We start from the raw sequence: 115343 nt of genomic DNA on the forward strand, positions 1-115343 counted from the left end.
GGATCTGCGCGGTGAACAACAGGCTGGACTGCGGGATTCGGGAGGCGAAGGGCAAGGACAACGGGGACCGGTTCTTCATGCACCAGTGGGCCGGGGTGAACGACGACGGGTACCACGGCGTCTTCTATGTGGGCCCGGTCAACGCGTCCGCACCGGCGGTGCACCGGGGGCTGGGGCGTCCGGGAGCGGACGACAACTCGGTCCACCCGGCGAGGGACCAGGGCTCGTCGCTCGCGTCCATCCACTGACGGTGGCCCCGTCGCTGCTGCTGCGCGCTCCGGTCCGCTGGCATACGCTGCAGGCGTGACCGACATCACTGTCTATCAGCCGGACTTCCTCTACACGGGGGGCCGGTTCCACGAAGGGCGCGCCCTGGTCGTGAGCGCGGAGGGCCTCATCCTGGCGGAGGGCTCCGTGCCCGCCGGGGCGCGCGTCGTCAGGCTTCCGGGCCGCGCTCTGCTGCCGGGCCTCGTCAACGGCCACTCGCACGCGTTCCAGCGCCTCATCCGGGGGCGCACGGAGTACGTGGCCTCGGGCCGCGAGGCGGACGACTTCTGGAGCTGGCGCGAGGCCATGTACCGCGCCGCCGAGGCGCTGGGCCCCGAGGACGTCTACGTCGCCTCGCGGCAGGCCTTCCTGGAGATGGCCCTGGCCGGCATCACCACCGTGGGCGAGTTCCACTACCTCCACCATCAGGCGGACGGCACGCCGTACGCGGACCGCAACACGCTGGCGCACGCGGTCATCCGCGCCGCACGGGACGTGGGCCTGCGCATCTGCCTGCTGCGCGTGGGCTACGCGCGCGCCGGCTTCCGCGTGCCGGAGAACCCGCGCCAGCGGCGCTTCATCGACCGGGACGTGGACGCCTTCGTCGCCTCGGCGGAGTCGCTCGTGCACGAAGTCGGGCACGACGCGGCGGTCAGCGTGGGCGTGGCCCCGCACAGCGTGCGCGCCGTGACGAAGGAGTGGCTGGCCGCGCTCGCCGGCTCGGTGGCGAAGCGGATGCCCGTGCACATGCATGTGGCGGAGCAGCCGAAGGAAATCGAGGCCTGCCTCGCGGAGCATGGCCGGCGGCCGGTGGAGCTGCTGGCGGACCTGGGGCTGCTCGGGCCCGGCTTCACCGCGGTGCACGGCGTGCACCTGACGGACGCGGAGGTGGCGCTGCTGGGCGGGGCCTCGGCGACGGTGTGCGCGTGCCCGTCCACCGAGCGCAACCTGGGCGACGGCATCGTCCCCGCGGACGCGCTGGTGCAGGCGGGGGCGCGCATCAGCCTGGGCTCGGACAGCCAGGCCACCGTGGACCTGCTGGACGAGGCCCGGCAGCTCGAAGGGCACCTGCGGCTGGCGCGGCTACGGCGCGCGGTGCTGGACCCGGGCCGGGGCGCCATGGACGGGCTCGCGGCGCGGCTGCTGGGCATGGCCACCACGGAAGGCGCACGCAGCCTGGGGCTTCCCACGGGCGCCCTGGAGGCGGGAGCGCCCGCCGACTTCTTCACGGTGGACGTGCACCACCCGTCGCTCACCGGCGCGAGCCCGGAGTCGCTGCTGGCCGCCATCGTCTTCGGCGCGGACAAGGCGGCGGTGCGCGAGGTGGCGGTGGCGGGCCGCGTGGTGGTGCGGGAGGGCCGTCATCCCCTGGCGGAGGAGAGCGGCCGCGCCTTCCAGGGCCTGTCGCGCTCGCTGTACCCCTGAGGGAATTCCGCCTCTTACGGCGATATGACCCCGTGAGGCACTGCGTTCCTCTCCGGGGGCCGATTCCGGGAGGGCGCATGCGCTCGACGGTGTACGCGGTGGTGACGCTGATGTGTTTCCTGGCGGGCTGTGCCTCCCGCCAGGGGGGCCTGGACATCCCCGACCGGGAGGCCATCTACGACCGGCCCCTGGAGGAGGTCTGGCCGGAGGTGCGCCAGTTCTTCACGCAGAACAACCTGCCCTTCCGTGAGGACAAGGGCAGCATGGTGCTGCAGACGGAGTGGCGCGAGGAGTTCGGCGGCTCGAAAGTGGCCGGCTTCTGGCACCGCTACCTGGTGCTGGGCAAGCGCGAGTCGCCCACGCAGAGCAAGCTCTGGGTCATCCGCGTCACCAAGAGCGCCAACAAGGCGCTGTCCCAGGCCGGCAAGGAGATGGACTGGGGGCTCAACCGCACCATGGGCAGCAATCGCGGGCCGGAGCGGGAGGTGATGTCCACCGGAGAAGGGGCTTCAGCCGACGCGGTGGGCGAGACGTTCCTCAGCGTCGAGGACTTCGAGGACCGGTTCGACGCGCCGCGCGGAGAGAACTCCCACTTCGCGGAGTCCGGGCAGGGCTCGCGAGACCTGGTGATGGAGTGGCGCGTGTTCAACGCGGTGGCCCCGAAGCTGGCGAAGGAGGAGAACGCGCCGCGCCCGGTGATGGTGGCAGCGAAGGCGCCCGAGGCGAAGGCCGCACCCAACCCCATGGCCATGGAGTGCGGCCTGCCCATCGTCGGGCTGGGCAAGCAGGTGAAGCAGGGCGGGGTGCTGCTGCTGGGCGAGATGCACGGCACGCAGGAGGTGCCGCGCTTCCTGGCGCAGGCGGCCTGCCAGGCGACGGTGGCGGGCACTCCGGTGACGGTGGGCCTGGAGCTGCCGGTGGAGAGCCAGGAGCGCGTGGCGGCCTTCCTCACCAGCGAGGGCACGGACTCGGACTGGCTGAAGCTGATGGATGCGCCCTTCTGGCGCAGCCCGTACCCGGACGGCCGCAGCAGCGAGGCCATGGCCAACATGCTGGAGCAGCTGCGGCAGCTGCGCTCGCGCGGGCTGGACGTGGAGGCCTTCGTCTTCGACCACCCGAAGCTCCAGGGGCAGGTGCGCGAGGAGGCGATGGCGGCCACGGTGCTGTCGCGGGTGAAGCACGCGCCCGACCGCTTCTTCCTCGTCGTCAGCGGCAACGTCCACCCGCGCACGAAGGTGGGGCTGCCGTGGGACTTGAAGTACCAGCCCATGGGCCTGCTGGTGTCCAAGCACGTCAAGGGCGTGGTGGCGCTGGACATGGCGTACGACAGCGGCTCGGCGTGGATCTGCGCGGTGGACCGCAAGGGCGTGAAGAACCGGCTGGACTGCGGGATTCGGGAGGCGAAGGGCAAGGACAACGGGGACCGCTTCTTCGTGCACCTGTGGGGTGGGGCGAACGACGACGGCTACCACGGCGTCTTCTACGTGGGCCCGGTGAGCGCGTCGGCGCCAGCGGTGCACAAGGGGCTGGGCCGCCCGGGCGCGGACGACAAATCGGTGCACCCGGTGCGGCCCTCCGGCGGCGAGGTGGCTTCCGTCCGCTGAAGGGCCGTGCGGGCCTCCAGGGGCTGGCGCGCCGTGCCGGGCAGTGGCATGACGCGGCCCCTGGAGGTCGTCCCCGATGAGCGACACGCTGCCCGCGCTGCGAGCCACCCTGACGGAGCTGGTGGCCATGGACACCACGTCCGCCCGCCCCAATGCGCCCCTGGTCGACTACGCCCAGGCGAAGCTGGAGGCCGCGGGCTTCTCCGCCGAGCGCCAGCGCTACACGGACGACGCGGGCGTGGAGAAGGTCAACCTGGTGGCGGTGAAGGGCGGCTCCGGCCGCGCCGCGCTCGCGCTGGTGGGCCACACCGACTGCGTGCCCTACGACGCGGCCTGGACGGACGCGCTGCGGCTCACGGAGAAGGAAGGGAAGCTCTACGCGCGTGGCGCGTGTGACACCAAGGGCTTCATCGCCTGCGCGCTGCACGCGGCGCTCAACGCGAAGCACGTGAAGGCGCCGCTGATGGTGGTGCTCACGGCGGATGAAGAGGTGGGCCTGGTGGGCGCCAAGAAGCTGGTGGCGGCGGGGCTGGGACGCGCGCGGCACGCCATCGTCGGCGAGCCCACGCGCCTGACGCCGGTGCGCGCCAACAAGGGCTACTGCCTGGCGGAGGTGGAGGTGCTGGGGAAGGAGGGGCACAGCGCGTATCCGGACCTGGGCGCGTCGGCCATCTTCCGCGCGGGCCGCTTCCTCCAGCGCCTGGAGCACCTGGCCACCACGGTGCTGCGCGCCGAGCGGGACGAGGGCTTCGAGCCGCCCTTCACCACGGTCAACGTGGGCGTCATCCAGGGCGGCAAGGCGAAGAACGTCATCCCCGGCGCCTGCCGCTTCGTCGTGGAGTGGCGCCCGCTGCCCGGACAGCCGGTGGAGCGCGTGCCGGAGCTGCTGGAGTCCATCCGCCGGGAGCTGGTGCGCGACGAGCCCGCCTACGAGGCGCACATCCGCGTGGTGCGCACGGACCGCGGGGTGAACACCCGCGCGGACGCGGAGGTGGTGCGCTTCCTGGCGGAGGCCAGCGGCAACGCGCCCACCACGGTGTCCTTCGGCACCGAGGCGCCGCAGATGACGGAGCTGGGCGCGGAGGCGGTGGTGTTCGGCCCCGGCGACATCCGCGTGGCGCACCAGACGGGCGAGTACGTCCCCGTGGAGGACCTGGTTCGCTGCGAGGCCGTGCTGGCGCGCGCCGTGGCGCACTTCTGCGGGTAGCGCCGGGCGCGTGGCAGGGAGCCCTGTTAAGACAGCGCCACCTTCCTTCAAGGGCCCGCATGAGCTCCACGCCTTCCGCCTCGCGCAACCTCCTCTTCCTCCTGGCCAGCTCCCGTGAGGGCGGCAACGCCGAGCAGCTCGCGCGCCGTGCCGCCGAGGCGCTCCCGGCCGGCACCGTCGCCGACTGGCTGCGCCTGGACGAGCACCTGCGCGAGCCCTTCAAGGACCTGCGCCACGAGCCGGGGAAGGGCTACCCGAAGCCGGGCCCGGAGCTGCTCGCGCTGGCCGAGCGCACCATGACGGCGGACGAGCTGGTCATCGTGTCGCCCATCTACTGGTACCACCTGTCCTCCACGGCGCAGCACTACTTCGAGCACTGGTCTTGGTGGATGCGCCTGCCGGAGCTGCGCTTCCGCGAGCGGATGCGCGGCAAGGTGCTGTCGCTCGTCACCGCGCACTCCTCCGAGGACGACGACTCCGTGGCGCAGCCCCCCATCCAGAGCCTGCGCCTGACGGCGGGCTACATGGACCTGCGCTGGCGCGGCGCCCTCATCGGCCACGGTTCCGCGCCGGGGCAGGTGCTCACGGACGCGCGCGCGCTGGAGTCCGCCCGGGACTTCCTCGTGCGCCCGGTGGCGGCCCCGGACTTCCAGGCCGCCTGACGCCAGCGCCCCGCGCTACGCGTGGGGCAGGGCGCAGTGGCTCAAGTCCCTCAGCACCTTCTTCGCCTCGGCGATGAGGTCATGCCCGCTGGCGCCCTGGGGCACGCGGACCATCAGCTTCATGTCGGGGGTGAGCCGGTAGACGCCCTTCGAGCGCTGCACCAGGCCGGCCACCTTCGCGCCGTCCAGCAGCGCGTCCGCGCCCAGCGTCACCACCAGCCGGCCGGTGCCCACCTCCAGCGCGCGCAGCCGCAAATCCCGCATGTCTATCTTCAGCAGCGTCAGCTCGGACAGGTGGTCCACCTCGTCCGGCGCCTCGCCGTAGCGGTCCACCAGCTCCGCGCGCAGGTCCGTCACCTCGTCCGGGTGGCTGGCCTGGCTGAAGCGCTTGTAGAAGACGAGCCGCTGGTGCACGTCGTTCACGTAGTCGTCGGGGATGAGCGCCGGCATGGGCAGGGTGACGTCCGGCTCCACCTGCACCTTGGGCGGCATGCCCTGCATCTCCGCCACGGCCTCTTCCAGCAGCTGCGCGTACATGTCGAAGCCAATCTCGGCAATCGCGCCCGACTGCTTGTCGCCCAGCAGGTTGCCCGCGCCGCGAATCTCCAAGTCATGGCTGGCGATGGAGAAGCCCGCGCCCAGCTCGGTGAAGTTCTGCAGCACCTCCAGGCGCCGCTGCGCGTCCTTCGTCACCGCCCGCCGCGACGGCACCAGCAGGTACGCGTACGCGCGCTCCTTGCTGCGGCCCACGCGCCCGCGCAGCTGGTAGAGCTGCGCCAGGCCGAACTGGTCCGCCCGGTTCACAATCATCGTGTTGGCGCTGGAGATGTCGATGCCGCTCTCGATGATGGACGTGCACAGGAGCACGTGGTGCTTGCGCTCGGTGAACTCCAGCATGACTTTTTCCAGCTGCCCCTCACGCATCTGCCCGTGCGCCACGCCGATGCTGAGCTGGGGGACCAGCTGCTTGAGCTGCTGCTCGATGGACGCCAGCGACTCCACGCGGTTGTGGACGAAGAACACCTGCCCGCCGCGCGCCACCTCGCGTTCAATCGCCTCCTTGATGACGGCGTCGTCGGACTTCATCACGAAGGTGCGGATGGCCCGGCGGTCCTGCGGCGGCGTGGCGATGATGCTCATGTCCCGCACGCCGGACATGCTCATGTGCAGCGTGCGGGGAATGGGCGTGGCCGTCAGCGTCAGCACGTCGATTTGCGAGCGCCATTTCTTCAGCGACTCCTTCTGCTTCACGCCGAAGCGCTGCTCCTCGTCGACAATCATCAGGCCCAGCTCCTTGAAGGCCACCTCCGCCCCCAGCAGCTTGTGCGTCCCGATGAGGATGTCGACCTTGCCCTCCTTGGCCCGCTTGAGGATTTCGCGCACCTCCGGCGCCTTCTTCATGCCGGAGATGACCTCCACCGTGACGGGGTAGTCCTTGAAGCGCTTCTTGAAGGACAGGTAGTGCTGCTGCGCCAGCACGGTGGTGGGCACCAGCACCGCCACCTGCTTGCGGTCCAGCGCGGCTTTGAAGGCGGCGCGCATGGCCACCTCCGTCTTGCCATAGCCCACGTCGCCGCAGACGAGCCGGTCCATGGGCTGCGGCTTCTGCATGTCCGCCAGCACGTCTTCAATCGCCTTGGCCTGGTCCGGCGTCTCCTCGAACTCGAAGTCCGCCTCGAACTGGGCGAAGTACCTGTCCGGCGCGCTGAAGGCATGGCCCGGGTGCGCCTTGCGCGCGGCGGCAATCTGGAGGAGCTCCGCCGCCATCTTCAGCAGCTGCTCCTTGACGCGCTTCTTCGTCTTCTCCCAGCTGGTGGTGCCCAGCTTGTCCAGCTGGACCTTCTCCGGGTCTCCGCCGGAGAACTTCTGGATGAGCCGCATGCGGCCCACCGGCAGGTAGATCTTGTCCCGGCCCGCGTACTCCAGGACGAGGAAGTCCCCGGGGACGGAGTTCACCTCCATCTTCGTCAGGCCCGCATAGCGGCCGATGCCGAAGTCGGTGTGGACGATGAGGTCGCCTTCCTTCAGGTCCCCGAAGCCCGCGGAGAACGCGTCCAGCTTCTTGCTGCGCCTGACGCGCCTGCGCGAGCGGACGCCGAAAATCTCCTCGTCCGACAGCACGGCCAGGCCGCCCGCGCCGTCCACGAAGCCCTGGCTCACCTCGCCGGTGAACAGGTGCACCCATACCGAGGGCTCGTACAGGTGGGCCGCGTCCGACAGCGGCTCGGTGTGCAGCTTCACCATGACGTTGCGGTCCAGCAGCAGCCGCTTGAGCCGGTCCGCCTGGCTCAGCGTGCCGCACGCCACCGCGCAGGCCACGCCCATGTCCCGCCAGCGCTGCAGCCGGTCCACCAGCGGGGAGAGCGCGCCCTCCTCGCCGTGGTGCGCGAGAATCGCCTCGCGCAAATCCTGGGTGCCGCCGAAGTTGAACTGCACCGGCGGCCGCTCCATCTGCGCCAGCGACAGGCCGCCGCCCTCCACCACGCGGAAGGCGCCCAGCTGCTCCACCACCGCGTCGCGCGACAGGAAGTGCTCCGCCGGCGGACACACCAGGTCCTGCCGCTCCTCCGCCGCCGCGTATGAGCGCTCCAGCTCCGTCCACAGCTCGTCCACCGTCCTGTCCAGCCCCAGCGGGTCGTCCAGGTAGAAGACGGGGGACTCCTTGCTCCACAGGCGCAGGTAGTCGAACACCGTGGCCAGCCCGCCCTCGAAGAGGCCGGGCAGCAGCCCCTCCACGCCGAAGCCGGGCAGGCCCTCGCGCAGCGCCTCCAGCCGCTCGCGCAGCTGGATGGTGGGCAGGTTGATGCGGTCCGCCACCGCGCGCGCGGTGGCCTCGGCGCGCGGGCGCGTCTGGTCCGTGAGCAGCACCTCGCGCGCGGGGACCAGCGACACCTCCTTGAGCGAGTCCACCGTGCGCTGCGACTCCGGGTCGAACGCGCGGATGGACTCGATGGTGTCTCCGAAGAACTCCAGGCGCACCGGCTTGTCGTAGAGCGGGCTGAAGACGTCCAGCAGGCCGCCGCGCACGGAGAACGTCCCCACGTCCTCCACCAGCGGGCTGTTCTGGTAGCCCATCCGCGCCAGCTTCAGCGCCAGCGAGTCGCGGTCCAGGTCCTGCCCCACCGCCACGCGCTCCGACAGCGCCGTCATCACCCCCAGCGGCAGCACGCGGCGGTACAGCGCGCGCACCGACAGCACCAGCGCGGGGAAGCGCGTGCCCTGGCCCAGGTGGAACAGGGCGCCCAGCCGCTCGGTGACGGTGGTGGCGTCGGGGGACAGCTCGTCGAAGGGCAGGATTTCGTCCGCGGGCAGCCGCAGCACGCGCGGCGCCAGCAGGCTGCCGGTGCCTCCCAGGAAGAAGGCCAGGTCGGCGGCCAGGGCGTCGGCCGCCTCTTCGTCCACCGTGACGCAGACGAGCGGTGCCCTGGCCGCGTGGTGCAGGCGGGCGAGCACGTGGCCGCGCGCGGAGCCCTTCAGCCCCTGCGTGCGAGCGCGGCGGCCGGGCTGGAGCGCGTCCAGGAGTTGGGCGAGCGGGTCGCCTGCCGTGGGAGGCCCGCCGCCGCGCAGCGCCGCCTCGACATCCAGCCTCTGAGTGAAAGGAGTGTCCATGAGTGGACCCTGAGGGCCCAGGGGTAATTAGGAGCCTGCCGGACCCAAAGCAACGACAGAGCGAGGCGCCTGTCGTCTTGCAGGGAATGGGCCCCCCGGTGGGTCCATTCCGGCACGGTACGACCACCCCGGGGGCCGGTTGGTCTCCCGCCCTGCGCTGGGGCTAGTGTGCCTTCGCAACGGGCATCAATGGGGGGTGCCACGCCACATGCAATCCGGCCGTGGGAGCAACAAGCGCCCGGCGAATGGGGGAGACGTTCCCCCTTCCGAGGCGGTCGTCGTGCTGCGCAGTGTCCGCTCCGCGGTCGGGGGCATCCTCGACTTCGAGTGCGTCTCCGCCAACGTCCACGCGGAGCGGTGGCTCGGGCGCGAGGAGCGGCCCCTGGTGCGCCAGCGCCTGCTGGTCGAGGCTCCGTGGCTGCGGGAGTGCGGCCTGTTCGCCGCGTGCGTCCGGGTGGCGGTGCGCCGCGAGCCGGAGGTGGTGCGGCTGTCGCGCCAGTCCCCGGTGGGCACCGTGTGGCTGCTGGCGCGCGTGGCCCCCTGGGAGGACGGCGCCGTCGTCTTCCTGGAGGACCTCACCGAGCGCATGGCCGCCGAGGAGGCCCTGCGCAGGGACCATGACCTGCTGCATGCCGTCATCGAGAGCGCCACGGACGCCGTCTACGTGAAGGACCTGGACGGGCGCTACGTGCTCATCAACCCCGCCACCGCGCGCGCCTTCAACCGCGCGCCCCAGGAGATTCTCGGCCGCTCCGACGCGGAGCTGCTGGGCCCGGACGTCGCCCGGCCCACGCTGGCGCATGACCGCGCGGTGGCGGAGTCCGGCCAGACGGCGACCTACGAGGACTCCGAGGGCGGCCCCGGCACCGACTGCATCTGGCAGACGACGAAGGGCGTGCTGCGCCGGGGCGACGGCACCGTCTACGGCCTCTTCGGCATCAGCCGCGACGTCACCGCGCGCCGCCGCCTGGAGCAGGCGCGCGAGGAGGAGTCGCGCTTCCAGGAGCGCTTCATCGGCGTGCTGGGACATGACCTGGGCAACCCGCTGGCCGCGGTGCGCCTGTCCTCCGCGGCCCTGCTCGCCCGGGACACGCTGACGCCGGACGTGCGCCGCGTGGTGGAGCGCATCGACGGGAGCGCCGAGCGCATGGCCCGGCTGGTGCGGCAACTGCTGGACTTCACCCGTGCGCGCATGGCCGGCGGCATCCCCCTGCGCCCGCGCGAGGTGTGCCTGGAGGACGTGTGCCGCCGCATCATCTCCGAGCTGGAGCCCGCGCACCCGCAGCGCGGCGTCCGCCTGGAGGTGCAGGGCGAGTCCCGCGGCGTCTGGGACGAGGAGCGGCTGGGCCAGGTGATGTCCAACCTGCTCGGCAACGCCCTGCAGCACAGCCCGGACGGCACGCAGGTGCGGGTGCGGCTGGCGGATGGAGACCCCCACTTCCAGCGGGTGGAGGTGCACAACGGCGGGCCGCCCATCCCCGACTCGCTGCGCCCGCGCCTCTTCGCGCCCTTCCACCGCGCGGCGCCGGAGCCGGGGCAGCCCAGGCCACAGCACCATGGCCTGGGGCTGGGCCTCTACATCGTCTCGCAGATTGTCACCGCCCATGGGGGCTGGGTGGACGTGGCGTCTTCGACGGACGCCGGCACCTGCTTCTCCGTGACGCTGCCCCGAGTCGCCCGCCCGCCTGCTGCCCAGGCGGGCAGGGGGGCCTGAGCGGCGGCGCTCAGCGGTGACCGAACTTCAGGCCCGCGCGCACGCGCAGCACGTCGTCCAGTGCGCCCGGGTCCACCAGCTCCAGGGCGGCACGCTGGGAGATGCCGGAGTAACGGGCGCGGACCTCCTCCTCGTCCTCCTCGTCGTCCTTGCCGCCCTTGTCGTCATCCCCGCCGCCCTTGCCGTCATCCGCGGGCCTCAGCGCGAGCGGCGTCGGCCGGGACAGCCCCTTCTCGATGCGCACCGAGGACAGGGCGTCCGCGCGCAGGGAGCTGAAGAGGCTGGCCATGGACACGCAGAAGACGAGGGCGACGGTGAGGTTCTTCATGGGCGGCTCCGTTTCTCACCCTCCATGACGCGCGGGCCCGCCCGGAAATTCAAGCCGCCTATTTCGCCTTCATTGTGCGGATGTATCCCACCAGTGCGTCAATCTGCTGGGGGGTGAGCCTGTCCTTGAAGGCCTTCATCCGGGTGTTGCGGGGAGAGCCGTCGGCAATCACCTCGCGGATGTCGGCGTCCGTCTGGGCCTTCTGCCAGGCGGGCTGGGTGAGGTCGACGATGGACTCCTTCTGGCCCATCTTCGTCTGCGCCTTGCCGTCTTCGCCATGGCAGGACTTGCACTTCGCCTTCCACACGTCGGCGACCTGCTCCGCGGAGGCGCTCGTGGCCAGGCAGAGGGTCATCACCAGGGCGAACCGCTTCATCATCTTCACTGTCTCCAGGAAAGGGGCGCGGTGAGCATACGACGGAGGCCCGCCTTCAGCGGGCCTCGGGCTCGGGAGGCCCGCCTTCAGCGGGCCTCGGGCTCAGGGACAGCCGTATTGGCCGGGGGAGCTGGTGCAGTCCACCATCCGCAGGGCGCCCGTGAGCGCATTCACGCTGAGCACCTGGTCCACGAGGTAGGTGCCCGTGGGGTCGCTCTTGCGGAGCCGCAGGGTGCCGGCCGCCGGCACGGCGTTGGTCGCGCTGCACGTCGTCGTGCCCGTGCGGGCCACCACCCGCGTGGACTCGCCCCCCAGCCAGCACAGGCCGTCCAGGCTGCTGGCCTCCAGGCCGGGCGGCAGCGGCACGGGCGTTCCCGTCACCGTGCACGTGCAGCCTCCGGTGCCGCACGCCGCCGTCTGGCAGGCCGGCATCGGGCACTGGCTGCCCCATGGGTCCGTGGCCGCGTTGGCGCAGTCGAGCTGCTCCCAGCGCACCGCGGACACCAGCCGCCCGTTCTCGTCGGCGGAGCTGATGATGGCCAGGCGCACCGGCTGGCGGCTGCTGCGCGCCTGCTGCCGGGCCTCCAGCGTCTCCAGGTAGATGGCGCGCTGGGCGGCGCTGATGCGCCGGTCGTTGATGACGCCCTGCAGGCCCGGCATCGACAGGGCCATCAGGATGCCGAGGATGGCCACGGCGGCCATCAGCTCCAGCAGGGTCATTCCGCGGTGTGAGGTCTTCATGTTCCCCCCGAGATTGCGAAGTTGCGCGGCGCGATGCGCTGGAGGGAGTGGCGCCGCTTGAAGCCGTCCACCAGGTTGCCTTCCTCGTCCCGCGTGGTGCCGCCGTCGGCGCCCGCGGCCTGCACGTCCATCTGCGGGGTGCGCGCGGTGATGAGCACCTCCATCAGCCGCACGCGGCGCATCAGCTCGTCGCGGGCGCTGCGCGGGCCGAACTCGGCCGCGCCCACGGTGCCGGCGTCACCGGGGATTTTCGACCAGCAGGTGGCGTTGGTGCACGCGTCCAGCGCCGGGCGCCCCGCGTTCGCCTCCGGGAAGAAGACGACGTCGTTGTTGGGGAGGTCCGGGTTGTACACGCCCATCCGCACCTTGAGGCGCTCGATGTCCTGCGCCAGCGGCTGGTACCCGGCGCCGCCCGCGGACCCGTCCGGGTCCACCTCGAGCACCGGCCGGCCGCTGCGCCAGTTGACGCGGTAGGCCCGCACGTTCAGCGGCATCAGGTACGAGTCGCTCCCCGTGAAGACGTTGCCCGACGCGGCCACCGTCGAGCAGGGGGCGCCCGCCGGCAGCGTCTGGTTGGGGGCGCCGGCCGTCCAGGCGATGGTCTCCGTCGTGCGGGCGGCCCCCACCACCCCGACACAGGCGGTGGACTCCGTCGGGTTCGTCACCACGCTGAGGCTGTTGGCGGGCGGGGCGTTGACTCCGACGGACTGGGCGCACAGCTGCGCGCCGTCCCAGATGGCGTTGCCACAGGCGAGCCGGCTGCGCAGCTGCACCGCGCGCGCCGAGTCCGCGTCCCAGATTTCCACCGCGTCGGAGATGAGGCCCGCGTAGACGCCCGTGGGCCCCGCGAAGCTGGGGTCGCCTGGGAATGTGGCGTTCGTCGTCACCCACACCGCGTAGCGCTGGTCCACCTGGGCGCCGTCGCCGCCCACGTTGAGCCGCGCCTTGCCGAACCCCGCCCCCGCGCGCTGCATGGCGGGGATGAGCAGCTCCCGCGCGGCCCGGCTGGTGTTCTGGGTCTCCATGGTGCGCTCTTCCAGGATGCCGCGCCGCTGGAGGGCAACGCCCACGGTGACGGCCCCGGCGAGCACCGCCAGCGACAGCGAGCTGGCAATCATCATCTCGATGAGGGTGAAGCCCCGGGCCTGCAGTGCTGAGCGTCTCATGGCACCATCCGCGTCTGCAGGGCCACCGCGCGCCGCCGCGAGTTCGTGCCGAAGCCGTTCAGCAGCGTGTCCGGCCAGGTCACCAGCACCCGCACGTTGACGACCTGCTGGAGCTGCAGGCCGCCCACCATCCGGTCCACCGCGGGAGAGCCGCGCGCCGTCCCCTCGAAGCCCCCCATGGCGTTCGGGTCCACGTCCACCGCCACGTCGAAGCGCAGCCGCGTCTCGCCCGCGGAGGGCGCCTGCGCCTGGGGCTCGCCGTCCGCGGCCCACCACAGCTGGCGCGTGGAGCCGTCCAGCGCCTGGATGTTGCTGCACGGCGTGGGCATCACCCCCGTGCACCCCATGGCGGTGATGCGCTCCAGCTCGCGCTCGGCGATGAGCCCCGCCTGCGCCTGGATGAGGTTGCGGCGGTTCTGCCGGGCGGCGGCGAGCACGATGAGCGCCACCCCCAGGATGCCGATGACGACCACCACCATGGTGGCCATCGCCTCCAGCAGCGTCGCGCCCCGGCGCGGCCGCCCCCCGTGCTGCCTCGTGCCCCTCACGGAATCACCTCCCGGATGTTGCCGCCGGGCCGCACGTCCCAGATGAGCACGCGCGAGCGGGTGCCTCCGGTGTCGCCCTTCGGGTTCTGCCATGCCGTGTTGCCGACGATTTGCGTGGTGCCGGCCGTGGTGATGGGGAGGATGAGGTGCCGGTCATAGGACACGGGCGTGCTCAGGCTGTGGCCGCCCAGGTCCGCCCCGCTCCCCACCAGCCCGTCACCGGTGGCCTGGCTCAGCGAGTACAGCTTGCCGCTGGTGTCCGCATCCACGCTGCACACGTCCGCCTTCGTCCCCACCGCCGTCGCGGTGGACACGGCGCCCTCGACGATGGACAGCCCGCCCCAGACGGCCTGCCCCAGGCCCAGCGGGTGCACCCACACCTGCGTGCGGCCGCTGCAGTCGGTGGCCAGCGGCGCGGTGTCCCGGAAGGCCATGACGTGGTAGCGCCGCGGCGAGGCCGCCCGGTCATCCGCGTCCAGGTCCGTGTCCGGGTTGTTGGCCGTGCCGAAGAAGAGGTCCACGGTGGCGCTCGAGCCCGAGCGCGTGGTCCTCACCATCATGTCCGCGTAGATGCGCTGGCTGTCCGGGTGCTCCACGGTGCTGCCGTTGGCGTACGTGGCCGTCCGGGCATTGGCGATGACGCACGAGCTGAGCGCCTTGCCGAAGTCGCGGTCGGCGTTCACGTCGCGCAGGTTGACCTTGTAGACCTTGCCCGACGTGGACGGCACGTAGAGCACGTCCTGGTTGCCGTCGCCGTCCACGTCCACCGCCGCCGGGCTGCCGCCGATGCCCTGGTCATGGTCCTGCGCCGGGTCGGTGCCCAGCGTGACGATGCCCGCCAGCCGCTGCTTCAGCCCCGAGCCGTGGTTGACCTGGATGGGCTGCCCCGTCTTCACGTCGATGAGGTAGAGCGTGCCGGCGGTGCCCGGCCTGGGGACGAAGTCGGTGGCGAAGGCCGCCACCCACTTCTTGCCGCCGCGGCTGCCGAAGTCCATGCGCAGCAGCAGCGGGTTGTGCCGCGAGCCGCTCGTGTCCGCCCGCACCACCGCCTCGCCGCGGCCGTGCACGTAGTCGAAGATCTCCGACAGCGTCACGCAGTCCCAGTGGTCGCTGCGGGTGGTGCAGGGGGCGAACGCGTTGTCGAAGCCGTGGTACAGCTCGTTGGCGACGTCGTACTCCCACATGGGCCAGGGGTAGTTGGTGTTGGTGCTCGCGGGGTTGGTGACGTCGAGCGCGAAGAAGACGCTCTGCTTGGGGCCCGTGGCGCTGGCCAGCACCGTCTTGGCGCCCGTGTTCGACGTCGGGTTGGTGTTGAGCTGCCACGCGGTGGTCGACGCGGGCGTGTAGCCGCGCCGCGCGTTGTAGTCGTTGGTGCCGGTGGTGTCCGCGCTGCTGTTCTGGCCCAGGTCCACAGGCCCCACCGCGGGCGAGGCATCCATCGTCGCCCCCGGCCGTCCCGCGCGCTCCGCGCGCAGGTAGTTCTCCACGTAGTAGGGCAGCATCTTCCCGGGCAGGTAGGCGAACAGCTCCGCCCCGGTGCCGTAGCTGCGCGCCGCCGTGCAGCCGGACGTGTGGTCGAAGTAGCCCGTGTACTCCGTCGCGGGCGTGCACATGTCGTCCTCGAGCGTCAGCTTGCCCACGTCCAGCGCGTGCAGGAAGCCCTGGCCCGTGCCGATGAAGGCCACGTTCTTCCGGCCGGAGATGAGGGCGTTGTCGCGGAAGCGCGCGCGGAAGTTCGTCTTCTCCGTCTCGGAGACGGTGGGGTTGGACAGCCACGCCGGCTCGACGGGCGGGCCCACCATGGCCGGGGTGGACAGGTTGATGGTGCCCATGGGCCAGGTGCGCCGGGGGGAGCGCACGGAGTCCGCCGGAGCGGCGGCGTCGTACTTCTCCCAGCCATAGAGCCAGTCGCGCAGCACGGTCCGGTCGGTGCTGTTGCACTCGCCGTCGTCGTTCAGGTCGTACCGGACGCCGTCGTACGCGCACAGCTCGTTGCCCGGGGCGGTGGGGAAGATGGGGTGGGTGTCACCGGTGATGGACTTCAGCTCGGTGCGCGTCCCGAGCCGGCGGGTGAAGAGCTTGCGGGCGAAGGGGTCCGAGCTCCGGATGGAGACGCGCTGCACCTCACCGGCGTCCCACACCGGCGGGTTGGCGGTGTTGCTGGACGACAGCGTGACGGCCGGGTTCTCCGGCTCGTAGAGCTTCTTGAGGTAGACGTGGCCGCGCGGGCTCATGTCCGGCCGGCCATCCAGCAGGCGCTGGGACGGGTTCAGGTGCGGAGTCTCCGCCCAGTTGCGGCCCGGCACCTCGCCCGCGCCGTAGAGCAGCGTGTTGGCCACGCCGATGCGCCCCGAGCGGCCGTACTGGCCGGCCTTCTGCGCCTTGTAGGAGACGTTGACGTTGGCGATGGTGGGCTGGCAGCCCTCGCCCGGGCTCTGGAGGATGGCGCGCCAGCACAGCTGCGTGCCGGTGTAGCCGCGCTCCAGCAGGTCATCCACGGAGACGGTCCGGTTGCGCGTGCCCGGGTCCGGACCGGGGTCCTGGAAGGGCACGGTGACCCACTCGGGCTCGGTGCGCTTGGGCTCGAACACGGGGGTGGTGCCGTCGCAGCCGGACACGCACACCTTGCAGTCCAGCGCCACCTGGTAGGTGATGCTCGGCAGCGGCCGGTGGATGCTCCCGTCCGGCTGCTCGACTTCGGGCGTGCACGCCTGGGTGGAGGCGACGGGCTCGAAGTACGGCTCGTCGTCGATGGAGAGCGTGACGGAGGTGATGGTGTAGTCCCGCGCGACGCTGGGCGAGATGTCCGACGACACCACGTCCGACTTGAAGACGCCGTTGTTCTGCTTGTTGATGAGGATGACGATGTCGTTGTACGTGCGGTCGCCGCCCGAGTTCTGGTCCTCCCAACCCAGAATCCAGACGCGCTCGTTGCCGATGGGCGCACCGACGATGGTGTGCGCCGCGCGCTGGTTGTACGCGTAGACGTCCTTCATCTGGTCCTGCTCGAAGAACACCCGGCCGTACTCGGGGTTGTCCAGGCGGTCGTACGCGTCGTAGCCCAGCCAGTTGGTGCGCAGGTTCTTGGTCACCACCAGGTTGCCGTCCGAGGCGCCCGTCTGGTGCAGGTCCATGTTGAGCAGCGTCTTGGAGAAGAAGACGTTGATGTCACCGTGCGCCCAGAAGTGACACTGCTGGCGGCCGTCCGGCATCGTCTTCGTCATGAAGCACGAGTCGGTGGAGTTCTGCGGAATCATGACGGGCTGGCCGTCCTGGTAGTAGATGTTGCCGTTCTCGTCGCGGAACGGGACCTGGCGGCCGTAGATCTGCTCCACGTAGGTGACGAGGAAGAAGACGACCTCCTTGCCGCCCTGAATCATCCCCAGCTTCACGCGCCGGTCCTCCTCGTTGGGGGCGGCGGCCGGGTTGGTGCCGGGCCGCACGCGGCCCTTCGTGTCGAAGGCGCTCGCCTTGTAGTCGGGGATGCCGTCGCGGTTGCCGGACTTGTCCCAGACGTTGACGGGCGTGGTGCCGTCCGCGCTCCAGGCCATGCGCGGCTGGAGGCACTCGGACGTCTGCGACGGCTGGTTGCAGTGGTTCTCGTCGTCGTCCGTCGCGTAGAAGGCGATGTTGCCCAGGCCCTTGTGGCCGTTGCGCCAGTCCGACGGCTCCAACAGGTTCGGGATGTGCGGGAACAGGCCCTGGTCGCTGAACCAGGTGTCGGTGTTCGTGTAGGCCGTCCGCGTGTTGTAGACGTTCAGCCCCGCGCCAGCGACCGTCTGGCCCACCACCGGGCTGGCCGGCCGCGCCGGATAGCCCAGGTCGTCTTCCGGCCAGCGCTTGGGCCCCATCGTGGGCGAGTAGGTGCGGGGGGACGCGCAGCTGGACGTGAGCAGGTCCGGCTCCCGCATCTCGATGAGGGTGCCGTCGGGCTTGGGGAGGGTGAAGCGCCGGTCGCAGCGCGGGTTCAGGCCGATGTAGGGCCGCCGCGGGTTGATGTTGAAGAGGTCCTCGTGGAAGTCCGGCACGCCGCTGTCGTCCGCGTCGACGAGCGTGTCGTCGTTGGGGTTGCCGGGGTCGTTGACGTTGACGTACTGCTTGTCGATGAGGTCCTGGTAGTAGAACCAGCCCAGGGTATGGGACGCGCCCGCGCCCGCCTGCTCGTCCACGATGAGCGCTTCGACCTCCTGCTCGAAGGGCAGGATGATGCGCTCGGGGTCCAGGATGGTCTGGTTGGTGTTGAGGCGCAGCTTGGGCGGGGTGTCGTTCGTCAGCATCACCGAGCTGTAGGCGCCGGCGTCGGCGTTGAAGTCGGGCTGGCGGTCCTGTCCCGTGGTGTCGATGCACGGGTTGAACGTGACGCCCGCGTCCGCGTCGCCGGCCTGCGCGAGCGCGGCGCCGGGTGCGGCGAACAGGGCCGCGGTGATGAGGATGCTCCTGAGGCGCATGGCGTATCCTTGGACGTGGGGCTTCGGGTGCTGCTCGAAAGGCATGGAACGGCGCTCACCCGCCGCCGTTGTCTTCACAGCCGGCGTCCCAGCACGGAGGGCCGGAGCCCCCGCTCGTGCCGGCGTTGATGAGGGTGCGGACGATGGAGCGGTGGGGCTGCGAGCCGGCGGGGCCGGTGACCTCACCGACGGAGACGAGCCAGACCTTGCTGTTCTCGTCGACGGAGCGCAGCGGGTCGGCATCGTCGTCGTCGACGAGGAAGACGCGGTAGCGCACGTTGCTGGACTCCGGGAAGTCCTCGAGGCGCACCCCGTCCGGGCCGTTCATCTCCCGGTTGGCGCCGGCGAAGGTCGGGTCCACCGCGGTGCCAGCGGGCGTGCTGGTCAGCGTGTACGGCGTCCAGCCGATGACCTGGTACCAGGGAATGGTGATGTCCGGCGGCAGGTCCGTGGCGGGCCCGCCGAGGTTGTTGATGACGGTGTTGAACTCGTTGCGGCCGCCCAGCCGCAGGCGCACCACCTCTCGGCCCTCCGCCAGGCCTGCCTGGGCGGCGAAGAAGGCCTCGCGGGCGCGGCGCTCGTTGCCCTGCAGGGCGCTCTCCGTGGACACCGCGCGCAGCGACACGAGCGCGGCGGCGGTGATGAAGGCGATGAGCGCCAGCGCCATCAACAGCGCGACGCCGCGCTCCGCGCGCCGGCGTGTCCCGCGAACACTCCGCGGGCGGGCAGTCAGGCTCGCATGAGGCTTCATGTGGGACGGCTGGCGGGTCACCGGAGGCTCCTTGCCGGGACTCGGCAATGGGGAAGAGCGGTGATTGCCACTCAGCAATGTGCGGGCCGTGCGGGAGCGCTCCCGCAAGCCAGTGCTTTCAGCCCCTTGGCTTCAGGCCTGGGTGACACCTGACACGTGTTGACCTGACAACCTTTTGTAGACTCCGCAAAAGTTGCGAGGTCGATTGGACAGCACACACCGGATGCAACAGCTTTCACGGGAATTGTAAGGGATTGGATTCGCCGTGAGAGTGGGAAAACAGGGTGCTGCCTGCTGTTTCACTGCGTCAGGGCAGGCGAGCCTGAGACAGGGGGTGTGCAATGACTTTCATCCCGGGAGTGAGGGATTGGCGCTGACCCGTGAGAGGTGTTTCAGACCCCGGGGCGAGGCCAGAACGACACCTCGCGTCCGGGAGGCGTGAGCCACACGGACTGGAGGAAGCGCACGGCGTTGCGGTCCGCGTCGTCCTGCTGGGTGGTGAGCGCGTGCGCCGAGGCGAGCAGCAGCAGCGTGGCGAGCCCCGTGGCCAGCGCGGCGGGAGCGGGCCACCGGTGCCCCGGGACACGCGCCAGCGCGAGGTAGACCCAGGCGGCCACGGCCAGCAGCACCGCGAGCGGCAGCGCGCTCGCCACGGCAGGCAGGCCCACGAACGACAGCACGCCCGGCGGGAAGAAGCCGGCGCGCAGCAGCGGCAGCACCAGGCCTCCCAGGACATTGGAGACGTCGTCGGGGATGTAGTTGACGAAGGTGGCCACGCCGGTGGTGAGGACGGAGGCGGCGCACAGCATGGCCGCCACGCCCGCGGCCCACGCCTTCCCGCTGGCGCGCAGGCGCTCCACCCACAGGCCCGCGGGCAGCAGGAGGAAGGGCACCAGGCCGGTGAGGTGGCGCGGGCCCGTCGTCCAGCCCCACGAGTCGTAGGAGAAGGACGAGGTGAAGTAGGTGTAGCCGGCCAGCAGCGCCACGCCCATCCACGCCACCGCGCGCGGCTCCGCGCCCTGGCCCCGCCGCCGCCACGCCAGCACCAGCCCCGGCAGCGCCAGCAGCAGGAAGGGCGACAGCGTGAACAGCCCGCGCAGCGGCGAGAAGAAGGACAGCGCGAAGGCGCGCGGGTCGGGCGTGCGGATGCCGAGGAAGCCGCCCAGGTGCCACGGCTGGTAGGCCGCGTCGTTGAGGTACTTGTAGCCGGTGGTGAGCGGGTGCCCGAAGGTGGCCTGGTGGTAGAGCGCCAGCGCCACCACGAAGGGCAGCGCGCCCAGCGTGGCCAGCCCCGCGGCCCGGCCCAGGCGCGCCCAGCGCTCGCGCGCCGGAACGGGCTCGGAGCCGGGCTGGAAGAGGACGGTGAGCACCGCGTACAGCACCAGGCCCAGCACGCCCAGCGCGCCGGTGTACTCGGCGGCCACGGTGGCCCCGGCGCAGGCGCCCGCCACCAGGTAGCCCCGCTCGCGCCAGTCGCCGCGCGCGCAGCGCCACAGCGCGTAGAAGCCCGCGAAGAGCAGCACCGCCGTCGTCTGGTGGCTCATGAAGAGCAGCGAGTAGCTGAAGCCCAGCGAGCCCAGGCCGTACGTCACCGTGAGCGCGTCCGCCACGACCGCGTCCACCTGCGCCCGCAGGTAGCGGCGCACCAGCCACAGCATGCCCAGCGTGGGCAGCACGGTGAGGAGCAGGCGCGAGAAGAAGACGAGCGGCACCTCGGGCACCGCGTAGCGGTGGCCTCCGCCCAGCGCGCGCAGGGTGGCGTACACGGGCACGGCGGCGAAGGACAGCAGCGGCGCCTTGCTGGGGTAGTACTTCCCGTCCTTCACGGACAAATCACCGACGTAGCCGTAGTCGCGCAGGGCGCCGTTGATGTCGAGCGTCCCGTACTCCACCAGCGCGCGCGTCTGCCACAGCCGGCACAGCTCGTTGGGCGAGCGCAGGCCCGGGTGGTACGGGAACAGCAGGAGATAGAGCACCCCCAGGGCGACCCATACTCCGCGCGGCGCGCCGGCGGCCGGCGAGGCGGGGCGCTCGGCGAGGCCGGCAGGCGCCTCGGACGACGCGGGGACCTGCCCGGCGGACGGCTGCGGGGCGGCGCTCACGGCGGGCTGCCACCCTGGGAGCGTGCTCCCGTCGCGCCGGCCGTCGTCACGCGTCGCTCCCGGTGGCGCGGGCCACGGCGAACAGGCTCATGCCCACCGGCAGCTTCACGTGGGACTCCGCCCGGGCGAGGAAGGGGGCCAGGGTGTCGTAGAGCTTCAGCTGGAGCTTCGGCACCGCGCGGCGGCGCAGCAGGCGGCTGTTGACGAACCAGCCAGGCAGGCCGGCCAGGTTCATCCACTCCAGCTTCTCCACCTCGAAGCCGTTCTGCTCGAGCACGGCGCGCAGGGTGGCCGGGGTGTAGCGGCGGTGGTGGCCCACCGCCTCGTCGATGGCGCCGAACAGCTGCTGCAGCGCCGGGACGAGGATGACCACCCGGCCGCCGGGGGAGAGAATCTGCCGGAAGCGCCGCACCGCCGCGGCGTCGTCGGGGATGTGCTCCAGCACGTTGGAGAGGACGATGGTGTCCAGGCGCTCGGCCTTGAGCGACTCCCAGTCCGCCAGGGCCACGTCGGACAGGTAGGGCCGCACGTGGGGCTTGCCGCGGAAGAGGTTCTTCAGGCGGTCCACGTAGAAGCGGTCCACCTCCAGCGCCACCAGCAGCTCCAGGCCGGGCTCCAGCTCGCGGGTAATCGTGCCGATGCCGGCGCCAATCTCCAGCACGCGCCGGCCCAGGTGCTCGCGGAAGCGGCGGGCCAGCCACTGGTTGTAGTGGGTGGCGCCGTCCATGCGCTCCAGGGTGGTGTAGCCCTCGTGCTGGTTGTCCGCGTCGTCGCGGACGGTCGCGTAGCGCAGCAGGGTGCGCAGCCGGGACAGGTGCGTGGCGCGCGGGCGGCGGGGCACCGCCTGCGCGGGCGGCAGGTCCACCTCGGTGAGGCGGAACAGCTGCGCGGCCAGCTTCACCACCAGCTCCGCGTCCACCGCGTCGTCGTCGCTGGTCAGCGTCACCGAGCGCAGCGCCTCCGTGCGGAAGGCGCGCAGGCCGGTGAGCGGGTCCGCCAGGGACACGTCGGTGACGAAGCGGGTGAAGTGCCCCAGCGCGCGGTCCGCCAGTTGCTCCGGCGCCAGCCCCTGCGCCAGCCCCGGGAACGCGCGGCGGCCGAAGACGGCGTCCGCGGCGTCGGCGCGGATGGGGCCCGCCAGCGTCTCGTACACCTCCGGTGCCCAGGCGGTGTCCGGGTCCTGCAGCACCGTCACCGCGCCCGTCACCCGGGCCAGGGCGGCGCGGATGGCCGCTCCCTTGCCTCCCGACACGGCGAGCACCTGGAGTCCGGGCCCGGAGGAGACCTCCACGGGGCCCTCGCCCGCGAGCACCACCTCGGCATGGGGGGCCAGCTCCCGCGCGAAGCGCGACGCGGCGCTGGCGGTGCTGGGCGAGTAGGGGAGCACGACGGAGAGCGGATGATTCACGCGGCGCTCACTAGCACAGGCCGCCGGGTCGCGCGCGTCCGCGCCCGCGTGTGCGCGGAAGATGAATGGATGGAGGGCGTCCAGGCGACGGCGGAACGATGGACAACCCCGGGCGGAACCGGCACGCTCGATTCCGATTTTTCGGGTGTAGGTGAAGGTCGGGGCGACAGGCTGCCAGGCTCGGGGCCGCGCCGGAAGAAACCCAGGAGAGACGAGACGTGGACGGAACCGTGAACGACCCGGCCGGCGGAGCCGGCGCCCTGACGCCCGCGGGCATGATGCAGCACGTGCGGGCGCTGTGGCGGCGCAAGTGGGTCGTCCTCGGCGTGGCGGTGGTGGTGGCGGGCCTGTCGGCCGCGTACACGCTGCGCCAGCCCAAGGTCTACTCCGCCAGCACCTCCCTCATCATCGACGTGATGGCGCCGCGCTTCCTGGATGGCGACGTCAAGGAGGTGATGGGCGAGGAGCGCAGCAACTACTGGTTCAACAAGGAGTACTACGCGACGCAGAGCGAAATCATCACCTCGCGCGCGGTGGCGAGCCGGGTGGTGGACAAGCTCGGCCTGGCCACGGACGCGGCCTTCCTGGGCCTGGAGCACCTCCAGGACGAGAAGGCGCGCCTGCAGGCCATGCAGGCCACGGACGCGGTGGGCGCGCTCCAGTCCCGCATCCGCGTCATCCCCGCGAAGGACTCGCGCGTCATGGACATCGCGGTGGACGACACCGACGCCAGGCGCGCCGCGCTGCTCGCCAACGAGGTGGCCGCCGCGTACATGGCGGAGAACCTGGCGCTCAAGCTGCGGACGACGGAGGACGCGCGCACGTGGCTGGAGGGGCGGCTGGCGGACCTCGAGACGACGTCCAAGTCCAGCGAGCTGGCCGTCTACGACTTCAAGAAGGACGCGGACATGCTGTCCACGTCGCTGGAGTCGCGGATGAGCATCGTCAGCGAGCGCATCAACACGTACAACCTCAAGCTGACCGAGGTGCGCATCCAGATTGCCGCCCAGCAGGCGCGCGTGGAGGCCATCCAGAAGCTGCGCAAGGCGTCGCCCGAGGACGAGACGTGGGCGGAGGCGCTCACGGGCATGAACGAGGGCCCCATCCAGGACCTGCGCCGCAGCTACACGGAGCTGCGCGTCAACTGCGCGGAGCTGGGCGAGCGCTACCTGGCCGAGCACCCGAAGCTGCTGGAGTGCAACCGCAAGCTGGGCGTGGTGCGCGAGGACTTCCTCAAGAGCCTGAGCAACGTGGTGCGCGGCGCGGAGACGGCGCTGAACGAGGCGGTGGCGCAGGAGAAGAACCTGGTGCGCCTGCTGGACACGGCCAAGGCGGAAGCCTTCGTGGTGAACAAGAAGTCCATCGAGTTCGACCGGCTCAAGCGCGAGTCGGACAACAACCAGCGCCTGTACGAGCTGGTGGCCAAGCGCCTCAAGGACATCGAGCTGTCGGGCCTGCTGCGCACCAGCAACGTGCGCGTGCTGGACGCGGCGCGGCCCATCCTGGCGCCGGTGAAGCCCAACGTGCGCCGCAACCTGGCGATGGGCCTGGTGCTGGGGCTCTTGGCGGGCCTGGGCGCGGCGCTGCTCCTGGACCTGCTGGAGAACAGCGTGGCCACGCAGGCGGACGTGGAGGAGCGGCTGGGGCTGGCGTTCCTGGGCGTGGTGCCGCGAATCGAGGGCAGCAAGGCGCCGCGCGAGCGCGACCTGTACGTGCACCGCGAGCCCAAGTCGTCGGTGGCCGAGTGCACGCGGGCCATCCGGACCAACCTCCTGTTCATGTCGCCGGACAAGCCCTTCAAGACGATGGTGGTGACGTCCAGCAGCCCGCAGGAGGGCAAGTCCACCACCTGCATCAACCTGGGCGTGGCCATGGCCCAGAGCGGCAACCGCGTGCTGCTGCTGGACACGGACATGCGCCGGCCGCGGCTGCACCGCGCCTTCGGGGTGCCCAATGAGATGGGCATCTCCTCGCTGGTGGTGGGCGAGGGCACGCTGGACAAGGCGGTGAAGAGCACCGAGGTGCCCGGCCTCTTCGTGCTGCCGTGCGGTCCGCTGCCGCCCAACCCGGCGGAGCTGCTGCACACCCAGGCCTTCGCGGAGCTGCTCAAGTCCGTCTCCGAGCGCTTCGACCGCGTCATCCTGGACAGCCCGCCCATCAACGCGGTGGCGGACGCGGCGGTGCTGGCGACGCAGTGTGACGGCGTGGTGCTGGTGCTCAAGGCGGGCAAGACGAACCGCGAGTCGGCGCGGCGCGCGCTGCGCTCGCTGGCGGACGTGCAGGCGCGGCTGTACGGCGCCATCCTCAACGACGTGGACCTGAAGGCGCCGCGCTACGGGGACTCGTACCTGGCCTACCAGCAGGGCTACGGGCAGTACGCCGAGGACACCAAGGACGGGGTGGCGCAGTCGTGAGCGGGCCGTCAGCGGGGGCAGGTCTCCGGGTGCTGCACCTGGGCAAGTTCTACCCACCGGCCTCCGGCGGCATGGAGGCCCACGTCCAGACGCTGGCCCGGGCACAGGCGGAGCTGGGCGCGCAGGTGGAGGTGCTCTGCGCCAACCACTCCGAGGACGGCGCGGGCACCAGCCACGAGTTCCACGGCCGCAGCCCCACCCGCGAGGACTGGGACGGGCCGGTGCGGGTGGTGCGCCTGGGCCGCCGCGCCTCGGTGGCGCGCATGGACGTGATGCCGGAGCTGCCGCGGGCGCTCTCCCGCGCGCTGGCGCGGGGCGTGGACGTGGTGCACCTGCACACGCCCAACCCCACCATGGTGCTGGCGCTGGACGTGATGCCCCGGCTGCCGCCCGTGGTCGTCACGCACCACAGCGACGTCATCCGCCAGAAGGTGGCCGGCGCGCTCTTCCGCCCCTTCGAGGCATTGCTGTACGCGCGCGCCCGCCGGGTGCTGGCCACCAGCGAGGCGTACGTGCCGGGCTCGCCGCTGCTGCGCGCCTTCGCGAGCAAGGTGCGCGCGCTGCCGCTGGGCATCGACCTGGCGCCCTACCTCCAGCCGTCCCAGGCGGTGCTCGACGCGGAGGCGCGCTGGCGCGCGGAGGCCGCGGGCACGCCGCTGTGGCTGATGGTGGGGCGGCTCGTCTACTACAAGGGCCTGTTCACCGCGCTGGACGCGCTGGCGCGGGCGCCGGGCCGGCTGGTGGTGGTGGGCGTGGGGCCGCTGGAGGCCGAGGGCCGCGAGCGGGCGAAGGCGCTGGGCGTGGAGGACCGGGTGACGTGGGCGGGCTACCTGCCGCCGGACGCGCTCACCGGCGCCTACCGCGCGGCCACCGCGCTCTGGTTCCCCAGCAACGCCCGCAGCGAGGCGTATGGCCTGTCGCAGGTGGAGGCGATGGCCAGCGGGCTGCCCGTGCTCAACACCGCCATTCCCCACTCGGGCGTGGCGTGGGTGAGCCGGCACGAGGAGACGGGGCTGACGGTGCCGGTGGGCGACGCGGCGGCGCTGGCGGCCGCGGCGCGGCGCCTGGCGGACGACCCGGCCCTGGCGAAGCGGCTGGGCAGCGCGGCTCGCGCGCGGGCGGTGGCCGAGTTCCAGCATGACGTCATGGCCGCGCGCAGCCTGTCGCTGTACGCGGAGGTGCTGGGCCGTCCGGCGCCGGTGGCACGGGCCGGGCCCGAGGCCTCCGCGCGCGCCGTGGCGAGGGGGGCTTGAGAGCTCCGATGCGCGTGCTGCACGTCTACAGCGGCAACCTCTATGGCGGCATCGAGACGTTCCTGCACACCGTCGCGCGGGAGCAGGGGCTGCAGCCCGGGCTGACGCACGAGTTCGCGCTCTGCTTCGAGGGCCGGCTGTCCCGGGAGCTGCGTGAGGCCCATGCCACGCTCCACCTGCTGGGCGCGGCGCGGGTGGGCCGCCCATGGACGGTGTGGCGCGCGCGGACGGCGCTGCGGGAGCTGCTCCAGCGCGAGCGCTACGGCGCCGTCATCTGCCACGCCATCTGGCCGCAGGCGCTGTTCGGCCCGGTGGTGCGCGCGGCGGGCGTGCCGCTCGTCTTCTACCAGCACGACGCGCTGAATGGCCGGCACTGGCTGGAGCGCTGGGCGCGCGTGACGCAGCCGGACCTCGTCATCTCCAACAGCCGCTACTCCGCCGGGACGCTGGCCACCGTCTACCCGCGCGCGCCGTGGCGGCTGGGCTACTGCCCGGTGACCGCGCCGGTGACGGACGGTGCTCCGGCGAGGCGCGCGCGGCTGCGCGAGGAGCTGGGCGCGGGCGACGGCGAAGTGGTCATCGTCCAGGCCAGCCGCATGCAGGAGTGGAAGGGCCAGCGGCTGCTGCTGGAGGCGCTCGCGCGGCTGCGCCAGGTGCCCGGCTGGCGGGCCTGGGTGGCCGGTGGCGCCCAGCGGCCGGAGGAGGAGCGCTACCTGGACGGGCTGAAGGCCCAGGTGGTGGCCCTGGGGCTGACGGAGCGCGTGCGCTTCCTCGGGCATCGCTCGGACGTGCCGGCCCTGCTGGAGGCCGCGGACATCCACTGCCAGCCCAACCTGGGGCCGGAGCCGTTCGGCATCGCCTTCGTGGAGGCGCTGCGGGCCGGGCTGCCGGTGGTGACGACGGCGATGGGCGGGCCGCTGGAAATCGTGGACGCGACGTGTGGCGTGCTCGTCCCTCCCTCGCCGGCCACCCTGGCCACGGCGCTGCTGCGGCTCATCGAGGACCCCGAGGCGCGCGGGCGGCTGGGCGCGGCGGGGCCGGCTCGCGCGAAGACGCTCTGTGACCCCTCGGCCTTCCTGCACCGCCTGGAGCAGGCCCTGCGCGACATGCCCGCTGGAGCGCCCCGCGCATGAGGAGCCCCCGCCAGGCGGGCACCTCCCCCGCGACGCGCCCCCAGCTCCAGGGGCCCGGAGTGCTGCGGCGCCGGTACGTGCGCAGCGCGCCCGGGGCTCCGCTGGAGTCCGTGCCGCTGGATGCGCCCGTGCGTTCGCCCACCGGCGGTGCGGAGGCACTGGCTCCCGAGGCCGCGACGTCTGGTGGCTCCGCCGCCGCGGTGGCGGACGCCTCGGGGAGCGTGGCTCCGGGGCGCGCTGGCGCACCGTCGCCCGGTGGCTCCGTCGCCGCCGCGCGGACGGCGAACACCCGGGTCGGCTTCTTCCAGTCGGGTCAGCTGGTGCTGGTCTTCATCGGCCTGGTCATCGGCTGTCAGCTCGCGCTGCTGGTGGAGGCCGTCGCGCCGCTGCGCATGGTGGTGCGCATCCTGTCGTTCGGGGTGAGCCTGCTGCTGCTCGTGGCGGTGCGGGGGCGGAGCCTGAAGCACCCGGCGCTTCCCTTCGTGCTGGGCGCGCTGGGCTTCACCGCGCTCAACCTCTTCAACCCGGGCACCGTCAGCCCGCTCGCGGGCCTGGCGCAGCTGGGCATCCAGCTGTCGGTCGCCGCGCCGCTCCTGTGGGTGACGCGGCTGTCCATCGACGCGAAGACGTTCCGCCGCACGGTGGCGCTGCTCTTCCTCTTCAACGTGGCGAGCGCGGGCGCGGGCGTGCTCCAGGTCTACTTCCCGGGCCGCTTCCAGCCCGCGCTGTCCTCCGCGGTGCAGGGCCAGGGTGACGCCTACCTGCGCAGCCTGGAGTTCGAGACGGCCAGCGGCCAGCGCGTGTACCGCCCCATGGGGCTGACGGACATGCCGGGCGGCGCGGCCACGGGGGCCTTCTACGCCGTGCTGCTGGGCGGAGGCTTCCTGCTGTCGGCGCGGCGTGTGCTGACGCGCGTGCTGAGCGGGGGCGGCATCCTGGTGGGGCTGCTCAGCCTCTACCTGTGCCAGGTGCGCGCCGCCGCCATCACCCTGCTGGTGTGCCTGCTGGCCATGGGCGCCGTGCTGGCGCTCAGTGGCCGGCTGATGCGGCTGATGGCCCTGCTGGCCGTGGTGGGCGGCGCTGGAGTGGCGGCCTTCGGCTGGGCCGTCGCGGTGGGGGGCGACGTGGTGCTGGCGCGGTGGACCAGCCTCTTCGAGGCGAGCCCCGACGAGGTCTACCGGAGCAACCGCGGCTACTTCCTGGAGGGCACCTTCGAGCACCTGCTGCCGGAGTACCCGCTGGGCGCGGGCCTGGGCCGCTACGGCATGGCCAATGCCTACTTCGGCGACAACAGCGACCCGTCCCGCCCCGCCCTGTGGGCCGAAATCCAGTGGACGGCCTGGGTGTACGACGGCGGCTTCCTGGTGATGGTGCTCTACCCGCTGGGCATGCTGGCCACGCTGTGGTGGGTGTTCCGCATCGCCCGGCGCAAGGACGACGTGGGGGGCGGCGAGTTCTGGCTGTGGGGCAGCGTCATCTTCGCGTACAACCTGGGCGCGCTCGCGCTGACCTTCAGCTATCCGTTCTTCCTGAGCCAGACGGGCATGGAGTTCTGGCTGCTCAACGCGGCGCTGTATGGCGCCATGGCACATGCGAAGACCGTACACGCTCATCGCGGGTGATTTCGTCGCCACTGGCGGCATGGACCGGGCCAACCTGGCGCTGGCGCTCTGGCTTGCGAAGCAGGGCGGCCCCGTGCGGCTGGTGGCGCACCGGGTGGCGGACGAGCTGCTCGGCTACCCCAACGTGCGCTTCGTGCACGTGCCCAAGCCGGGCAATGCGTATCTGCTGGGCGAGCCGCTGCTGGACGCGGTGGGACGCGCCTGGGCGCTGCGCACGCGGGCCGAGGGCGGCCGTGTCCTGGCCAACGGGGGCAACTGCCCGGTGCCCGCGGCGAACTGGGTGCACTACGTGCACGGGGCCTATGTGTCCCGGCCCGTGGGCGGCGTGCTGAGACAGGTGAAGGGGCGGCTGAGCCACCAGCTCTACCTGCGCGGAGAGCGGCAGGCGCTGCGGCGGGCGCGGGTCATCATCGCCAACTCGGAGCGCACGCGGGCGGACCTGGTGGCGGCAACCGGGGTTCCGGAGTCGCGGGTGCGCGTCATCTACTACGGCGGCGACCCGGAGCGCTTCCGGCCCGCGTCTGCCGAGGAGCGGCGCGCGGCGCGGGCGGCGCTGGGCTGGCCGGAGTCGCGGCGCGTGGCGCTGTTCGTGGGGGCGCTGGGCGACAAGCGCAAGGGCTTCGACACACTCTTTCGCGCGTGGGCACGACTGTGCGGGCGCGGGGACTGGGGCGTGGACCTCAAGGTGGTGGGCGTGGGTGCGCAGCGCGAGGCGTGGGAGCGCGAGGCGGCGGCGAACGGGCTGGGCGAGCGCATCCAGTTCCTCGGCTTCCGCAAGGACGTGCCGGTGCTGCTGTCCGCGGCGGACCTGCTGGTGGCTCCCACGCGGTACGAGGCCTACGGGCTGGGCGTGCACGAGGCGCTGTGTGCGGGCCTGCCCGCGCTGGTGAGCCGCACGGCGGGCGTGGCGGAGCGCTACCCGGCCGCGCTGCAGGGGCTGCTGCTGGATGACCCGGACGACGTGGACGGGCTGGTGCGGCGACTGGAGGCCTGGCGCGAGCAGGAGGCGGCCTGGGCTCCCCACGTGGCGGCGCTCTCCGAGTCCCTGCGAGCTCAGACGTGGGACGTCATGTCCGCCGCCATCTTCGACGTGATGGAGCGCGAGGGTTAGCGTCGGTCCAGCGTCTCGGTGAAGAAGTCGAGGTGGGCCCGTGCGACGACGGGCCAGGCGAAGCGGGTGACGGCGCGCTCGCGCCCGTGCGTGGACAGCTCCCCGCGGCGCTCGGGATTCTCCAGCAGGCCGGCGAGCGCGGTGGTCCACGCGGCGGGGGAGGACTCGGGCAGCACGAGGCCCGCGTCGCCGATGGTGCGCGGTATCTCTCCGGAGTCACTGCCGAGCACGGGCACGCCGCAGGCGAAGGCCTCCGCGAGCATGCGGCCGAACTGCTCCTTCCACTTCGGGGTCGTCTGGCTGGGCGCGCACAGCACGTCCATGGCGTTGAGCACGCGCGGCACGCCGGTGTGGGGCACGCCGGTGAGGACGCGCACCCGGTCTTCGTGGCGTGAGGCCCAGTCGCGCAAGGCGCCCTCCATGGGCCCACCGCCGACGAAGAGGGCGCGCCAGGGCGTGGTCAGCTTCTCCAGCGCCTCCATGAGGAGGGTGACGCCCTTCTCGGGGACGAAGCGTCCCAGGTAGCCGACCACGGGCGGGCCCGAGGGCGCCCATCCGAGCTCGCGGTGCAGGTCCTCACCGGCGGCGCGGTCGGGGTTGAACAGGTCCACGTCCACGCCCATGGGGATGTAGCGCGCGGGGCGCTTCGCATAGCCGGGCCGGGCGAGCAGGTTGTCCTTCACCGTCTCGCCCCAGGCGACCCAGCCCGCGGAGCGCTGGACGACGAAGCGTTCCACCTGCGCGAAGGGGGGCGGGTAGCGCTTGGAGAGGTTCTGCGCGGTGCAGAAGACGAGCGGCACGCGGCGCGGGGTGAGGAGGGCCACCTCCAGGCCCGCGAGCACGTAAGGCTCTTCCCAGGAGTGCACCAGGTCCACGCCACCGGCGAGGCGCGCGCGCAGCTCCGGCCCGTAGACGAAGGCATGGAGCGAGCGGGTGAAGAGGGCGCGCACGTCCTCCACGCGCGCGGACTCACCCGGCTCGCGCTGGAGGGTGAGGGGGCTCAGGTCGCCGTGGAAGAAGCGGGGCGCCACGGCGGTGACGTCCCAGTCACCTCCGCCCACGCGCGCCATCTCGTTGGCGAGGCGCCGGTTGAGGGTGACGACATAGGAATGCGAGACAGTGACGAGCCGGCGTTGCCGCTTCACGTGGGAGCCCTCGGGGACGCGGGGCGACCGAACCAGACCCGCACGGAGCGGTCAAGCCGGAGGCTGCGGTGTTCGGACGACGCATGCGCCTGGACGACTGTCCGCCCGGAGTGCACCAGGCGACACCCGCTGGCCGGGGACGGCGCGGGGTGGGCGAGGACCGCCGTAGCCTGCTCGCGAGGAGGTGGCGGAATGGACCGGCTCCCGCGTTTCATCCCTCTTGCCGCCCTGCTGACGGGGTGTGCCACGGGGGGCTCGATGACCATCGTCGAGGGGAGCCTCCGGCCCGAGCACTTCCAGTTCGTCACGGTTGTCCCGCAGACAGCGAGTGGTGCAGATGGCTGGCGCGCGGCCTGCGTCCACGTGGGGCTCAGCAGGGTTGCTGGAGAGTCGTACCTTTGCAGGCTTGGAATCGAAATGCCGATGGAGAACCTGGAAGACGGTCCCCTTTCCACGTCCCTGGCCCAGCGCATCGCCGCGGACTGCGCCAACCTGGCCGCGCGGCTCGCGTTCGAGTCCGTCACGCCCACGACCCCGCTCGTCCTCGCCTGTCAGGGGTTCAAGACCACCTACGACACCACGCTGCGCCGCGCCTTTGCCGGCTCCCGTGTGAACGCGCGGTGTCATGCGAAGACCACCCCCGTCCAGGTAGGCCCCTGACGCCATGGACCTCTCGCCCGAAAAGCTGCTGGCCATCGCCCGGAACTACTGGCGTGCGGACAGGGAGTACGACGACGCGTTGGAGAGTCCGCCTGAGTTCAAGCGGTTCAGCCTTCTCTGGGACGAGACGCTGAGGGACGAGCTCGACAGGTGGCGCGCATTACAAGACTCGCTCCGCTCCGAGCTTCCCGACTTCAACCTTCATGACGGAACGACCTCATCCGAGGGGGCCTTCCGGTTCATGGCCTATGCACACAGCCCGCGAAAACCACCGCCGTTTCGATTCGTCCTCGTCGGCTGCATCAGCATCCTGGCCCCGCTCTATACGGTCTATGGCGTGCAGTACGACTTCGTCGGAAGAGAGCGACACAACCCGAGGCTGAGCTTCGAGCCGCTGCCAGCGGAGATGCGCGCGCCCGCTGAAGTCATCTCCCGAAGCATCGAGGCGACGTTCGACGTGCGCCGGCTCCCACGCGAGGTGGCCGACACACGCATTCCCCTCATCGTGCACAACAAGGCGCCGCCCGAGACGACCCTCTTCCACGCGTTCTTCGACAGCCAGCCCGACAATCTGCCCTGAGGATTCGCTTGTCCGGAAGCGCGGCCCTGGACGAGGGTTGTCCCTTCGTAACCCGGACCCGTTCCCCCGCGACGAGGACCTCCATGCGCATCGTCTCGCTCCTGCTGCTCGCAGCGCTCACCGGCTGTTCCACCACGCCTCCCGCGCCGCCACCACCAGCACCCGCCGCGGAAGCCGCGGTCCCCGCCGCGCCGCCGCCCACCACGGGGCTGCTCTCCGGTCAGGTGCTGCGCTCCAACGGAGCGCCCGCCGCCGGCGCGAAGGTGGATGTGCTGCTGCACGACGCGTCGTGGGACCTGAGGCGGGACCCGCTGAAGACCACCGCACAGGCAGGGCCGGATGGCCGTTTCCAGGTGGGCCCGCTCGCTCCCGGCACGTACGCCGTCGCCGCCTTCCTTCCCGAAGGAACGATTGTCTTCGCCAGACCGGTGGGCCTGAAGGCGGACACGGCCACGCCGCCCGTCGAGCTGCGCGTGGGTGAGACGCCCTTCACCCTCAAGGGCGCTGTCACCGACGAGGAGGGCCGTGCCCTTCCTGGCGCCGCGCTGCGGGTGGTGAAGCCCGGCATGCCCTACGACGACGTGTCCTTCCTCCCGCCCCTGCCGGAGGGACGCTTCGAGCTGCGGCTCGCGGATGGCAACTACAGCCTCGTCGCCTCCGCGCCCGGCTTCGCGCCCCGGATGCAGCGTGTGGCCCCGAAGCCAGGTGAGTCCGTGGAGGTGCGCCTGGAGCGAGTCCTCACCCCAGAGGAGCAGCAGGCCGCGGTGGAGTGGATGAAGCGCACCGCCGTACCCCTGAAGACGGTGGAGGCGGGCCACGGGTTCGAGGATGTTCGCAAGCTGAAGCCGGTCCTGAAGGACGTCCGCGTCGTCGCGCTGGGCGAGGCGACGCACGGCACGCGCGAGTTCTTCCAGCTCAAGCACCGCATGCTGGAGTTCCTGGCCACGGAGCTGGGCTTCACCGTGTTCGCCATCGAGGCGAACTTCACCGAGGCGCGCGCCGTCAACGAGTACGTCCTCACCGGCAAGGGCGACCCCGCACAGGTGCTGGCCGGCCTCTACTTCTGGACGTGGAACACCGAGGAGGTGCTGGAGCTCATCCGCTGGATGCGCCGCTACAACGAGGACCCCGCGCACAAGAAGAAGCTGAAGTTCTACGGCGTGGACATGCAGGTCCCCCGGGTCTCCACCGCCAAGGTGCTGGAGTACCTGGCGCAGGTGGACGCCGACCACGCCGCGCAGGTGAAGGAGCCCCTGACACCCCTCACCACCGCCAACCCCTGGGCCCTTCCGCCGGAGCAACAGCAGACGGCGCTGGCCACGCTGCGGGAGGTGGCGAAGCGCTTCGATGCACGGCGCGCGGACTACACGCGCCGCTCCGGGAAGCAGGCCTGGGCGCTGGCGCGGCAGGACCTCACCATCTCGCTCCAGGCCACGGAGAAGATGACGGCCGAGGCCAACTACGAGCAGCGGGACCGCGCCATGGCCGAAAACCTGCGCTGGATTCTGGAGCACGAAGGCCCGGGCACGAAGGCGGTGCTGTGGGCGCACAACGGCCACGTGTCGCGGGGCCCGGGCGAGTGGTTGGACCGCCCCATGGGCCGGCACCTCGCAGACACCTTCGGCAAGGGCCTCTATGTCTTTGGCTTCGCCTTCAACCAGGGCGCGTTCCAGGCCATGAACATGTCGAGCGCCGCCGCGCCCGAGCGAAGAGGCGTGGTGGAGTTCACCGCTTCCCCTGCGCCCGAGGACAGCCTGGACGCGGCGCTCACGAGCACGGGCCTGCCGGTGTTCGCGCTCGACCTGCGCGCGGTGCCGGCCTCCGGCCCCGTGAGGGAGTGGTGGAAGCGCGCCCACCGGTCCAGAGACGTCGGCTCCGTCTACTCGGACGAGGGCTACCCGCTCGCCAGCATCCACGCCTTGCAGCTCTATGACGGCCTGCTGTTCGTGGAGCGCACCACCCGCGCTCGCCCCAACCCCATGCTGCCCCCTCCGCCCGCCAGCGAGGCCGAGGCGAAGCAGCGCCAGGGCGCGACACCATAGCGCCCGCCGTCAGCGGCCGGGCACCAGCGTCCGGTACACCGCGAGCACCTCGCTCGCGTACCGCTCCCGGGAGTACCGCCGCACGGCGGTGCTCCGCGCCGCCTCGCCCAGCCGCGTCCGCAGCGCGCCGTCTTCCAGCAGCGTGCGCAGCGCCACCACCAGGGCGTCCATGTCTCCTGGAGGCACGGCCAGCGCGTCCACGCCGTCGGTGAGCCCCTCCGCCGCGCCGCTCGCCCGGGAGACGATGGCCGGCCGCCCGCACGCCAGCGCCTCGGCGATGGTGAGGCCGAAGGGCTCTCTCCGCGTGCTCGCGTGTACGAACACGTCCAGGGCGCGGTACACGGACGCGGGCTCCGGCTGGAATGGCACCAGGCCCGCGCGGCCGGTAAGGCCCCGCGAGGCGATGAGCCGCCGCAGCTCGTCCTCGGAGAACTGCGAGCCGGGCGTCCGGTACAGCGGCGCCCCCACCAGGTAGAAGCGCACGGGCAGGGTGGGGTGCAGGCGCACCAGCTCCGCGGCCGCCTCCAGGAAGACGTCATGCCCCTTCCAGCGCGCGTACGTGGCGATGAGCCCCACGCGCAGCGTGCCCTCGGGCGCGGGAGCCAGCCCCGCCAGCGCATCCAGGCGCGCACCGTCCCCGGGGCCCGGAGAGAAGCGCTCCACGTCCACGCCGTTGTAGACGACGTGCACCGGCACCCGGCCCAGCACCTGCCGCGTGTCCTCGCCCACCGCGCGCGAGTTGGCGATGGCCGCCGAGGCCAGCGGGGCCAGCGTCCCCAGCGCGCGGCGCACCAGCGGGCGCTCGCCGAGGAAGTCATGGATGTGCCACACCCGCTTCAGCGGCAGTCCCACCGTGAAGGGACTGAGCAGGTGCGTCTTGATGCCGTTGGAGTGCAGAAGGTCCGGGCCGATGGAGGCCACCTCCCGGCGCAGGGTGCGGCCGTAGTCCACCAGCAGCGCCGGTGTGGGTGCCAGGCTGCGCGCGAAGCGCAACGCCTCTACGGGCCCCCGTCCACGCAGGGCGCTGTCACCCAGCGCGGACAGGCGCTCCGGCAGGGGCTGCAGCCGCGCGTCCACCCCCAGCGCACGCGCCTCGTCCAGCAGCGGCCCGGCCGTCCCCGCGAGCAGGTGGAGCGACAGCCCCGCCTCCTGCTGCTTCAGGCACGCCATCAGGTCCAGCAGCGCGCGCTCGGCGCCGCCGAGGATGCCCACCGGGTTGAGGAAGAGGATGCGCACGGCGGGACAGACCGAAGCAAACCCCCTTCATGGGGTCAAGGCGGACCAGGGGCTCACACTGATAAATCGCGTGAGACACGTGAAACACGGAAGTGCGCATGGCTGGAGAGAAGGCAGGCGACCCGGAGAAACTTTTTTTGCGACTTCCAGTGACATCCCTCGTTGCCCTTTGAATGCGTGCGGGCTGAGCAGAGGGGCAAGGGGTCAGGTGCGACCCTTGCCTGGCTGGGATGGCCTCCGCACGCGGGGACGGGCCATGATGAACGCAGAGATGAGCAACCTCCGTAAGTGCCCCCGCTGCGGGACGGCCCACTCCGCGGGTGTCACCCTGTGTCCACGCGAGCTGGCCCCGCCCGTGGCCCCCAGTCCCTATGAAGATGAAGAGGTCGAGGCCACCGTCCGGCGAAAGACTCCGGCGGACCCTGCCGCGGCCCGTCCGCTGGTGCTGGTGCAGGGCGCTCCCGCGGCCTTCGAGGGTGACGAGTCCGACTGGGAGAAGTCCGTCTCGCGCGACGTGATGGTGGGCCGGCAGCTCGGCGACTACGTGGTGAAGCGCCGCATCGGCGCGGGCGGCATGGGCATCGTCTACGAGGGCGAGCACCCGGTCATCGGCCGCAAGGTGGCCATCAAGATCCTCCGCCCGGACTTCGCCGAGGGTGGGCGCGCGCGGGACCTGGCCACGGAGGCGCGCGCGGCGGCGGCCATCCGCCACCGCGGCATCATCGACATCTTCGGCTTCGGCACCATCCCCAGCGTGGGGCAGTACCTGGTGATGGAGTACCTGGACGGCGCCCCGCTGGATGAAGTCATCCACCAGCGCTCGCCCATGATGGAGGTGGAGGTCGTCACGGTGCTGGACGACCTGCTGAGCGCGCTGGGCGCGGCCCATGCGGCCGGCGTCATCCACCGCGACCTCAAGCCGGGCAACATCTACCTGGTGCGCGACGGCAGCGGCAACGAGTACGTGAAGGTGCTCGACTTCGGCCTGGCCAAGCGCAGCGAGGCGCCGAACAGCAGCACGCCGCAGACGCGCGCCAGCATGATGGTGGGCACTCCCGAGTACATGGCGCCGGAGCAGGCGTGTGGCCAGGAGGTGGGCCCGCACACGGACCTGTACGCGGTGGGCGTCATCGCCTTCGAGATGCTGACGCGGCGGCTGCCCTTCGAGGGCCCGTCGCCCATGGCCATCGCCGTGCACCACGTGCGCACGCCGCCGCCGTCGCCCTCCGCCTACGTGGAGCTGCACCCGGAGCTGGAGTCGCTGGTGATGCGGCTGCTGGCGAAGACGCCCGAGGAGCGCCCCTCCTCCGCGGAGGCCGTGCGCCGCGAGCTGAAGGTCATCCTCAAGAAGCTCAACAGCGACGCGACCCAGCTGTCCGCGCCGCCGAGGGTGAGCGCGCCGTCCACCGTCTCCCAGGAGGCCGTCGCCATCCCGGCGCCGCCCCCGCGCGCGCGCACCGACCGTCAGCCGCCGCAGCCCGCGCGCCGCTCCGGGCGTCCGCCGTCGGGGAAGGGCACGCCCGTGCCGGGTGCGCCCCGCCGTCCCACGCCGCCCGCCTCGCTGTCCACCCTGGCCGAGGAGGTCCAGTCCGTGGACTCGACCGCCAGGGACCTGGAGGCCATCCGCCCGGGCCGCCCGCGCGCCGTCATGGCCGCGGTGGGCGCCGCCCTGGCGCTGGCCGTGCTCGGCGGAGGCTGGGCGCTGATGTCCCGGGGCGGGGCCACTCCCGCTCCCATGCCGAGGCCGCTCCAGGCAGGCGCCGTCGCCGAGACGATGCCGCTGCGCGACGTGCCGCCTCCCACCGAGCCTGCCGAGCCTGCCGAGCCTGCCGAGCCCGCTGCGGTGCCAGCGCCGCGCGACCTCGAGGTGCCGTCGTCTCCGACGGCGGAGGCGCGCACCGCGGGCACCATCGACACGCCCCCGCAGGAGGACGTGCGCACGGTGAGCGGGCAGAAGCCCCTGCTGGCCGCCACCATCCTGGCGAAGGACACGCAGGCGGAGCGCACCCTGGAAGAGGAGGGCACCCGCTCCACGCGCAAGGGGACGCGCCTCGCCAGCGTCACGCGCGAGGGCCGCAACGCGGCAGCGCGCGTGGGCACCGGCCGCGACGAGCCGGCCGTCCGCGAGGAGCCGCCTGCTCGCGAGGGGCTGTCGCGGGTGCCGGCGCGCCGTGAGCCGAACTCGACCGAGCCCGCGCCCGCGGGCATGGGCATCCTGAAGCTCAAGGTGACGGGCTACTTCCGCCACGCCATCATCGGCGGCACGCGCTTCGGGCGGCACCACGAGTTCAACGTGCCGGCGGGCGTCCACAAGGTCGAGCTGGGCGGCAATGACCTCCTGAAGCCCTACAGCAGCAACGTCATCATCGTCGCGGGTGACACGACGGAGCACCACGTGACGCTCGAGCCAATCGAGTGAACCCCGCACCGAGAATCCGAGTCCGATGAGGCTGAGTGTCCTGTCGTGTGTCGTGTGGCTGCTGCCAGTGGCCGCCCTGGCGCAGTCGCGTGGTGTCGCGCTGTATGAGCGGGGCGAGTACGTCAAGGCGCGCCGCTCGCTGGAGACCGAGCTGCGCTCCCAGAAGCTGGGCGAGCGGGAGCGCGCCACCGCGCGCCTGTACCTGGCCGCGTCCCTCCACGAGCTGGGCCTGGCGTCCGAGACGTGGACCCAGCTGGAGGAGCTGGCGCGCAACCACCCGGACCAGCCGGTGAACCCGGCCCTCTTCCCGCCGGAGTTCGTGGCGCTGGCCGGCGAGGCCCGCAGGCAGGTGGAGGCCGAGCGGGCGCCTCCTCCTCCCGTCGAGACGAAGCCCCCGGAGCCGCCGCAGGTGACTCCCTGGGAGACGCCGGCGGAGCCGGAGGAGCCCGAGGCGCCGGCCGCGTCGGGGCGCTCGCGGCTGCTGCCGGAGGTGTTCGGCTTCATGGACCCGGTGGGCAAGTCGGTGGGCGTGGGCGGCGGGCTGACGTACGGCAGCGGCTCGTTCGAGGTGGGCGCGCGCGCGCTGCTGGGCACCCAGGTGGGTGCGGGGCTCCAGGTGGGCCTCGTGCTGGGGGACGGCGCGTTCCGGCCGCACCTGGCGCTGCGGGGCACGGCCGTCCCCGGGCTGTCCGCGTACGGCGGCGGGCCGGTGGTGGGGGCCCGCTTCGCGCTCGGCAGCCTCACGGCGCTCGTGGACGTGGGCGCCGAGCTCTTCAAGGTGTCCGACGCGGGCTATCGCTCGTTCGCGATGACCGCGTCCGCGGGTGTTGGCTTCGACCTGTTGTCTCCGTGAAGGAAGGGATGTCCGTGCACCAGCGCTTCCTCCGTGGCGCCCTCGTGGCTGCCTTGTTCACCCCGCTCGCGCTCCTGCCGGCGCCGGTCTCGGCGCAGCTGCCGACGTGGGACCCCACTCCCACCATTGCCTGGAACACCTACGTAGGCGGTGGACCCCTGCGGGACGGCGGCACCACGGTGAACGTCCACGACCGCATCGAGGCCGTGGCAATCGGGCCGGATGGCGACGTCTACGTGACGGGCTGGACGGACGCGCTCTCGTTCCCCGCGGCGCCGGACGCGGGCCTGCCCCAGGCCACGAGCCGGAAGGACGTCTTCGTCGCCCGCTATGCGGGAGACGGGACGACGCTGCGCTGGGCCCGGGTCTTCGGCGGCGATGGGGACGACAGCGCCACGGGTGTGACGGTGACGAATACCGGAGTGGTGTTCGTCGTGGGCAGGACCGAGTCGGACGTCATCCAGGTGGCCCCGGGAGTGGAGGCCCCTCGCACCACGACGAGCTACGGCCGCAAGATGAACACGGATGGCTTCCTCGCGCGGCTGGAGCCGAACGGCACGGTGGACTACTTCATGTACCTGGGGAGCGCCCTGTACGACGAGGCCCGGGCCATCACCCTGAGTCCGGACCAGCGCCTGGCCTACGTCACGGGCATGACGGGCCGGAATGACGGAGCCGCCTCCTCCTTGGCCAGCGAGTTCCCGCCGAACAACATCCAGAGCAACGAGCGGTCTGGTGGCTACGAGGCATTCGTTTCCCAGATCAACGTTGCCTCGCAGGGCGACGCGGTGGTCCAGTGGACCCGCATCTTCCGCAGCACCCGGGACGACATCGCGCACTCGGTGTCCACGCAGGGAGACACGGTCTTCGTCGGCGGTGTTGCCGGGGCCGAGCTCATCTCCAACCCCGCGCCCACCTGGGTCCGCACCACCTACGCAGGGGGCAGCGAGGGGTTCGTGGCCCGGCTCCAGAGCGATGGCAGCGTCTACTGGCTGTTCTACCTGGGCGACGGGGGAGAGGACGACGTGCGGTCCGTGCTGGCCCGGCCCGGCGGGGACGCCGGGGTGGCTGTCGTGGGCAACACCAGTTCCTTGAGTCCCCTGCCGGACGCGGGCACGGATGTCATCGTGCTCCGGCTGAATGGCGAAGGCTTCCTGGGCTCCCTGGTCCTCCGCGTGAACACGTCCATCGAAGGCAGCGAGCGGACCGAAGGTCACTCCGCCATGGACCCGTACGGCAACGTCTATCTCGGCGGCTGGACGACCTCGTCGAGCCTCGCAATCAGCGCCTTCGACTCCACCTTCGGCGCGCCCAGGGACGGGTTCGTCGCCATGGTGAACTCGGCGGTGACGGAAGTCGTCCTGGCCTCCTACGTAGGTGGAGCCACCTCGCCCGAAGAGGCGGTGCAGTGCGTCGCCGCCGGCCCGGGAGGCCAGGTGGTCTTCGGTGGCTACTCCAGCGCGGCTGGCTGGTTCCCCTCGGATGCCGGTGTGGACCTGACGGCCAATGCCGGCACGGACGGCATCCTCCTCCGGATGCGGGTGGATGACACCGCGCCCACCGCGGGCTCCGTCTCCGTGCAGCGCTTGAATGGGAGGCTCATCGCGTCGTGGAAGGGCTTCAAGGACGATGAGAGCCCCCTGACGTACGAGTGGGGCGTTGGGAAGCAGTGGGGTCAGGCCGGGCCAGAGGGCTTCACGTTCGTGGGCGAGCAGACGACCGTCGACCTCACCGACTTCCCGCTCCCGGACCCGACCCCGTACCTCGTCACCGTGCGGGCCACCAATGCCGCAGGGCTGTTCGTCGTCCAGTCATCGGTGCCCTTCGACCCACCGGCAATGTCCGATGCCGGCTCGGATGGCGGCACGTCGGACGGAGGCTCGGACGGTGGTACCTCCGATGGTGGCGTGGACGCGGGCACGGGTGACGGGGGGACTGGCGATGGCGAGGGTGACGAGCTCTCCCCTCTGGGCTGGTCCTGTGCTTCTACCGGAGGCTCCGGTGCGCTGGCCTTCATGGCGCTGGTGATGCTCGCGCTGGTGGCGATGCGCCGCGGGTGGCCGGCTGAAGCCCGCCAACGCGGGCCTGGCTCGCACCGCTGACGCGCCGTTGCGTCGCGGGAGGTGACGGCGCTCGCGACGGGTGACGTGTGAGACCTGTTGCACACCCGGGCACTCGCTTCGAGACGCCGTGGTGGGTGAAGCTGAAGGAGCTGGAGAAGCAGAAGCGCTGAAGCGGCGCTTCACGTCCGCGCGTCGCCGAGCAGCCGGAGGTATGCCTCCAGCACGGTGCGAGCGTGCGCGGCCCAGGTGAAGCGCGCGGCACGGGCCAGGCGGGCCTCGCGTGGAGGGGGCGGCTGGCGTCCGGTGAGCAGCGAGTCCAAGGTTTCCACCCACGTGGGCACGTCTCCCACGGGGCAGTAGGTGCAGCCGTCCTCGCCCACCTCGCGCACCACGGGCAGGTCGCTGGCCACCACGGGAGCGCCACAGGCCAGGGCCTCGATGACGGGGAGCCCGAAGCCCTCCGCGTCACTCGTCACCAGGACGGCGCTTGCGCGGCGGTACAGGCCCGACAGCGTGGGGCGCTCCTGACGGGGCGGCTGGAGCAGCGCGGGGCCGATGCCGAGCGCCTCCACCTGCGCGCGCTGGGCCGCATTCAGTGTGCCGCCCTGCTGCACCAGTTGCAGGTCCGGGTGGCGCTCTCGCAGCGCCGCGAAGATGGCGAAGAGCACGTCCAGCCGCTTGCGGGGAATCGCGCTGCCCACGTGCAGGAGGTAGGGCCGGCCGCCCAGCGGGGCGAGCACGTCCTCGCTCCGGTCACCCGGCGCTGGCTCCGGGCGGTACTCCGGGGACACGCCGTAGGGCGCCCAGACGAGGCGGGCCGGGTCCACCACGCCGCGCGCGAGCAGCTCCGAGCGCACCGCCTGGGTGCTGTGGAAGACGAGGGCCGCACGCTCCAGGCCCGCGAGCTGGGCGCGGGCCATGAGGCGGAACCAGGCCGGGCGCGGCTCGCGCTGGGGCTCCAGCACGGAGCGGAAGGCGTCCAGGTCGTGGCAGTAGACGCCCGTGCGTTCGGCCGGCAGTGCGTGCACGAGCTGCGCGTAGGTGTGGTCCACCACGTGGAAGGCGTCATGGCGGCCGCGGGCGCGCAGCGCGTGGCCGGGGTACAGCCCGAAGCGGGTGAGGAGGCGGTCCACGTTGAAGGCCGCGTTGCGAGCCCCCAGGCGCGGCAGACGGCGCGCTACGGATGGCATCGCCGGGCGCACGGCCTCGGCGGATACCTCGGTGGGGAAGGCGGCCAGTCCGTCCAGGAGCGCCTCGCCCACCAGGTCCATGCTGGGCCAGCCCTCCTCGCGCGGGTCCATCAGCAGCGCCAGCCGGGGGGGCGAAGCGCGCGTGGGGCTCCGGCTCATGAAGCCTCCTCGTCAGGAAGCCCGGGCGAGGCGAGCGGCACGGTGGGAGCACGCGGGCTCATGCAGCTCCGGGTCCCCATGCATTGCACCTGAGTCATGCTCGAAGCCTCGGGACCAGCACTCACCGGGAGCTTCCCTTCATCGGCCCCGGCCGCAGCAGCGTCTCCACCGTGCGCTCCAGTGCGAAGCGCTCGCGGTAGACCTGTGCGGCCCGCTCGCCCAGTGCGGAGCGTGCGCCTGCATCGGCCAGGAGCCGCTCGGTGGCCTCCACCAGCGGCCCGGGTGAAGTGCCCTCGACCAGCGCCACCGCGCCCAGCTCCCGCCACATCGGCTCCGTGAGGTGCCCGGTGTTGGTGACGAGCGGTCGGCCCAGCGCCAGTCCCGCCATGGTGGTGGTGCGCCGCGCGCTCACGCCATCCGGGTAGGGCTGCACCAGCACGTCACACGCCGCCAGGTGCGCCGCCACGTCCTCGGACGCGAGCGAGTCCCGCGTCACCACCCGCCCCGCCACCTCCGGATGCCGCGCCCCCAGCCCTTCCGCGAAGGCACGACTCCCCCGGCCCAGCAAGAGCGCCCGCCGCTCCCCACCCGTCCGGAGCAGCGGCACCAGCACCGCCTCCAGCGGTCCGGCGGTGAGCGCGCCATAGGTGCCGAAGTGTCCCAGCCACGGCCCGGGCCCCAGCGTGGAGCGCACCGCCTCCACGGCACTCCCGGTCACCTCGGAAGGCAGCGTGCTGGGCACGGGCCGCCACTCCGCGAGGCCGCGCACCCGGCTCGGCAGGTGCTCCGCCCAGGCCGGAATGGAGACGAACACGCGGTCCGCCGCGCCAGCCACCAGCCGCAGCATCACCCGCGTGGTGCCGGCGAGCACCTGGTGGCGCAGCGGCGCTCGCGGGCTCCACGGGTACACCACCTCGTGGAAGAACACCCAGCGCTCGTCCCGCCGTCTCGCGGCGAACCACGCGCAGAACGGCACGTTCATCGCCTTCATGCCGAACGCATGCGGCACGTACTGGAGCAGCAGCCGCCGCGGCGCGGGGCACCCGTCCAGCCCGCGTGTCAGGCGCACCAGCCCCGCGGGCGTGAAGAGCCCCGGGATGCGGTGCACGGTGACGCCGTCCTCCGTGCGCACCCCGGCGTCTCCCGGCGCCCAGACGTGGACCTCGCGTCCGGCGTGGGCGAGCGCGAGCGCCACCTGTCGCGTGTAGTCGCTGACGCCGCCGGGCTGGGGCGGGTACTCGCCCGTGAGGACGTGCCAGGCGGGAGCGGTGAGGGAAGGGGGCATGGGGCCGCGACGCCCTCCACCGGGGGTGGAGCTAGGACGCTTCCATGTCGCGGATGGCGAGGAGCTGGAAGGCGTACTGGGGAAACCGCGTGGCGAGGGGCTCGGTGAGGATGGACAGGCGGCTGCCCAGCCGGAGCGGGCGGATGCGCGGCAGCGCGTAGTCGCCCCGCAGCGGCTTCAGCCCGCTCATGCCGGTGACGCGGTAGCCCCGCAGCTCGAAGTCGTAGACCTCCCAGCCGGAGCGGTGCACCTGGTGCACGTTGCTGTCCCACTCGTCCTGGGGAAGGAAGCCGTTGGGCGTGAAGATGATGACGCGCTTGCGCGCCAGCGACTCCATCATCTCCAGCAGCTTGAAGCCGTCCGGCTTCTCGAAGTGCTCGATGACGTCCAGCGCGATGACGGCGTCGAAGCTCTTCGGGCCGAAGCGCTTGCCCGCGTCCATCAGCTCCATCTGGTGGTACTCGCGATGGATGCCGGCCGCGCGGCTGCGCTCGATGCTCGCCGCGTGGCCGTCGATGCCCACCGTGTGCGGGAGCAGGTGCGAGAAGCTGTGCAGCGGCGAGCGAGAGCCGCAGCCGATGTCGAGCACGCTGTCACACGTGCCGACCAGCGCCTCCTTCAGGGTGCGTTGGAAGACCTCGTGCTCGCCGACGAGCACTTCGCGCTTCAGGAACTGGAAGATGTTGCCGCCGGATTGCATGCGCGGCGGACCGTAGCCCCGGGGCTCCATCCCTCGCAACAGCCGCGCGAGCTTCCTGGCGTCCAGGCGCGTCCTGCCCGCATGCCTGTCCACCAGCGTGTCAGGCTCGGACCTGTCCCCCGGGGCAGGCGAGCCAACGGCCTCCGTACCCGGCCCTCACGTTGCTTGTGGGCCTGGGGTCCCCCCGGTACCATTTCGCCCCCTGCTCGTGCCGTGCGCCCCGGGGAGGCTGTCTGTCCGTCCGGGCCGGCCCTCCCCATGACGCCCGGAGCGGGCCGCTCAGGACTCATGAACGCGACCGCGGCACCGGAAGTCAGCACAGGCGAAGTCAAGGCACGGGCCCTGAAGGGCATGTTCGTGCTGGCCGCGCGCACCGTGGCCTCGCAGGGCCTGCGGGTGGTGAGCGCGCTGTTCCTGTCCCGCCTCCTCTTTCCCTCGGACTACGGCCTGTTCGGCATCGTGTCCTATGCGGCGTCGCTGGGCGTGTTCCTGGGCGACCTGGGCCTGAGCGCCGCGCTGGTGCGCCAGCCGCACGAGCCCACCCGGAACGAGACCTTCACCATCTTCTGGTGCCACCAGGCGCTCACCGCCCTCGTCGTGGCCGCCGTCTGCGCGCTGGCGCCCCAGCTCACGGAGGGCTACGCGCTGGGCGCCGGCGCCGTACCCATGGTGTGGGCCCTGGCGCTGGGGCTGTTCCTGTCGTCGCTGCGGGTGATTCCGCTGATGGCGCTGGAGCGCAAGCTGGCCTTCCCCATCATCGCCCGCGCGGAGCTGGTGGAGAACGTCGCGCAGGTGGTCACCACCATCGGCCTGGCGGCGCTGGGCTTCGGCGCGTGGTCCCTGGCCCTGGGCGGCCTGGTGCGCGGCGTGGTGGGGCTGGTGTGCATCTGGTGGGCGTCGCCGTGGCGGCCCCAGGGCTCCTTCCAGCTGGACGTCCTCAAGCGGCTGCTGGGCTTCGGGCTGGCGTTCCAGCTCCCGCCCCTGGTGGCGGCGGTGGTGGCGGGCTGGGTGCCGCTGGTGGTGGGGCACATCCTGGGCAAGGAGGCGGTGGGCCTGGTGAACTGGGCCTGGGCGCTGGCCTCCACGCCGATGATGCTCAGCGTGGTGCTCAACCGCGTGGCCTTCCCGGCCTACTGCCGGCTGCAGGAGGACCCGGCGGGCTTCGCGGAGTACCTGCGCACGTCGCTGCGGCGGCTGTCCGCGGTGCTTCTCGTGGCCATCCCCGCGGTGGTGCTGGTGCTGCCGGTGGTGGTGCCGCTGTTCTTCGGCGAGCGCTGGGCCCCGGCGGTGATGCTGGTGCAGTGGTTCAGCCTGGAGTGCGTGCTCACCACGCTCACCGGCCTGCTGGCCACCGCGCAGAACGCGGGCGGACGTCCGTGGGAGCGGCTGGCCGTCGTCGTGGGCGTGGGCGTGGCGAAGTGGGGCGTGGGCACCTGGGCCATCCACCGCTTCGGCCTGGTGGGCATCGGCCCGGTGGGCGTGCTGGTGGGGCTGGGCGAGCTGTGGGTGACGGCGTGGCTGGTGGCGCGCCTCAACCCGGCGCTGCGCGGGCTGGTGTCCCAGGTGGTGGAGCCGCTCATCACGGTGGGCCTGCTGCTGGCGGGCGCGTGTGTGGCGGCGCTGCAACTGGTGGATGGTGCGCTGGTGCGGGCCCTGGTGGGGGCGGGGGTGTTCGCCGGGCTGGTGCTGGTGCGCGAGAAGCTGCCCGGAGCGCTGTCGCTCGTGGGCGAGCTGCGGGACATCGTTGGATTCGTGAGGACGCGAGGCGCTCGATGAAGAAGCCCGACCTGGTCATCTCCATCGTCAACCACAGCAACCCGGAGCTGCTGCACGACTGCCTGCGGACGCTGTACGCGACGACGCGCGACATCTCCTTCGAGGTGTGGATTGTCGACAACGCCACCGACGGCCGCGGCGTCGAGGCGATGCGGCGCGACTTCCCGCAGGTGCGCTGGCTCTTCAACACCGAGCGCAAGGGCTTCTCCGCCAACCACAACCAGGTGCTGCGCGCGGCCCGGGCCCGCTACATCTGCATCTTCAACGACGACACCATCGTCCACGAAGGAGCGTTCGACGCGCTGGTGCGCTTCATGGACGAGCACCCCCGCGTGGGCATGGCGGGCGCGCGGCTGCTGAACGCGGACGGCACCATCCAGAACTGCACCTTCCGGTCCATGTCGCTGGCGGGGCAGCTGTTCGACCTGGTGTTCCTGCCGCGCCCGCTGCACTTCCTCAAGCAGCTGGAGATAGACCCGGCGCAGTACGGGCACGAGGAGGCCCGGGTGAGCTGGGTGCTGGGCGCGTGCATCGTCGTGCGCGAGGAGACGCTGGCGCAGGTGGGCCTGCTGGACGAGCAGATGTCCCCGCTGGGCAACACCGAGGACACGGACTGGTGCGTGCGCGCGTGGGAGGCCGGCTGGGAGGTGGCCTTCTGCCCGGAGGCGGTGATTACGCACCTGGCGAGCCGCTCGTTCCGGCCGTCCGCGACGGGGCATGACAAGGTGCGCGTGGAGCTGTGGCGCACGCGGCTGGCGTACTTCCGCAAGCACCATGGCCGGCTGCACGAGGCCGCGCTGCGGGCCATCCTGGTGGGGACGCTGCCGTACAACTCGGCGGTGCTGACGCAGACGCTGCTGCGCGGGCGGATGAGCCTGCCGGAGTACCGGCGCCAGCTGTCCACCTTCCTGCGCATCTCCGAGATGGGCCTGCGCGCCCGGGTGTGAGGCCGCGCATGCCGTTCTTCTCCATCGTCATCCCCACGTACAACCGGGCGCGGCTGCTGGAGCAGACGCTCGCCTCGGTGTTCGCCCAGGAGGAGCCGGACTACGAGGTGCTCGTCGTGGACGACGGCTCCTCGGACGACACGCTGGAGACGCTGGCGCGCCACGGCGAGCGGGTGCGAGTGTTCCAGCAGCGCAACGCGGGCCCGGGTGCGGCGCGCAACCTGGGCATCCAGGAGGCCCGGGGCGAGTACGTGGCCTTCCTGGACAGTGACGACCTGTGGTTCCCCTGGACGCTGGCCACGTTCCGGCGCGTGCTGCGCGAGGGCGGGGCCTCGGTGGTGATGGCCACTCCGGTGGACTTCTCGCACCCCGAGGAGCTGGCCGGGGTGACGCGCGCGCCGCTCCAGGTGCTGCGCTTCGCGGACTACCTGGCGAGCGCGGCGGACCGGACACCGCGCACGGCCTGCGCGGTGGTGGTGCGCACGGAGGCGCTGCGGCGGGTGGGCGGCTTCACCCCGCTGCGCATGAGCGCCGAGGACTATGACCTGCTGTACCGGCTGGGCACGGAGCCGGGCTTCGCGTGGGTGCGGGCCCCGGTGACGCTGGGCTACCGCAAGCACGCGGGCTCGACGTCCACGTCGCTGGAGTCGCACCACCGGGGCACGCTGTACCAGCTGGAGCAGGAGCGGCTGGGGCGCTACCCGGGTGGCGACGCCCGCAGGCATGAGCGGCTGGACATGCTCCTGTACGGCCTGCGCCACGTGACGCTCTGGCTGCTGGCGGAGCGCCGGGGGGACCTGGCGCTGGACCTCTACTGGCGCGGCCTGCGGTTCCACCTGGCCGCGCCGCGCTGGCGCTTCCTGCTGGGCTTCCCACCCTGGGCGGTGGCCACCTCCGTGCGCCAGCGCGTGGTGCGACGCTAGCGGCCGCCGCCCATCAGCCCACCCAGCATTCCTCCCAGGCCGCCGCCTCCGCTGCCGGGGCCTCCGCCTCCCGCGCCGGCCAGCATCGGCACCACCGCGAGAATCTTGCCCACCAGGCCCGGGTCCAGCCGGGACTTGAGGAAGTCGAGCAGCAGCGGAGCCACCAGCGTGGCCTTGCTCGCGTCGATGTTGAAGCGTCCTAGCAGGGAGACGACGGCGGCCACCTCGCCGGCCTGCGCCGCCGCTCCACCGAGCGCGCTCAGCATGCCGCCCGCGCCGCCTTCCTGGCCGCCCATGAGCCCGCCCAGCGCGCCCATCAGCCCGCCTTCCTGGGGCCCGGGGGTGGATGCCGCGGGGGTGGAGGAGCGCTGCCAGGTGTCCATCTCCGGAACCGCGCGGCCCAGCTGGTCCGCGGCGTCCGGGCCCAGCTTCTCCTTCACCGTGCCCTGCACCAGCTTCAGCAGCGAGCCCGCCACCCCCTGCGCCTGCGTCCCATTCACTCCGAGCTGCTGTGAGAGCTGTCCGATGAGGTCCATCCCGTGCTCCTTTCGTGTGCCGCGTCCGCCTGGAAGGCCCCGTTCTACTGGTCCCGGCGCCCGGCGCGCACGGACTGAAGATGAAGCGTTCGCCACGGACAGGTGAGCGCTCGGCTGCGGGAAGCGCTGAGGGGGATGGTTGCCTCCCTGCCCTCCTGGCGCTTGCCGTCCGGGACTCGGGGCGCTGCGCATCTTCGTGGGGAGGCACGGGCGCAGGGCACGAGAACCCGGAGGCGTGAGATGGACGAGGCCACCCCGGTGGAGGTCGAGGCGACGAAGGAGCCTTCCCCCGACAAGTCGCGGGCCTGGGGAGGCATCGACCTGGGCGGGACGAAAATCGAGGCCGTCATCATCGACGCCAGCGGCACCGTGCTCGGACAGACGCGCCACCCCACGCCGGGAGACGGCAGCCCGGGGGACGTCGTGAAGGCGATGTATGGCGCGCTGAGGGAGGCGGCGCGCGCGGCGGGCCTGACGCCCCAGCAGCTCGCGGGCGTGGGGGTGGGCGCTCCCGGCTCGGTGGATGCCAACGGGGGCACGCTGGCGCACGTCAGCAACGTGGGAAAGGGCTGGTCGGACCCGTACCCCGTGGCGGGCGACCTGGGAGACCTGGTCGAGGGCCGGGTGGTGATTGGCAACGACGTGCAGGTGGCGGTGGCGGCGGAGTACCGGCTGGGCGCGGGCCGGCCCTACCGCTCGGTGCTGGGCGTGTGGTGGGGCACCGGCGTGGGCGGTGGGCTGGTGCTGGACGGCACGCCCTGGCGCGGGCGCGGCGCGGCGGGCGAGATTGGCCACGTGGTGGTGAAGCCGGGCGGCGCGCGCTGCGGCTGCGGCCGGCGCGGCTGCATGGAGGCCTACGCGGGCCGTGCCTCCATGGAGCGCAGGGCGCGCAAGGCCGAGCGCCGGGGGGAGAAGACCCTCCTCTTCGAGCTGATGCGCAAGAAGGGGCGTCCCCGCCTGACGAGCAGTGTCTGGGCCAAGGCCCTGGAGCACGAGGACGCGCTGGCCACGCGGCTCATCGACCGCGCGGTGATGATGCTGGGCGCGGGCCTCGCCTCCGCCATCAACCTGCTGGACGTGGAGGCCGTGATTCTCGGAGGCGGGCTGGGCACGCGGCTCGGGCCCGGGTTCGCGGACCGCATCCACGAAGCCATGGCCCCGCACATCTTCGTCCCCGAGCGCCAGCCTCCGGTGCTGCTCGCGGAGCTGGGCGAGCTGTCCGGCGCCATCGGCGCGGCGCTGCTGGCCGAGCCACCGATGAAGTGAAGGGCTACGGAGGCGTGGCCACGGGCGCGGGCGCGTCCGTTCCAGCCGCCTCGCGGGCAGCCGGCCGGGGCAGCAGCCTGTCCCTCAGCCGCAGGAAGGGCTTCTCCACCGTCACGTACGTCACCCACGCGACGGCCAGCGTGGCGCCCAGGAACGCCAGCAGGTCCAGGCCCCACGCGCCCAGCGTCAGGTGCTTGCGCTCGAAGACCCGCACCACCGGCCCGTGCCACAGGTAGGCGCCGTAGGAGAGCATCGCCACCTGCTGGATGCCCCACCGCGGCGCGGCCGGCAGCTTCAGGGACTCCACGCCCACCAGCACCAGCGCGAAGCCCGCGGCCAGCGCGGAGAACACCCAGACGCCCACCCCGTCCAGCAGCAGCGGGCCCGCCCGGCCGATGGCGACGGCCAGCACCGCCACACCCAGCGCGCCGCACCCCGCGCGCCGCGCCGCGCTCCACTGGCGCCACACGGGGGCCGTCTTCGCCAGGAACACGCCCATGGCCAGCCCGTCCAGGTGCAGGTGCGTGGGCCAGCTGAGCAGGGCCGGCAGCTCGTGCGGCGGCATGTCCGTGGGCAGCTGCCGCCACACGAGCCAGCGGGCCACCAGGCTCACCCCCACCGGCAGCAGCCACGCGAGCGCGGGCCAGTGGCGGCCCCGGAGCCCGAAGGCCAGCAGCGGCAGCACCAGGTAGAAGTGCTCCTCCACGCACAGCGACCAGCTCTGCTCGAAGTCGCGCGCGTCCAGGAAGTTCTGGAGGAAGAGCGCGTAGTGCCAGCCTCCGCCCACGAAGGGCGTGCCGAAGGTCCACGGCTTGAGCGCGTAGAAGGCCAGCACCACGAAGTAGAGCGGCAGCGTGCGCACCCACCGCTTCACCCAGAAGGCCCGCAGCCGCGAGCCGAGGTCCGGCTCCGCCAGCGGACCGAACACCTGCCGGCCGATGAGGTAGCCGGAGAGCACGAAGAACAGGTCCACCCCCATCCACCCGTGGGCGAAGGCGAAGCGCAGGCCAGGGCCCACGGCGTCGCGGATGACCGCCGGCGCATGGAAGAAGAGCACCGCGAGGATGGCCAGGGCCCGCAGCACGTCCAGGCCGTCCAGCCGTGCCGCCGGGGTGTGAGCGGTGGTGACGCCCTCGCTCATGGAAGTCTTCGCCGGGATGGGGATGGCATGGGTCGGCAGGCAGGCGTCAGGGGCGGGCATTGTCTTTCACGGCGCCGCGCAGTCAACAGCGGCCAGGGAGGCGGCCGTCCGCTGGGCGGAAGGGACATGCCGCCCAGGCGCTACGCCGGGCACGTCTATACTCCGGCCATGCTTCGTCGGCTCGCCCAGCGCCTCAACAAGCCTGAGTACTTCTTCCGGCCAGCACAGCTGCTGAAGCGGCTGAGCCGGCCGCGCTGGCTCAATGGGACCGCCGAGCGCGAGCTGCTGCTGCCCTGGGGCCTGAAGCTGCGGGTCCACCCCCGGGAGAACATCGGGCTGTCCGTGCTGCACCTGGGCATCTACGACCTCGTCGTCACCGAGACGCTCCACCGCCTCATCGACCCTGGCGAGCACGTGGCGGACGTGGGGGCCAACCTGGGCTACATGACCAGCCTGATGGCCCGGCGGGTCGGCCGCCACGGCCGCGTCGTCTCCTTCGAGCCCCACCCGCTGCTCTTCACCCGGCTGCAGGAGAACATCGCGCGCTGGAGGGACGTGCCGGACCTGGGCACCGTCACGCCCGTCCGCGCGGCCGTCGCCGACAGGGTGGCCGAGGGACAGCTCGTCGTGCCCGCCGGCTTCGAGAGCAACAACGGCCTGTCCTTCGTCGCCACGGACGCCGTGGCGGACGCGAGGGAGCGCATCCGCATCCAGCTCACCACGCTGGACGCCCACTTCTCCGACGCTCCAGCGCCCGCCGTCGTCAAGATAGACACCGAGGGCAACGAGGCCTCGGTCTTCGCGGGAGCGGACCGGCTGCTCACGAGCGAGCAGGGCATCCGCGACATCGTCTTCGAGGACCACGGTGCGTACCCGACGCCCGCCATGCGGCGCGTGGAGGAGCGGGGCTACACCCTGTTCCAGCTGAGGAAGGAGTTCACCGGCCCCGGGCTGGCGGATGCCCGCCAGGCGCTGCCCGAGGGCATGTGGGAGCCGACGAGCTACCTGGCCACCCGGGATGCCACGCGTGCCCGCTTGCGGCTGTCCGTCAGCGGCTGGAAGTGCCTGCGAGGCTGACGACGGGCCGCGCCCTGCTCGCGCAGCAGTCAGGCGATGGAGCGGTCCGGCGTTGCACTTTCGTTTCAGTTCATGGAATAGACCTGTGAGGGTCCTGTCCGTGACCGAATGACTGGAGAAGCTCGCAGGTGGGACGTCGTACACTGACTCGCGAAGCCCAGCCGCTCCAGGGACTTCACCCCAGCCCGTGGCCCTGTGTGCTGCTGGTCCTGGCCTCCGCGGGACTCGTCGTCGCGGCCGAGCTCGCCATCGCCGCCTGCTCTCCGGCGGGCCTTGCCGGAATCCTCGAGCGCAACCGCTGGTCGATGCTGCTCAACGTGGGCGTCATCAGCGCCGCCGCGGGCCTGCTGTGGGCGGCCACCAACCGGCTGGGCGTGTCCCTGGCGCTGATGGCCGCGGGCCTGCTCTTCACCTCCACCCTCCACATCCGCAAGCTGCAGCTCATCGGCCGGCCCCTGCTGCCGTGGGACTTCCTGGAGTGGCGGCAGGTCACCTCGCTGGCCCCCACGCTCCTGCCGGGCGCCGGCTCCATCATCGCAGCCGTGCTCGCATTGCTCCTCCTGGTCGCCTGCGGCGTGCTCGTTCGCGCCGTGGTGCGCGCGCGGCCCCGCCATCCGCTGCGTCGGGTGTGGCGCTGGAGGCTCGCCGCCGCGGCGCTCGTCTACCTGCTGTGCATCTCCTTCCAGCAGCACCTGCCCCTGCGCCGGCTCTTCGCGCGGGTCGGTGTCAGTCATCAGGTGTGGGACCAGCGCTCCAACTACCAGGTCAACGGGCTGCCGTTGATGATGCTCTGGAACTGGGAGGGGCTCCGGCTGGAGCCCGGCGGTGAGTACTCGCAGGCACAGGTCCTCTCGGCGCTGGGGACCCATGACGTCGGGGCGGGCGCGCCCCTGCGCGGCTCCGAAGAGCCGGTGGACGTCGTCATCTACATGGCCGAGTCGCTCTGGGACCCGACGCGGCTGGGCGTGCCGCTCAGCGCGGACCCCATCCCCTTCGTGCACCGGCTCGCCGCCGCCCACAGCTCCGGGCACCTCATCAGCCCGGCCTTCGGCGGGGGCACGGCCAACGCGGAGTTCGAGCTGCTCACCGGCATGTCCGCCTCCTTCGCGCCGGATGGCTCGTTCCCCTACCAGCACTACCTGCTGCGCCCCGTGGAGGCGCTGCCCTCGCTGTTCCGCGACGCCGGCTACCACACGGTGGCCATCCATCCGTTCCACGCCTGGTACTGGAGCCGCGACGTCGTGTACCCGCTGCTGGGCTTCGACGAGTTCCAGTCGCTCACCGACTTCCCCTCGGCCCGGCTGGAGGGGCCGTGGGTGTCGGACGAGGAGGTGGTGGACCACATCCTCCAGGAGCTGTCGGACGAGCAGCGGCCCCAGTTCGTCATGGCCGTCACCATGTCCACGCACGGGCCCTACAACCTCGCGCGCACGGGCTCGGAAGAGGTCGAGGTGCTCGGGACGACGCTGTCACCCGACAGCCGGCACATCCTGACGAACTACGTGCACAAGCTGCGGCGGATGGACCAGGCCCTGGAGCGGCTGGTGCGGCGGCTGGAGGCGAGGCCGCGGCGCACGCTGCTGGTGCTCTTCGGAGACCACCTCCCCATGCTGGGGCCCAACTACGCCGTGTACCGCGAGGCGGGCTTCCTCACCGAGCCGTGGACGGACGCCCAGCGCGAGCGGATGGCCGAGGTGCCCGTCGTCCTCTGGTCCAACTTCCCCATGGAGAAGCGGGACGTGCACCTGAGCATGGGCATGCTCACCCCGCGCATCCTGGAGGCCGCGGGGATGCGGCCCCGGGGCTTCTTCTCCTTCCTCACGGAGCTGTCCCGGGAGGTGCCCGTGGTGCGCAACGACCTGGTGCGGACCGCCACCGGGGAGTACCTGCCCCCGGCGGAGCGCGAGGCCGTGGCGCCCGTGCCCGGCTCCTCCGCCGACTGGCTGCGCCGCTACCGCCTGCTCACCTATGACCGGCTGGCGGGGGAGAACTTCAGCGTGACTCCGGCGCCCGGGCACCGGCTGGCCGGAGGGCCGTGACGCGCACGCCGACGGAGGACAGCCTCCGCAGCGGCGCGGGCGGCGCGTCCTTGAGTCGCAGCGCGGGTTTCTCCACCAGGTGCCAGGACAGCGCGGACAGCGCCACCACCACCGGGAAGGACAGCGCCGCGTTCACCCACCACTCCGTGGGCCCGCCCAGCAGCGCCGCGACGGCCTGCTGCACGGGGAAGGCATAGACGTAGATGCCGAACGAGAAGTCACCCCAGCGGCCGAAGCTCGCGAGCGCCCCCGCCGGCAGGAAGGCGAGGTACAGCACGACATACGCGCCGAACAGGCCGGTGCCGATGCGGCTGTAGCCCAGCCGGGCCATGACGAGCCACGCCGCCGCGCACGCCAGCGCCAGCCACGGGCTCATCCGCACCTTGTCCCGCCACAGGTACAGCGCCACGCCACCGCCGAAGTACAGGTACAGCTCCGGCCAGAAGCCCAGCCGCCCGGTGACGAGCGACGCCACCGCGGCGCCCACCCAGCCGAAGACGACCACGGGCTTGCGCAGCTGGCCCACCAGGCCCAGCGCCAGCGTCAGCAGGTAGAAGCCCACCTCGTACTTCAGCGTCCACAGCGAGCCGTTGACGGCGCGCGGAAAGGCATTGGACTCGAAGACGCCGGGCAAATCCCACTGGGGCCAGTTCAGGGTGAAGTTGCGCAACAGGTACAGATACGTGTCCGGCGATGCGAGATAGTCCGCCAGCGGCAGCCGCGTGAAGGCGGGGCCCAGCACCAGGGCGGACAGCAGCAGCATGGCCCCCAGCCCCGGGAAGATGCGCAGCGCGCGCGCCCAGGTGAAGCGCGCCAGGTCCGGCGTGCGCTCCCAGCTGCGGGTGATGAGCACGCCGCTGATGACCAGGAACACCGCCACGCACAGCCGGCCCAGCGACAGCTGCTCCCGGGTGAGCGCGTCCAGCGGCTCCGCCGTGCCCTTGCCCAGACTGAGTGGAAAAGCGTGGCTGATGATGACTCCCGAGGCGGCAGCGAAGCGCAGGAAGTCGAGGTTGTTGCGGCGGCCCTCGAGGCACGCCTGCAACGTCGGAGAGGTGGGCACGGGCATTTGGGGGAGCGGGCCGCTCATTGTCTTCCGCCCCTCCAGGGGGTCAATACCCGCCAGGGAGGCGACCGCTCGACTTCCTCTAGCAGCTTCTAAGATTGCCGTGAAACTCCAGGATTCCGCACGGTTGGTGGCTGAAGAGGCGGGCACGGGGTCCTCCATGCATTGCCCACACACGCGCATTGACGCGCCGAGCCAGGGGCCGTCACAGTGGCGCCCGGCCCAAACTGAATGATCACCTTCTTCGTCGCGTTCCTCGTCTCCCTCATGGTGTCCCTGGTGCTCACGTTGGTCGTGCGCAACCGGGCGGTGGCGTGGGGGTGGTTGGACCAGGCCAATTCCAGCCGCAAGGTGCATGTGCGTCCCATCCCGCGGTTGGGAGGGATTGGCATCGTCGGTGGCTTCTTCGCGCCGCTGTGCGCGCTGTTCCTGGTGGACTCGGGGGTTGGCTACAACTTCCGCTCGCACAAGGACCTGGTGGCGGGCCTGTTCATCGGCGGGGCGGTGATTGCCGCGCTGGGGCTGTATGACGACTTGAAGGGCTCGGGCGCGCGGCTGAAGTTCGCCGTGCAGCTCGCGGTGGCGCTGGGGCTGTACGCGATGGGCTTCCGCATCGACGTCATCGCCAATCCGTTCGGTCCGGAGCTGTCGCTGGGGGCGCTGAGCCTGCCCTTCACCGTGCTGTGGATGGTGGGCGTGGTCAACGCGCTCAACCTCATCGACGGGCTGGATGGGCTGGCGGGCGGCGTGGCCTTCTTCGGCGTGGGCACCAACTTCATCCTCGCGCTGTCGCGTGGGGACGTGCTGCTGTGCCTGCTGATGGCGGCGCTGGCGGGCGCCATCCTCGGGTTCCTGGTGTTCAACTTCAACCCGGCCTCCATCTTCATGGGGGACACGGGGAGCATGTTCCTGGGCTTCGTGCTGGCGGCGGTGGCCATCAAGACGAGCACGAAGAGCGGGACGACGGTGGCCATGCTGGTGCCGGTGATGGCGCTGGGGCTGCCCATCATGGACACGCTGCTGGCCATGGTGCGGCGCTCGATGCTGGGCCGGCCGATGTTCAGCGCGGACAAGGAGCACATCCACCACCGGGTGATGAGCCGCATGGTGCTCAGCCACCGCGCCACGGTGCTGGTGCTGTACGGGCTGTGTGGCCTCTTCACCCTGACGGCGCTGGGGCTGAACTTCGCCAACAGCGCGCAGAGCGCCATGCTGCTGTGTGGCATGGGCGTGGTCATCATCGTGATGATGCGCAAGCTGGGCTACCTGGACCTGCGGCGCGCGGCGGACGTGCAGCAGGTGCGCCAGCGCAACATCCGGCTGCGCTCGCTGGTGAAGGACGTGACGCGCTCGGTGCGCACGGCGTCGTCCCTGCAGGACGTGTGGAGCGCGGTGCGGCCGCTGGCCGAGGCGCTGGACTTGTCGCGGCAGGAGCTGCGCCTGCAGAGCGAGCGGGACGGGCTCACCGACGGCATCGTCTTCGAGACGCAGCGGCCGGCGGGCACGGCGGTGCCCCTGGAGGTCCGCATCGACGTGAAGGACGACGACGCGGTGCTGGGCGCGCTGCTGCTGGTGTGGCGTGACGGGCGCGCGGCCATCAACCGCGACGAGGAACTGGCGCTGGAGGTGGTGGCGGACGCGGTGGCGGAGAGCGCCGCGAGGCTGCAGGCGCGGGCGGAGGCGGTGCCCGGGCGCGTCGTCGCGCTGCGGCGGTGACGGCGCTGGACGCACGCGCCCTGGGGGCGCTGCTGCGCGCCTGGCCCGAGGCACCGGCGCGTGCGGCCCCCGTGGGTGCGGAGGCGGAAGGGCTGGTGCGCGCGGCCGTGCGCCACGGGCTCGCGGGCTTCGTGGACCACGCGGTGGCGCAGGCGGGCTGGGAGCTGCCCGTAGAGGCGCGTGCGTCGCTGCGCCGCGAGTCGCTGGCGGGCGCGGCCCGGGCGATGCGGGTGAAGGCGCTGCTCGTGCGGAGCCTGGAGGCGCTGGCCGCGGTGGGGCAGGTGCCGGTGCTGCTCAAGGGCTATGGGCTGGCGCGGCGGCTGTACCCGGACCCCTTGCAGCGGGCCACCACGGACGTGGACCTGCTGGTGGCGCGCGGCGACGTGGACTCCGCGGTGCGGGCGCTCACCGGGCTGGGCCTGTCGATTCGCGCGGGGGACGGGGCGCGGCACGGCGACGAGGACTCGCACCACCTGGAGCTGGTGGGGCCCGCGGGGCTGGTGGAGCTGCACTACCGCGCGCTGGCGGGATGGGGTGAGACGCTGGAGGGGGATGCGCTGCTGGCGCGGGCGGTGGAGGGCGAGGTGGACGGCCGGCCGGTGCGGTGGCTGCGGCCGGAGGATGAGGCGGTGTACCTGTCGTTGCACGCGAGCAACCACCTGCTGCAGCGGCTGGCGTGGGTCTTCGACCTGAAGCTGCTGGCGGGGCAGGGGCTGGACTGGGGCAGGGTGGTGGAGGGCGCGCGGGGCACGGCCTTTCCGCACCTGGTCTGGTACGGCTGGGAAGCCGCGCGGCGGCTGCTGGATGCGCCGGTGCCGGCGGAGGTGCTGGCCGCGCTGGCGCCGCCCCGGTGGCAGCGGGTGCTGGCGAGGCGGTTCTTCTCCGACGCGCGGCTGCTGGGCGCGGAGCTGGCGCGCAACAAGCCGGCGTGGATGGCGGCGAAGCTGCTGCTGGCGCCACGGGCCGGAGCCATGGCTCGCTATGCGCTGCGCCGGGTGGGCAACGCGGCGCGGGCGCGGCGGGGGTAGCGGGCCTCGGGCGAGGAAGCGGCGTACGTCCTCAGCCCGAAGGCTGGGGGGATGGGACGCTGATGAAACAGCCAGTGCTCTCGCGCCTGGTCACACGTCGAGGAAGCCGTCGGACGTAGTCTCCAGGTCGCCTCGCGTTTCTGAAAGTCCTGGAGATGGATGTGCCGACGCGATTGTGGTGGGGCCTTGTGCTGATGCCGCTGCTGGTCGGCTGCGCCAGCGCGCGGGTGGTGCGCCTGGAGACGGGGCAGGGAACTCCGTGGGAGTACGTGCCGCCCACCTCGGACCGGTCCGTGGAGGTGAGCGAGGACGCCTTCGAGGCGGCCCTGGGCCGGCTGGCACTGGAAGTGCCCCTGTCGCTGCGGCCCGCTGAGGCCGGGTGGCTGGTGCGTGCGTCGACCCACGGCAGCGTCATGGACGGGGCGCTGCGCAGCGCGCTGCGCAGGGACTATGGCCGCTGGTGCCACGCGCATGAGGGGCCGAGCGACTGTCTGTCGTTGCTGGAGGACGGGCTGGGGCTGGGTGCTACGGACAGGCTGCAGCTGTCGCTGGGCCTGTCGCTGGAGCCGATGCACGAGAGCATCGCGGACGCGGTGGAGGACACGCTCCACCCGACGTTCTTCAAGGCGGTGGTGGTGTCGGCGCTGGTGACGTGGGTGATGCTGGCGGCCAACCCGGAGCCGGTCTTCACCAAGGCTGCGGCGACGGTGGCGGTGTTGGTGATGGCCTATGTGGGCGTGGACGCGTTCCTGGCGATTGTGAGGGCGTGCCGCGAGCTGAAGGGCGCTGCGGACCGGGCCACCACGTTCCAGGAGTTGGAGGAGGCGGGTGCGCGCTTCGGGCGGGTGGTGGGGGAGAAGGGAGCGCGCATCTTCGTGCTGGCGGTGGCGCTGGTGGTGGGGAAGGGCACGGTGGGAGGGGCCACGTGGCTGGCCTCGCGACTGCCGCTGTTGCCGGGCTTCGCTGAAGCAGCGGCGCTGAGCGCGTCACAGCTCGGGGTGAATCTGCGGGCCATCGAGCAGGTGAGCGCGGTGGCGGTGGTGGAGGGCGGCGTCGCCATCACGCTGGCGCCCAACGCGGTGGCCATGGTGGCGGCGAGCTCGGGTGTCATCCAGGGGGACCCGGATGGAACCGTGCATCACATCTGCACGGACAAGAACCCCGTCTCCACCAAAGAGGGCGGGCCGTGGACGCCCCAGTTCGAGAAAATCTTCGACAAGGCGGGCATGTCGCTGAAGAACGACCCGGCGAACCAGGTGCGCATCCGAGGCCACGAGGGACCTCATCCCGAGGCATACCATCAGGCAATCTATCAACGAGTGAGAGATGCCACGCTCAGATGCAAATCTGAAGCAAGTTGCCGGCAGGTTCTGATTCAAGAGCTCCGCAGCATTGCTCGGGAACTCACTACCCCCGGCAATCGGCTGCGACGGTTCCTTACTGAGCAGTGAGAATGTTGGAGGCGGAGCCCATGCGGTACTTCGACCTGGCTGAGAACCTCTACATCCCGGGGCGCTGGTATCTGGACACTCCCGTTGATGGTCAAGGGCAGGAGGCTGGTAGCTGGCTCTTCACGGTGGGGGAGCCAGCGTCGTCCGTGACGGAGCCACTTCGGGTCGGGCTTTATCGGCCTGGCAAGGCGCTCGATTACTCATGCGCGGATGCAGGCGCGATTCCGGTCGTGCACGCTCGCGTGGCATCCGTGCTCCAAGCACTCGCTCCCAGAGACATCCAGACCTACCCCATCCAGGTCGAGGGCCAGCTTGAGCCGTATGCCGTCATCAACGTTACTCGCATCGTGAAGTGCATCGATGACAAGGCTTCGGAATATGTGGTGCGGCGGTTACCTGAAGACGAGAACGACCAGCCCGAGCGTGCTGGTGAGTATCGAAGCGTCGTCGGCATGCGCATCGACAAGTCGCTCGTAGGAGACGCCAAGGTCTTCCGCCCGTGGGGCTGGACCATCGTCCTCGTGGTCTCCGAGGACATCAAGGAGGCTCTGGAGCGCACCGGGGCCACCGGCATGAAGTTCGTCGAGGTGTAGCCCTCCTCATTTCTCACAGGCACGGCGGGCTGCCACCCATGCCCGCCGCGCGGCCCTGTCCCGCGCAGTACTTCGGCCCGCGCTCCGCGCGTGGCCGCCACGGGAGAGACGGGCAGCGCCGAGCCGGACGCACCCGCGCCGGCGTCGCGGGGACTTCAGTGGCGCGGCGTGCCGTACGTGGGCGGGGGCGAAGGACCCGGCCCGGCTTTCTCCGGGGCCTCGTCCAGGCCGTCCGCCTCCGCGCCCAGCCGGAGCCGCACCGCCACCGCGGCCTGGAGGATGGGAGCCGTCCTGGCCTCGCTCCTCAGGGCGTCCCACGTGCCTTGTTGGATGCGCGGCCCGGCGGGCGTGAGCACGGAGACCCGGAATTCCGCGCCGGACGGAGGCGCGGGCCGTGGACCCTGGAGGGGAGGCTGGGTGGCCACGAGCGCCTGTCCTGTCTGGACGAACCATTGGGCAACCTCCTTCACCTCCGAGGAGGGCTCCTCGAAACCAAAGAACCCCCGGCGCGGGCACAGGAGGCGCGCGGTGCCATCGGCGTAGACCGCGAGGATGTCAGGCCTTTGCCACTGCTCGCACTCGATGATGATGCCCAGGATGCGAGCCGACTCCTGGCGGTCGGGATGCTGTCCGAGCCAGCGCAGGCAGTGCCACGCCAGCAGGCGGAAGCGCGAGTCGTCGCCGTGCTGGACGAGCATCTCCTGGAGCTCGCGGATGGCCCCTTCGCGGTGGTGCTCGCGGAGCCTGTCCGCCGCGCGGGCGAAGAACCCCCATGCGGCGTTCTTGCCGGTCAGCTCGCCCCGGCTGGCGGCGAAGCGGGCCGCGCTCTCGAGCGACTCATCCGCGAACAGCATCTCTCGCAGCTCCGCGAGCGGATCTTCCTCTACCGGGCGGGGCGAAGCCCGCTGTTTCAGGCGCTTCTGGAACCACCGAGGCCAACCCATCATGTCCTCCTCATGAGGTCCACCATGTCACCTCTCTCTGGTAGTTTCCAATGCTGGAGGTTGTCAGCAAATGTGCCTACCCATCTCGGTGGTGTTGGTGGTACTCATGGGGACGGCGGCCCCGGAGGTGGAGGCGAAGCGCGTGGAGGCGCGGCGGGAGGTCCGCCTCGCGGGAGACGCGCTCCAGGACATCCAGGTGCTCCGGCTGGCACCGGGGACGGTGACGCTGGTGCTGTTCGACTCCTCGCTGGCGCCCGAGTCCACGGACACCACGGCGCTCCAGCCGCTGCTCGAGCGGATGGAGGTGAATGAGCGCTCCCTGGTGCTCAAGCCACGGGCGGAACTGAAGGAGGCGACGGTGGGGCTCACCGTGCGCTTCAAGGACGGCCATGCGCCGGAGCAGGTGGCCTTCACGCTCGTCTCCCACCCGGACGTGGTGGACACACAGGTAGAGGTGCTGCGCAAGCCGCGGCCCGCGGAGTGGCTGCTCGCGGAGCTGACTTCGCTGCGGGGACGCTGCGCCGCGGCGGAGGCCGGGCTGGCCGCGCTGAGAAGGCAGTGCGCGGCGAGCGGGCTGGTCGGAGCGTACCTGTCGGGGGAACTGGACCTGCTCCAGGACATCACGGTCCGGATGCTGGAAGGGAAGAGGGCCGTGAGTGATGGGCTGACCAGTCGTCCCGGGATGCCGCTCATTCTTCTGAACTCCGGACCCCTCAAGGTCCTGGGCGTGGAGCTGAGCAACCCTCCCGGCCACGGGCCGTGGGTGGCCGGCCGGGCCCGGCTGGTGCGGCTGGACCCGGAGGGCCGGGCGCTGGGAGCGGCACGCGAACTGCCGGTGCATGTCTTCGGAGGGCAGCTGGCGCCGGGCGAGACGGCCCGCCTGGCGGTGCGCTGGGAGGAACCGGAGGGGGAGCAGGCCGCGGCGGTGTCGCTGGAGCTGATGGACGTCAGCGGTCGCCGTGGCATTCGCTGGGAACGACTGGAACTGTAGTCGCCGCAGGCGCGGGAGGAGGCCACTTGCAACAGGCGGACACGAGTACGGGGGAGTCGCGGGTGCGGGTGCTGTCGCCTGGGGCCCTGCCCAGGGGCACGCGGGTGGCGCGCTGGGAAGTGGTGTGCCAGGTGGGCAGGGGTGGCTTCGGCACCGTGTACGCGGTGTGCGAGGTAGGACGTGCTGACGGCCCCTGGTACGCGCTGAAGCTGGCACGCGAGCCGGAAGATGCTGGCTTCTCTCGCGAGGCCCGGGCGCTCTCCCTCGTGAGCCACCCTGGGGTGCCGCGCCTGGTGGCGGCTGGAACGTGGGAGGCGGGAGCGGCGGGCTACCCGTACCTGGTGCTGGAGTACGTGCGGGGCGAGTCCCTCTATCGCTGGGGCCGGTTGCTCAACCCCACCGCGCGACAGGTTGCGGGGCTGCTGGAGCAGGTGGCCGGGGTGCTGGAGGCGGCTCACCGGGTGGGGGTGCTGCACCGCGACTTCAAGGGCGACAACGTGGTGGTCCGTCCGGGTGGGCAGGTGGCGGTGCTGGACTGGGGGGCCGGGCTCCACCCTGACGCGCAGCCCCTTACCTGCACGGAGCGGCTGCCTCCCGGTACGCCGCGTTACTTCAGCCCTCAGGTGGCTCGCTGGCGCGCTCGGGCCAGGGGTGGCGGCGGGGGGCGCTATCCATACTCGGTGGCGGATGAGCAGTACGCGGTGGGAGTGGCCTTCTACCGGCTGTTGTCGGATGAGTATCCGCCGCCGCAGCTGGCGCTGGCCGGCGGTTGGGAAGCGCTGGAGCCGCGTCCCCTGGACTCGCTCAATCCGAAGGTACCTCCCGCGCTGTCGGCCATCGTCATGCGGTTGCTGGCGCTCCGGTCCGAGGAGCGCTTCGCCAGCATGACCGCGCTGACACAGGAGCTCCTCGCGGCGCTGGAGAAGGCGGGGCCGGAGTGGGACGTCCCGCTCTTCGATTGGTACGCAGGCCCTGGCAGCGACTCCCGCACGACTCAAGAGGGAGAGGGTGAGGAGCAGTGTGGACCTGTGGCGCCGGGACAGCTGGCGGCCATCCTGCGTGACAGGCAGCAGCGGCGTGAAGACGTCGCCTATGAGGGCGCCAGGCGCTGGGTCCGCAGGCGTCATCCGCAGGTGCTGGCCCGGCCACAGGCCGGGGCGCCCGGGCCGGAGGAGGTTGGCTCCTGGTGGGGCGGGAAGCTGGCCGCTGGGGCCGGGATGGCACCTGGACCCGAGGTCGGCGTGTCCCGGACGGCGGCGCCGCCCTCCCCGCGCGAGCAGGAGACACCCTTTCCAGGAGAGTTTCCTGAGCCCGAGCCAGCCCGAGTGCCGGGGCGCTCGCTGCGGAGGGGAGCCGTGAAGCGGATGCCGTGGAGCGCCGCGCTGCTGGGAGCGGTGGTGGTGGGCGCCACGGGGCTCATCCTGATGAAAGCGCGCTCCATGCCGCAGGCGGTCCTTGGTCCCCAGGCGGCGCCTGGCGGCAAAGTGGCGACTCCGGCACCCACGCCCCATGCTACCGCACCCGCGACGGTCCCTCGATGGATGCCGCCGCTCGCTCTTCTGGAGGAACCCATGCCTGCCCCCAAACAGAATGACATCCAGGTTCTCAAGCCAGGCAAGGGCGCCGCGTCCGCGCTCAAGCGCTGTGTGGGACTGGTGGGGGCGGCGGCCACTCTCGCCGCCTGCCCCGGCGCACAGTTGCGCCCTGTGAGCGGTACGCCCTGTCCACAGGAGGCCCTGGACGGCATGAAGAAGCTCCGGCTGCGCGTGGGCTCTGTAGCCGGCACTGGCTACGTGGACACCCGGCAGCCGGGCGGCGCTGATCAGCTTGCCTGGCTTCGTGACGGCTCCATCGTCAGCCGCGTCGTCACAAATGTCGGAGGTCTCGTGGAGGGCTCGTTGCTGTACGGGCGACTGTGGACGAAGGGCCCCGCGGTCATCGGCCGCTACACGGAGGCGGAGCTGCCGGATGGAACGCGCTACCCCGTCTGCCTCAACCTGGGGGACGAGGACGGTTGGGACAAGGACCCGGAGTCCACCGAGGAGCTCGCCGCGATTACCCGCAGTGTCGCCTTCACGGCCGTGAAGGTCTTTCCCTGAGCCGGGCCCGGCCTCGCATTTGTAAAATCATTTGGCAGAAATCCAGCGTCCGGGCAGGCGCGTCGCGTGATGACTGGACCTGACAGGTCGTTTCCGGATTGGTAATCCATGGGGTAGGTTGCCCTTCGCTGTCGCGCGGCTGCTGTCCACGCGAGCGAAGGGAGTCCGCACGTCATGGCAACTCGAAAAGGTCGGAGCAGCGGGGCCGAGGTCCTCTTCCGTACCGGGGACGCGACGTTTGAGCTGACGCGGGAGCTGGGCTGCGCACCCCAGGGCGTGCGCCTGCTGCTGGCCCGGCGTATCGCCTCGGGCGTGGTGGAGCAGCGCGTCCTCAAGGCCCTGCCGCTGCCCGCTGGCGGAGCGCTGACGCCCCAGGAGGTGCGGGCGCGCCGCCGCCTGGAGGAGGCCGTGCGGCTGTCCGGCTATCTCCAGCACCCGGCCATGGCTCGCGTGTACGGACTGCACGAGGCGGAGGACACCCTCTTCCTTGAAATGGAGTACGTGCCCGGCCTTTCCGTCGATGACCTGGTGGCGCTCTCGCTGGCCCGGCGCCGCTTCTTCCCGGAGGACTTCCTGGTCCACATCGGCCTCCAAGTGGCGCAGGCGCTCGCGTATGCACACGCGCTCAGGGACGAGCGTGGGATGCCGCTGGGCATCATCCACCGGGACATCCAGCCGCACCGCATCCGCGTCGGCATGGATGGGACGGTGAAGCTGACGGACTTCGGCATCGCCTGGTCCCGGCTGCCCGAGCGGGCGGAGACTTCCTTCCGGCGTCCTCACGGCTCGCACTACTTCGCGGCGCCGGAGGTGCTCTTCGTGGAGCGTGTGGACGCGCGGGCGGACCTGTTCTCGCTGGGGGCGGTCCTGCTGGAGCTGGGCACGGGGCGCAACGTCTACAGCCGTCCCGACGTGCTCGAGCCCGTCCTGGAGGAGCGACTGTCGGAGGAGGACAGGGCACGCGTCGAGCGGGGCGTGATGGCGGCGGCGGACGCGGAGCTGCCGCTCGGAGAGTACGAGGCCGTGGCCCTCCAGGCCGCGACCTTCCGGTCGGAGGACCTGGAGCGGCTCGCCGAGCCGCTGACCTCGCGCCTGCGGTTCATCCTCCACGGCCTGCTGCACCCCGACCCGGGCGAGCGCTACGAATCGGCGGACGCGCTGGTGGCGGACCTGCTCTCGCTGAGGCGGGAGCTGGGCCCGTACGCCTCCAGCGACGTGGAAGAAGCCTTGCGGCGGGCGCTGTCCAGCGCGGGACGCAGGCTCGTCGAAGAGGAGATGGACGAGGACCTGGCGAGCCTGCTGCGGCGGGAGGACATCAGCACCGAGCCGTGAGCGCTGCGTCGGCTGTCGCCTCTCCGGGTTATCGTGTCTTTCATCAAAATCACGGAGATGGCATGCCGACGAGGTTGAGGTGGTGGGCCCTGTTGCTGGTGCCGCTGGTCGGCTGCGCCAGCGCGCGGGTGGTGCGCCTGGAGACGGGACAGGGGGCTCCGTGGGAGTACGTGCCGCCCACCACGGACCGGTCCGTGGTGGTGAGCGAGGACGCCTTCGAGGAGGCCTTGGGCCGGCTGGCGCTCGAAGTGCCCCTGTCGCTGCGGCCCGCCGAGGCCGGGTGGCTGGTGCGTGCGTCGACCCACGGCAGCGTCATGGACGGGGCGCTGCGCAGCGCGCTGCGCAGGGACTATGGCCGCTGGTGCCACGCGCATGAGGGGCCGAGCGACTGTCTGTCGTTGCTGGAGGACGGGCTGGGGCTGGGGGCCACGGACAGGCTGCAGCTGTCGCTGGGCCTGTCGTTGGAGCCGATGCACGAGAGCATCGCGGACGCGGTGGAGGACACGCTCAACCCGACGTTCTTCAAGGCGGTGGTGGTGTCGGCGCTGGTGACGTGGGCGATGCTGGCGGCCAACCCGGAGCCGGTCTTCACCAAGGCGGCGGCAACGGTGGCGGTGTTGGTGATGGCCTACGTGGGCGTGGATGCGTTCCTGGCGATTGTGAGGGCGTGCCGCGAGCTGAAGGGGGCCTCGGATGGAGCCACCACGTTCCAGGAGTTGGAGGAGGCGGGTGCGCGCTTCGGGCGGGTGGTGGGGGAGAAGGGAGCGCGCATCTTCGTGCTGGCGGTAGCGCTGGTGGTGGGGAAGGGCACGGTGGGCGGCGCCACGTGGCTGGCCTCGCGGCTCCCGCTGTTGCCGGGCTTTGCCGAGGCCGCGGCGCTGAGCGCGTCACAGCTGGGAGTGAACCTGCGGGCCATCGGGCAGGTGAGCGCGGTGGCTGTGGTGGAGAACGGCGTCGTCATCACCCTGGCGCCCAATGCGGTGGCCATGGTGGCGGCGAGTTCGGGCGTCATCCAGGGGGACCCGGATGGGACCGTGCATCACATCTGCACGGATAAGAACCCCGTCTCCACCAAAGAGGGCGGACCGTGGACGCCCCAGTTCGAGAAGATTTTCAACAAGGCGGGCATGTCGCTGAAGAATGACCCGGCGAACCTGGTGCGCATCAGGGGCCATGAAGGCCCTCATCCACTGACGTACCACCGGGAGGTCTTCCTGCGGGTTACAAAGGCATCGAACGGATGCGATACTATGGACCAGTGTCGTAAAGCACTGACTCGTGAACTCCGACGTATTGCACAAGAGCTCACGACGCCAGGCAGTCGGTTGCGTCGGCTCATTACGGAGCACTGAGCACTGAGCGAAGTAGAGGCAATGTTGATGCGATACTTCGACTTGACTGAAGACGTCTACTCCCCAGGCCGCTGGCACCTGGACACCCCTGTGGACGGCCAGGGACAGGAAGTCGGGAGCTGGCTCTTCCTGGAGGGACAAGCCGCATCAGTGACAGAGCCCCTCAAGGTGGCGCTCTATCGCCGAGGCAAGCCGCTCGACTACTCGCAGGCGGACGCAGGCATCGTTCCCGTCGTGCATCCTCGCGTAGCATCCGTATTCGAGGAACTGGCTCGGGGAGACGTGCAGACCTTCCCCATCCAGGTTGAGGGACAGCCCGAGCCATATGTCCTCATCAACGTCATCCGAGTGGTGAAGTGCATCGACGACCAGGCTTCGGAGCATGTGGAGCGCTGGATTCCCGAAGACGAGAACGACCAGCCCGAGCGTGCCGGTGAGTACCGGAACGTCGTGGGCATGCGCATCGACAAGTCCCTCGTGGGAGACGCCAAGGTCTTTCGCCCGTGGGGATGGAACGTCGTCCTCGTCGTCTCCGAGGACATCAAGGAGGCCCTGGAGCGCACCGGGGCCTCCGGCATGAAGTTCGTCGAGGTCTGACCTGGCTCACGGGCACAGCGGACTGCCGCCCATGCCCGCCGCGCAGCCTTGGCCCACGCAGTACTTCGGCCCGCTGTCCTGGGCCGGCCGCTGGCCGTAGTACGTGTCACGTGGCACGCCCACGGTGCAGCGCCCCTGCGCCGGGTTGCCGGACGGGTCCTCCACCACGTAGTGCACCGTGTACACGCGCCCGTCGCCCGTCTCGTCGCGCTCCGCGCGCAGCTGCACCGACGTGGCATTCACCCGCACGTCCATGTCATCGCACGTGGCCCCATCGCAGGTGCCGTCCACGTCCTCCGACTCGTCCGACGTCACCCGGAGGATGCGGCCATACCGCTCCAGCGGCAGCTCGCCCGAGCACGCGTCGCGCGCCACCCCTGCGCACTCCGCCAGCGTCACCGTGCGGTACTCATGGTCCGCCGGCCGCAGCTCGACACCCTGCGAGCTCCCCGGCACCGGCGCCTTCGTGTCCCGCACCGACACCGAGAAGCCGCACCCGCACGCATTGCCCGCGCCGTCCGTGGCATTGCAGTCCACCACCGTCCGCCCCAGCGGGAAGGTGGTGCCCGTCGGATGCGAGCACGTCAGCGACACCGGCCCGCAGTTGTCCTCCGCGCGCGTCACCCAACTCGCCTTCGCCCCGCCCGCGGTGCACTCCAGCACCTGAGGCGCCGGGCAGGCGATGTGCGGCAGCGTCGTGTCCACCACCGTCACCGTGCCCGTGCACACCGCGCTGTCCTCTCCGTCCGACGCCGTCAGTGTCACACCGTGGCTCCCCAGCCCGAAGGTCCCCGGGGCCGCCTGCGTCACCGAGAAGGGACCGGGCTGGCCGTCCGGGTCATGGCTCCCGTCGTCCACGCTGGCCACCGCGCGGCACGCGGCGTCCGCGCTCACCGTGACGTCCCGGCACAGCGCCACCGGGGGCTCGTTCACCGAGCACTCCAGCCTCACGACGCCCGAGGCCGTGTTGTTGTCCTCGCGGCACTCCTGCTCGCGCCCGAGCCCCGCGCCGTCGTCATCCACCACCGCGGACACCGCACCCCGCCCACCGGGAGCGGAGGCGAGCTCCAGCTCCACCCGCACCTCGGCGCCCGGGTCCACCTTGTCCGCCACCGTGGCCACGCCCAGCAGCGTGCCCCCCGCGCCGGCCGCCCCGAGGAAGAAGGCCACCTGCACACCCGCCGAGGCCGCCGCGTCACCCTGGTTGCGCACCCGCGCGCCCAGCGTCACGGCCCCCGCGCTGTCACACGTGGAGTCCACGTCCGCCACCACCAGGTCCGGCGCGGCGAAGGGCTTCACCGTCCCCGTGCCCTGGCTGTTGGTGCGGAAGGTGTTGAGCCCCGGCGTCAGCCAGTTGGTGGCGGGCCGCGCGGGGATGGAGCCGTCCTCCCCCACGTTGGTGACGGAGTACGCATGCTGGTTCCAGATGCGCCGCGTGTTCACCCAGCCGTCCTTCTTGTCCCTGAACACCCGGATGCCGTGGAACGGTCCGAAGTCACACGCCGTGTTCTGCGCCACGACGATTTCGGCGTTGCCGTCCCCGTCCACGTCCGCCACCACCGGGTTCTCGTACGCGGTGCACGAGCTGTGCGGCACCTCGAAGCGCACCGTGCCCGTCGCGCCGTCGTAGATGCGCAGCGCCGTCTCGTCCGCGTAGACGACCTCGGCGCGGCCGTCGCCCTCGAAGTCGAACGTCGACGAGCCCGTGCGGTTCGAGCTGTGGTCCTGCGTGGGGCTGAGCCACTTCACCGTGCCGTCCGCCTCGAAGACGGAGTACCAGGCCGCGCCGGCCACGCCGATCTCCGCCTGCCCGTCCGCGTCGAAGTCCGCGATGTTGGGCGGCCCGCCCACGCCGCCGCCCAGGTGCTCCACCGTCCAGCGCACCGTGCAGTCGGCCTCCATCAGCGACACGTGGCCGTCCCACACCACCACCACCTCGCCCGCCGGGTCCGCGTCGAAGTTGCCCACGCCCGACAGCCCGTGGCCCAGCGACTCCGCCCTGCACCGCAGCGAGCCGTCATGCCGGTAGATGGCGCGCCCGTTCACCACCTCCTGCTTGCCGTCCCCGTCCAGGTCCACCGCGAAGGCGAGCGGGCCCGTGTCGTTGGGCGGGCCTCCCACGCCATCACTGCCCACCCACTTCAGGGCGCCGGTGCTGTCGTAGACGTGGTTGCCGGCGATGATCTCCACCGTCCCATTGCCATCCAGGTCCGCCAGCGACACGCCGCCCCAGTCCAGCCGGGGCCCGGCCGCGCGGAACTTGAAGGCGCCGGTGTGCTCGAAGCAGAGGATGCCCAGCGCGTCCTCCGGCACGGTGCACAGCTCCACCCTGCCGTCGCCGTCGATATCTCCCGCCGCGACGCTCGCCGAGCCGCGCACGCGCAGGGCCGGGTCCGTCACCGCCCACAAGTCCGAGCCGTCCGCGCCGCTGATGGCCCGCAGCACGCCGTTCGTCTTGAAGTTCCAGCCCTCGAAGCTGTTGAACACCACGTCCGGCACGCCGTCGCCGCTCACGTCGACCACCACCGGCGTGGAGTTCACATTGGTGTGCGTAGGCACCACCGGGCTGTCCGTCCAGGCCCACTCCACCTCGGGCTCGAAGTGGGGCTCGAAGGGGGGCCGCACCTCGCAGCGGGCCTCCGTCTCCGTCTCCACCTCCACCACGGCGGACACGCCCTGGCCTCCGGGCTCCGCCGGAGGGCTGCTGGTGCACGCCATCAGTCCGAGCGCTCCCAGGGACGACCAGCGCGCCACGCGCCCGGCCCTCCAGCCTTGCTGACCCATGCGACCTCCCACGGCTGCCTGCCCGGGCCCCAGACATGCCGACGGGCCGAGGTATTCATCCACCCGGCCCCGCGGACCCACCCCGAAGGGCGGGCGCCTGTCGCCTGGGCATCACTTCCGCCTCGGGGTGTCCGGCACTGCACGGAGGAAGGCGACGAAGGCGGGCATTGCAGGTCATGCGTCCTGCCCGTTAAAGGGGGGCCACCATGCCGCCCGGCCTCCTCGACACCTTCCGCGTCCTCGCCTCGTTCGACCCTCCGCGCGGCTCGCTGCGGGGCGCGCCCTGGGAGGAGTACGTGGACTGGGCCATCTCCCAGGGCCTGGCGCCGCTGGCCGCCTACAACCTGCAGTACCGGCTGGGCGGAGCCGACGTGCCGGAGTGGGTCCGCGACAGGCTGCTGGCCATCTACCAGGGCTCGGCCAACGACAACGTGATGAAGCTCGTCAACTTCAAGCAGATGGTTGACGACCTCCAGGGGCGCCGGCTGGTGCTGATGGGCGGCGCCTCCTTCGCCGACTCGCTCTACCCGCACGTGGCCTTCCGCCCGGTGACGGAGCTGCAGCTCCTGATGAAGCGGCTGGACGTGGACGGCTTCGCCGGCTTCCTCTCCAACCACGAGTTCCGTCCCGAGGACGCCAGCGGCACCGGCGCCACCAAGGTGCTGTCCGACGGGCGCACCCTCATCTACCTCTACTCGGACATCCTGGGCCCCCAGCGCCGGGAGCAGGCCGCGGGCATCCTGGAGCGGGCCCGGCCCATGAAGATGTACGGCCCGTCCGTGTTCCGCCCGGAGCTGGAGGACGCGGTGCTGCTGACCGTCCTCGAGCAGGCGCGGCAGGGTTACGAAGTACCCTGGCTGTCCTTCCTGGACCTGCGGGAGCTCGTCACCGGCGCGAAGGCCATGGGGGGCCCGTACTCCAAGGCCCTGGACGTGCCGGCGCTGCTGGCCCGGGCGGCGGAGTGGCGCGTGGAGCGCGCCCTCTACACGTCCCTGGCCATCATCGCCCGCCTCTTCCCGGAGGCTGTCCCGGACGCCACCGCCGCCTTCCCGCCGCTGCGCCGGGCTACCCGCGAATTGCTGGACCGGACGGTGGTGGGTCCGGTCAGCATCCCCGGGCGGGCCTCGGCCCTGAAGGGGCTGGAGCGGGTGCGCCGCTTGCTCACAGGTCAGTGAGGCTGGCCGGCTGCCCTCCTGCCCTGGGGGACGGGCTTCCTTTCCGTGCGGCTCCCGGCGTATGAGTCCTGCTCCGGACATTCCCCACTGGGACATTTTCAATGCGTATTGCCATCATCGGAACGGGCTACGTCGGCCTCGTCGCGGGCACCTGCTTCGCGGACTCGGGTAACGACGTCACGTGCGTGGACATCGACGAGCGGAAGATCCGCATGCTCCAGGCGGGCGAAGTGCCCATCTACGAGCCGGGTCTCGAGGAGCTCATCAAGAAGAACGTGCGCGAGAAGCGGCTCTTCTTCACGCGCGACCTGGCCGAGGCCGTGGCCCCCGCGCAGGTGGTCTTCATCGCCGTGGGCACGCCCGAGGGTGAGAGCGGCGACGCCGACCTCCAGTACGTGCTGGCCGCCGCCGAGCAGATTGGCAAGGCGATGAAGCAGTACACGGTGGTGGTGGACAAGAGCACCGTGCCGGTGGGTACCGCGGACAAGGTTCGCGACGCCATCCGCAAGGTGACGAGCGTGGAGTTCGACGTCGTCTCCAACCCCGAGTTCCTCAAGGAAGGCGCCGCGCTGGACGACTTCCTCAAGCCGGATCGCGTCGTCATCGGCGTGGACTCCGAGCGCGGCCGCAAGGTGATGGGCGACCTGTACGCCCCCTTCGTGCGCACCGAGAACCCCATCATCTACATGGACACGCGCTCGGCGGAGCTGACGAAGTACGCCGCCAACGCGATGCTGGCCACGCGCATCTCGTTCATGAACGACATCTCCGCGCTGTGCGAGAAGGTCGGCGCGGACGTGGACTTCGTGCGCAAGGGCCTGGGCTCGGACAAGCGCATCGGCTACCCGTTCCTCTTCCCGGGCGTGGGCTACGGCGGCTCCTGCTTCCCCAAGGACGTGAAGGCGCTGGTGGCCACCGCGCGGGACTACGGCCTGGAGCTGGACCTGCTGCGCGCCGTGGAGCGCACCAACGAGCGCCAGAAGAAGCTGCTGGTGAACAAGGCCGTGAAGCACTACGGCACGCTCGAGGGCAAGAAGTTCGGCGTGTGGGGCCTGGCCTTCAAGCCGAAGACGGACGACATGCGCGAGGCGCCCGCCATCGAGGTCATCGAGGGGCTCATCGGCAAGGGCGCGCAGGTGATTGCGCACGACCCGGTGTCCGCGCACACCGCGAAGCGCGTCTTCGGTGACCGCATCCGCTACGCCAGCGTGCCCTACGAGGCGCTGGAGGGCGTGGACGGCCTGTTCGTGGTGACGGAGTGGAACGAGTTCCGCCACCCGGACTTCGAGCGCATGAAGGGCCTGATGAAGACGCCCGTCGTGTTCGACGGCCGCAACGTGTACGACCCGGCGCGCATGCGCGAGCAGGGCTTCACGTACTACGGCATCGGCCGGCGTTGAGCCGGCGGGGCGGGGCGCTCGACGCGCTCACCGGGCTGCGCTTTTTCGCGGCCCTCCACGTGGTGCTGTTCCACTTCGCGAAGCCGTGCGTCGCCACGGCTCCCGAGGGGGTGCGCAACTGGGTGGAGGCGGGCTACTCCGCCGTGGGTGTCTTCTTCGTCCTGTCGGGCTTCGTCCTCGCCTGGAACTACCTGGACGCGGACGGGAAGATGCAGACGCCGCCCCGGGCCTTCTGGGCGGCGCGTGTCGCGCGGGTGTACCCCGTCTACGTCCTGACGTTCCTCCTGGCGGCCCCCACCACCATCGCCCTGTCGCTGGAGGCGAACGGCTGGAAGGTGGCCGCGGTGAAGCTGGCGGTGGGCGGCTTCACCGCGCTGGCGCTCCTCCAGGCGTGGGTGCCCCGGCTGGCGCTGTACTGGAACCCCCCGGGCTGGTCCGTGGCGGTGGAGGGCTTCTTCTATGCCCTCTTCCCCCGGCTGGCGCGGGGACTGTCCCGGCTGCGTCCCTCGCTGCTGCCCCTGGCGCTGGGCGCGGTGTGGGTGCTGGGGCTGGTGCCTCCGCTGCTCTACCTGTGGCTCCTGCCGGACGGACCGGGGCCGGTGGACGCGGCCTCCGGGGGCATCTGGCTGGGGCTGCTCAAGTTCAACCCGCTGCTGCGCCTGCCCGAGTTCGTCTTCGGCGTGCTGCTGGGCCAGGCCTTCGTGCGCGAGCGCGCCGTGGGCGCGGTGAAGGGCCACGGGGCGGTGCTGGCGGCGGTGGGCGTGGCGCTGCTGGTGGTGGCCGGCGCGGCGGGCTCGCGGATTGCGTACCCGCTGATGCACAACGCGCTGCTGGCGCCCGCGGCGGGGCTGCTGGTGTACGGGCTGGCGCGAGGCGGCGGGCCGGCAGGCTGGCTGCTGTCGCGCCCGCTGCTGGTCCACCTGGGCGGAGCCAGCTACGCGCTCTACCTGCTGCAGGAGCCGGTGTCGAAGGCGGCGGAGACGCTCGCGGCCGTGCTGGCGCCGTGGGTGGACCTGGCGACGCCCGTGGGCCGGCTGGCCACCGTGCTGGTGCTGGCGCTGCCGGCGTCGGTGCTGGTGCACCGCTACGTGGAGACGCCGTTCCGCTCACGCCTGCGCAAGGCGCTGCAGCCGTGGGTGGAGGAAGAGAAGGCCGTGCCCGCGCGGCCGGCGATGCCCGGGGCCTGAGCCCCGCTGGGAGCGGCGGCGGCTCAGCGCGACAGGCCGCAGCTGCGCTTGCCTTCCTCGGACTCGATGGCGGCGCAGTCGCAGCCTTCCAGCTTCGCCTCGCACACCACCTCGTCCTCCTCGGTGGGCTCCACGCGGTTCTCCTCCTCGGCGGCGCGCTGGAGGCACAGCTCCTTCTCCACGGAGTTGGTGGAGCAGTCGCAGAGCTTCTCGGAGAGCTCGCGACAGGCGCCCTTGCAGCCGGCGAGGCCGGACAGGGTGGAGCACAGGAGGGCGGCGGTGAGGAGGAAGCGGCGCATGGGTGCGGCGAAGATGCCAGATGGTCTCCCGGATGCAAGCTGGCTTCGCGTCCTCGCGTACGGGGGCGGATGCTAGGGTCGCCCGCCTGCTCTACTCCGGGAGGAGCCGCCCTCATGCTGTCGCTCGTCGCCGCCGTCCTGCTGGCCGCCGCGCCCGCGTCGCCCTCGCCGTCGCTGCTGGCCCCGAAGTCCGGAAGGCACCTGTCCGCCCGGCTGCTGCTGGCCCAGGCTCCGGCGGAGGCGCCTCCGGACGCGCCCGTGCCCCCGCCGTCCTCCGGCGTGCCGACGGACGCGGAGCTGGACGCGCGCATCCGCGAGCTGGCGACGAAGGTGGCGCTGCTGCAGAGCGAGATTCGCTCCATCGACACCAACTGGCCCATCGGCTCGGTGGTGATGGCGTACGCGGGCTACATCCTCTCGCCCCTGCTGCTGGTGGGAATCCCGCTCATCATCGTCGGCCTGGGCGAGTCGGATGACGACGACCGGTCCACGCTGGTGGGCCTGGGCGCGGGGCTGTCCGTCGGTGGCGCGGTGGGTGTGGGGCTGCTCGTCACCGGCATCATCCGGGGCTCGCGGGTGGCCCGCGTCAATCGCGCCCATCGCGAGGAGCTCATCCAGGAGCGCATCCGCGTGGAGGGAGAGCTGAGTGACCTGAAATCCCGGCGAGACGCGCGGAGCACCTCGCCCTCGCGCCGGTGGGAGCCGCGCCCCACCGTCCCCCTGGTCGCCCTGCGCTTCTGACGCGCTGCTTCAAAGCACGCCCGGCCCCTCTGCGGCCGGGAGCGGGGCCAGAAGCAGGCGGGGCAGGTGGGCCGTGACATAATCGCCGTCCCCGCGCCCCCCAAATGTCCCACTCCCACCGCAGCGCGTCCCGGTACACCCTGCTCGCCGAAGTGGCGCTGATGGGGCTCGTCGTGCTGGGGCCGCTCGCGCTGGGCGGCGCGGCGCGGTGGGTGCTCTGGCCGCTGGTGGCGCTCTCGGGCGCGGCGGCCGTGCTGGCGGCGGTGGGCGCGAGGCGGCAGGGCCAGTCGCTGCGCTTCCCGCTGCTGGCGGTGCCCCTGGCGGCGGGCGCGGTGCTGTGCGCGCTGCAGCTCGTCCCGCTGCCCGCGAGCGTGCTGGAGGTGCTGAGCCCGGAGGCCGCGGGGCTGCGTGAGTTCGCCCTGGCGCCGCTGGGCCTGGACGGTGCGCGGCCGGTGTCGCTCGATGCGCCGGCCACGTGGCGCGAGCTGGCCAAGCACCTGGCGTACCTCCTCACCTTCCTGGCGGCGGTGCAGGTGTGCCGCGCGCGCCGCGTCCGGGAGCGCCTGCTGGCGGCGCTGGCCTTCACCGGCGCGGGCGTGGCGGTGGTGGGGCTGGGCCAGGCGCTGCTGGGCGTGGAGTCCCTCTTCGGCCTCATCGCGTGGGTGCACGCGCGGCCGCCGCTGGTGACGCCCTTCGGCAACCCCAACCACGCCGCCGGCTTCCTGGGGCTGTGCGCCACGGTGGGGCTGGGGCTGGCGCTCACCACGCGGCCCCGCTCGCGCGCGCTGCCGTATGCGCTGGCGGCGGGGGCGTCCGGGCTGGGCGTGGTGCTGACGCTGTCGCGCGGGGGCATCGCCTTCTTCGTCTTTGGCCAGGCGCTGCTGGCGCTGCTGCTCCTGCGCAGGCGCCACGAGGCGGGCGGGCGCGCTCCGCCGGTGTGGGCCCGGAGCGCCGCCGCGCTGCTGGGGCTGCTGGCCGTGCTGTCGGTGGGCGCGTACACGGCCGCGGACCGGCTGTGGACGGAGGCGCGCTCGGCGGACAGCATGGAGGAGCTGCGCCAGTCCAAGGTGGCGCTGTGGCCGATGATGGCGCAGGCCGCGCGCGCCTTCCCGGTGCTGGGCATGGGGCGCGGCGCCTTCGAGGCGGCCTTCCCCCGCTACCAGACGGAGCCCAACCCCAACACCCTCACGCACCCGGAGAACGCGGTGCTGCATGCGGCGGTGGAGCTGGGCGTGCCGGGCCTGCTGCTGCTGGCGGTGGCGGCGTGGGGCTTCCTCCGGCTGCTGCGCCGCGAGGGCCAGGACGCGCTGGAGCTGGCCGCGCTGGCGGGCGTGGCCGCGCTGGCGCTGCACAACCTCTTCGACTTCAGCCTGGAGCTGCCGGCGTGCGCGGTGGCGGTGCTGGTGGTGCTCGGCGCGGCGGCCCGTCCCCGTGAGCGCTCGCGAGGCGCCAGCAAGCCCGGGTGTCTCAAGCCGTCCCCGCTGCTGCTGGGCACGGGCGCGGGGCTCGCGGTGCTGGGGCTGGTGGCGCTGGTGCCGGGGCGCTCCCACGTGAGCGACGCGGAGGCGGAGCTGGCGGGGCTCGTCGCCGCGCGTGTGCCCGTGGCGGAGGTGCGCTCGCGCGGGCTGGCGCTCATCGACCGGCACCCCTCGGACTACGTGCTGTACCGGCTGGTGGCCTCGGCGTACGCGGCGCGGGGGCGCGAGGCGGCGGAGGAGTCGCTCGCCTTCGTCAACCGCGCGCTGTACCTGGCGCCCCGGGACGCCGCGTCGCACCGGGTGGCGGCGCGGGCGCTGCTGGCGCTGGGCCGGGGCACGCAGGGCTTCCTGGAGTACCGGCTGGCGTACGAGGCCGGGGACGCGACGGTGCTGCAGGGCGAGGCCCTGCGCCGGGCGCGCACGCTGGAGCACCTGGTGGCGCTGACGCCGGACTCACCGGAGGTGGCGGCGCGGCTGGTGGAGGCGCTGACCAACACGCCGGGACGGCTGGAGGCGGCGCTGGGCTATGTGGCCTGGGCGCGCACGCACTTCGACGGCCGGCCCGGCGCCGGTGCGCTGTGGGCGCGCGAGGCGCGGCTGCGGCTGCTCCGGGGCGAGCTGGCGGAGGCGGAGGCGGCGTGTGTCGAGGTGGAGCGCCGCGAGCCGGACGCGCTGGACACGCACCTGCTGCGTGCGGAGGTGCTGCGGGCACAGGGCAAGCGTGAGCAGGCGCTGCAGTCGCTGGAGCGGCTGCTGGTGCGCTTCCCGGGAAGCGTGGAGCTGGCCTTCACGCTGGCCACGCAGCAACTGGACGCGGGGCTGACGCGGCGGGCGAAGGACACGCTGCAGTCGGTGACGCCGTTCCTCACGGACTACGCGCAGCGGGCGCGGCTGCTGTCCATGGAGGCGGCGTGCCTGGAGCGGGAGGGGCTGTTCTCCCGGGCGGTGGAGGTGCGGCAGACGGCCGCCCGGCTCGCGCCCGGCCCCGACGCGTGGTTCGCGGTGGCGCGGGCGCAGGAGGCCCTGCGGCGCTTCGACGCGGCGGCGCGCTCGGTGCACGAGGGCATGCGCCTGCTACCACCCGGCTCCCGCAAGGATGCGGAGGCCTGGGTGGCCCGGCTGGAGGCCGAGGAGCGCGCGCGGGTGGACTCGCGGCGCAAGGAGCTCGAGGACCCCCGGGCCCAGGAGCTGGAGCACCTGCTGGGCAACACGGGCGGCGCGGGGACCGCGTCGGACGCGCCCTAGCCTGGACTTCGCACAGCGCCCGTCAGATGGGTGCGTGGGAGTCCAGGTCGACCGGCACTGGCTGCGGGCGCTGGGATGGGTTCGCCACCAGGCGGGGCTGCGGGTAGATGAAGGTCGCGACCAGGGGCCACTCCAGCGTGGCGAAGTCCTGGAAGCGCATCTCCAGCGCCTCCTCGTGCGAGCCGGCCCGGAAGAGCAGCCGCTCCGTCAGGCTGAGTGACTCGTCCACCGCCACCGGCAGGCCATACAGCTCGCCGAAGGGGGGCTCCGCGCCCAGCTCGCAGTCGGGGAAGTAGCCGGAGAACTCATCCTCCGTGGCCAATCGCACGGTGCGCACGCCCAGCATGTCGCGGACCCTGTTGAGGTCCACCGTGCCCGCCGCGGGCACGACGACAATCCAGGGCTGCCGGTCCGCCAGGATGATGACGGACTTGGCCACCCTCCAGCCCGAGACGTGCAGCGCCTCGGCCAGCTCCTGGGCACTCACCGCGCGGGAGTGCCAGTAACGCTCGAAGCGCACGCGATTGCGCCGGAGGTAATGCTGTATCGATTCCGGAATCATGGGGAATGTCACCTCCTCGTCAGAGAAGGTGGGTACCCGGAGCGATTGAGACCATCGTACGAGGATGGTCCCTGGCTCCTCCGGAACCACTCCCTGCCTTCGGGGCCCCGTCAGGCCGACGGTAGGGCAGGCGGGCGGGTACCTGATAAGCGGTGGTGCCCATGCCTAGAGCCCTGTCCGCCGCGGTCCTGCTGTCGTTGTTGATGGGCGTCCTCGGAAGCGTGGCATGCGGAACCGCATCGCCTGCAGTCCGAATCTGGGAAGGAGCCGAGCAGGACGAAACGGCCGCGTGTTCTGAGCCGGGCTCGGACCGGTGCGTCGTCCTCGCATGCGATGAGGGGGAGTGCGGGCTCTTCACCTGCGACGATGTAGATGCGGAGTCAGTGGCGAGTGCCACGTCAGCTTCAAACGTGGAGCTGGCCGTGGGGCGGCCATACATCAGGGGGCCCGGTACCTACCGGAATTGGTGGCAACGTCGCACGGGCATCCGGGGCGGGGCTCGTCCCCTGGCGACGGCACGGGTGCCTCACCGCCGTGCCGTGTTCGTCCAGGCGATGCCTTCGGAGTCGGGCAGGTCCATCAAGCACCATCTGTTCCCCCAGGCGCCAGAGTTCGCGGCCTGGTTCCGGGGCGCTGGCATCGACATCCACCAGTTCACGATGGTCATTCCCGAGAACGTCCACCGCCAGATTCACAGCGGAAAGGGGATGGGACCCGGAGGTGCGTGGAACCACGCGTGGCGGCAGTTCATCATTGCCAACCCGCGCCCGCCGCCGAAGGACGTCATCATGCGCCACTCGCTCGAGCTCGCTTTCCGATTCCAGCTCTCCGGGCCCATCGTGCCGTACAACACGCCCATCGTGCCGAAGACGCCCGGCCCACGGATTGAAGCCTATTGACGAGAGGTCAGCCGCGCGTGAGGAGGGAAGCGTGAAGTGCTACCGAGTCGAAGCGGACATGGCGGCTGGCTACACCGGTGACCTGAGTCGCGCGGCCCACAGGTGGGGCCTGCCGGGTGTCGAACCCTGCTCCGCCTGTAGCGTGGGTGGAGGCTGGGCCGGCATTCAGTACCCGTGCGTGGACCTGTCGGGATTGCCAGCGGCGGTCCTGAAGAGGTTGTCCGACTCCTGGCCCGTGCCGTTCGAGGAGTTCGCCCGGCTGCGCGAGACCGTGCGGCCACTGGCCCCCACGGGGGCTGTCCTGGAGCCGGGAACCCGGCTGGGGCCTCTCATGGGCACGGCTTCCGGCTCTTTTGGACAGCTTCATCTCCAGGGCTGGACCCTCGTCGGGCGTCGCGAAGCGCTCGAGCGGCTGCGGGACGCGGGCGTGCGCGGGATTCAGGGGTGCCCAACCCAGGTTCGGTTCCGGGGAAAGGCCCCTCTGGAGCTACAGGAGCCGCAGCTGGCGTTGCATGGCCGGCTCCACGACAGCTGCCTGCCGTCGAAGCGCGAGCCTCCATGCTCGACGTGCGGCGCCGAAGCCAGCTACAGCCTGCCGGAGAAGTACTGGCTCGACGCCGCCACGCTGCCGGGGCAGGTGGACGTCTTCCGCCTCGGGGATTTTCCAACCCTCATCATTGCCACCGAGCGAATGGCCGAGGCGGTACACCGCCTGGGGCTGGATGGCGTGACGTTCCAGCCCCTGGAGGCCCGCTGAGCCGCCTCACTGCTGGAAGTCGTAGACGTTGCCCAGCCGCAAGAGGCGCGTGAGCTCGTCCAGCGCGGTCATCGTCTCGCGGGCGAGCTGCGGGTCCTGCAGGTCCTTGGGGCGCAGCACCTCGCGGTAGTGCCGCCGCACCCACGAGGCCAGCGAGTCGTGCAGCGCGGGCGTGTAGAAGACGTCCGCGGAAATCGCCTTGCGCTCCGCGTCCGTCAGCCACACCCGCTGGCGCAGGCAGGCCGGGCCGCCGCCGTTGTTCATCGACTGGCGCACGTCCAGGTAGTGCACCGCCTTCACCGGCGTGTCCTCGGCCACCACGCGCTCCAGGAACTGGCGCGCCGCGGGCATCTCCCGGCTCTCCACCGGCGCGACAATCGCCATGGTGCCGTCCGGCAGCGTCAGCACCTGCGAGTTGAACGGATAGGACTTCACCGCGTCCCTCGGCGGCAGCTCGGCGCTGGTGGCCACCACCGCGCGGAAGTCCGGGCCCAGCTTCTCGCGCAGCACCTGCAAGAGCCCCGTGTGGTCCACGAAGGCCAGCTCGTGCAGCATCAGGAAGCGCTCGTTGCCCACCGCCAGCACGTCCGTGTGGAACGCCCCCGCGTCGATGCCGTCCGGGTGCTGCTGCGGGAAGAGCACCGACTTCGGGTCCAACCGGTGCAGCCGCGCCAGCGCCTGGCTCGCCTCCAGCGTCTGCCGCGCCGGGAAGCGCTTGGGGCCCGACACGTCCTGCCAGGCACTGCGCCCCCAGGCCAGCAGGTGCACGCCCGGGTGACCCGGAGTGGCCAGCCGCGTGTGGTTGGCCGCGCCCTCGTCCGCGAAGTGCCCGCTGCCGGGCAGCGGCGGGTGCACCGTGAAGTGCCGCTCGTCCGCGAAGATGGAGCGCAGCACCGCGTGCGTCGTCTCCGCCTCAATCGCTCGGTGGTACATCTGCGACAGGTTGGCCGGCGTCAGGTGGACACGGCCGTCCGCCGAGTCCTTGCCAGGCGCCACCGTGGCCGCGTTCGCCGTCCACATGGCGGAGGCGCTGGAGGTCAGCCGCAGCAGGTGCTCCGCCTCGCGCGCCGCGCGGGTGATGATTTCCTCGTCCGTGCCCGTGAAGCCCAGCGCGCGCAGCGCCCGCAGGGACGGGCGCGGCTGGGGCGGCAGCACCGCCTGGCCCACGCCCAGCCCGGACACGAAGCGCATCTTCTCCAGCCCCTGGAGCGCCGCCTCCCGGGGGTGGCTCGGCTCCCCGACGTGGCTCTGCGACGCCAGGTTGCCGGGCGAGAGGCCGCCGTAATTGTGGGTGGGGCCTACGAGCCCGTCGAAGTTGTATTCGCGCATGGGATATTGAACGCCTCGTGGAGCGACCTCCCTTAGCAAAGCGCCTCAAACGTTTCCTCCGCTACGTGCTCATCCGCGGAGTCCTGTTGCTCCTTCAACCCCTGCCCCTGGGGCTCGCGAGCGCCCTGGGCGCGCGTCTGGGCACGTGGGCCTACACCCTCGCCGGCGGCGAGCGGCGCAAGGCCCTCAAGTCCCTGGCGGTGGCCTTTCCGGAAAAGTCCGACCTGGAGCGACAGGCCCTGGCCCGGGCCGCCTTCCGCCACCTGGGCGCCGCCGCGCTCGAGGTCGCCTGCACCGGCGCGCTGGACCGGGGGCTGGAGCGCCTGGTGGCCTGGCCGGAGGAGGACCGCCGGGTGCTGGAGACGGCCCTGGCGCGCGGAAAGGGCGTCGTCTTCGTCTCCGGGCATGTGGGCAACTGGGAGCTGCTCGCCCGGCGGGTGGCGCGCGCGGGCTACCCCAGCCAGAGCATCGCCAAGGAGACCACCGACCCGCGCCTCACGGACCTGGTGGGGCGCTTCCGGGCCCGGGGCGGCGTGCGCAGCATCTGGCGCGGCCAGGAGGGCGCCGCGCGCGCCATGCTGCGCGCCCTGCGGAGCGGCGAAATCCTCGGAATCCTCATCGACCAGGACACCCGGGTGCAGTCCCTCTTCGTCCCCTTCTTCGGAGAGCTGGCCGCCACGCCCCGCGCCGCGGCGGACCTGGCCATCCGCACCGGCGCCTCGGTGGTGACGGGCTTCTGCCACCGGGAGGGGGAGGGGTACCGCCTTTCCATGGAAGAGGTGCCGGTGCCCCAGGAGGGGGACCGCGAGGCCGCGGCCCTGGCGCTGACGGCGGCCCTGTCCTCGCGAATCGAAGCCGCCATCCGCCGCACGCCCGAGCAGTGGGTGTGGATGCACCAGCGGTGGAAGACACGTCCGCCCACGGCCGGACCCTCCCCACTTCCAGAGGCGGCGCCCGCCGCTGCCCGGTGATAAGGAAGCCCCCGTGTCACGCCTGCCCGCCGCCAGCCTCGCCGCAATGCTCCTCGCCGCCTGCACGCCGCGCCGTGCCGCGGAGGGGCAGCAGGAGCAGGAGCCTCCCCCTCAGGTGGTGCTGTACGGCGCGCGCCTGGAGTCCTACGAGGGCGAGCGCCTCACCCTGTCCGGCACCGCCGAGCGGCTGACGTACCAGCGCGCGGGAGGGGACGTGCAGGGGACCAACGCCACGCTGAAGGTGCCCCCCGGCCAGGATGCCCGGGGCGGCTCGGGGGGCGTGGAGGTGAGCGCTCCGAATATGGAGGGAAGTCTCGCGTCCAAGCAGCTGGTGGGGTCAGGTGGGGTCGTCATCCGCACCGGGGAGGGCATGGTGGCCCGCACTCCCCGGTTGACGTACGACGCCAACACCGGCCAGGCGAATGGAAACGAGGGCGTGACGGTGACGGGAGCTGACTATCGGATGCGCGCGGACCGCTTCGAGCTGTCGCTCCCGGACGAGACGTACACCTTCGATGGCTCGGTGGAGACCGTGCTGGGAGCGGCAGAGTGATTGAGTTCGTCGTGATGGCCTTCTTCGTCGCCCAGCCCGTGCCCGCCGTCGCGGCCGCGGCCCCCACCGATGCGGGCACGCCCCCCGCCGCCGACGCGGGCACCCGCGCGCCGAACCCGCTGGGGCCCGTCAACCTGAAGGAGCCGGTGCAGATCTCCGCCGACCGCGTGGAGGGCGAGCGCACCCAGGCGACGCTGACGGGCAACGTGAAGGTGAAGCACCGCACCATGGACCTTCGCTGCGACCGGATGATTGCGTACTACACCCAGCCTCGCGTGGTGACGCGCGTGGTGTGCACCGGCGGCGTGCAGGCCGAGGACGGGGACCGCATGGCCCGCGGCGAGCGCGCCGAGTACGACGTCACCAGCGGCGTGCTCGTCGTCACGGGCTCTCCGGAGGCCCGCCAGGGGAACACCTATATGAGGGGGACGAAGGTTCGCCTCACCCTGGGAAGTGAAAGGCTCGAGGTGGAGAACGCCGTCATCCTCTTCGAATCCCCCGCGTCGGCCCCCACGCCGCCCCGGCGCAAGGGCGCGGGCACCCCCGCCCGCTCGCCCCAGGCGCCCGCGGCGGCTCCGGCAACCCCAGCGGCCCCGCCCGCACCCGCCCAGGGAGGCACCCCGAAGTGAGCGCGAAGCTGTCCGCCGAGGGCCTGGAGAAGACCTTCCGTCGCCGCAAGGTGGTGCGCGGCGTGTCCTTCAGCGTCGCCCCAGGGGAGGTCGTGGGCCTGCTGGGCCCCAACGGCGCCGGGAAGACCACCAGCTTCAACATGGTGGTGGGCCTGGTGACGCCGGACATGGGCCGCGTCAGCATCGGCGACGAGGACCTCACCCGCCTGCCCATGCACCGCCGCGCCCGCAGGGGCGTGGGCTACCTCCCGCAGGAGGCGTCCGTCTTCCGCAAGCTCACCGTGCGCGACAACTTCCTGTCCGTGCTGGAGCTCCAGAAGGGCCTGGACAAGCGCGCCCGCGAGCAGCGCGCCGACGCGCTCCTGGAGGAGTTCGGCCTCACCCACGTCGCCGAGTCCCTGGGCGAGACGCTCTCCGGCGGCGAGCGCCGGCGCGCGGAGATTGCCCGCAGCCTCATCCCCCAGCCCCGCTTCATCCTCTTCGACGAGCCCTTCGCCGGCGTGGACCCCATCAACGTGGGCGACCTCCAGCGGCAGATCTTCCTGCTGCGCGAGCGCGGCCTGGGCGTCCTCATCACCGACCACAACGTCCAGGACACCCTCGGCATCTGCGACCGCGCGTACATCATCGCACAGGGGCAGATTCTCGAAGAGGGCACCCCCGCCCAGATTGCCGCCTCTCCCAAGGCCCGCGCCGTCTACCTGGGAGAGCGCTTCCGCCTGCAACAAGCGCTCTGAGCACGACTGGCCACCGGCCAACCGAGTGACTAGTATGGGTTGGCCTCGCTTTTGCGTCGGCCTGTGAACACCCGCGCCTCACGCGGAGTGCGGTTAAGTCGTTGGTATCCTTGTGGAATTCTGGATATGCAAGCAAGGTACCACCTTTCCCTCACTAGACGAAGTCAGCGCCTCTTGCTACGTTGGCACGGTCTTTGATTGTGGTCCCATTTCATAAGGGACTGAGTCAACCTGGGAGCCCCGTCTCATGGCGATGGAACTGAAACAAAGCCTGAAGCTCGCGCAGCAGCTGGTGATGACCCCCCAGCTGCAGCAGGCCATCAAGCTGCTCCAGCTGTCGCGAATGGAGCTGCTGGAGCAGGTCCGCGAGGAGATGGAGCAGAACCCCCTGCTGGAGCAGCCGGACGAGCAGGCGCCGGGTGATGTAGGTGACAAGGAGCCGGGCGAGGCCTCGCTGGAGGCCGACAACGCCGAGGTTCCTCGCGACATGGAGATGCCGGCCGCCACGGCCGACACCGCCCCGGAGTTCAAGGCGGACGGCGAGGGCCCGCCGGAAATCGACTGGGAGCAGTACCTCAACAGCTACCAGTTCAACGAGCCGACCACCGCCTCCAACAAGGGCAACGTGGCCACGGACGACCTGCCGTCGTTCGAGGCCAACCTGGTGAAGAAGGAGGACCTGGTCGACCACCTCCAGGAGCAGCTGGGCACGCTGCGCCTGAACGACGCCGAGCGCCGCGTCGCGATGCTCATCCTCGGCAACCTGGATGACGACGGCTACCTCAAGCTGCCGGACATCGACGGCGACCCGCTCATCCGCCTGGCCAACGAGGCGGACGTGCCCATGCACGTGGCGGAGCGCACCCTGCGCCGCATCCAGACGCTCGAGCCCCGCGGCTGCGGCGCCCGCGACTTGCAGGAGTGCCTGCTCATCCAGCTCCAGGGGATGAAGGAGAAGGGCGCGTCCCTGCTCGGCCTCATCATCAAGCGCCACATGAAGTACCTGGAGTCCAAGAACCTGCCCGCCATCGCCAAGGACCTGAAGGTCCCCATGGAGGAGGTGGTGGAGGCGGTGAAGCTGCTGCCCAAGCTGGACCCGAAGCCGGGCCGCAACTTCAGCGGCGACGACGCGCAGTACATCACCCCCGACGTCTTCGTCTACAAGATGGGCGACGACTACACGGTGGTGCTCAACGACGACGGCCTGTCCAAGCTGCGCATCTCCGGCACCTACCGGAACGCGCTGAAGACGGGCGCGGTGGGCCCCGGCCAGACGAAGGACTTCATCCAGGACAAGCTGCGCAGCGCGATGTGGCTCATCCGCTCCATCCACCAGCGCCAGCGGACCATCTACAAAGTCACCGAGAGCATCATCAAGTTCCAGCGGGACTTCCTGGACAAGGGCATCGCCCACCTCAAGCCGCTCATCCTGCGCGACGTGGCCGAGGACATCGGCATGCACGAGTCCACGGTGAGCCGCGTCACCACCAGCAAGTACGTGCACACCCCGCAGGGCATCTTCGAGCTGAAGTACTTCTTCAACTCGTCCATCGCCCGCGTCTCCGGCGAGGACACGGCGAGCGAGGCGGTGAAGCACCACATCAAGCAGCTCGTGTCGCAGGAAGACCCGCGCAACCCGTACTCGGACCAGAAGATTGTCGAGCTGCTGCGCGCGCAGGGCACCGAGATTGCCCGCCGCACGGTGGCCAAGTACCGCGAGGTGCTGGGCATCCTCCCCAGCAGCAAGCGCAAGCGCTACTACTGAGCCGGCTGTGACGGTCCCCGGAGACGGGGACTGTGGCTTTGCGGCGGGCCGGCGCACGGGCACAGTGCGCCGCCATGAGCGACTCTCCTCGCAGGGAACTGGTGCCCCTGGTCGTCCCTCCCGTCGTCCTGGAGGGGCAGGCCGTCCGGCTGGTGCCGCTGGGGCTGGAGCACGCGCCCGCGCTGGCGGCGCTGTGCGAGCCCGAAATCTTCACGTGGATGCACAGCGCCCTGCGCACCCAGGCGGACGTGGAGGCGTTCATCGGCCGGGCGCTGACGGCGGCGGGGCAGGGCACCGAGCGCCCCTTCGTCATCCTGGAGCGCGAGTCGGGCGCGCCGGTGGGCAGCACGCGCTACCTGGACATCCAGCGAGAGCACCGCACGCTGGAGATTGGCTACACGTGGCTGGGCCGCCGCGCGTGGCGCACGCGCGTCAACACCGAGTGCAAGTACCTGCTGTTGCGCCACGCCTTCGAGACGCTCGGGGTGATGCGGGTGCAGCTGAAGACGGACCAGCGCAACGAGCGCTCGCGTGCCGCCATGGAGCGGATGGGCGCGAAGTTCGAGGGCATCCTCCGCCACCACATGCTGGTGCGCGGCGGCTTCGTGCGCGACAGCGCGTACTACAGCGTCATCGACACCGAGTGGCCCGAGGTGAAGGCCCGCCTGGAGGGGTTTCTCGCGAGGTAGTGGGGTATAGGAGGCGTCACGTATGCACGCCCTTCCTTCCTTCTTCCGCCGTGGCGTCCTGCTGGGCGCCCTCGTCGCGCTCGGCCCGCTGGCCGGGTGCGGCGGCTCCACCGAGACGGAGACCGTGGACCTCGCCGGGCTCGCGGACCGCTCGCTCACCTACGCGCTCAACGACGTGGACTTCTTCGAGGGCCCGGAGGCTCCCGGCACCCACCGCTTCACCGTCACGTTCTCCCTGGCGGGGGAGGACCGCTGCACCCGCCTGCGCGAGGGCGTCACGGCCACCTTCAACGACCAGCCGATGAGCCTGGAGCTCGGAGGGCTGGACAGCACCGCCGGCCGGGACGTGTGCGTGCCCACCCGCGCCTTCCTCGACTTCGACCCCAACGTCTGGGCGCGGCAGGACGTGGAGGACGCCCGCATCGTCCTCCAGGACGGCGGCCACACCGTGTCGCTCGTCGTCCAGGCGGGCAAGGCCAAGCGCACCTTCTCCTTCGAGGGAGAGGGCGCGGCGGACCGGCTCAGCCGTGGCCAGACGTACTCGTACCTCTGGCAGCCGGCCGTGGAGACTCCCGGCCTCATCTCCGCCACCCTCCTGCGCGAGGGCGGCACCGCCTCGGCCACCGTGCCCACCACGCAGGAGGGCGGGCGCGTCACCTTCACCGTGCCCGCCAACACGCCGGTGGCCAACCACCTGCTGACGCTCAGCGGGAGCGCGGCGGGCACCGTGCTGGAGTGCACCGGCGTGTCCACGTGTGAGGGCTCGCTGTTCCACTCCGAGGAACAGGTCGTCACCATCCAGTAGCCGGGCGCCAGCGCCCCCGGTGGGAGGGCGTGCGGGGCAGCGGCGGGGCCGGTGTCGGAGGCGCCAATTGCCGGGGCAGGGGAGCACTCCCACCGTGGTGGGAACCTTCCTTCCTTGCAGGAGCCCCACGATGGCGCAGAAGAACCCCGACCCCCGTACCGCAGGCCCGAAGCCTCCGTTCCCCGAGCAGTCGCAGCCGTCTCCCGGCCATGAAGGCCGGATGGAGCCGGAGCCCGACTACGGCGAGCAGTCCTACAAGGGCTTCGGGCGGCTGAAGGACCGGGTGGCGCTCGTCACCGGCGGGGACAGCGGCATCGGCCGCGCGGTGTGCCTGGCCTTCGCGCGTGAGGGCGCGGATGTGGCCGTCTCCTTCCTCAGCGAGGCCGACGACGCCAACCACGTGAAGCGCTTCGTGGAGGACGCGGGGCGCCAGGCGCTGCTTTTGCCCGGGGACCTCTCGGTGGAGGCCCACTGCCGCAAGCTGGTCGAGGACACGGTGAAGCGCTTCGGGCGCATCGACATCCTCGTCAACAATGCGGCCTACCAGGGCAAGGTGGTGGAGAAGTTCGAGGAGCTGGACGCCGAGCGCATCGAGCGCACCTTCCGCACCAACATCCTCGCGATGTTCCACCTGGTGCGCTACGCGCTGCCGCACATGAAGGCGGGCGCCACCATCATCAACACCGCCTCCATCCAGGCCTACCAGCCCTCGGCCGGCATCCTCGACTACGCCACCACCAAGGGCGCCATCGTCACCTTCACCAAGGGCCTGGCTCAGCAGCTCATCGAGCGCGGCATCCGCGTCAACGCCGTGGCGCCCGGCCCCGTGTGGACGCCGCTCATCCCCCAGTCCTTCAAGGCAGACAAGGTCGCCACGTTCGGCAAGGACAACCCCGTCGGCCGCCCCGCACAGCCCGCCGAGCTGGCGCCGTCCTACGTGTTCCTCGCCTGCGACGAGTCGCGCTTCGTCAACGCGGAGATTCTGGGCGTCACCGGCGGCGGGGTGCTCGCCTGAGCTGACGCGGCGCGTGATTCTAGCATGCTCGCTGGCACCGTCCCTGAAGGGTTCCGGTGCCAGCGACGCCAGGTGCCTGGCGGATGTCCGCCCTCGGACGGGTGGTGCGTCCGGGAACAGGCAACCTGGGGGGGCGGGTTGCTTTCCCGGGGGCAGAGCGTTTCTGATCTGTCACGGAGCTCCCCTCTCACCCTAGGAGGCAGCCACGCATGCAGTTCAACATCACCTTCCGGCAGTTTGGGGCGTCCGATTCCCTCAAAGAATACGCACGCGAGAAGGTCGAACGGGTGAACCGGTTGCTGGACCGAGCCGGCGAAGCCCACGTGGTCCTGTCACTGGAACGCCACCTCCATCATGCGGACATCACCATCCACTCCGGGGCCTGGGTGCTCCGGGGGAGGGAGAAGAGCGATGACATGTACGCGTCCATCGACCTGGCGATGGACAAGATCGAGCGGCAGCTGCGCCGCTACCGCGACAAGCTGAAGACGCACCACGGCAAGGAGCGCGTCCACCACCGGCAGGACCTGGTGAACCAGCACAAGGTCCGCCACGCGGTGTTCGAGATGCCGCCGGACGTGGACGGGCTGGCCGCCGCGAGCGAGGCCCCGGCCGTCAGCGCGGTGCCCGAGCCGAAGCCCGCCTCCGTGACGCCGGTGCAGCCCGCGGCGGTGCCCAATGCCGCGCGCGTGGTCCGCGCCACCCACCTCGCCGTCAAGCCGCTCTCGGTGGACGACGCGGTGATGCAGATGAACCTGATGAACAACGACTTCTACGTCTTCCACAACGTGGAGTCGGATGCGCTGTGCATCGTCTACCGGCGCAAGGATGGCCAGTACGGCCTCATCGAGCCGCACGCCCCCGCGCCAGTCACGGCGGCCACCGGAACCTGAGCGGCCCGTGCAGCCGGGCCGCTTTGGCGGAACCTGAGCGTCCCGGTAGGCCGGGCCGCGCGACGGTGGAAAAAAAGCGGCGCGCCCCGCCACCCCCCTCAAGGCGGCGGAGCGCGCCCGCCCCAGCCCGGTGTGTGGCTGGAGCGCGGTGCTTCTGCGGATGGCCGCCGGTGCCCGGGGTGTCTTCCCCCTGGGCCGGAGTCCCCTCCCGCCAATCCCCTGGCGGGACCATCCATCCGGGGGAACGCGCGCCGCCGGAGCGCATATCGCCCGCGGGCTCGCGAAGCGCTCAGAAGCTCGCGTGGCGGCAGTCGCTGAAGCGCGTGAGGCGCTCGGCGCCGCCCTTGTTCGGGATGGCCATGTGCGGCGCCGACTCCGGCGGCCGGGTGTTGACGAGCATCAGCGTCATCAGCGCCGCCCGCTCGCCCACGGGGCGCTCCGCGAGCGCCTGGGGGAAGGACACCTCGATGCCCCGCTCCAGCTTGTTGGCGCACTCGCGCATGCCCTTGAGCGCGTCCCCGTCGCGCTTCAAGGCGTAGGCACACGCGCCCACCCGGCCCTGCAGCCACGTCCCGTCCTCGGTGAGGTCCACCGGCACACCGGCGAAGCTGCCCCAGACGCGGGTGTCGTCTCCCTCGGCGAGCTGCAGGCGCGTGGCCACCTCGCCCACCGAGCCGGTCAGCTCCTGGTAGTTCCACTGGAGCGAGACGTGCCGGGTGAGATAGCGGCCGCGCATGCCGTCCCCGGCGATGACGAGCGAAGAGGTGGGGCCGGTGATGGCCGTGCCCTCCAGGCGAAGGGGCTCCTCGGAGGCGTCGCCGAGGCGCACGCCGCCCGAGGAGGCGTGGGCACCCGAGGTGGCCGCGCAGCCCGTGCCCATGACGGAGACGACGGCGACAGTCGACAGGAAGAAGCGCTTCATGGGAAGTCCTCCAGGTCCGCGATTGACTGGCGGACTCGAGGGGAAAAACGCCAGCCCGTGAAGCGCATATCGCCCCCGGGTATGGGGGGACGACGCGACGTGTGGCGGCTCCGTCCCTCCTCCGCCATGATGCGCAGTGAGCGCGAGCGGTCGCGGCAGGACAGGCGACCCTTGCGCTAAACGAGGGTGAGGAGTAATTGCCGCTCCTACGGAGCGCCAGCGCGGGAGCGTCAGTGAGAATCGCCGAGTTCCTCAGCCCCCAAGCCGTCATCGCCGACATGCAGTCGCGGACGAAGCCGGAGGTGTTGCGCGAGCTGAGCGCCACGCTGGTCCGGGCCCACCCGCTGCTGCCGGCGGACCGGCTGGTGGAGGTGCTGCGCGAGCGCGAGAAGCTGGGGAGCACCGGCATCGGCGAGGGCGTGGCCATTCCCCACGGCAAGCTGCCGGGCATGGCGCAGCTCCAGGCCGCCTTCGGCGTGTCGAAGACGGGCGTGGACTTCGAGGCCATCGACGGCCGGCCCACCCACCTGTTCTTCGCGCTGGTGGCGCCGGAGAACAGCGCGGGCGTGCACCTCAAGGCCCTGGCCCGCATCTCCCGGCTCTTCAAGAACCCGCGCTTCCGGGCCGCCATCCTCGAGGCGCCCACGGCCGCGGACATCCACGCCCTCATCGTGCAGGAAGACGCACGGCCCTGAGCGGCTATCGGCTCCGGGGGGAGCACCATGGACGTCGTCCTGAGGCCGATCAACGATCGGTTCTTCCACGAGCAGGTGTTGCCCTTCCTCGGCCAGTCCATGATGGATGCGTCGCGGGCGCTGGAGTCCCTGCTGGAGACGCTGGGGGACGGGCAGGCGCGCATGCTCTGCGAGCGGATGCTGGCCACGGCGGTGCCGGGCGGGCTGGGCTCGGTGGACGCGGAGCCCTGGTCGGACCTGGTGGACCGGCTCGTCTTCCAGCTCTGGCGCGAGGGCCCCGCGGGCTGGGAGTCCAGCCAGGACCAGGCGGGCTACGCCGACGGCTGGGACGAGGCGCTGCACCTGGCGCTGATGCTGGAGGAGCCGGGCTATCCGTACTGGGACGCGCGCGGCTCGCGCGAGGTCCGCGACGGCTTCCGCTTCCGGCCCATGGCGGACATGGGGATGGCCTCCCTGCTGGCGGGGCAGTGGGACCCCTTTCCGGAGTTCCCCCCCGACCGCGTCTTCACCACCCAGGGCCGGGGCGAGTACTTCCCCCACGAGCGCTTCGCCTTCGCGGACTGGGCCTGGCGTCCGGCGCGCGCGGTGGCGCACTGGCAGGTGAACCTGCCGCGCAAGCTGGAGCGGCTGCTGGTGCGCGAGCAGGCACGGCTGAAGCTGCCCTCGCTGCCGGAGAAGGACGAGGTGCTCGGCTACTGGATGGGGAAGGTGGCCCAGCCGCCGCCGCTCACGGTGGCCTTCTCCGGCCTGGGGCCCCGCGCGGCGAACTGGATTCGCGAGCTGGGCGCGCTCACCGCCCACGTGCGCGGCGCCGCCCTGGCGAAGCAGGGGCTGGCGGCGCTGGTGACGAAGGGCTCCGGCGTCCGAATCTAGGCGGGCCGGGGCGCGGCGGGGCCCGGGCTGTCGAGGAGGATGGTGACGGGCCCGTCGTTGACGAGCGCCACCTTCATGTCCGCGGCGAAGATGCCGGTGCCCACCGTGAGGCCCCGCTGGCGCAGCAGCTCGCACGCGCGCTCGTAGAGGGCCTTCGCGCCCACCGGCTCCATGGCGTCGATGAAGCTGGGCCGCCGGCCCTTCTGCGCGTTGCCGTAGAGGGTGAACTGGCTGACGACGATGAGCTGCTTCGAGGTGTCCTCCAGGGACAGGTTCATCTTCCCCGCGGCGTCCTCGAAGATGCGCAGGGTGGCGAGCTTCTCCACCATCCACGCCACGTCCGCCTCGGTGTCCCCCCGGCCCACGCCCAGCAGCACGAGCAGGCCCGGGCCGATTTCGCTCACCCGCTGGCCCTCCACCGTCACCGACGCCTCCAGCACCCGCTGCACCACCGCTCGCATCGACGTGTCCTCCTCCAGGGGCGGGCGCTCCGGCTTCGGGGCGCCCGGGCCTTCCGTTACCGCTCCCCGTGGCACCGGTCCAGGGCCGCGGGTGGCTCCAGCAACACGGTAGCCCTATGCCCCCTGGCCCCCCACGAGTAGGACAGAGGCCTCCTTTGGCGCGGAACCTTCACAGGGGATGTCAGGGACAGCGGCGATGCTACGCCCGTGGAGTCCTGGAGGCTGAGCGGGGTCGCAGTGAAAAGAAGTCCACACGCCAGGCATCCGCTTGCCGCCTGGTGGAAGGGTAAGCGCCCAACCGTGGACTCCGGCTGCCTCTCTCCCTTGCCGGCCTTTCGCCGCCCTCCCCATAATGGCCCGCGACTTCCCCGGAGCGAGTGTGCAGGTCCATCGAGCCAGCCCCTTCTTGGCCGCAGCGTCCATTCTTTTCCTGACACTCCCGAGCGCCGCGCTGTCGGCGCCTCCATCGGCCGAGAAGCGCGCGGACCGTGAGGCGCTGAAGGCGGCACTGATGGAGGTGCTCCAGCGCTCGCCGTTGAAGGCGAGCCGCGTGGGCGTGCACATGCAGAGCCTGGATGACGGCACTGTCGTGTTCAGTCACAACGCAGACGAGCTGCTCAACCCGGCCTCCAACGTGAAGCTGGTGACGTCGGCCGCCGCGCTGGCGACGCTCGGGCCCGAGTTCCGCTACGACACCGAGTTCCTGGTGGACCCGGAGCTGGGCTCGGACGGCAAGGTGAAGACGCTGTACGTGCGCGGCAAGGGCGATCCATCCCTGACGACGGAGCGCCTGTGGGGCGTCGTCTCCGAGCTGTGGCACGTCGGTGTCCGCGAGGTGGGCGAAATCGTCGTGGACGACTCCTGGTTCGACGCCGAGCGCACGCCGCCCGGCTATGACCAGGAGGACTCGGACCGGGCCTACATGGCGCCCACCGGCGCGCTCAGCCTCAACTGGAACGCGGTGGCCATCTACCTGCGCGCGGGCAGTGGCCCGGGCGCCAAGGGCACGGTGGAGATGGAGCCGCCCAGCGACTACTTCATCGTGGAGAACCAGCTCACCACCGGCTCGCGCCGCGCGCGCCGCGTGTCGGTGACGTCGGACCCGGCGGGCTCGCAGCAGAAGATTGTCGTGCGCGGCCAGGTGCCCGAGGAGCGCGGCGGCGCCGTCAGCGTGTGGAAGAAGATCGACAACCCGCCCATGTACTTCGGTCAGACGCTCAAGCAGCTGCTGGCCACCCGCGGCGTGAAGATGAAGGGCCGCGTGAAGGTGGGCCTGACGCCGTCCAAGGCCAAGATGCTGTACGTGGCGCAGTCCGAGACGTTCGACGTGCTCCTCAAGCGCCTCAACAAGCTCTCCAGCAACTTCGTCGCCGAGCAGCTGCTCAAGACGATGGGCGCCGAACTCAAGGGCGCGCCGGGCTCCTTCACCAAGGGCGTGGAGGTGGTGGAGCAGTTCCTGGAGCGTGACGTGGGCATCCCCCGCGGCACCTACGTGATGAAGAATGGCAGCGGCCTCAACGACGCCAACCGCTTCTCCGCGTCGCAGCTCAACCGGCTCTTGCGCCACATGGTGGAGCGCGTCCCCTTCGCCCCCGAGTACCTGTCGTCCGTGCCCATCGCCGGCAAGGACGGCACGCTCAAGTACCGCTTCGAGGGCAGCGACGCGGTGGGCAAGCTGCGCGCGAAGACGGGCACCCTGGAGAGCGTGTCCGCGCTCAGCGGCTACGTGACGAGCGCGGGCGGCGAGCGCTTCACCTTCTCCATCATGGCCAACGACTTCGCGGGCCGCGCCGGCCCCATCGTCGCAGGCCTGGACGCGCTGGGCGCGGCGGTGGCCGCCACCGGCTCCAGCCTGGGGCCCTCCAACGCGGTGGCCGCGCTGGCCGACAGCAGCCGCCCCGCCAGCGCCATCAACGACGTGGCCGCGCGCATCAAGACGTACCTGGACCTGGGCAAGCAGCGGGACCAACGCAACATCGGCTTCCTGCGCACCGCGTGGCGCAGCGAGAGGGACCCGGCCGTCCGCGCGGTGCTGGCGGAGAGCCTCTACCAGTCCAACCCGCATGACTACCTGGGCGCGCGCACGCTGCTGGACAGCTACGCGGCCACCGGCGAGGTGTACGGCCGGCTGAGGGAAGTGGCGCGGGTGCTCTCCGTGGAGGTGCCGGGCGTCAGCAGCATGGTGGAGCTGGCCGCGGGTGGTAACTCCGAGGCGCTGGCCCGGGTGCTGGAGCTGGCCGGCGTCGCCGGGACGGATGCGCAGTCGCAGAAGGAGCTGTCCGAGGCCCTGGGCGAGGTGGCGCGCACCGCGCCCGAGGAGCTGGTGGTGGCGCTGCGTGCCGCGAGCGCCGGGGACCGCGATGCCTCCACCACGCTGCTGGCCCGGGCGCTGGTGCAGGCGGGCCAGGCGGACCACCCCTTCTGGAAGTCGCTGCGCCGCACGCTGGGCGCCACGGACCCGCAGCTCGCCGCCTTCGCCAAGGGGCTGGACTCCACGCTGTCGCAGAAGGTGGCCGAGGCCAAGGCGCCGAAGCCGGGCGACGCGGGCACCCCCGTGCAGGTGGTGGCCCCCGCCGGCAACGCGCCCGTGCCGCCGCGCGCCGGCACACCGCCGGAGGCCCGCACCGCCGAGACGCGTCCCGGCGGGTAGGGCGCTGCTCCCACCTTCCGGTCTCCACCCCGGGCAGGACGCCTCCCTGCCCGGAGAGCAGCCGTGCGTCCGGGCCGCCGGGAACATTTCTCGCGTTTGGTCCGATGTCGGTGTGGACTGCTATAGGTGGAACCAACCTGCCAGGAGTGTCCCGGGCAGGGTGCTGCTGGCCCGTGGTGGGCCAGCTATAGGAGCGGTCATGGCTGGAGGCGTGAACAAGGTCATTCTCATCGGCAACCTGGGGGCGGACCCCGAGGTTCGCTTCACCCCGGGCGGTCAGGCGGTGGCGAACTTCCGGATTGCCACCAGCGAGAGCTGGACCGACAAGAATGGCCAGAAGCAGGAGCGCACCGAGTGGCACCGCATCGTCGTCTGGGGAAAGCTCGCGGAGCTCTGCGGCGAGTACCTGAAGAAGGGACGGCAGTGCTACGTCGAAGGCCGCCTGCAGACGCGCGAGTGGACGGACAAGGAGAACCGGAAGAACTACACCACCGAGGTCGTGGCCAACGCCGTGACGTTCCTCGGTGGTCGTGACGCCGGTGAGGGCATGAGCGCGGGCGGCGGCGGTGGTGGTCGCCGGCAGTCGTCCCCGCAGCGTGGCAACGGCGCGGACACCGACTACGGCCAGCCGCCCCCCATGGATGACAGCAACATGGGTGGTGGACACGCCGGTGGTGACGACGACATCCCGTTCTGAAGCCCGTCCCAGCAGTTCGAAGCAGCTGGAAATGAAGCGGCCGCTCCCGGAAGGACTCGGGAGCGGCCGGTTTCTTTTTCAGCGCACTGTGCTTCCAGCGGCACGCGGGGCGTGCCGCCACGGCCCCCGCGTCACGGAGGCGAGGCGCCCGTGGGGCTGAAGGCGGCGCCCGCGGTGTAGAGGGCGTAGATGACGCCCCAGCTCATCGCCGTGAGGACGAGGAAGATGATGATGACGACCGGCTCGAAGCGGCGCATGGAGCGCTCGCTGGCGAGCAGGCCCCAGTACATGGCGAAGCCCTGGAGGCCGTTGGCCAGGTGGTACGAGGTGCCCAGCGTGCCCAGCAGGTAGACGATGAGCGTGGGCATGTGGTGGTGCATCTCCCGGGCGATGTCGGAGAAGGGCTCCGGGTGCCCCTCCACCAGCCGCGGGTGGAGGAAGGCCAGCCAGATGTGGGCGCCGAGGAAGAACAGGACGCCCACCGCGCTCAGGCGCTGGATGATGTACTTGAAGTTGCCGTAGTTGTTGTACCGGACGTTGTTGGGCCGGAAGTTGAACAGGCGAATCAGGCCCCAGCCGGTGTGCAGCAGCAGCGGCAGCAGGACGATGATGAAGGTGAAGGCCTGGGCGAACGGGTTGGAGTAGCTCGTCACCGAGGCTTCCCACGCCGCCGCGCCGTTGAAGGCGGAGAGGTTGTCCCACAGGTGGTTGACGACCCAGAGGGACAGGGGCACCACCGCGAGGAACGAGCCCAGGCGGGACTTGAGGAGCGGAGTCTTCGTCGGAACGGCGGCTGCGGCGGCTTGGCTGCTCATCGGGTCTCCAGCGACGGCGCGCGGGCGGGTACCGCGTCCACGTCAAGGTCGGGTGACAGTCGGACGGCGGTTTATAGCCGTTCCGGCCAGGAGGCTGGATTTCTTCCGCACCCCCGGATGGCAGGAGTCCCACACGGAGGCATAAGGCAGTCCTTATGCGTCACCCCGCCCCCCACTGCTGCCTCCCCGGCGGGCGGCGGGGCGCCCGCCTTCTGCCGTTGGCGGGCAAAGCGGGCTCGTGCACGCTAATCGCACCCCTATGCCCGATGAGATTGTCAGTGGATTGCTGAAGCAGACGGACCTGCGCGTGGTGCTGGCCACCACCACGGAGCTGTCCCGTCAGGCACGCGCCACCCACGGTGCGGCCCCCGCCGCCGCCGCCCTCCTGTCCCAGGCCCTCACCGCCGCCGCCCTCATGGGCGCCCTCCAGAAGCACGATGCGCGCATCAACCTCCAGGTGGAGTGCGACGGCCCCCTGCGCGGCCTCTTCGTGGACGGGGACGCCTCCGGCCTCGTCCGGGGGTACGTGAAGAACCTGCACGTCGAGTACGTGGGCGGGGAGGGCCGGTACCACTGGCGTCCCGTGCTGGGGAACAAGGGCTTCTTGTCCGTGCTGCGCGACATGGGCGGCGGCGAGTACTACCGCTCCGCCGTGGAGCTGCAGCACTTCGACCTGGCCGCGGACCTGGAGCGCTACTTCCACCAGTCCGACCAGCTCCCCTCACACGTCATGCTGGCGCAGCTGCCCGCCCCGGGCGACGGTGCCGCCGAGGAGACCGCGGGCTCGCCTCCGGGCGAGTACCTGGGCCTCGTCGCCGGCCTGCTCGTCCAGCCGCTGCCGGACGGGGACATGGAGGCCTTCAAGGCGCTCGGCGCCCGGCTGCGCGAGCAGCTTCCCATCGTGCTCCAGTCGCACGCGGCGGCCGGAGCGACGGCGGTGCTGCGCGCGCTGCTGCCCGAGGCCGACTTCGAGGTGATGTCGCGCTACCCCCTGCGCTTCGGTTGTTCGTGCAGCAAGGACCGTGTGCTGCGCGCGCTGCTGGCCATGGGACGCGAGGAGCTCACGGACCTGCTGGAGAAGGAAGGCCAGGCAGAGGCCACGTGCCAGTTCTGTACGACGCGCTACGTCATTCCAGGAGAGGAAATTAGGACGATGCTGGAGCGCGGCGCGATTTGACTTGGGAGGGGCTCACGGGTACTTGCCGCGCGCCATGAGCTACTTCACCCAACTGCTCGAGGGCGGCTACGAGGCCGTCCACCTTCTCAGTGATTCGCGGACGGGGCTGCGCGCCATCGTCGGCATGCACAACACCCGGCTGGGCCCCGGCCTGGGCGGCACGCGCGCGCTGGCGACGTACACCAGCGAGGAGGAGGCCGTGGCGGACGCGCTGCGGCTGGCGCGCGGCATGACGTACAAGGCCGCGCTGGCGGGCCTGCCCCACGGTGGCGGCAAGGCCGTCATCATGCTGCCCCGGGGCAACTTCGACCGGGCGAAGCTCTTCGAGTCCTTCGGCCGCGCGGTGGAGTCGCTCGGCGGCCGCTACATCACCACCGAGGACAGCGGCACCAGCCCGGACGACATGGAGCATGTGCGCAAGCACACGAAGTACGTCCTCGGCCTGAAGGAGCGCAGCGGGGACCCGTCGCCAGTGACGGCGTACGGCGTGGCGCGCGCCATGGAGGCCACGGCCAGGCACCTCTTCGGCAAGCCGGACCTCAAGGGCCTGCGCGTCACGGTGCTGGGCGTGGGCCATGTGGGCATGTACCTGGTGAAGGAGCTGCACGAGCGCGGCGCGAAGGTGTGGGTGAGCGACATCAACCCCGCCAGCGTGGAGAAGGCCGTGAAGGACTACGGCGCCATCGCCGTGGACGCGGACACGCTGCACCGCATGGAGGCGGACATCTACGCCCCGTGCGCGCTGGGCGGCGCCATCAACGACGCCACGCTGCCGCTGCTCCGGGTGAAGGCGGTGTGTGGCGCGGCCAACAACCAGCTGCTCACCTCGCGGCACGGCGAGCAGCTCGCCCGCAACGGCATCCTCTACGTGCCGGACTACGCGGCCAATGCCGGCGGCCTCATCAACGTGGCCCAGGAGTGGGCGGGGTATGACCGGAACAAGGCCTATGCCCGCGCCGCGCTCATCTTCGAGACCATCGACACGGTGCTGAAGCGCGCGAAGGAGTCCGGCCTTCGTCCCGAGCAGGTGGCCGACCGCATGGTCGAGGAGAAGCTGGCCGCCTGAGGATGGCGGGCACCGCCACCCGGGTCCTACGCGACGCGGAGGACGGCCTGGGTGGCGGCCAGTTGTGGCCAGGGAGCGGCCCTCGGGGTATGACGGGGCCGCACGCATCCCATCCGGAGTCACCGCCGTGGCCACCAAGCGGGTAGCGCCCGGGCCCAAGGCCCAGGGCAAGCGCAACAAGCCCACCGCGAAGTCCTCTCCGAAGAAGTCCGCCGCGTCCGCGTCCAAGGCGGACCGGCGGCAGGCGCAGAAGCTCGTGTCCATCCCCGTGGACCTGGTGCTGGCGCCGCAGGCGGAGGCCCCGCGCCAGCCCACCGGGAGGGACCAGTCCCGCGGGCGGTCCGCCGGCATGCGAGAGCTGTCGTGGGCGGACTTCGACCGCGCAGTGCAGGAGCTGGCGGGCGCCATCCGTGAGTCCTTCGCGCCGCAGGCGGTGGTGGGCGTGGCCCACGGCGGCGTCTTCGTGGGCGGGGCGCTGTCGTCGGCGCTCGGCTGCGAGTTCTTCCCCGTGCGCATCAGCCGCCGCAGCCGGGACAGGGGCGAGGGTGAGCGCTCGCGGAGCAACCCGAAGCTGGCGGGAGAGATGCCGCGCGAGCTGAAGGGCCGCCGGGTGCTCATCGTGGACGACGTGGCCTCCAGCGGCGACACGCTGGGGCTGGCCACCGCGCTGGCGCGCGAGGCGGGCGCGAAGAAGGTGGAGACGGCGTGCCTGGTGGCGCGGCCGGACGGCTACGCGCCGGACTACTGCGCGCTGGCCACCGCCGCGCTCGTGGTGTTCCCCTGGGACTACGAGCCTGTCACCGGCGACGCCCGCTTCGACGAGGACCCCGACAAGGCCGGCGCATGAGCCGCGACGCTGGGGGGCGGCGATGATTGTCGGCACGGCGGGGCACATCGACCACGGGAAGACGTCCCTGGTGAAGGCGCTCACCGGCATCGACACCGACCGGCTCAAGGAGGAGAAGCGGCGCGGAATCACGCTGGAACTGGGCTTCGCGCACCTGGCGCTGGACGACGGCACGGTGGCCGGCGTGGTGGACGTGCCCGGCCACGAGCGCTTCGTGAAGGCCATGGCCGCGGGCGCGGGCGGCGTGGACCTGGCGGTGCTCGTCATCGCCGCGGACGAGGGCGTCATGCCCCAGACGCGCGAGCACCTGGACATCTGCCGGCTGCTGGGCGTGAGGGCCGGCGTCATCGCCCTCACCAAGTCGGACCTGCTGGCGGAGCTGGGCCCGGAGTGGCGCGCGCTGGTGGAGGCGGACCTGGGCGCGCTCACCGCCGGAACCTTCCTCGAGGGCGCGCCCGTGGTGCCCTGCTCGTCGAAGACGGGCGAGGGCCTGGACGCGCTGAAGGCCGCGCTCACCCGCGCCGCCGCCGCGCTGCCCAAGCGCCCCGCGGAGGGGCCCGCCTTCCTGCCGGTGGACCGCGTCTTCACCATCAAGGGCTTCGGCACGGTGGTGACGGGCACGCTGCTGTCGGGCGCGCTGGCGGTGGATGACGCGGTGGCGCTGCTGCCGGGGCTGCCCGGTCCGCTGCGCGTGCGCGGGGTGCAGGTGCACGGGCAGGCGGTGCCCCGGGTGGAGGCGGGCCAGCGCGCGGCGGTGAATGTCACCGGCGTGGAGCCGGAGCAGCTGCACCGGGGCATGGTGCTGGTGCGCTCGGGCGAGCTGCCGGAAACGCGCATGCTGGACGTGGAGCTGGCGCTGCTGCCCGCGGCGGAGGCCCCGCTGGCCCGCCGCAAGAAGCTGCTGCTCCACCTGGGCACCGCGCAGGTGGAGGCCACGGTGGCGCTGCTCGACGTGGAGCGGCTGGAGCCGGGGGAGACGGCGCTGGCCCAACTGCGGCTGGATGGGCCCGTGGGCGCGCTGGTGGGCCAGCGCTTCATCCTGCGCGGCTCGCGCGCGCTGCCGGGCCGGGGCGCCACGGTGGCCGGTGGGCGCATCCTGTCGATTACGCCCCCGCGGCGTCGCAAGGGCGGCTCGGCGGTGGTGGCGCCGCTGCTGGAGGCAGACCCGGCGGGGCAGGTGGCGTGGCTGCTGCGGCAGGCGGGCTACCGGGGCCTGACGCAGCCGGAGCTCTTCGGCCGCTCCGGGCTGGGCCCGAAGGTGCTCGGCCGCGCGCTGGAGCTGCTGGGCGCGCGGGGCGGGGCGCTGCTGGTGGACCGGGAGCGGCGCCTGTACCTGTCCGGCGAGGTCTTCGAGGGACTCCAGCAGAGGGCGCTGGCCCTGCTGGCCGCCTTCCACGAGCGCGAGCCCCTGCGTGAGGGGCTGCCCCGCGAGGAGCTGCGCCAGCGCCTGTCCTCGGAGCTGGATGCCCGCGTCTTCCAGCGGGTGTCCCAGGCGCTGGTGGACGCGGGGAAGGTGGAGCTGGACCGCGAGGTGGTGCGCCTCAAGGGGCGTGGCCGCACGCTGACGCTGGGAGACGAGGCGGCGCGGACGCGGCTCGCGGCGGAGCTGTCCGCGGCGGGGCTGTCGCCACCCACCCTCAACGAGCTGGCGCAGAAGCTTCAGCTCTCCACGGCCCGGCTCCAGGAGTTGTTGAAGGTCATGGTGGCGGAGGGGACGGCGGTGCGGGTGAGCGAGGAGCTGTGCTTCGACGCGGGGGCGCTGGCGGGGCTCCGCGAGCGCCTGGTTGCCCACCTGCGCGAGAAGAAGGAGATTACCACCCAGGCCTTCAAGGAAATGGTCGGGCAGAGCCGCAAGTTCGTCATCCCGCTGTCCGAATACTTCGACCGGGAGAAGGTCACGCTCAGGGTGGGCGAGAAGCGGGTACTGCGTCGGGGATGAGCACCAAGCGCTACAGCGAGGCCGACCTGCGCGCCCTCATCGAGCCCTTCGGCAACCCCATGCTGGCGGTCGTCGAGGGGCGCGTGTGCTCCGTCAACGAGGCGTGGCTCGCGCTCGTCGGTGCTCCGCGTGAGCAGGTCGAGGGGCGCCCGGTGATGGACTTCGTCCAGCCGGAGGAGCGCAGCCGCCTGTCGGAGCGCTACCGCCTGCTGGAGTCCGGCGCGCCCATGGAGCCGCGCACCCAGGTGTACCAGCTGCCCTGCGCGGACGGCGCCACCCGCGAGGTGGCCCTGTACGCGACGCGCCTCCCGCTCGAGGGCGGTGCCGGGGCGCTGCTGCTCAACTGTCTGCCCCTCGTGGATGGGCCGCCGGAGCTGGCCCTGGCCGAGCGCCTGGTGGAGACGTCCGCGGGGCTGGTGGCCGCGCACTCCGAGGACGCGGTGCGCCGGGTGGCGCTGAAGGGGCTGGAGGCCGCGGGCTTCCGGGTCCGCCTGCTGCGCTGGGACGGCGAGCGGCTGCTGGCGCGTGACGGCCAGCCGCTGCCGGAGGACGTGGGGCTGGGGATGGAGGCCCTGTCGGACGGACGGCCCGTGTTCGGCGGCGCGGACCAGGCCTCGCCCTCGCACGTGTACCTTCCGGTGGGAGGGCCGCAGGTCGAGGTGCTGTGGGTGGCGGGGCAGTGGGTGGCCCCGCGCCATGGCTCGGTGCTGACGCTCTTCGCCAAGGTGGTGGGCGCGGCGCTGACGGACGCGCGCGTGCAGGCGGATGGGGCCCGCAGCCGCTGGGAAGTGGAGGCCGTGGCGCAGATGGCGCGCTTCGTCGCGCAGCCGGTGCCTCCCACGCTGGAGGACTTCCTGTCGCGTGTCGCGGAGCTGCTGCAGGCGGCCTCCGCGGCGCTGCACCTGTCGCCCTCGCAGGGCAGGGCGCTGGCGCTGGTCACCCACGTGGGCCTGGCGGACCTGGTGCGGGACGGCGGGCACGCGGAGCGCCTCACGGGCGTGCTGGCGGATACGGGGGAGGGCGGCCTGTCCACCGAGGTCCAGGGCGCGGCGCTGGCCGCGCTGTCCGGCGGGCGGCTGGGATGCGGGGTGCTGGCGCGGCTCACGCGCGGGGGCGAGGTGTGCGGCAGCGTCCAGGTCCTGCGCGCCGGGGACCGGCCCTTCGACGCGCGCGACGTGCGGCTGCTGGGCACGCTCGCGGAGCTGCTGGTGACGCTGGTGGAGCAGCGCCGGCTGCGCGCCGAGTCCTCGCGCCAGCTGGCGGAGACGCGCCTGCTGCTGGACCTGGCGCGCACCACGTCGGGCGTGCTGGAGACCTCCAGCATCCTCGACGTGGCCTCCGACTTCCTCGTCCACCTGCTGGACGTGTCCAACTGCTACATCATGCTGTACGACGAGTCGGCCAAGCTCTTGCGCGGCGCCGCCGCCTCCACGGCCCACCGCGACTTCTTCCGCACGGTGGTGCTGCCGCTGCACGGCGACAGCCTGGCCACACGCGTGGCCCGCGAGCGCCGGCCCATCGCGATTGAAGACGTGTCCGTCTCCGTCGAGGGCTACGACGCGCAGCTCGTGCAGCGCTTCGGGGAGAAGGCGCTGCTGGCCCTGCCGCTCACCTCGCGCGAGGAGCTCATCGGCGTGGTGGTGGTGGACGACACCCGCCGGCCGCGCGCCTTCGGGCCGGAGCTCATCGAGCTGGCCGAGGCCACCTGCGGCCAGCTGGCGCTCTCCATCGCCAACGCGCGCCTGTACGAGTCCTTGTGGGCCAGCTACGCGGAGCTCGCCGCCACCCGCGCGGAGATGGTGAAGCGCGAGCGCTTGGCGGCCCTGGGCGAGCTGTCCGCGATTGTGGCCCATGAAGTCCGCAACCCGCTGGGCGTCATCTTCAACGCGGTGGCCTCGCTGCGCCGGCTGCTGGACCCGGGCGGCGACGCCGCCATGCTGCTGGACATCCTGGGCGAGGAGAGCGACCGGCTCAACCGCATCGTCGGCGACCTGCTGGACTACACGCGCCCCAGGGACCCGGTGCTCCAGCACGAGGACCTGGGCCGCGTGCTGCAGGACTCGCTGGAGGCCGCGCGCGCGCAGGGCGGCGGCGTGGACCGCCCCGTCCACATCCAGTCCGAGGTGGAGCCGGGGCTGCCGCCGGTGCCCATGGACCGGCGGCTCATCCGCCAGGCGCTCGTCAACGTCGCGGTGAACGCCATCCAGTCCATGCCCCAGGGCGGACTGGTCCAGGTGCGTGCGCGCCGCGAGGCCCACGCGGGCAGGGACCACCTGCGCATCGACGTCGCCGACCAGGGACCGGGCATCCCCGCGGAGCTGCTCCACCGCGTCTTCGAACCGTTCTTCACCACCAAGGCCCAGGGCACCGGCCTGGGCCTGGCTGTCGTGAAGCGGATCCTCGAAGAGCATCGGGGCGAAATCGCCGTGGACAGCACGCCTGGACGCGGTACCACCTTCACCTTCCGGCTGCCCCTCTCTCAGCCCCCGTCCTTCCCATGACCGACGCCCACACCTCTCCTATTCGTGGACGCATCCTCGTGGTGGACGACCAGCGCAACATGCGCGCCACCACCGCGCTGCTGCTGCGCGCCGAGCACCACACCGTCTTCGAGGCCGCCACCGGCGAGGAGGCCCTGGCCCAGCTGGCCGGCGGCAGCATCGACCTGCTGCTGACGGACTTGAAGATGGAGCCCATGGACGGGCTGACGCTGCTGCGGCGCGCGCTGGAGGTGGCGCCCCGCCTGCAGGTCATCATGATGACGGCGTTCGGCTCCATCGAGAGCGCGGTGGACGCCATGCGCCTGGGCGCCTACGACTACCTCACCAAGCCCTTCAAGGAGAGCGAGCTGCGGCTGCGCGTGGAGCGCGCGCTGGAGCGCTCCCACCTGCAGCGCGACGTCGACAACCTCGCCACCGACTTCAACCAGCGCCACGGCCTGTCCGCGCTGGTGGGCGGCAGCGCCGTCATGAGGGACCTGTCCACGCGGCTGCGGCGCGTGGCCCAGAGCGACGCCACGGTGCTCATCCACGGCGAGAGTGGCACCGGCAAGGAGCTGGTGGCGCGCGCGCTCCATGCGCACAGCCGCCGCAAGGTGCGCTCGTTCGTTCCCGTCAACTGCGCCGCCATCAGCGAGGCCCTGCTGGAGAGCGAGCTGTTCGGCCACGCGAAGGGCGCCTTCACCGGCGCGGTGAAGGCCCGCCGGGGCCTCTTCGAGGAGGCCGACGGCGGCACGCTCTTCATCGACGAGGTGACGGAGACGAGCCCCGCCTTCCAGTCCAAGCTGCTGCGCGCGCTGCAGGAGGGCGAGGTCCGCCGCGTGGGCGAGTCCACCGCGCTGCGGGTGGACGTGCGCACCGTGGCCGCCACCAACCGCGACATCGAGCTGGAGGTGCGCGAGAAGCGCTTCCGGCAGGACCTCTACTACCGCCTCAACGTGGTGGCCCTGCGCGTGCCGCCGCTGCGCGAGCGCCTGGAGGACGTGCCCGAGCTGGCCAAGCACTTCCTGGAGCGCTCCAACGCCCGCAGCCCCAAGCCCAAGCGCCTGTCGGCCTCCGCCGTGGCCCACCTGATGGGCTACAACTTCCCCGGCAACGTGCGTGAGCTGGAGAACCTGGTGGAGCAGGCCGCCGCCCTGGCCGAGAATGACGAGCTGCTCCCCGAGGACTTCCCCCTGCGCCAGGGGCGCCTCACCCCCTCGCACGGCACCCCCAGCGTGGCCTTCCTCGACGGGCAGGGGGGCGGCGGCCGCCTCCCCAGCACCGGGCCCACCCTGGCCGAGGTGGTGGAAGAGGCCGAGCGCCACGCCATCACCCAGGCCCTGGAGCGCCACGGCGTGGACCTGGCCCGCGTCGCGGACGAGCTGGGCGTCTCCTCCACCACCCTGTGGCGGAAGATGAAGCGCCTCAACCTCCGCCCGCCCCCCGAGCCGGCACGCGAGTAGCGAGCCGCTCTCGCACGCGGCTGCAGGCGGAACTTTTCCATGGATTCAGATCCGAAATGGGCGGGTTCATCGGTGAAAAGCGCAAGTGCCTGGATTTGCTCGCCATTTTCACATCTGCAACCGGATTTCAGTGCTGCAATGCAATCGGCGGCGCCTGGCAGGGCAGGGCTCTTCGCCAAGTGCTTGAGAAAACTGGACTTTGCCCGCGCGCGGGCCCTGGCACGGGGGCTGCTATAGGGATGGGCGGGACACATCGAAGCGAGGCTGAAGGCGGTTCCCCCCCACCCCTTCAGCACTTCCGGTGAGTCACCTTGAGAAGACCCGCGGCCCGGCACCCTCATGGGGTGTCGGGCCGCCTTCTTTTCTACGTCCGGACAGGCTTTCCGCTACCGTCATTCTCCACTCCAGCCTCCAGGAGGGGTGGTAGATGAAAGTGGAAGTGGGACAAAGGGTACCACTGTGGGTGCTGAGGCCCGGGCGAGCAGAGGACCACGCAACCTTCGTGCGCCTGTTCGCGGAGCTGGGGGTGGAAGACCCGCCGCCTCCCGAGGCCGTGTGGGCGGCGGAGCTCGCGCCGATGACTGTCTTCGCGGAAGGGCCGGAGGGGCAGGTGGTGGCCTACGCGGCGGCGGACCCGATGGGCGAGCTGGGCTACGTGGGACAGCTGGTGGTGGACCCCCGCGCCCGGGGCCAGGGGCTGGGCCGGTGGATGATGGAGCGGCTGGCGGAGCGCCTCCGGGGGCAGGGCTGCCAGCGCTGGGCGCTGATGGTGAAGCGGGACAACGCGACGGCGCTGGGCCTCTACACCTCGGTGGGGATGCGCCGCGTGCGGGAGGGGGTGACGCTCAAGGTGACGCGCGCCCACCTGGCCACGCTGCCGCCCGCGCCGGCGGGGCTGGACGTGGTGCCGGCGGCCCCGGCGGACTGGGCGCCGCTGACGGCGGCCTTCGGGATGATGCCGGGCAAGCTGGCGCGCTTCGCCACGCGCGCCTCGCACCAGCTGCTGCGGCTGGCGCAGGCGGGGACTCCGGGCGAGCTGGGGATGATGGACCTGCGCGCGGGCGCGCGGCTGCTGTTCCCCTTCTTCGCCGTGTCCCCGGGCCATGCGCGGGCGCTGCTGGAGTCCGCCTTCGCCCGGATGGGGGACGGGGTGGACGCCCTCACCGTGGTGCTGGCAGACGACGCGCGGCTGGAGGGCCTGCTGCGCGAGGCGGGCGCGCACGTGTGCCACGAGACGTACGAGCTGCGCGGGCCGCTGCCGGGACTGCCGGGCGCGGGAGCCTGAAACGACGACGCCCGCCCGGGCACGAGGCCGGGGCGGGCGTGGCTTTCGTCGAGCCTGGAGCCTGGAGCCGGGGCTACCGGCCGAAGAGGGTGCTGGCCTGCATCAGCCAGCCCATGACGGGGCCGGGGATGATGCCCAGCACCACCACGGCGGCGGTGGACAGCACCAGCGCCGTCTCGGTGGCCCAGCTGCGCTCGAGCGTCAGCGCGCCCTCGGGCACCGGGCGCATGAACATGTAGACCACCACGCGCAGGTAGTAATAGACGCCCGCGGCGCTGGAGAGCACGCCGACGATGGTGAGGCCGATGAGGCCCACGTCCACCGCGCTCTGGAAGATGAGCAGCTTGCTCATGAAGCCGATGGTGGGAGGAATCCCGCCCAGCGACAGCATGAAGGCCGCCATGGCGAAGGCCCAGCCCGGCCGGCGCTGCGCCAGCCCGCTGAAGCGCTCCAAGTCCCACGCGGTGCCCTTGTCCTCGTCCTCGCGGCGCTCCAGCACGGACACCAGGGTGAAGGCGCCCACCGCGCTGAAGGTATAGGCCAGCAGGTAGTAGAGGATGCCGCGCAGCGCCTCCGAGCGGGCCAGGTCCAGCGGGGTGCCGCCCGTCAGCGCGGAGGCACCCAGCAGGCGGAACTGCTCGCCCGGCGCGTTGACGAAGAGGGCGGCCACGCCCATCAGCAGATAGCCGGCGTGGGCAATGGACGAGTACGCCAGCATGCGCTTCACGTTGCGCTGCGGAATGGCGAGCAGGTTGCCCACCACCATGGTCAGGAAGGCCAGGGTGGAGAACAGCACCAGCAGCATCTGCGGGTCGATGCCCTTGCCCACGGTGATGAAGACACGGACCATGCACGCGAAGGCCGCCGCCTTCACGCCCGCGCTCATCAGCGCGGTGACGGGCGTGGGCGCGCCCTCGTACACGTCCGGCGTCCACATGTGGAACGGCACCGCGGCCACCTTGAACGCGAAGCCCGCGCCCAGGAGGATGACGCCCGCGTACACCAGCGCCGGCTGGCTGTTCATGGCCTGGCCCAGCGGGCCCACCATGGCCGTCAGCTGCGTGGTGCCGGTGGCGCCGTACAGCAGCGCCGCGCCGTACAGCAGCACCGCGGACGAGAAGGCGCCGAGGATGAAGTACTTGAAGCCCGCCTCGCTCGGCCGCGTGCCGCGGCGCAGGTAGGACGTCAGCGCGTACGTCGCGATGGAGAGCACCTCCACGTTGACGAAGATGGTGATGAGCTCGTTGGACATCGCCAAGAGGCTCATGCCCGCCGTGGCGAACAGCATCAGCGCGTAGAACTCACCGCGCTCCGCGCCGCGCCGGCGCAGGAAGCTCACGGAGCTCAGCGCCGCCAGCCCCAGGCCCACGCACAGCACGAAAGTGAGGAAGCTGGAGAACGGGTCCAGCACGCCGTAGCCGAGCATCACCTCCTGCGGGGGCTCGAACATCAGCGCCAGCGAGCCGATGCCCGCGGCCACCGCCGTCGCCACCGTGAGCACCGCCTGGTAGGAGCGCGACGAGGTGGCGGCGAGGAACACCTCCGACAGCAGCAGCACGGAGGCGCTCACCACCATGAGGATGGCGGGCAGCAGCGGGAGGAAGTCTGCCAGGGTGAGGTTGGGCAGGTTCATGTTGGGAGCTCTGTCGGCCTACTGCCGCGGCGAGGGGACGGCGGCCAGGGGAAGGGGCGCGGACGGCCCGGCGGCGGTGGGGCTCGCGGGCAGCGACATCACCTCCACGCGGACCTGGTCCGCCTGCACCGTGGCCCCCGGGGTGCCCACGCGGGCACGGGCCAGGAAGCGGTCGGTGGACGGGGAGATGCGGTCCAGGAAGGGCTGCGGCATCAGCCCCATCACCACCACGAGGATGATGAAGGGCAGCACGGTGAGCCCCTCGCGCAGGTTCATGTCCCGCAGGTGCTGGTTCTCCCGGTGGGTGAGCCCGCCGAAGAACACCTTCTGCACCATCCACAGCATGTACGCCGCGCCGAGGATGACGCCCAGCGTGGCGAACGCGCCGAACACCGCCGTCAGGTGGGGATTGCCGGCCGCGGCGCCCAGGTCGCTCTTGAAGGTACCCAGCAGCACCAGGAACTCGCCGATGAAGCCGTTGGTGCCCGGCACCGCCACGGACGAGAAGGTGATGATGACGAAGGCCGCGGTGAACACCGGCATCACCTTCGCGATGCCGCCGAAGTCCGCCATCAGGCGGGTGTGGCGCCGCTCGTAGAGGTAGCCGAACAGGAGGAACAGCGCGCCCGTGGACACGCCGTGGTTGAGCATCTGGTACGCGCTGCCCGTGGCGCCCTCGGCCGTCAGCGCGAGGATGCCCAGCATGCAGTAGCCCAGGTGGCTCACCGACGAGTACGCAATCAGCTTCTTGATGTCCCGCTGCGCCAGGCACATCAGCGCGCCGTAGACGATGCCGATGATGGACAGCGTCGCCAGGAACGGGCGCGCCTGCTGCGCGGCCACCGGGAAGAAGGGAATCGCGAAGCGCCAGAACCCGAACGTCCCCATCTTCAGCATGACGCCGGCCAGAATCATGGAGCCGGCCACCGGCGCCTGCACGTGCGCGTCCGGCAGCCACGTGTGCACCGGCCACATGGGCACCTTGATGGCGAACGCCAGCGCGAAGGCCGCGAACAGCCAGGGGCCCCAGCCGTGGAGCGTCCGCGCCAGGCCGGTGAGCGAGTCACATGCTCCCTCCGGCCCCGCCACGCACGTGGACAGCTGGCGGTTGGCATCCAGCAGGCCGTTGTAGATGGCCGCGTAGTCGAACGAGCGGCCACCCGCGGGCCCGCTGATGAAGTACACGGCGACGATGGCCACCAGCATCAGCAGCGAGCCGGCCAGCGTGTAGAGGAAGAACTTCACCGCCGCCATCTGGCGGTCCTCGGCGCCCCACACACCCACCATGAGGTACATGGGGATGAGCATGGCCTCGAAGAAGATGTAGAAGAGCAGCACGTCCAGCGACACCAGCGCGCCCAGCATCGTCGTCTGGAGTACCAGCAGCGCCAGGTGGAACTCCTTGATGCGGTGGCTGATGTACGTGGTGGAGGCCAGCACCACCAGGGGGCCCAGGAAGACGGTGAGCAACAGCAGGCTCACCGCCAGGCCGTCCACGCCCACGTGGTAGCTGGTGCCGAACATCTCGAACCAGGGCACCCGGTACTCGAGCTGGAACTCCGGCCCGCCCGGCACGTACCGCAGGTACGCCCAGACCCCGAAGATGGCGTCCACCACCATGCCGATGAACGTGACGGTGCGAATCTGCCCCGACTCGCCCGCGGGCAGGAGCAGCACCAGCGCCGCGAAGACGAGCGGCAGGAAGACGACGAGGTTGAGCAGGTGGTTGTCGAAGAAGCTCATTGCATCACCTGGATGAGGGCGTAGGCCACGCCGCCCAGCAGGGCGAGGGCCATCACTGCGGCGTAGGCCTGGGCGTCGCCCGTCTGGACGTAGCGCAGCGCGCTGCCCACGCGCGCCGTCACCCACGCCGTGCCGCGGACCGCCACGGTGTCGATGAGGAGCGCGTCCACCACGCGGAAGAGGATGAAGCTCATGAACTTCACGGGCCGGATGACGACCAGCTCGTACAGCTCATCCACGTAGAACTTGTTCTGCGCCGTGCGGCGCACCGCCCGGGCGAAGGCCGGGGCCGGCTGGCCCACGCGCGCCGGGAAGAACTTCAGGTACAGGAAGGCCGCCACCGCGCCGCCCGACACCGCCACCAGCCAGGCGAAGACGTAGTCGCCGAGGCCGGGCACGCTGGTGTCCAGCTGCACCGTCTTCGCCGTGCTGGCGATGCGCGCCGCCACGCCGAACACCGGGAGCAGGAAGTTCTCGAACACCGGCTGCGGGCGGCCGTCGCCGGGCGCGCGCATCAGCGGGAGCGCGTACACCAGGGCCACCACGCTGAGCACCGCCAGCACCACCAGCGGCAGCGTCATCTGCCAGGCGCTCTCGTGCGCGTGCTCGATCTTCGCCTCCGGCGAGCGCCGGCCCTCGAAGGTGAGCAGGTACAGGCGCATCATGTAGAAGGCCGTGCACGCCGCGATGAACAGGCCCAGGTAGTAGACGGTGCCGGACACCCACTCCAGCCCGGCCAGCTTGTTCAGGTGCACGCCGTGGAAGATGGCGTCCTTGGAGAAGAAGCCGGACAGCGGGACGATGCCGGTGATTGCCAGCGTGGCCACCAGGAAGGTGCCCCACGTCCAGCGCATCTCCTTGCGCAGCCCGCCCAGCTTCTTGATGTCCGTCTCGTCCGCGTTGCCGTGCATCACGCTGCCGGCGCCGAGGAAGAGGCACGCCTTGAAGAACGCGTGCGTCACCAGGTGCAGCACCGCCGCCCAGAAGACGCCCATGCCCACGCCCATGAACATGATGCCCAGCTGGGACACCGTGGAGTAGGCGAGCACCTTCTTGATGTCGTCCTGCGCGAAGGCGATGAGCGCCGCCAGCAGCGCGGTGAGCGCGCCGATGATGGCCACCGTGGCCATGGCGGTGGGGCTCAGCACCAGCAGCGCGGACATGCGGCTGAAGAGGTAGACGCCCGCGGTCACCATCGTCGCCGCGTGGATGAGGGCGGAGACCGGCGTGGGGCCGGCCATGGCGTCCGGCAGCCAGACGTAGAGCGGCAGCTGCGCGCTCTTGCCCGCCGCGCCCAGCAGGAACAGCAGCATGGCCGCCGTCATCACCCCGCCGAAGGTGTAGCCCGCCAGGGGGCCCTCCTCGATGGGAGTGGTCAGGTCCACCTTGTCGGTGCCCGCGTCCGTCAGGCCCTCGGCCATCTTCTCCAGGCCCTTGAAGTTGACGGGGCCGTGCTTCTCCAGCGCCGCCTCGAAGCGGGGGCCGCTGGCGCCGGCGTTGGCGAAGTCCGCGGAGTTCGCCTGGCGCGTGAAGGCCGCCATCAGCAGCACCAGCAGGAACGTGCCGATGAGGAAGGCGAAGTCGCCGATGCGGTTGGTGATGAAGGCCTTGCGCCCCGCCCAGGCCTTGGCCGGGTCCGTGTACCAGAAGCCGATGAGCAGGTAGCTGGCCATGCCCACGCCCTCCCAGCCCACGAACAGCAGGACGAGGTTGTCGGCCAGCACCAGCGTCAGCATCGCCGCGACGAACAGGTTGAGGTACGCGAAGTACCGCCAGTACCCGTCGTCGTGCTCCATGTAGCTGGTGGAGTACAGGTGGATGAGGAAGCCCACGCCGGTGATGACCAGCAGCAGGATGCCGGACAGGTGGTCCACCGCCAGCCCGAAGTTCACCCGGAAGTCGCCCGCGGCGAACCACGTGCCGTAGTCATACGACAGGGCGTACTTGACGTAGTCCGCTTCGATTCCGAACGGGTTCTTGTAGAAGGCCAGCAGGCGTCGCACGCCCCCGACCTCGGCCGTGTGGCTGGTGGCCCAGAAGGCCAGCACGCTCAGCACGAAGGCGCCGCCCACCGCCGCGCAGGCGATGAGGTGCACGTTGGCGCGGCCCAGCATCCGGCCGAACACGCCGCAGATGAACGCGCCCAGCAGCGGCAGCGCGATGATGAGCCACAGCGAGGGCTCCATCAGCTCGGGCGGGACGGGCGCCGTCTGGAGGAAATTGGCGAGGGTCGCGAGGGTCATGAGAGAGAGGGCTCCTGGCGGCGTCAGTGCTTCATCGTCCGGATGTCTTCCACCAGGACGCTGCCCCGACTGCGGAACACGGCGATGACGATGGCCAGGCCGATGGCCGCCTCGGCCGCCGCCACCGCGATGACGAAGAAGGCGGAGACGTGGCCGACGCTGTCACCGCGCATGCGGGCGAACGCCAGGAACGTCAGGTTCGCCGCGTTGAGCATCAGCTCCACGCACATGAAGACGACCAGTGCGTTGCGCCGCACGAGGACGCCGAACATGCCCATGCAGAACAGCGCGGCGGCAAGCAGGAGGTAGTAGGTGATGGGAACCATGGGCCGATTCGGGGCCTCGCGGGCGGCTACCGTGTGGGCCGCCATCTAGCACAGAAAGTTGTCGGGGGACGGCGATCAGATTCGCGACTTGGCCACCACGACCGCGCCCACCATGGCCACCAGCAGCAGCAGGCTCACCGCTTCGAAGGGAAACAACCACTGGGTGAAGATGGCCTGCCCCAGGTTGCCCATGGTGCCGAAGGTGGCCTGCGCCTCCGTGCTCATGGGCGCGACCTCGCCGGGCACCTTCGACAGGATGATGGCCAGCACGGCCAGCAGTCCCACCGTCGCCCCGCCGCCGGCGATGCGCGCCAGCGTGGGCCGGCCCCGCGTGGGGGACTCGCCCAGGTTGAGCAGCATGATGACGAAGAGGAAGAGCACCATGATGGCGCCCGCGTACACGAGCACCTGCAGCACGGCCACGGTGTGCGCCCACAGCAGCACGTAGATGCCGGCCAGGAAGAAGAACGTGGACACCAGCGCCATGGCCGAGTTGATGGGGCTGCGCGCGAAGATGACCATGCCGGCCGACAGCAGCGTCAGGAGCGCGAACGCCCCGAAGAGGATGAGCTCGATGTTCAAGACCAGTCTCCGAACGAACCCCAGGGCTTGTCGCCGAACGGGCAGCGGTGCTCGCGGATGTGCGCCTCGAACTCGTCCCGGAACCGCATGAGGAACGAGTGCGTGGGCAGCGCCGCCGCGTCACCGAGCGCGCAGATGGTGTTGCCCAGGCCAATGGGCGGGTAGGGGGCAATCGACGAGGCCACGTTGGACAGCATGTCCACGTCGCCCGGCTCGCCGCGGCCCTCTTCAATCTTGCGCAGAAGGCGCGTCTGCCAGGGCGTGCCCTCGCGGCACGGCGTGCACTGGCCGCAGGACTCTTCCGCGTAGAAGCGCGCCACGCGCCACAGGCTGCGCACCATGCAGGTGGCGTCGTCCATGACGATGACGCCGCCGGAGCCCGCCATGGTCTGCTTCACCTTGAGGGCCTCGAACTCCATGGCCACGTCCAGCTCGTCCGCGCCCAGCACCGGCGCCGAGGAGCCGCCCGGAATCACGGCCTTCACCTTGCGGCCCGCCGGCATGCCCCGGCCGTACTGGTCGTCGTAGATGAGCTCGGCGAGGGTGGTGAACATCGACACCTCGTACACCCCCGGCCGGTTCACCGTGCCGGAGAGGCACACGAGGCGGGTGCCACCGGACTTGTCCGTGCCCAGCTTCGCGTAGGCGTCCGAGCCCTTCTGGAACACGGCGGGGACGCTGGCGAGCGTCTCCACGTTGTTCACCACCGTGGGGCAGCCGAACAGGCCCACCACCGCGGGGAAGGGCGGCTTGAGGCGGGGCCAGCCCTTCTTGCCCTCCAGGCTCTCCAGCAGCGCCGTCTCCTCGCCGCAGATGTACGCGCCCGCGCCCCGCACCAGGTAGCAGTTGAGCTCGAAGTCCCTGCCCAGCAGCGTCTTGCCGAAGATGCCGGCCTTGTAGGCCTCGTCGATGGCCGCCTGGGTGCGCTCCGCCTGGAACTTGAACTCGCCGCGCAGGTACACGTAGCAGGTGTGCACGCCCAGCGCGTACGACGCGATGGCGATGCCCTCCAGCATCATGTGCGGGTCGTCGCTGAGGATGTAGCGGTCCTTGAAGGTGCCCGGCTCGGACTCGTCGCCGTTGACCGCGAGGTACTTGGGCTTGGGGCTGTCCTTGGGGACGAAGCTCCACTTGAGGCCCGTGGGGAAGCCGGCGCCGCCGCGACCGCGGAGGTTCGACTTCTTCACCTCGTCGATGATGGCGGCCGGCTGCATCTCCAGCGCCTTCTTCAGCGCCTCGTAGCCGCCCCGCTTGCGGTAGCTGTCCAGGGTCCAGGACTGCGGCTTGCCCCAGGCCGCCGAGATGATCGGTTCAATCGCCTTTGCCGTAGAGGCCATGATGGTGACGTCCTGACAGAGAAGGGGTGGAGGATCAGCTCAGCTTGGCGAGGATGGCGTCCAGCTTCGCCCGGGTGAGGCTCTCGTGATGATCCTCATTGATCTGCAGGCACGGCGCCGTACCGCACGAGGCCAGGCACTCGGTCTCCCGCAAGGTGAACTTCTCGTTGGCTTCACCTGCCTTGAGGCCGAGCTTCTCCTCCAGGTAGGCGAGCATCTTCTCCGCGCCCCAGAGCGAGCAGGAGAGGTTGGTGCACACGTCGATGACGTACTTCCCCGGCTTCTTGAGGTGGTACATCACGTAGAAGCTCGCCACTTCCATGGCGCGCTCGGGGGTGACCTGGAGGTGCTTGGCCACCAGGCGCAGTCCCTCGGGCGGGAGCCAACCCTTGAGCTCCTGGAGCAGCCGCAGCGCCGGGAGCATGCCCGCGCTTTTGCGATCCGGAGGGTAGTGGGAGATGATCTCCGCGATTCCCGCGTCGAACTTCTTCTGCTCTTCAGGGGTGAACAGGGGCTCCGCCATGGCGGGGCGTACGTATTGCCCCAATGGCTTCGTTGTCAACATAAACCCTCGACGCTACACTGGGCGGCCATCAGCAAATTGCCGAGCGATTTCAACCCCTTGTTATGAGCCCGGGACCAGAGGACAAGCGCCAGCACACCCGAGTCCCGGCCGTGCTGAGGGTGGACTACACGGATGGGCGACAGGCCCGTGACGTGACGGAGAACCTGTCCCATGAGGGCCTGTTCGTGCAGACCGAGCAGGCATTCAGCCCGCACGAGGAGGTGCGGCTCGCACTTTCTTTCCCGGGGCTGCTGGATCCGGTAGAAGTCTGCGGAACCGTGGCCTGGGTCAGGCCGGCGAGCTCCGATCATCCCGGAGGCGTCGGCGTCCGCGTGGAGCGCGAGCAGGACCGGCGGAAACTGGGTGACATCTTGAGTGCGGCAGGAGCAGACAGCCAGGTGTCCCACGCCGAGCACGAGGGGTTCCGTGTGCTCATCGTCGAGGACAACCCGCACATCATCGAGATGTACAGCTACGTCCTGAAGAAGCTGGCCAGCGGCGAGCTCCACGGGAAGGTCCCGCTGGAGGTCCACTTC

At 71.4% G+C, this 115343-nt stretch carries 92 protein-coding genes and 1 pseudogene (1 of these 93 running past the window's edge); 60 read left to right on the forward strand and 33 right to left on the reverse strand.

The annotated features are described in order from the left end of the window. The 5 genes and pseudogenes from LXT23_RS43185 to LXT23_RS43205 all read left to right on the forward strand — a co-directional run. A pseudogene (locus LXT23_RS43185) lies at positions 1-248 on the forward strand (hypothetical protein); the annotation flags it as partial. Positions 249-303: 55 nt separating this feature from the next. Next, a complete protein-coding gene (gene hutF / locus LXT23_RS43190) occupies positions 304-1692 on the forward strand; it encodes a formimidoylglutamate deiminase (RefSeq protein WP_253986347.1) in 1389 nt (462 codons plus the stop codon). 77 nt (positions 1693-1769) lie between these two features. Further along, positions 1770-3296 carry a TraB/GumN family protein gene (locus tag LXT23_RS43195; protein ID WP_253986348.1) on the forward strand — a complete coding sequence of 509 codons (1527 nt, stop codon included), beginning with the start codon at positions 1770-1772 and terminating at the stop codon, positions 3294-3296. Positions 3297-3372: 76 nt separating this feature from the next. Then, a complete protein-coding gene (gene argE, locus LXT23_RS43200) occupies positions 3373-4503 on the forward strand; it encodes an acetylornithine deacetylase (RefSeq protein ID WP_253986349.1) in 1131 nt (376 codons plus the stop codon). 59 nt (positions 4504-4562) lie between these two features. Next, a complete protein-coding gene (locus tag LXT23_RS43205) occupies positions 4563-5165 on the forward strand; it encodes a flavodoxin family protein (protein ID WP_253986350.1) in 603 nt (200 codons plus the stop codon). A 15-nt stretch (positions 5166-5180) separates the two neighbouring features. Here the strand turns inward: LXT23_RS43205 and mfd are convergent, their stop codons facing one another. Further along, a complete protein-coding gene (gene mfd / locus LXT23_RS43210) occupies positions 5181-8774 on the reverse strand; it encodes a transcription-repair coupling factor (RefSeq protein WP_253986351.1) in 3594 nt (1197 codons plus the stop codon). 208 nt (positions 8775-8982) lie between these two features. On the opposite strand from mfd, the gene LXT23_RS43215 reads away from it, so the two are divergent. Then, the gene (locus tag LXT23_RS43215) at positions 8983-10488 is read left to right on the forward strand and encodes a PAS domain-containing sensor histidine kinase (RefSeq protein WP_253986352.1); all 1506 of its coding nucleotides are present in this window, start codon (positions 8983-8985) and stop codon (positions 10486-10488) included. Between the two features lie 10 nt (positions 10489-10498). On the opposite strand, the gene LXT23_RS43220 is transcribed toward LXT23_RS43215, so the two are convergent. The 9 genes from LXT23_RS43220 to LXT23_RS43260 all read right to left on the reverse strand — a co-directional run bounded on the left by LXT23_RS43220 (position 10499) and on the right by LXT23_RS43260 (position 22356). Further along, positions 10499-10816: a hypothetical protein gene (locus LXT23_RS43220; protein ID WP_253986353.1), complete on the reverse strand. Its 318-nt coding sequence runs from the start codon at positions 10814-10816 to the stop codon at positions 10499-10501. A gap of 58 nt (positions 10817-10874) precedes the next feature. Beyond that, positions 10875-11195, reverse strand: coding sequence for a c-type cytochrome (locus LXT23_RS43225; protein WP_253986354.1), 321 nt, complete (start codon positions 11193-11195; stop codon positions 10875-10877). Between the two features lie 99 nt (positions 11196-11294). Continuing rightward, entirely contained in the window at positions 11295-11933 is a 639-nt protein-coding gene (locus tag LXT23_RS43230) for a pilus assembly FimT family protein (protein WP_253986355.1), read from the reverse strand. After that, entirely contained in the window at positions 11930-13099 is a 1170-nt protein-coding gene (locus LXT23_RS43235) for a PilW family protein (protein WP_253986356.1), read from the reverse strand. Before LXT23_RS43235 ends, LXT23_RS43230 begins: the two co-directional genes overlap by 4 nt. Then, entirely contained in the window at positions 13096-13647 is a 552-nt protein-coding gene (locus tag LXT23_RS43240) for a hypothetical protein (RefSeq protein ID WP_253986357.1), read from the reverse strand. The genes LXT23_RS43235 and LXT23_RS43240 overlap by 4 nt, the downstream gene beginning before the upstream one ends. Beyond that, a complete protein-coding gene (locus LXT23_RS43245; RefSeq protein ID WP_253986358.1) occupies positions 13644-18095 on the reverse strand; it encodes a pilus assembly protein in 4452 nt (1483 codons plus the stop codon). The genes LXT23_RS43240 and LXT23_RS43245 overlap by 4 nt, the downstream gene beginning before the upstream one ends. Positions 18096-18150: 55 nt before the next feature. After that, a complete protein-coding gene (locus LXT23_RS43250; protein WP_253986359.1) occupies positions 18151-18846 on the reverse strand; it encodes a hypothetical protein in 696 nt (231 codons plus the stop codon). Between the two features lie 392 nt (positions 18847-19238). Beyond that, on the reverse strand, positions 19239-20948 hold the full coding sequence (locus LXT23_RS43255) for a hypothetical protein (protein WP_407692954.1): 1710 nt from the start codon (positions 20946-20948) through the stop codon (positions 19239-19241). Between the two features lie 46 nt (positions 20949-20994). Next, positions 20995-22356, reverse strand: coding sequence for a methyltransferase domain-containing protein (locus LXT23_RS43260; protein WP_253986360.1), 1362 nt, complete (start codon positions 22354-22356; stop codon positions 20995-20997). A 218-nt stretch (positions 22357-22574) separates the two neighbouring features. Between LXT23_RS43260 and LXT23_RS43265 the strand changes: the two genes are divergently transcribed. Genes LXT23_RS43265 through LXT23_RS43285 form a run of 5 tightly spaced genes read left to right on the forward strand, consistent with a single transcriptional unit; the run spans position 22575 to position 29889 of the window. Further along, a complete protein-coding gene (locus tag LXT23_RS43265; RefSeq protein WP_253986361.1) occupies positions 22575-24770 on the forward strand; it encodes a GumC family protein in 2196 nt (731 codons plus the stop codon). Further along, the gene (locus tag LXT23_RS43270) at positions 24767-26023 is read left to right on the forward strand and encodes a glycosyltransferase (RefSeq protein ID WP_253986362.1); all 1257 of its coding nucleotides are present in this window, start codon (positions 24767-24769) and stop codon (positions 26021-26023) included. Before LXT23_RS43265 ends, LXT23_RS43270 begins: the two co-directional genes overlap by 4 nt. Before the next feature lie 8 nt (positions 26024-26031). Further along, positions 26032-27156 (forward strand): glycosyltransferase, encoded by a 1125-nt coding sequence (locus LXT23_RS43275; RefSeq protein WP_253986363.1) that lies wholly within the window; start codon positions 26032-26034, stop codon positions 27154-27156. Continuing rightward, entirely contained in the window at positions 27153-28778 is a 1626-nt protein-coding gene (locus tag LXT23_RS43280; RefSeq protein WP_253986364.1) for a hypothetical protein, read from the forward strand. The genes LXT23_RS43275 and LXT23_RS43280 overlap by 4 nt, the downstream gene beginning before the upstream one ends. Next, positions 28747-29889 carry a glycosyltransferase gene (locus tag LXT23_RS43285; protein ID WP_253986365.1) on the forward strand — a complete coding sequence of 381 codons (1143 nt, stop codon included), beginning with the start codon at positions 28747-28749 and terminating at the stop codon, positions 29887-29889. Before LXT23_RS43280 ends, LXT23_RS43285 begins: the two co-directional genes overlap by 32 nt. Here the strand turns inward: LXT23_RS43285 and LXT23_RS43290 are convergent. Next, positions 29886-31034: a glycosyltransferase family 4 protein gene (locus LXT23_RS43290; RefSeq protein ID WP_253986366.1), complete on the reverse strand. Its 1149-nt coding sequence runs from the start codon at positions 31032-31034 to the stop codon at positions 29886-29888. The genes LXT23_RS43285 and LXT23_RS43290 overlap by 4 nt on opposite strands. 417 nt (positions 31035-31451) lie before the next feature. Here LXT23_RS43290 and LXT23_RS43295 point away from each other — a divergent pair, with 417 nt between their 5' ends. From LXT23_RS43295 to LXT23_RS43305, 3 genes are all read left to right on the forward strand, one after another. Next, complete coding sequence (locus LXT23_RS43295; protein ID WP_253986367.1) at positions 31452-31694, forward strand: hypothetical protein; 243 nt, start codon at positions 31452-31454, stop codon at positions 31692-31694. 4 nt (positions 31695-31698) lie between these two features. Then, a complete protein-coding gene (locus tag LXT23_RS43300) occupies positions 31699-32274 on the forward strand; it encodes a hypothetical protein (RefSeq protein ID WP_253986368.1) in 576 nt (191 codons plus the stop codon). Between the two features lie 83 nt (positions 32275-32357). After that, the gene (locus LXT23_RS43305; protein ID WP_253986369.1) at positions 32358-34316 is read left to right on the forward strand and encodes an erythromycin esterase family protein; all 1959 of its coding nucleotides are present in this window, start codon (positions 32358-32360) and stop codon (positions 34314-34316) included. Between the two features lie 9 nt (positions 34317-34325). Here the strand turns inward: LXT23_RS43305 and LXT23_RS43310 are convergent, their stop codons facing one another. After that, the gene (locus tag LXT23_RS43310; protein WP_253986370.1) at positions 34326-35552 is read right to left on the reverse strand and encodes a glycosyltransferase family 4 protein; all 1227 of its coding nucleotides are present in this window, start codon (positions 35550-35552) and stop codon (positions 34326-34328) included. A gap of 271 nt (positions 35553-35823) precedes the next feature. On the opposite strand from LXT23_RS43310, the gene LXT23_RS43315 reads away from it, so the two are divergent. From LXT23_RS43315 to LXT23_RS43325, 3 genes are read left to right on the forward strand one after another with little or no spacing between them, the layout of a single operon-like run. After that, on the forward strand, positions 35824-37971 hold the full coding sequence (locus tag LXT23_RS43315) for a serine/threonine protein kinase (protein ID WP_253986371.1): 2148 nt from the start codon (positions 35824-35826) through the stop codon (positions 37969-37971). Positions 37972-37996: 25 nt separating this feature from the next. Beyond that, the gene (locus LXT23_RS43320) at positions 37997-38824 is read left to right on the forward strand and encodes a hypothetical protein (RefSeq protein WP_253986372.1); all 828 of its coding nucleotides are present in this window, start codon (positions 37997-37999) and stop codon (positions 38822-38824) included. Positions 38825-38832: 8 nt separating this feature from the next. Further along, entirely contained in the window at positions 38833-40926 is a 2094-nt protein-coding gene (locus tag LXT23_RS43325; RefSeq protein ID WP_253986373.1) for a hypothetical protein, read from the forward strand. 140 nt (positions 40927-41066) lie between these two features. Here the strand turns inward: LXT23_RS43325 and LXT23_RS43330 are convergent, their stop codons facing one another. The 3 genes from LXT23_RS43330 to LXT23_RS43340 all read right to left on the reverse strand — a co-directional run bounded on the left by LXT23_RS43330 (position 41067) and on the right by LXT23_RS43340 (position 44221). Further along, positions 41067-42236, reverse strand: coding sequence for a glycosyltransferase (locus LXT23_RS43330; RefSeq protein WP_253986374.1), 1170 nt, complete (start codon positions 42234-42236; stop codon positions 41067-41069). Between the two features lie 121 nt (positions 42237-42357). Continuing rightward, a complete protein-coding gene (locus tag LXT23_RS43335) occupies positions 42358-43521 on the reverse strand; it encodes a glycosyltransferase family 4 protein (protein ID WP_253986375.1) in 1164 nt (387 codons plus the stop codon). A gap of 31 nt (positions 43522-43552) precedes the next feature. Next, positions 43553-44221: a class I SAM-dependent methyltransferase gene (locus LXT23_RS43340; RefSeq protein WP_323379152.1), complete on the reverse strand. Its 669-nt coding sequence runs from the start codon at positions 44219-44221 to the stop codon at positions 43553-43555. Positions 44222-44509: 288 nt separating this feature from the next. Between LXT23_RS43340 and LXT23_RS43345 the strand changes: the two genes are divergently transcribed. The 3 genes from LXT23_RS43345 to LXT23_RS43355 are packed head-to-tail and all read left to right on the forward strand — an operon-like array spanning position 44510 to position 47867. After that, the gene (locus LXT23_RS43345; RefSeq protein WP_253986377.1) at positions 44510-45997 is read left to right on the forward strand and encodes an oligosaccharide flippase family protein; all 1488 of its coding nucleotides are present in this window, start codon (positions 44510-44512) and stop codon (positions 45995-45997) included. Continuing rightward, positions 45994-46944 carry a glycosyltransferase family 2 protein gene (locus LXT23_RS43350; RefSeq protein WP_253986378.1) on the forward strand — a complete coding sequence of 317 codons (951 nt, stop codon included), beginning with the start codon at positions 45994-45996 and terminating at the stop codon, positions 46942-46944. Before LXT23_RS43345 ends, LXT23_RS43350 begins: the two co-directional genes overlap by 4 nt. Positions 46945-46952: 8 nt before the next feature. After that, a complete protein-coding gene (locus LXT23_RS43355) occupies positions 46953-47867 on the forward strand; it encodes a glycosyltransferase family 2 protein (protein WP_253986379.1) in 915 nt (304 codons plus the stop codon). Here LXT23_RS43355 and LXT23_RS43360 read toward each other — a convergent pair. Continuing rightward, a complete protein-coding gene (locus LXT23_RS43360; protein ID WP_253986380.1) occupies positions 47864-48403 on the reverse strand; it encodes a DUF2780 domain-containing protein in 540 nt (179 codons plus the stop codon). The genes LXT23_RS43355 and LXT23_RS43360 overlap by 4 nt on opposite strands. Before the next feature lie 240 nt (positions 48404-48643). Here LXT23_RS43360 and LXT23_RS43365 point away from each other — a divergent pair, with 240 nt between their 5' ends. Further along, entirely contained in the window at positions 48644-49669 is a 1026-nt protein-coding gene (locus LXT23_RS43365) for an ROK family protein (protein ID WP_253986381.1), read from the forward strand. 4 nt (positions 49670-49673) lie between these two features. Here the strand turns inward: LXT23_RS43365 and LXT23_RS43370 are convergent, their stop codons facing one another. After that, positions 49674-50810: an acyltransferase family protein gene (locus LXT23_RS43370; RefSeq protein WP_253986382.1), complete on the reverse strand. Its 1137-nt coding sequence runs from the start codon at positions 50808-50810 to the stop codon at positions 49674-49676. Between the two features lie 126 nt (positions 50811-50936). Between LXT23_RS43370 and LXT23_RS43375 the strand changes: the two genes are divergently transcribed. Together LXT23_RS43375 and LXT23_RS43380 are read left to right on the forward strand one after the other, a co-directional pair. Continuing rightward, the gene (locus tag LXT23_RS43375) at positions 50937-51887 is read left to right on the forward strand and encodes an FkbM family methyltransferase (protein WP_253986383.1); all 951 of its coding nucleotides are present in this window, start codon (positions 50937-50939) and stop codon (positions 51885-51887) included. Between the two features lie 197 nt (positions 51888-52084). Continuing rightward, positions 52085-53926, forward strand: coding sequence for an LTA synthase family protein (locus LXT23_RS43380; RefSeq protein WP_253986384.1), 1842 nt, complete (start codon positions 52085-52087; stop codon positions 53924-53926). Here the strand turns inward: LXT23_RS43380 and LXT23_RS43385 are convergent. After that, entirely contained in the window at positions 53880-55016 is a 1137-nt protein-coding gene (locus LXT23_RS43385; protein ID WP_253986385.1) for an acyltransferase family protein, read from the reverse strand. The two genes, LXT23_RS43380 and LXT23_RS43385, sit on opposite strands and share 47 nt — an antisense overlap. A gap of 207 nt (positions 55017-55223) precedes the next feature. On the opposite strand from LXT23_RS43385, the gene LXT23_RS43390 reads away from it, so the two are divergent. The 4 genes from LXT23_RS43390 (at position 55224) to LXT23_RS43410 (ending at position 59780) form a co-directional block, all read left to right on the forward strand. Next, positions 55224-56708, forward strand: a complete 1485-nt coding sequence (locus LXT23_RS43390) for an MraY family glycosyltransferase (protein WP_253986386.1) — start codon at positions 55224-55226, stop codon at positions 56706-56708. Next, entirely contained in the window at positions 56705-57736 is a 1032-nt protein-coding gene (locus LXT23_RS50255) for a nucleotidyltransferase family protein (RefSeq protein ID WP_323379149.1), read from the forward strand. Before LXT23_RS43390 ends, LXT23_RS50255 begins: the two co-directional genes overlap by 4 nt. A gap of 161 nt (positions 57737-57897) precedes the next feature. Continuing rightward, a complete protein-coding gene (locus tag LXT23_RS50535; protein WP_323379150.1) occupies positions 57898-59187 on the forward strand; it encodes an AHH domain-containing protein in 1290 nt (429 codons plus the stop codon). Between the two features lie 20 nt (positions 59188-59207). Further along, positions 59208-59780, forward strand: coding sequence for an imm11 family protein (locus tag LXT23_RS43410; protein WP_253986387.1), 573 nt, complete (start codon positions 59208-59210; stop codon positions 59778-59780). A gap of 155 nt (positions 59781-59935) precedes the next feature. Here LXT23_RS43410 and LXT23_RS43415 read toward each other — a convergent pair whose 3' ends face one another. Beyond that, positions 59936-60727: a hypothetical protein gene (locus LXT23_RS43415; protein ID WP_253986388.1), complete on the reverse strand. Its 792-nt coding sequence runs from the start codon at positions 60725-60727 to the stop codon at positions 59936-59938. A 67-nt stretch (positions 60728-60794) separates the two neighbouring features. Between LXT23_RS43415 and LXT23_RS43420 the strand changes: the two genes are divergently transcribed. The 5 genes from LXT23_RS43420 (at position 60795) to LXT23_RS43440 (ending at position 67095) form a co-directional block, all read left to right on the forward strand. Then, positions 60795-61715: a DUF2381 family protein gene (locus tag LXT23_RS43420; RefSeq protein ID WP_253986389.1), complete on the forward strand. Its 921-nt coding sequence runs from the start codon at positions 60795-60797 to the stop codon at positions 61713-61715. 26 nt (positions 61716-61741) lie between these two features. After that, the gene (locus tag LXT23_RS43425) at positions 61742-63814 is read left to right on the forward strand and encodes a serine/threonine protein kinase (protein ID WP_253986390.1); all 2073 of its coding nucleotides are present in this window, start codon (positions 61742-61744) and stop codon (positions 63812-63814) included. 174 nt (positions 63815-63988) lie between these two features. After that, positions 63989-65146 carry a serine/threonine-protein kinase gene (locus LXT23_RS43430; protein WP_253986391.1) on the forward strand — a complete coding sequence of 386 codons (1158 nt, stop codon included), beginning with the start codon at positions 63989-63991 and terminating at the stop codon, positions 65144-65146. 62 nt (positions 65147-65208) lie between these two features. Continuing rightward, positions 65209-66498, forward strand: coding sequence for an AHH domain-containing protein (locus tag LXT23_RS43435; RefSeq protein ID WP_253986392.1), 1290 nt, complete (start codon positions 65209-65211; stop codon positions 66496-66498). 21 nt (positions 66499-66519) lie between these two features. Then, positions 66520-67095: an imm11 family protein gene (locus LXT23_RS43440; protein WP_253986393.1), complete on the forward strand. Its 576-nt coding sequence runs from the start codon at positions 66520-66522 to the stop codon at positions 67093-67095. Positions 67096-67101: 6 nt separating this feature from the next. Here LXT23_RS43440 and LXT23_RS43445 read toward each other — a convergent pair whose 3' ends face one another. Further along, positions 67102-69879 carry an FG-GAP-like repeat-containing protein gene (locus LXT23_RS43445; RefSeq protein WP_253986394.1) on the reverse strand — a complete coding sequence of 926 codons (2778 nt, stop codon included), beginning with the start codon at positions 69877-69879 and terminating at the stop codon, positions 67102-67104. A gap of 206 nt (positions 69880-70085) precedes the next feature. On the opposite strand from LXT23_RS43445, the gene LXT23_RS43450 reads away from it, so the two are divergent. From LXT23_RS43450 to LXT23_RS43460, 3 genes are all read left to right on the forward strand, one after another. Then, positions 70086-71054 carry a nucleotidyltransferase domain-containing protein gene (locus tag LXT23_RS43450; protein WP_253986395.1) on the forward strand — a complete coding sequence of 323 codons (969 nt, stop codon included), beginning with the start codon at positions 70086-70088 and terminating at the stop codon, positions 71052-71054. 101 nt (positions 71055-71155) lie between these two features. Then, positions 71156-72454, forward strand: coding sequence for a UDP-glucose dehydrogenase family protein (locus tag LXT23_RS43455; RefSeq protein WP_253986396.1), 1299 nt, complete (start codon positions 71156-71158; stop codon positions 72452-72454). After that, a complete protein-coding gene (locus LXT23_RS43460) occupies positions 72451-73641 on the forward strand; it encodes an acyltransferase family protein (protein WP_253986397.1) in 1191 nt (396 codons plus the stop codon). The genes LXT23_RS43455 and LXT23_RS43460 overlap by 4 nt, the downstream gene beginning before the upstream one ends. 23 nt (positions 73642-73664) lie before the next feature. On the opposite strand, the gene LXT23_RS43465 is transcribed toward LXT23_RS43460, so the two are convergent. Continuing rightward, positions 73665-73955 carry a hypothetical protein gene (locus LXT23_RS43465; protein WP_323379153.1) on the reverse strand — a complete coding sequence of 97 codons (291 nt, stop codon included), beginning with the start codon at positions 73953-73955 and terminating at the stop codon, positions 73665-73667. A 99-nt stretch (positions 73956-74054) separates the two neighbouring features. Here LXT23_RS43465 and LXT23_RS43470 point away from each other — a divergent pair, with 99 nt between their 5' ends. Then, positions 74055-74681, forward strand: a complete 627-nt coding sequence (locus tag LXT23_RS43470) for a hypothetical protein (RefSeq protein ID WP_253986399.1) — start codon at positions 74055-74057, stop codon at positions 74679-74681. Positions 74682-74785: 104 nt separating this feature from the next. Further along, positions 74786-77404: an O-antigen ligase family protein gene (locus LXT23_RS43475; protein ID WP_253986400.1), complete on the forward strand. Its 2619-nt coding sequence runs from the start codon at positions 74786-74788 to the stop codon at positions 77402-77404. A 22-nt stretch (positions 77405-77426) separates the two neighbouring features. On the opposite strand, the gene LXT23_RS43480 is transcribed toward LXT23_RS43475, so the two are convergent. Then, entirely contained in the window at positions 77427-77966 is a 540-nt protein-coding gene (locus LXT23_RS43480) for an aminoacyl-tRNA deacylase (protein ID WP_253986401.1), read from the reverse strand. Positions 77967-78127: 161 nt separating this feature from the next. Here LXT23_RS43480 and sitA6 point away from each other — a divergent pair, with 161 nt between their 5' ends. Together sitA6 and sitI6 are read left to right on the forward strand one after the other, a co-directional pair. Continuing rightward, a complete protein-coding gene (gene sitA6 / locus LXT23_RS43485; RefSeq protein WP_456107034.1) occupies positions 78128-78865 on the forward strand; it encodes a SitA6 family polymorphic toxin lipoprotein in 738 nt (245 codons plus the stop codon). 31 nt (positions 78866-78896) lie between these two features. Then, positions 78897-79622 (forward strand): SitI6 family double-CXXCG motif immunity protein, encoded by a 726-nt coding sequence (sitI6, locus tag LXT23_RS43490; protein ID WP_253986403.1) that lies wholly within the window; start codon positions 78897-78899, stop codon positions 79620-79622. 6 nt (positions 79623-79628) lie between these two features. On the opposite strand, the gene astB is transcribed toward sitI6, so the two are convergent. After that, positions 79629-80951, reverse strand: a complete 1323-nt coding sequence (astB, locus tag LXT23_RS43495; RefSeq protein ID WP_253986404.1) for an N-succinylarginine dihydrolase — start codon at positions 80949-80951, stop codon at positions 79629-79631. 17 nt (positions 80952-80968) lie between these two features. Between astB and LXT23_RS43500 the strand changes: the two genes are divergently transcribed. The 9 genes from LXT23_RS43500 to hpf all read left to right on the forward strand — a co-directional run bounded on the left by LXT23_RS43500 (position 80969) and on the right by hpf (position 89008). Continuing rightward, positions 80969-81922, forward strand: coding sequence for a lysophospholipid acyltransferase family protein (locus tag LXT23_RS43500; protein ID WP_253986405.1), 954 nt, complete (start codon positions 80969-80971; stop codon positions 81920-81922). Between the two features lie 13 nt (positions 81923-81935). Further along, a complete protein-coding gene (lptC, locus tag LXT23_RS43505) occupies positions 81936-82475 on the forward strand; it encodes an LPS export ABC transporter periplasmic protein LptC (protein ID WP_253986406.1) in 540 nt (179 codons plus the stop codon). Next, the gene (locus LXT23_RS43510) at positions 82472-83104 is read left to right on the forward strand and encodes an LptA/OstA family protein (RefSeq protein ID WP_253986407.1); all 633 of its coding nucleotides are present in this window, start codon (positions 82472-82474) and stop codon (positions 83102-83104) included. The genes lptC and LXT23_RS43510 overlap by 4 nt, the downstream gene beginning before the upstream one ends. Then, positions 83101-83841 (forward strand): LPS export ABC transporter ATP-binding protein, encoded by a 741-nt coding sequence (gene lptB / locus LXT23_RS43515; RefSeq protein ID WP_253986408.1) that lies wholly within the window; start codon positions 83101-83103, stop codon positions 83839-83841. The genes LXT23_RS43510 and lptB overlap by 4 nt, the downstream gene beginning before the upstream one ends. Positions 83842-84088: 247 nt before the next feature. Further along, complete coding sequence (gene rpoN / locus LXT23_RS43520; protein ID WP_253986409.1) at positions 84089-85606, forward strand: RNA polymerase factor sigma-54; 1518 nt, start codon at positions 84089-84091, stop codon at positions 85604-85606. 74 nt (positions 85607-85680) lie between these two features. After that, positions 85681-86295 carry a GNAT family N-acetyltransferase gene (locus tag LXT23_RS43525; RefSeq protein ID WP_253986410.1) on the forward strand — a complete coding sequence of 205 codons (615 nt, stop codon included), beginning with the start codon at positions 85681-85683 and terminating at the stop codon, positions 86293-86295. Positions 86296-86317: 22 nt separating this feature from the next. Beyond that, on the forward strand, positions 86318-87100 hold the full coding sequence (locus LXT23_RS43530; protein WP_253986411.1) for a hypothetical protein: 783 nt from the start codon (positions 86318-86320) through the stop codon (positions 87098-87100). Between the two features lie 130 nt (positions 87101-87230). Beyond that, positions 87231-88115: an SDR family oxidoreductase gene (locus tag LXT23_RS43535; RefSeq protein WP_253986412.1), complete on the forward strand. Its 885-nt coding sequence runs from the start codon at positions 87231-87233 to the stop codon at positions 88113-88115. A gap of 209 nt (positions 88116-88324) precedes the next feature. After that, the gene (gene hpf / locus LXT23_RS43540) at positions 88325-89008 is read left to right on the forward strand and encodes a ribosome hibernation-promoting factor, HPF/YfiA family (protein WP_253986413.1); all 684 of its coding nucleotides are present in this window, start codon (positions 88325-88327) and stop codon (positions 89006-89008) included. A gap of 289 nt (positions 89009-89297) precedes the next feature. On the opposite strand, the gene LXT23_RS43545 is transcribed toward hpf, so the two are convergent. Continuing rightward, a complete protein-coding gene (locus LXT23_RS43545) occupies positions 89298-89930 on the reverse strand; it encodes a hypothetical protein (RefSeq protein ID WP_253986414.1) in 633 nt (210 codons plus the stop codon). 233 nt (positions 89931-90163) lie between these two features. On the opposite strand from LXT23_RS43545, the gene LXT23_RS43550 reads away from it, so the two are divergent. Together LXT23_RS43550 and LXT23_RS43555 are read left to right on the forward strand one after the other, a co-directional pair. Next, a complete protein-coding gene (locus LXT23_RS43550; RefSeq protein WP_253986415.1) occupies positions 90164-90625 on the forward strand; it encodes a PTS sugar transporter subunit IIA in 462 nt (153 codons plus the stop codon). A gap of 27 nt (positions 90626-90652) precedes the next feature. Further along, the gene (locus tag LXT23_RS43555) at positions 90653-91498 is read left to right on the forward strand and encodes a hypothetical protein (RefSeq protein WP_253986416.1); all 846 of its coding nucleotides are present in this window, start codon (positions 90653-90655) and stop codon (positions 91496-91498) included. Here LXT23_RS43555 and dtd read toward each other — a convergent pair. Further along, positions 91495-91959 (reverse strand): D-aminoacyl-tRNA deacylase, encoded by a 465-nt coding sequence (gene dtd / locus LXT23_RS43560; protein WP_253986417.1) that lies wholly within the window; start codon positions 91957-91959, stop codon positions 91495-91497. The two genes, LXT23_RS43555 and dtd, sit on opposite strands and share 4 nt — an antisense overlap. Positions 91960-92338: 379 nt before the next feature. Here dtd and dacB point away from each other — a divergent pair, with 379 nt between their 5' ends. Beyond that, entirely contained in the window at positions 92339-94609 is a 2271-nt protein-coding gene (dacB, locus tag LXT23_RS43565) for a D-alanyl-D-alanine carboxypeptidase/D-alanyl-D-alanine endopeptidase (protein WP_253986418.1), read from the forward strand. Between the two features lie 199 nt (positions 94610-94808). Next, complete coding sequence (locus LXT23_RS43570) at positions 94809-95306, forward strand: single-stranded DNA-binding protein (RefSeq protein ID WP_253986419.1); 498 nt, start codon at positions 94809-94811, stop codon at positions 95304-95306. A 131-nt stretch (positions 95307-95437) separates the two neighbouring features. Here LXT23_RS43570 and LXT23_RS43575 read toward each other — a convergent pair whose 3' ends face one another. Further along, a complete protein-coding gene (locus LXT23_RS43575; RefSeq protein WP_253986420.1) occupies positions 95438-96121 on the reverse strand; it encodes a succinate dehydrogenase in 684 nt (227 codons plus the stop codon). A gap of 259 nt (positions 96122-96380) precedes the next feature. Here LXT23_RS43575 and hslO point away from each other — a divergent pair, with 259 nt between their 5' ends. From hslO to LXT23_RS43615, 7 genes are all read left to right on the forward strand, one after another. After that, positions 96381-97298, forward strand: a complete 918-nt coding sequence (gene hslO, locus LXT23_RS43580) for an Hsp33 family molecular chaperone HslO (RefSeq protein WP_253986421.1) — start codon at positions 96381-96383, stop codon at positions 97296-97298. Between the two features lie 34 nt (positions 97299-97332). Continuing rightward, a complete protein-coding gene (locus LXT23_RS43585) occupies positions 97333-98364 on the forward strand; it encodes a Leu/Phe/Val dehydrogenase (RefSeq protein ID WP_253986422.1) in 1032 nt (343 codons plus the stop codon). 127 nt (positions 98365-98491) lie between these two features. After that, positions 98492-99211 carry a phosphoribosyltransferase gene (locus LXT23_RS43590; protein ID WP_253986423.1) on the forward strand — a complete coding sequence of 240 codons (720 nt, stop codon included), beginning with the start codon at positions 98492-98494 and terminating at the stop codon, positions 99209-99211. Positions 99212-99233: 22 nt separating this feature from the next. Next, positions 99234-101150 (forward strand): selenocysteine-specific translation elongation factor, encoded by a 1917-nt coding sequence (selB, locus tag LXT23_RS43595; protein WP_253986424.1) that lies wholly within the window; start codon positions 99234-99236, stop codon positions 101148-101150. Further along, positions 101147-103651, forward strand: a complete 2505-nt coding sequence (locus LXT23_RS43605) for an ATP-binding protein (protein WP_267146744.1) — start codon at positions 101147-101149, stop codon at positions 103649-103651. The genes selB and LXT23_RS43605 overlap by 4 nt, the downstream gene beginning before the upstream one ends. After that, positions 103648-105093: a sigma-54-dependent transcriptional regulator gene (locus tag LXT23_RS43610; protein ID WP_253986425.1), complete on the forward strand. Its 1446-nt coding sequence runs from the start codon at positions 103648-103650 to the stop codon at positions 105091-105093. Before LXT23_RS43605 ends, LXT23_RS43610 begins: the two co-directional genes overlap by 4 nt. Positions 105094-105595: 502 nt before the next feature. After that, the gene (locus LXT23_RS43615; protein WP_253986426.1) at positions 105596-106378 is read left to right on the forward strand and encodes a GNAT family N-acetyltransferase; all 783 of its coding nucleotides are present in this window, start codon (positions 105596-105598) and stop codon (positions 106376-106378) included. Between the two features lie 73 nt (positions 106379-106451). On the opposite strand, the gene LXT23_RS43620 is transcribed toward LXT23_RS43615, so the two are convergent. From LXT23_RS43620 to LXT23_RS43650, 7 genes are all read right to left on the reverse strand, one after another. Continuing rightward, on the reverse strand, positions 106452-108011 hold the full coding sequence (locus tag LXT23_RS43620; RefSeq protein WP_253986427.1) for an NADH-quinone oxidoreductase subunit N: 1560 nt from the start codon (positions 108009-108011) through the stop codon (positions 106452-106454). An 18-nt stretch (positions 108012-108029) separates the two neighbouring features. Then, positions 108030-109754 carry a complex I subunit 4 family protein gene (locus LXT23_RS43625; protein WP_253986428.1) on the reverse strand — a complete coding sequence of 575 codons (1725 nt, stop codon included), beginning with the start codon at positions 109752-109754 and terminating at the stop codon, positions 108030-108032. After that, complete coding sequence (nuoL, locus tag LXT23_RS43630; protein WP_253986429.1) at positions 109751-111997, reverse strand: NADH-quinone oxidoreductase subunit L; 2247 nt, start codon at positions 111995-111997, stop codon at positions 109751-109753. The genes LXT23_RS43625 and nuoL overlap by 4 nt, the downstream gene beginning before the upstream one ends. 23 nt (positions 111998-112020) lie before the next feature. Further along, positions 112021-112323 (reverse strand): NADH-quinone oxidoreductase subunit NuoK, encoded by a 303-nt coding sequence (nuoK, locus tag LXT23_RS43635; RefSeq protein ID WP_253986430.1) that lies wholly within the window; start codon positions 112321-112323, stop codon positions 112021-112023. A 75-nt stretch (positions 112324-112398) separates the two neighbouring features. Beyond that, the gene (locus tag LXT23_RS43640) at positions 112399-112905 is read right to left on the reverse strand and encodes an NADH-quinone oxidoreductase subunit J family protein (RefSeq protein WP_253986431.1); all 507 of its coding nucleotides are present in this window, start codon (positions 112903-112905) and stop codon (positions 112399-112401) included. Next, positions 112902-114242, reverse strand: a complete 1341-nt coding sequence (gene nuoF, locus LXT23_RS43645) for an NADH-quinone oxidoreductase subunit NuoF (RefSeq protein WP_253986432.1) — start codon at positions 114240-114242, stop codon at positions 112902-112904. Before nuoF ends, LXT23_RS43640 begins: the two co-directional genes overlap by 4 nt. A gap of 34 nt (positions 114243-114276) precedes the next feature. Continuing rightward, positions 114277-114765, reverse strand: a complete 489-nt coding sequence (locus tag LXT23_RS43650; protein ID WP_253986433.1) for an NADH-quinone oxidoreductase subunit NuoE family protein — start codon at positions 114763-114765, stop codon at positions 114277-114279. Between the two features lie 104 nt (positions 114766-114869). Between LXT23_RS43650 and LXT23_RS43655 the strand changes: the two genes are divergently transcribed. Beyond that, on the forward strand, positions 114870-115343 hold the 5' portion of the coding sequence (locus tag LXT23_RS43655; RefSeq protein ID WP_253986434.1) for a TIGR02266 family protein. Its footprint extends 276 nt past the window's final position; the window shows 474 of its 750 coding nt (coding positions 1-474); the start codon lies at positions 114870-114872; its stop codon lies beyond the right edge, outside the window.

The organism is Pyxidicoccus xibeiensis (assembly GCF_024198175.1).
Taxonomy (GTDB): Bacteria; Myxococcota; Myxococcia; order Myxococcales; family Myxococcaceae; genus Myxococcus; species Myxococcus xibeiensis.

What these genes read in the sequence shown, in the direction of transcription:
- LXT23_RS43195 (WP_253986348.1), top strand. Translation starts at nt 1,770, where the DNA reads ATGCGCTCGACGGTGTACGCGGTGGTGACGCTGATGTGTTTCCTGGCG.
- argE (WP_253986349.1), top strand. Translation starts at nt 3,373, where the DNA reads ATGAGCGACACGCTGCCCGCGCTGCGAGCCACCCTGACGGAGCTGGTG.
- LXT23_RS43205 (WP_253986350.1), top strand. Translation starts at nt 4,563, where the DNA reads ATGAGCTCCACGCCTTCCGCCTCGCGCAACCTCCTCTTCCTCCTGGCC.
- mfd (WP_253986351.1), bottom strand. Translation starts at nt 8,774, where the DNA reads ATGGACACTCCTTTCACTCAGAGGCTGGATGTCGAGGCGGCGCTGCGC.
- LXT23_RS43215 (WP_253986352.1), top strand. Translation starts at nt 8,983, where the DNA reads ATGCAATCCGGCCGTGGGAGCAACAAGCGCCCGGCGAATGGGGGAGAC.
- LXT23_RS43220 (WP_253986353.1), bottom strand. Translation starts at nt 10,816, where the DNA reads ATGAAGAACCTCACCGTCGCCCTCGTCTTCTGCGTGTCCATGGCCAGC.
- LXT23_RS43225 (WP_253986354.1), bottom strand. Translation starts at nt 11,195, where the DNA reads ATGATGAAGCGGTTCGCCCTGGTGATGACCCTCTGCCTGGCCACGAGC.
- LXT23_RS43230 (WP_253986355.1), bottom strand. Translation starts at nt 11,933, where the DNA reads ATGAAGACCTCACACCGCGGAATGACCCTGCTGGAGCTGATGGCCGCC.
- LXT23_RS43235 (WP_253986356.1), bottom strand. Translation starts at nt 13,099, where the DNA reads ATGAGACGCTCAGCACTGCAGGCCCGGGGCTTCACCCTCATCGAGATG.
- LXT23_RS43245 (WP_253986358.1), bottom strand. Translation starts at nt 18,095, where the DNA reads ATGCGCCTCAGGAGCATCCTCATCACCGCGGCCCTGTTCGCCGCACCC.
- LXT23_RS43250 (WP_253986359.1), bottom strand. Translation starts at nt 18,846, where the DNA reads ATGAAGCCTCATGCGAGCCTGACTGCCCGCCCGCGGAGTGTTCGCGGG.
- LXT23_RS43275 (WP_253986363.1), top strand. Translation starts at nt 26,032, where the DNA reads ATGCGCGTGCTGCACGTCTACAGCGGCAACCTCTATGGCGGCATCGAG.
- LXT23_RS43280 (WP_253986364.1), top strand. Translation starts at nt 27,153, where the DNA reads ATGAGGAGCCCCCGCCAGGCGGGCACCTCCCCCGCGACGCGCCCCCAG.
- LXT23_RS43285 (WP_253986365.1), top strand. Translation starts at nt 28,747, where the DNA reads ATGCGAAGACCGTACACGCTCATCGCGGGTGATTTCGTCGCCACTGGC.
- LXT23_RS43295 (WP_253986367.1), top strand. Translation starts at nt 31,452, where the DNA reads ATGCCGATGGAGAACCTGGAAGACGGTCCCCTTTCCACGTCCCTGGCC.
- LXT23_RS43300 (WP_253986368.1), top strand. Translation starts at nt 31,699, where the DNA reads ATGGACCTCTCGCCCGAAAAGCTGCTGGCCATCGCCCGGAACTACTGG.
- LXT23_RS43305 (WP_253986369.1), top strand. Translation starts at nt 32,358, where the DNA reads ATGCGCATCGTCTCGCTCCTGCTGCTCGCAGCGCTCACCGGCTGTTCC.
- LXT23_RS43315 (WP_253986371.1), top strand. Translation starts at nt 35,824, where the DNA reads ATGAGCAACCTCCGTAAGTGCCCCCGCTGCGGGACGGCCCACTCCGCG.
- LXT23_RS43320 (WP_253986372.1), top strand. Translation starts at nt 37,997, where the DNA reads ATGAGGCTGAGTGTCCTGTCGTGTGTCGTGTGGCTGCTGCCAGTGGCC.
- LXT23_RS43325 (WP_253986373.1), top strand. Translation starts at nt 38,833, where the DNA reads ATGTCCGTGCACCAGCGCTTCCTCCGTGGCGCCCTCGTGGCTGCCTTG.
- LXT23_RS43330 (WP_253986374.1), bottom strand. Translation starts at nt 42,236, where the DNA reads ATGAGCCGGAGCCCCACGCGCGCTTCGCCCCCCCGGCTGGCGCTGCTG.
- LXT23_RS43335 (WP_253986375.1), bottom strand. Translation starts at nt 43,521, where the DNA reads ATGCCCCCTTCCCTCACCGCTCCCGCCTGGCACGTCCTCACGGGCGAG.
- LXT23_RS43340 (WP_323379152.1), bottom strand. Translation starts at nt 44,221, where the DNA reads ATGCAATCCGGCGGCAACATCTTCCAGTTCCTGAAGCGCGAAGTGCTC.
- LXT23_RS43345 (WP_253986377.1), top strand. Translation starts at nt 44,510, where the DNA reads ATGAACGCGACCGCGGCACCGGAAGTCAGCACAGGCGAAGTCAAGGCA.
- LXT23_RS43350 (WP_253986378.1), top strand. Translation starts at nt 45,994, where the DNA reads ATGAAGAAGCCCGACCTGGTCATCTCCATCGTCAACCACAGCAACCCG.
- LXT23_RS43355 (WP_253986379.1), top strand. Translation starts at nt 46,953, where the DNA reads ATGCCGTTCTTCTCCATCGTCATCCCCACGTACAACCGGGCGCGGCTG.
- LXT23_RS43360 (WP_253986380.1), bottom strand. Translation starts at nt 48,403, where the DNA reads ATGGACCTCATCGGACAGCTCTCACAGCAGCTCGGAGTGAATGGGACG.
- LXT23_RS43365 (WP_253986381.1), top strand. Translation starts at nt 48,644, where the DNA reads ATGGACGAGGCCACCCCGGTGGAGGTCGAGGCGACGAAGGAGCCTTCC.
- LXT23_RS43370 (WP_253986382.1), bottom strand. Translation starts at nt 50,810, where the DNA reads ATGAGCGAGGGCGTCACCACCGCTCACACCCCGGCGGCACGGCTGGAC.
- LXT23_RS43375 (WP_253986383.1), top strand. Translation starts at nt 50,937, where the DNA reads ATGCCGCCCAGGCGCTACGCCGGGCACGTCTATACTCCGGCCATGCTT.
- LXT23_RS43385 (WP_253986385.1), bottom strand. Translation starts at nt 55,016, where the DNA reads ATGAGCGGCCCGCTCCCCCAAATGCCCGTGCCCACCTCTCCGACGTTG.
- LXT23_RS43390 (WP_253986386.1), top strand. Translation starts at nt 55,224, where the DNA reads ATGATCACCTTCTTCGTCGCGTTCCTCGTCTCCCTCATGGTGTCCCTG.
- LXT23_RS43410 (WP_253986387.1), top strand. Translation starts at nt 59,208, where the DNA reads ATGCGGTACTTCGACCTGGCTGAGAACCTCTACATCCCGGGGCGCTGG.
- LXT23_RS43415 (WP_253986388.1), bottom strand. Translation starts at nt 60,727, where the DNA reads ATGATGGGTTGGCCTCGGTGGTTCCAGAAGCGCCTGAAACAGCGGGCT.
- LXT23_RS43420 (WP_253986389.1), top strand. Translation starts at nt 60,795, where the DNA reads ATGTGCCTACCCATCTCGGTGGTGTTGGTGGTACTCATGGGGACGGCG.
- LXT23_RS43430 (WP_253986391.1), top strand. Translation starts at nt 63,989, where the DNA reads ATGGCAACTCGAAAAGGTCGGAGCAGCGGGGCCGAGGTCCTCTTCCGT.
- LXT23_RS43435 (WP_253986392.1), top strand. Translation starts at nt 65,209, where the DNA reads ATGCCGACGAGGTTGAGGTGGTGGGCCCTGTTGCTGGTGCCGCTGGTC.
- LXT23_RS43440 (WP_253986393.1), top strand. Translation starts at nt 66,520, where the DNA reads ATGTTGATGCGATACTTCGACTTGACTGAAGACGTCTACTCCCCAGGC.
- LXT23_RS43445 (WP_253986394.1), bottom strand. Translation starts at nt 69,879, where the DNA reads ATGGGTCAGCAAGGCTGGAGGGCCGGGCGCGTGGCGCGCTGGTCGTCC.
- LXT23_RS43450 (WP_253986395.1), top strand. Translation starts at nt 70,086, where the DNA reads ATGCCGCCCGGCCTCCTCGACACCTTCCGCGTCCTCGCCTCGTTCGAC.
- LXT23_RS43455 (WP_253986396.1), top strand. Translation starts at nt 71,156, where the DNA reads ATGCGTATTGCCATCATCGGAACGGGCTACGTCGGCCTCGTCGCGGGC.
- LXT23_RS43470 (WP_253986399.1), top strand. Translation starts at nt 74,055, where the DNA reads ATGCTGTCGCTCGTCGCCGCCGTCCTGCTGGCCGCCGCGCCCGCGTCG.
- LXT23_RS43475 (WP_253986400.1), top strand. Translation starts at nt 74,786, where the DNA reads ATGTCCCACTCCCACCGCAGCGCGTCCCGGTACACCCTGCTCGCCGAA.
- LXT23_RS43480 (WP_253986401.1), bottom strand. Translation starts at nt 77,966, where the DNA reads ATGATTCCGGAATCGATACAGCATTACCTCCGGCGCAATCGCGTGCGC.
- sitA6 (WP_456107034.1), top strand. Translation starts at nt 78,128, where the DNA reads ATGCCTAGAGCCCTGTCCGCCGCGGTCCTGCTGTCGTTGTTGATGGGC.
- astB (WP_253986404.1), bottom strand. Translation starts at nt 80,951, where the DNA reads ATGCGCGAATACAACTTCGACGGGCTCGTAGGCCCCACCCACAATTAC.
- rpoN (WP_253986409.1), top strand. Translation starts at nt 84,089, where the DNA reads ATGGCGATGGAACTGAAACAAAGCCTGAAGCTCGCGCAGCAGCTGGTG.
- LXT23_RS43525 (WP_253986410.1), top strand. Translation starts at nt 85,681, where the DNA reads ATGAGCGACTCTCCTCGCAGGGAACTGGTGCCCCTGGTCGTCCCTCCC.
- LXT23_RS43530 (WP_253986411.1), top strand. Translation starts at nt 86,318, where the DNA reads ATGCACGCCCTTCCTTCCTTCTTCCGCCGTGGCGTCCTGCTGGGCGCC.
- LXT23_RS43535 (WP_253986412.1), top strand. Translation starts at nt 87,231, where the DNA reads ATGGCGCAGAAGAACCCCGACCCCCGTACCGCAGGCCCGAAGCCTCCG.
- hpf (WP_253986413.1), top strand. Translation starts at nt 88,325, where the DNA reads ATGCAGTTCAACATCACCTTCCGGCAGTTTGGGGCGTCCGATTCCCTC.
- LXT23_RS43545 (WP_253986414.1), bottom strand. Translation starts at nt 89,930, where the DNA reads ATGAAGCGCTTCTTCCTGTCGACTGTCGCCGTCGTCTCCGTCATGGGC.
- LXT23_RS43555 (WP_253986416.1), top strand. Translation starts at nt 90,653, where the DNA reads ATGGACGTCGTCCTGAGGCCGATCAACGATCGGTTCTTCCACGAGCAG.
- dtd (WP_253986417.1), bottom strand. Translation starts at nt 91,959, where the DNA reads ATGCGAGCGGTGGTGCAGCGGGTGCTGGAGGCGTCGGTGACGGTGGAG.
- LXT23_RS43570 (WP_253986419.1), top strand. Translation starts at nt 94,809, where the DNA reads ATGGCTGGAGGCGTGAACAAGGTCATTCTCATCGGCAACCTGGGGGCG.
- LXT23_RS43575 (WP_253986420.1), bottom strand. Translation starts at nt 96,121, where the DNA reads ATGAGCAGCCAAGCCGCCGCAGCCGCCGTTCCGACGAAGACTCCGCTC.
- hslO (WP_253986421.1), top strand. Translation starts at nt 96,381, where the DNA reads ATGCCCGATGAGATTGTCAGTGGATTGCTGAAGCAGACGGACCTGCGC.
- LXT23_RS43585 (WP_253986422.1), top strand. Translation starts at nt 97,333, where the DNA reads ATGAGCTACTTCACCCAACTGCTCGAGGGCGGCTACGAGGCCGTCCAC.
- selB (WP_253986424.1), top strand. Translation starts at nt 99,234, where the DNA reads ATGATTGTCGGCACGGCGGGGCACATCGACCACGGGAAGACGTCCCTG.
- LXT23_RS43605 (WP_267146744.1), top strand. Translation starts at nt 101,147, where the DNA reads ATGAGCACCAAGCGCTACAGCGAGGCCGACCTGCGCGCCCTCATCGAG.
- LXT23_RS43610 (WP_253986425.1), top strand. Translation starts at nt 103,648, where the DNA reads ATGACCGACGCCCACACCTCTCCTATTCGTGGACGCATCCTCGTGGTG.
- LXT23_RS43620 (WP_253986427.1), bottom strand. Translation starts at nt 108,011, where the DNA reads ATGAACCTGCCCAACCTCACCCTGGCAGACTTCCTCCCGCTGCTGCCC.
- LXT23_RS43625 (WP_253986428.1), bottom strand. Translation starts at nt 109,754, where the DNA reads ATGAGCTTCTTCGACAACCACCTGCTCAACCTCGTCGTCTTCCTGCCG.
- nuoL (WP_253986429.1), bottom strand. Translation starts at nt 111,997, where the DNA reads ATGACCCTCGCGACCCTCGCCAATTTCCTCCAGACGGCGCCCGTCCCG.
- nuoK (WP_253986430.1), bottom strand. Translation starts at nt 112,323, where the DNA reads ATGGTTCCCATCACCTACTACCTCCTGCTTGCCGCCGCGCTGTTCTGC.
- nuoF (WP_253986432.1), bottom strand. Translation starts at nt 114,242, where the DNA reads ATGGCCTCTACGGCAAAGGCGATTGAACCGATCATCTCGGCGGCCTGG.
- LXT23_RS43650 (WP_253986433.1), bottom strand. Translation starts at nt 114,765, where the DNA reads ATGGCGGAGCCCCTGTTCACCCCTGAAGAGCAGAAGAAGTTCGACGCG.